Source organism: Bogoriella caseilytica, from assembly GCF_003752405.1.
GTDB classification, from domain to species: domain Bacteria; phylum Actinomycetota; class Actinomycetes; order Actinomycetales; family Actinomycetaceae; genus Allobogoriella; species Allobogoriella caseilytica.
The window spans coordinates 1,424,534-1,539,876 of the sequence record NZ_RKHK01000001.1 but is presented as its reverse complement, the minus strand read 5'-3'; the positions used below and the strand labels follow the sequence as shown (position 1 = coordinate 1,539,876).

Genomic DNA, 115,343 nt, shown 5'->3' with positions numbered 1-115,343 from the left:
ACCCTCGGGGGCGACGTCGTCAGTGGCGCTGGTGCGGGAGACGTAGATCGACGCGGGATCAGGCATGGTGGGCTGCTGGCCGGCGATGGCGTCGAAGCCCTGTTTCCAGTCCCGCACGAACAGCAGGCTGTGGTGCGCGAGCTCCGGCAGTTCCCCGCGCACCCCGAGCATGGCCAGGACGGCCCCCGGCCCGGGATCGCGGCGCTTCCACCAGCGGGCGCTGCGGCTGCGGTGCTCGGGGTCGAGCAACTGCTGCTCGGTCACCGCGAGGTCCGCCGAGGAGACCACTAGGTCGGTTTCGAGCGTCCGGGGTGCGCCGTCCGGGCCGGTGTAGGAGACGGCGCGGGCTTGTCCGCCCGCCACGTCGATGCTGGTGACCGCGCTGCCGGTGAGCAGACGGGCGCCGTGCTGCTCAGCGAGCCGCGCCACGGCATCGATGAGTGAGCCGAAGCCCCCACGCGGGTAGTACACGCCGTCGTCGACGTCCAGGTGGCTCATCAGGTGGTACATGCTCGGCGCCACGTAAGGCGAGGTGCCGAGGAAGACCGCCGGATAGCCGAGGATCTGCTGCAAGCGCGGATCGGAGGTGTGCTGCGCGATGAACCGGTGCATCGGCTGCAGGAGCAGACGAGCCAGACGCGGGGCGGAACGCAGCGTGCTGGCGTTCAGGAAGGGACGCAGCGAGGTGAAGTTCCCGTACAGGAAGCGCTGCACGGCCATCGCGTAGGTGGTGTCGGCGGAGTCCAGGTAGGCATCGATTGCCCGCGCCGAACCTGGGTCGAGAGCCTTGAGAGCGTCGCGGGCACCCTCGGCCGGCAGGTCGAAGGCGCGGGCGTCACCCTCGAAGAACACCCGGTAGCTCGGGTCCAGGCGCACCAGATTCAGCTGTTCGGCGGAGCTGGTACCCAGGAGCCGGAAGAAGTGATCGAAGACCTCCGGCATGAGATACCAGGACGGGCCGGTGTCGAAGGAGAATCCATCCTGTTCCCAGCGCCCGGCTCGCCCCCCGAGGTCGGGGCGCGCCTCCAGCAGGGTGACGTCGCGGCCCTCGCGGGCCAGGAGCGCGGCCGTCGCCAGCCCGGCGATACCACCGCCGATGACCGCCACCCGAGAGCCGGCGGAGCGCAGTGATCGGCTCATGTGTCCCTTCCCAGAGCGTTGGCCCGGCGCACGGCCGCCGCCACCACCCGGAGCTTGACCGGGGCGGGCACCGAGACGCGATGCTCCAGCAGATCACGAGCCGGAGTGTGATGGATACGTGCCGCGAGCTCGGTGAACAGGCCTGCGGCAGCGGCGGTGGCGCGCCGTGGTCCCCGTGGCAGGTGGGGCATGGAGGCCCAGACCTCGACCAGATCCGCGCGGATATCCGCCAGGATCGCGTGCTTATCTGCCTCCTCCAGCTGCCCGGGCTCGACGCCGGGAAAGTAGCTCCGGCCCAGCCGGCCATGATCATCGCCGAGGTCGCGCAGGAAGTTGATCTTCTGGAAGGCCGCACCCAGGTGCCGCGCACCGGCGTGCAGGACCTCACGCACATCCGGCTCCCGGTCGTGGCCCACGAGGTACGCCTGCAGGCACATCTCCCCCACCACCTCGGCCGAGCCGTGGATGTAGCGGCGGTACTCCTCCTCGCTGAGGTCCACGATGGGGTCGAGGTCGCGGCGCATCGAGGCGAAGAAGGGCACCACCAGTTCGGGGCCGATCCCGCAGGTCCGCGCGGTCTCCGCAAAGGCGTGCACCACGATGTTGGTGCTGTAGCACCGGTCCATCGCTGCGAGCGTCTCCGCCTCGAGGGCGTCGAGGGCGCTGCGCTGCTGCGCGCCGGTCAGGCCGGCCTCCGCGCCGGGCCCGTCGACCACTTCGTCGGCGATGCGCACCAGTGCATAGATGTCGCTGATCTGCCCACGGGTTGCGGGGGGCAGCAGACGCGAAGCGAGCCCGAAGGAGGTGGAGTAGGCCTGCAGGACCACGGCGGCGGCCTGGTGCGAGGTCCGTGCATACAGCTCGAGGCCGGTCGATTCGTTCATGCGTCCCGATCCGTGCAGCGCCAAGTGAGGCGGGCCAGTTCTTCTTGCAGCGAGCGCGGTGCGCCCGACTCACCGATGCGCACCAACAGCTCGGCGCGGCCTTCGGCAATCATGCTCTCCACGGCCTCGTACGCACCGGTGTCCATCAGGGCGCTGCGGAGCCGCTCAGCCTCAGCGTCGGTGAGGTCGGGTTTGCCGAACAAGTGGCGCACGAGCTGCCAGGCGGGCAGCTGCTCGGCACGCGAGATCAGCACCGTGCGCTTGCCCTCGCGCAGATCGCCGAGCGCGCTCTTGCCGGTGAGCTGCTCCTGGCCGAACACGCCGAGCATGTCATCGCGCAACTGGAAGAGGATGCCCATCTGGTGACCGATGGCCTCCAGATCCTGCGTGATCTGCTGGCCGGCGCCGGCCAATGCCGCACCGGCACGCAGTGGCGCAGCGAAGGAGTAGGAGGCGGTCTTGTTCGCCATCACGCTCATCAGGCCCTCGGGGTCGGCGTCGAGCATTCCCACGCTGAGTGCGACGTCGGCCTGCTCACCGGCCGCAGCGAGATAGACGGTCTCATCGAAGATCTCCAGCACCTCGGCGCGGGCCTGCGCCGGCACGCCGGCCACCAGGGTGTGGGCGGAGCTGAGCATGAGGTCGCCGGCAAGGATCGCCGAGGACTCTCCCCAGAGTTGGGCGCGTGCCGGCGGCAGGCCGGCGGCTTCGGCAGCGGCCTGCTGGGTGCCGGCGAGGTTGGGCCGGCCGCGCCGGATCAGATCGCCATCGATGACGTCGTCATGCAGCAGCAGCGCGTGATGGAGGAGTTCGAAGGCCGCAGCAAGCGTGATGGCCGCACTGTCCTCCTCACCGCCGTAAGCGCGGTGGGCGGCCAGGACCAGGTGGGGCCGTACGCGCTTTCCGCCCTCGTTCGAGCGGCGCAGTCCCTCCCAGAGCTCGGCGTAGAGCGGCCCGATCTGCCTCGCGCGGTCGATCCGCTCGGCGAAGAACTGCTCGAGGCGCTGCTCCACAGCTTCCGTGACCACGGCCGCCGTCACTGCTCCTCCGCTGTGGGGCCCCGGCGACCAGCACCGGGCGCGGCCAGGAGGGGGAGTTGCGCCGCCTGGAGCACCAGCCACGGGCTGAAGGCCCACGGGGTGCGCGCGATGGCTCCGGCGAGGTCGGCCGGCTCGACCCACGCGATCTCCATGACCTCCTCGGGGTGGGGGTCCGGTTCAGCGCTGGTGTGGGCGAGGAAGACCGGGCAGATCTCGTTCTCCACGATCCCGGAGGCGTCGACCGCGCGGTAGCGGAAGTCCGGCAGTGCCGGGGTGACGCCCTGGACGGTGAGTCCCAGCTCGAACTCTGCCCGTCGGTGGATCGCGGCCGCGGTGTCTTCCTCGGGCCCTGGGTGGCCGCAGAACGCGTTGGTCCACACCCCCGGCCAGGCCCGCTTACCCAGGGCGCGGCGACTCACCAGCACACGGCCATCCGGCCCGAGCACGTGACAGGAGAAGGCCAAGTGCAGGGGCGTGGCCTCGTCGTGCACGGTCGACTTCGCAGCAGTGCCGATCCTGACGCCCGCATCGTCCAGGAGGACGACCTGTTCGGCGGAAACGGACATTCATGGCCTCCTCGGCCGGGGTCGGGCAGATCAATTGTCTAGTTCGGCAAGCTACATGATGAGGCTACTATCGGCATGTGTCCGCCCGAACCGCTGCCGCACGCGATGCGCACCGCGCCTTTCTGGACCCACGCCTGCTGGATTCCGAGGATGAGTACGTCGGCTGGGGCGGGCTGCCGGATGACGAGATCGAGCACGCAATGGCCGTGATGGCCGCGATGCGGCGCTGGCGCGAGAGCGAGCAGCGCTCCAGTGAGGCGTCGCGCCGGTACATGCGTTTGGGCGAGACGGATATGCGCGCCCTGCGATATCTGATCGTGGAGCAGAACCGGAAGCAGGTGGTGACCGCGAGCGACATCGCGCACCACCTGGGGATCTCCTCGGCCTCGACCACCAAGCTGCTCGACCGCCTGGCCGCCGGGGGCCACATCGAACGGCGACCGCACCCGGTGGACCGGCGGGCGCTGGCGATCGTCGTCTCGCCCGAGACCCGCACCGCGGCGCGCGAGACGATCGGGCGGCGCCATGCCCGGCGCTTCGCGGTGGCCGCCGCTCTGACCGCGCAGGAACGTGAGACCGTGATCGGTTTCCTCGACGCCCTCAGTGCGGCGGACGCCATCGATACGGCTGTCGAGGCAGACCGACCCCAGCTGTGATCGGGGTGCACCTGCGCACAAGATCCGACCCATCCTTCTTGCCTCCAGCTCCGAACTCCTCACGCTGACTGCTAGAGGACCACGTTCTTCCCGCCGCCGCGCGGGGGAACGTTCGTGACTGGGAAGGAAGTGCCATGGCCTTCGACATCAACCGCTATGCCGAGGAATCTGAGGCATTGCGCTACGAGGATCTCGATTTCGACTCCTTCGCCACCGATCCGCTGCCGCCCGACATCCTGCGCACGCTGCACTACATGTGCGATATCGAGTTCCACACGGTCTGCTACCTGCGCGACATGCTGGTGACGCCCTCGCGCAAGGACGGCGAGGTCAGCACCTTCATGACGATCTGGAACCGCGAGGAGTTCTGGCACGGCGAGGCGCTCGCCGAGGTGCTCGCCCGCCACGGCATCGCCATCGGTTTCGATCAGGTCAAGGCGCGCCGCATCAAGCTCGGCTGGCGCGATCGCCTCTCGCCGGTGCGCCAGTCCGTGCTCTCGAACGTCATGGGCAAGGACTTCATCGCCGTGCACATGACGTGGGGGGCGCTGAACGAGTGGTCGACCGCCGCGGGATACCGCCGTCTGGCCACGCTCTCGGACCACCCGGTGCTGACCACCCTGGTGCGGCGCATCGCCGCGCAGGAGACCAAGCACATCGCGTTCTACGCCACCCAGGCACGTGCCCGCTTGGCGGACAACCCCAAGGCGCAGCGGCTGGTGCGCCTGGCCCTGCGCACCGCGTGGCAGCCGGTGGGATCGGGGGTCTCCAGTGAGGAGGATGTGCAGTTCGTGCTCTCCCACCTCTTCTCCGGGCCGGAAGGCCGCAAGGAGATCGACGCCATCGACCGGCACCTCAGCAAGCTCCCGGGCTTGGCCGGGCTGCGGCTGGTGGCTGATGCCCTGGATGCCCGGGAGGTAGCGGCGTGACCTCCACCGGCTTCGACGTCGCTCACTTCACCCGCCATCCGCACGATCTGCGCCGCAGCAGTGGCGATCTTCCCATCGCCCTGCCTCAATCCACCCTGCGTGCACTGAGTTACCTCTGGTCCATTGAGCGCACCGCGCTGGACCGCCTGCGCGAACTGTTGGTCACCCCGGCGCATTCCGACTCTCGCCTCACCGCCTTCTTGATCACCTGGTCCTTCGAGCAGCACCAGCTCAGTGAGCGGCTGCGCGACATCCTGGTGGCGCACGACCTGCCGCCGCGCGCTCCCACGCCCACCGGCGCCGGCCGGCTGCGCCGCGTGTGGGACGAACGCGGTGCAGCCCCGGTGGGAGCCTTCCGCAGCAATGTGCTCGGTGCCGACCTCGCGGCCGCGGCCCTGGCGCACAGCTGGCTGGACACCACCGCCACCGCCCTGCTCCACGAGAGCCTGGGTGCCACCGAGCCCGGCCTGGCGGAACTATCGGTGGGTGTCTGCGCGGTGAAGGCGCGCCATCGGGAGTTCTTCACCACCGAGGTGGCCGCGGCCTTGACCACCTCCGGCGTCGGCGCGCACAGCGAGGAATGCCGCGGCGTGGCCCGCGCCCGGCGCTATACCCGCCGTGCTCTCAGCCAGTGGCGGTGGCCGGGCACCCGGTACGCCGGCACCCTGCCCGCGCACGTGGCCGTGGGGCACCTGCTGGAGGAACGGTCCTTCCACGTGGCCGCGGCCGCCGCGGAGGTGCAGTTCGGCACGCTGATCGGTGCGCCGGGGGTCCGGACGCTCACCCGGGAGCGAAACCGGATCCTCGGCAAGCGGTTCCGATGACGGCGCTTGCCTGCGCCGGCGAACTGGCGCGGCCCACCCGGGCGATCCTGGCCACGGTGGAGGCTCCGGCAGTCCATAGTGTCCTGGTGACCTCCGACAGCCGCGCCGCTCGCGCCGAGCACATCGGGCAGCTCCTGCCCCGTGTCGCCGACGGCGACCAGGAGGCCTTTGCGCAGCTCTACGATGCCGCCTCCGCGCTGGTGCACGGCACGGCGCTGCGAGTGCTCCGCGATCCGGACCTGAGCGCCGATCTCAGCCAGGAGGTCATGGTGGAGATCTGGCGCGATGCGGCCCGCTTCGACCCGGCCCGGGGTAGCGCTCTCTCGTGGATCGTGACGATCGCCCGCCGGCGGGCTGTCGATCGGGTGCGGAGCCTGCAGTCGAGCCGCGAGCGGGAGGCACGGGCGGCGGCGCTGGTGTCGCGTCCGTTTGACGAGGTGGTCGAAGCAGCGGAGGCCGCCGAGGCGCGGGACCGGGTCCGCAGCTGCCTGGGTGCCCTCACCGCGCTGCAACGCGAGGCCGTGATCGCCGCCTACTACGGTGGTCTGACCTACCGCGAGGTCGCCGATCAAGTGGCGGCTTCGCTCGCCGCGGTGAAGACGCGCATTCGCGACGGGTTGCTCCAGTTGCGCGGGTGCCTGGGGGTGGAGCCGTGAACCGCGAGGCCAGGGGACTTCTCGGCGCCTGGGCGCTGGACGCCGTCGACGACGTGGAGCGCCGCGTGGTCGAGCGCGCCATCGCTGAGGACGAGGAGCTCGCCGCCGAGGCACGGGCCCTGCGGGAGACGGTGGCGCGCCTCGCCCAGGCGGATGCCATGCCCGCACCGCAGGAGCTGCGCGAGAAGGTTCTGGCCCAGGTGGCCACCGCCCCGCAGCGTGGATCCGCCGGGCCGTCGGCCAACCCGGGCATCTCCCGGCGGCGGGGTTCGCGATGGTGGCTCACCGCTGCCGCCGCGGTGGCGGTGCTGATCCCCACCGGAATCGCGGTCCAGCAGGCCGATCGCGCCGGCACGGCTGAGGACGAGCTCCGCGAGTTCACCGAGGCACTGGCTCGACCGGACGCCGAGTTGCTCAGCACGGAGATCACAGGGGGCGGCCGGGCCGCGGCCCTCGTCTCCCAGGAGGAAGTGCTTTTCGCCGCCTCGGCTGTGCCGGAGCTGGGAGAGGACAGCACCTACCAGCTGTGGGTGATCGACGAGGGCGGACCGAGCTCCGCCGGAGTGCTCGGCGTCGTGGACGGTCGACTTGAGGCGCGCCTGGATCCCCTGCCCCCCGGTGCTGCCTTGGCCATGACCATCGAACCGGCGGGCGGCTCGCCCGAGCCCACCTCCGATCCGATCCTGATCCTGGGTGGCTAACCCACCCGGTCACGTTCGCGGCGCAGCGCCTCGCCGTAGGCCGGCACGAGCCGAGCCAGCTCCTCGTGGCTGCCGCGTGCCACCACGCGGGTGGGCCCGGCCTCGGCGGTCGCGCCCGCAGAGCCGAGGAGGATCACCTCATCGGCCGCAGCGGCACCACTGAGTCGATGGGTGGCGAAGACCAGCGCGCGCCCCGTGCGGCGCACATGCCCGGCCAGGGCGGCCACCACGGCATCCGCTGAGGCGGCGTCGAGATGCTCGGCGGGTTCGTCCACCAACAGCACCCGGGCGGGAGAGAGCAGGGCTCGGGCCACGAGCAACCGGCGGCGTTCCCCTCCGGAGACGGTGGTGCCCCCGGTGCCCAGCACCGTGTCCAGCCCGTCGGGCAGGGCGGCGAGCCAGGGGCCGAGACCGGCCTCGCTCAAGGCTGCGCGAGCCTGGACGGGGGTCACCGCGCCGTCGGCCACCCGCAGGTTCTCCAGCACGGTGGTGGCAAAGAGGTGCCCGTCCTCGGCCACGAGGAGCGGATCGGTGGCTCGCGCCTGCCCGCCCAGTGGCGGAAGGAGGCCGGCGGCGGTCATGAGGACGGTGGTCTTGCCGCATCCCGACGGGCCGGCGAGCGCCACCACGGCGCCGGGGGGCAGACTGAGGTCGAGGCCGCTGACCACCACTGCCCCCGGTGCCCAGCCGGCCTGCAGTGCGCCGAGTTGCAAGAGCTGCCCGGCGGGAGCGGGGGTGGCCGGTGCGGGTGCCGCTGCGGGCTGAGCCTGCCTCTGATTGGGCAGTAGCTGCAGCAGACGGCGGGCCGCCTCACGCGAGCGGCGCACCTGCACGGCTGCGGCAGGCAACACGGAGGTGACCTCGAAGACGGCCAGCGGCGTCAGCACGACGACGGCGAGCTGGGTGGGGCTCAGCGCCCCGCCGGGCCCCACGGCCCGCATACCCAGCGCCAGGCAGGCCAGCACCGCGAGGGTCTGTGCGGCGGCGCCCAGGGCCGCACCGAGACCGGCAATACGCGCGCCGTCCTCCCCGGTGCCGGCCAGCCGGGCATCGGCCTCACGCAGAGCGGCGAGATCCTCCTGGAGCCGGCCGGCCACCCGGAGCTGTTGTCCCTCCTCCAGGATGGTCAGCGCCCGCGTGGTGACATCCGAGCGTGCGGCCGCACCCTGCAGTTCCACACTCTCGGCGGCCCGGGCGGCCAGCCACGGCGCGAGCACGCCGATGATCAGCAGGCACAGCAACAGCGCCAGGCCAGCGGCCGGCAAGAGGGTGCCCACCAGCGCCACGGATCCCAGGCCCACCGTGACCGCGACTCCGGCGGGGATGAGGGCCTTGACCACCACATCGCCCACGGCGTCGACGTCGGCGCCGGCCCGGGCGAGCAGATCGCCGCGGCGCAGGGCCGCCACCCGCGTGGCCGGGGCCTGGCTGATGCCCTCGTAGACGTTGGCCCGCAGGGCCGCCATGCCCAGCAGGGCGACGTCGTGGGAGGCGAGTCGCTCCAGGTAGCGGAAGAGACCGCGGCCGATACCGAAGGCGCGCACGGAGACGACCGCCACGGTCAGGGTCAGCACGGGCGGCATCTGCGAGGCACGGGCGATCAGCCAGGCGGAGGCAGCGGCCAGGCCCACGGCACAACCCAGGGCCAGGGTGCCCAGGGCGATGGCGCGGGCCACCCGGGCCGGGCGGACCTCCAGCATCGGGAGCAGCCGCAGCAACGGATCACGGCGCAGGCTCATCGGGCCACCTCCAGGGGCTGAGCCGCGGGCAGACCTTCAGCGACCGGGGGCGTGTCGGTGGTGGTCTCCTGGCTACCGATCTCCACCACGTCGTCTGCCAGGGAGAGCAGCGAGGCGCGGTGCGCGATGAGCAGCACAGTGCGCCCGGCTGCGCGCCAGGAGCGCACAGCGTCGAGAATGACCTGTTCGCCGTCGGCGTCCAGATGCGCGGTGGGTTCGTCGAGGATGACCAGGCGGCGATCGGCTCCGGTCAGGAGAGCGGCGGTCAGGGCCACACGTTGGCGTTGCCCGGCGCTCAAGCCCACGCCTCCCAGGCCGATCTCGGTGTCCCAGCCCTGCGGGAGCGCGGCGACGACGTCGTCCAGCCCGGTGGCGCGGGCCGCGGCAACCAGCTCGTCCTCGGTGGCCGGGTTGCCCTCGGTGACCACGGCGCGCAGCGGGCCTGGTGGCAGCGCGGGCCGTTGCGGTACCCACACGATCTGGCGCCACCAGGCCTCGAGGTCGGTGTGGCTCAGATCGAGGCTCTCGCCCTCGGCCTCGAGAAGCACCCGGCCGGAATCGGGGCGCATGAGCCCGAGGAGGACCAGGGCGGCGGTGGACTTACCCGCTCCAGAGGGCCCGCGCCAGGCGATCACGCGGCCGTCGAGGGGGATGCGAGTGCTCAGATCGGCCGGAGCCTCCAGGCCGCGGTCGCCCGCGCGAACCGTGACGTGCTCGAAGCGCACCGCGTGCACGGCGGCAGGGGCGGCTCGGCGGCCGGCGTCGCTGATGTCCTGGCTGTCGGCCGGGGTCTCCAGGATGGCGAAGGCCTTCTCCGCCGCGGCCAGGCCGTCGGTGGAGGCGTGGAACTGGGCCCCCACCTGGCGCAGGGGCAGATAGACCTCGGGCGCGAGCATGAGCACGATCAGCGCCGGCAACAGGTCGATCTCGCCGTAGACCAGGCGTAGCCCCACGCCCACGGCCACGATCGCCACCGAGAGCGTGGTGAGCAACTCCAGCACCATGCCGGAGAGGAAGGCGATGCGCAGGGTGCCCATGGTGGCGCGCTTGGAGGCCTCCCCCAGCGCCCGCACGCGGGCACCGGGACCGATCTCGCGCCCGAAGGCCCGCAGGGTGGGCAGGCCGGCGAGCAGGTCCAGCACCTGGGCACCCAGGGCCGAGACGACTGCGAGACGGCGCTCGCTGGTGCCCGCGGTCATCACGCCCACCAGCCACATGAACAGTGGCACCAGGGGCAGGGTGACCACGCAGATGAGGAAGGAGACCCAGTCCAGGCGCAGCAACACCAGCAGCAGCACCGGGGTGGCCAGCGCGGTGAGCATCAGGGCCGGCAGGTACTTCACCAGATAGGGGGCGAGGTCATCCAGCCCCCGGGTGACCAGGGTGGCCACCTCGGCCTTGCGCGGCTCCCACCGGGGCCCCAGGGCTGCGGCATGGTTCACCACCTGCTCGCGCAGCTCCGCGATGGTGCGGGTGGCCGCGCGTTGTGCGTAGCGCTCCTGAGCCCAGGCAGCCACTGCCCGCGCGGCCGCCACGGCGGCCAAAGCCGTGAGCAACTGGATGGCGCGCTCGGCGTCGATGGACTGATCCTGGATGAGCGGGACCAGCAGCAGCGCCACGAGCACGGCCTGCGCCACCACGAGCAGGGCTGAGACCAGGCCGAGCACGGCAGTCAGTGCCACATGGTGGCGGACTGCCCGGGCTCGGCGCAGCAGCCGCGGATCGAGAGGCCTCATGACGGCGCGGTCACTGCGGGAGCTTGGAGGCCGGAGCGGCCGGGCCAGCGTCGTGCCCGAAGGCGGAGTCCTTGATTTTCTTCCAGCTCAAACCCGCCGGGGCGGGGATGTCCTCGGTGCTCAGGCGGCGGCGGAAGACCCAGTAGGTCCAGCCCTGGTAGACCAGCACGAGCGGCACCAGGAAGACCGCCACCCAGGTCATGATCGTCAGGGTGTAGGGGGTGGAGGTGGCCTCGGCGATCGAGAGTGACTGACCGCCGTCCAAGCCGGGCAGCACATCGGGGAACATCGAGCCGAAGATCAGCACCACGGCGGCCACGATCGCCAGGGCGGAGAGGCCGAAGGCCCAGCCTTCGCGGCCCCGCTGCACGGTGCGGACCACGCCGAGCAGCGCGCCGGCGGCCACCAGCACGGCTCCCCAGGTCCAGGCCACCGAGTAGGCGAGCTGCGCCCAGATCGCCCAGGTGCCGGCGACGGCGACTGCCGCGACCGAGAGGATGCCGGCTGCGCGGCGGGCGCGGTGGCGGATCTCGCCATCGGTCTTCAGGGAGATGAAGACCGCGCCGTGCAGCAGGAAGAGGGTCAGGGTGGTGAGGCCGCCGAGCAGGGCGAAGGGGTTCAGCAGCGCCCAGAAGCCGCCCACGTACTGGAAGTCGGCATCCAGGGTCAGGCCTCGCACGAGGTTGCCGAAGGCCACACCCCACAGCACGGCCGGCAACCAGGAGCCGACCTGGATGGCGAGATCCGCAGCGCGCGTCCACCGTTCGCTGTCGATCTTGCCGCGGTACTCGAAAGCCACGCCGCGCACGATCAGCGCGAGCAGGATGAGCAGCAGCGGAAGGTAGAAACCGGAGAAGAGGGTGGCGTACCAGTGCGGGAAGGCGGCGAAGGTGGCTCCGCCGGCGGTGAGCAGCCACACCTCATTGCCGTCCCAGAGCGGCCCGATGGTGTTCACCAGCACCCGGCGCTCGGACTCGCGCTGCTTGCGGCCGCCGCGCGGCAGGATCGACATGAGCATGCCCACGCCGAAGTCGAAGCCCTCAAGCACGAGGTAGCCGGTCCACAGCACGGCGATGAGGATGAACCACAGGATCGACAGGGGTTCCACGTCTGGTCTCCAGGGAGTGCGGTCGGTGAGCGCGGCGGCTCAGTAGGCGAAAGACATGGGGCGGTGGGTGTCGGGGTCGTCCTGGGCCTCGGGCGATTCGTCCCGCACCTGGGCGGGCACCCCCTCCACGGCGTAGCGGTGGATCAGGCGGTACCAGACCACCGCGAGCACGCCGTAGATGAGCGTCAGCACGATCATCGAGGTGAAGAGCAGGCCGGGTGAGACCACGGTGGAGACCCCGCGCTCGGTGAGCAGGCGGATCTGGTCGATGCCGGTGGGGTTGGGGGCCACCACCCAGGGCTGGCGGCCGACCTCGGTGAAGATCCAGCCGAAGGAGGCCGCGGCGAAAGGCATCGGAATGGCGAGCAGGGCGAAGCGCGAGAGCCAGCGGCTCTCACTGATCCGGCCGCGCCGGGTGGCCCAGAGCGCCCATGCGCCAAGACCCATGGCCACCATGCCCAAGCCGATCATCAGCCGGAAGGACCAGTAGCTGATCGCCAGCGGCGGCGTATAGGTGACGGGCTCCCCGGCGGCGGTGAGGTCGCCGTACCGCGCGGTGTACTCCTCCTGCACGTCAAGGACGCCGGGCAGGTAGGACTCCGGGCCGGAGAAGTGCCCGGTGCCCAGATAGCTGGCCAGCCCTGGGATCTCGATGAGGTGGGTCAGTTCGTCGCAGGTGGCATCCAGGGGCCCGACGGTGAGGATGGAGAAGGGCGCGGCCTCCTGGCCACCACAGAGGGCCTCGGCAGCCGACATCTTGCCGGGCTGCTGCTCGTACATGATCTTGCCCTGCACGTCGCCCGAGATCGCCACGCCGAGCCCGGCCACCAGAATCACCACCGCGCCGACCTTGACGGCCGGACGGTAGACGTCGCGAGCGAGCTGGATCAGATCCGGGCGCCGGGTGCGCGCCAGGCGCACCATCCACCAGGCGGCGACGCCGGTCACGAAGGTGCCCGCCACCAGGAAGGCGGAGGTGATGGTGTGCGGGAAGGCCGCGAGCAGGGTGTTGTTGGTCAGCACCGCGCCGATGGACTCCATCTCGGCGCGCCCGGTCTCGGGGTTGTAGATGGCGCCGACCGGGTGCTGCATCCAGGAGTTCGCAGCGAGGATGAAGAAGGCGGAGAGGTTCACGGCCAGGGCGAAGGCCCAGATGCAGGCCAGGTGGATCTTCTTGGAGACCCGGTCCCAGCCGAAGATCCACACGCCCAGGAACACCGACTCCACGAAGAAGGCCGCCAAGGCTTCCATGGCCAGCGGGGCGCCGAAGACGTCACCGACAAAGCGCGAGTACTCGCTCCAGGCCATGCCGAACTGGAACTCCTGGACGATCCCGGTGACCACGCCGAGCGCGAAGTTGATGAGCAGGAGCTTGCCGAAGAACTTGGTGAGCTTGAGCCATCGTTCGTTCTTGGTGATCACCCACGCCGTCTGCATCCCGGCCACGATCGGAGCGAGCCCGATCGTGAGCGGCACGAAGATGAAGTGGTACACGGTGGTGATGGCGAACTGCCATCGCGCCAGCTCGAGGGCTTCCACGGGTTCTCCAAGCGCCAGGCGCCCGGTGAGCGCCGTCGATGAGGTGACACTTCGTCACCACTGACACTCAAGCCGGTGGCTGTCGCCAGCCGCAGGGTCCAAGGTCCCTGCTTCCTCGGGCCTTTGGTCCCGACGGATTTCAGCTGGCGGCGCGGGAACTATCGATGAGCGCCCGGCCGAGGTCACGTGCCACCGGGAGCGGTTCGTGCGGGGCGCCGCGCAGCAGGCTGGCCAGGATCCCGTTGTAGATCAGGAGCAGTCCGTGGGCGAGCGCCTCAGGTTCGCGATAGCCCAGTGCGGTGGTGAGGGCCTGCAGGCGGTTGGCGACCAGAGCGGTGTCTTGCTCCAGCAGGGCGAAGACGGGATCAGACGCCGGGTCGGCGGGGCGGGGCCGCTCCGAAGCCGTGGCCAGGAAGCAGCACCACTGGGTGGGGCCGGCCGCAGCGCGGAAGGTCGCCACGGCGTCGAACAGGGAGAGGAGCTTGCCCTCCGGGCTGTGCGCCCGCTCCAGGGCCGCGTCCCAGTGCTCCACCCAGGAATCGAAGCGGCGGCGCAACACTTCGCGCAGCAGGTTCTCCTTCGAGCGGTGGTGCTTGTAGAGCGTCACGACGGACACCCCGGCCTCGGCGGCCACCGCGTCCACCCCGGTCACAGCGATGCCATCGCGGAAGAAGAGCAGTTCCGCAGCGTCAAGGATGCGGTCCCGGGTGTGCAGGGTGGTCACCATGGGTCTACTGTAACGATCGTTATGGTGAAACGATCGTTACAGGCCCCAGAGGTCGAGGTGCCCGCCGCTGCACAGGGCCTGGGCACCGCTCTGGCCGGGATGCTGCTCATTGCCACCACCTACGGGATGGCACGCTTCGGCGTCGGGCTCTTCGGCCCGGCTTTCGAGGCGGAGCGGCCAGAGCTCGCGGGAGTACTGGGGTGGGCGGCAGCCGCGCAGTTCACCTCCTTCTCCGTGGCCGCACTGCTGGCGGCACGCCTGGTGGGGCCCCGGCCACGGTGGGGGGTGGCGCTCGCCGGTGCCACGGCCGCCGGCGGTTCTCTGGTGGTGGCCTTTGCCGGCCACCCCGCGCTGTTCATCGCCGCGGTCTTCCTCGGCGGGATGGGAGCGGGCTTCGCTTCCCCCGCCCTGGTGCGAATCGTGGACGCCGCGGTGCCTGCGAGCTCGGCGTCCACCGCGCAGGGGGTGGTGAACTCCGGGACCGCGGTGGGTGTGGTCGGCGCAGGAATGGTCGCCTTCACCAGCCCGGGCTTGGCGGCGGCTTGGGTACTGATGGCCGCGCTCTGCGTGGGCAGCGCGGCGATGGTGTGGCTGCGTGGCTCGCGGGCCGATGCGCTGGAGGCCTCGGCAGCTCTGGCCGGGCGGATCGTGGCCGGGCCGCGGCGGGCGCTCGCCGTGCCGGCCGTGGCGGCAGCGGTGGCCGGAGCGGCCTCGGCCCTGGTGTGGACCTTCGGCCCGTTGATGGTGACCAGCGCCGGCGCCCTGCCCCCGGAACATGCTGGCTGGCTCTGGGTGGCGCTCGGGCTCGGCGGCCTGCTCGGCGTCCTCACCGGGGCCCTGGTCCACCAGCTCGGGATCCGCCTCGGCTGGTTGAGCTGCGCTGCAGCACTGGCCCTGGCCATCGGCGGTGTGGGCCTCTCGACGCACGGTCAGCTCCCGGCGCTCGCCTACGGGGGCATGGCACTGTTCGGGGCGGCGTACATGAGCCTGTCCGGCGTGTTGATCCTGTGGGCCCGGGAAGCGTGGCCGGGTCACGGCGGGGAGGGGACGTCCCTGCTGTTCATCGCCCTGGCCACCGGGCAAGCGGTGGGGTCGGCCACCTTCGGGCTGACGGATCTCTCCCGGCCGGGCCTGATCAGCCTGGCCGCGGTGGTCATCTGTGTCACCGGCGGATTGCTGGGCCTGGTGCGATGGCGGTAGCAAAATCTGCGCCCGCGCTGCGTCCGGGGACCTTGGTCCCTGGTGGCAGGAGGCGCCGGCGCGCCACCATGAGCGTGGAGGCGATCCTGATGACCCCACGCCGAGCCCTGACCGTTCTTCTTGCCGCCCCGCTGCTTGCCGGAGCCTCGGCCGCGGCGGCCTTCCTGCTGACCGGCACCCATCGCCGTCTGGGGGCGACGCGTGCCGAGGCGCGGATGCCGCTGCCGGGTGATGGGCTCCTGCAGTGCGCGGTGCAGAACGACCGCGCCAGCACGATCCTGGCGCCTCCGGAGGATGTGTGGCCATGGATCGCCCAGCTCGGGCAGGACAAGGCGGGCTTCTACTCCTTCGAGCTGCTGGAGAATCTCGCGGGCTGCCAGATCCACGGCGCCACCCGCATCCACGCCGAGTGGCAGCACCCCGCGCCCGGCGACCCTTTCCCGCTGCACCCCGAGGCTGTGCTGCGCGTCGCGCAGGTGGAGCCCGGGCAAACCCTGGTGGTGACCTCGGCGGGCGGCCGGCCCCCGGGCGACCTGGACTTCGAGTTCACCTGGGCCTTCCACCTCGCGCCCGAGCTCGGGCCGAGCGGCGAGCCCGCCACGCGGCTGCACATTCGCGAGCGCTACCGCCCGGGGCCGGGGGTGCGGCCGATCATCGAGGTCACGAGCATCATCAGTGCCGTCATGACCTGGCGCATGATGACTCGGCTGCAGGAGCTGGCCGGGCGGAGCCGTTCCGCCGCGTGAGCGGGTTCGGGCCTCACGCGGTCAGCGTCAGCCCTGGAAGAAAAGCCCGCGACATCAGCCTGACTGCGCCGTAGCGTGCCGGCATGCACTCCACTCCTTCCCTGCAGGGCCGTACTGCGCTGGTGACCGGTGCCAGCCGTCGCAGTGGCATCGGTTACGCGGTGGCCGCGCGCCTGGCCTCGATGGGCGCCTCGATCGTGCTGCACCACCACCGCCCGCACGATGCGGATCAGCCGTGGGGCGCCGACGATCTGGCCCAGGTGCGCGCGGGCATCGAGGCCCTGCTCGGGCCCGGCGCCGCCGTGCACGACCTGCCCGCTGACCTCGCCGATCCTGACGCGCCTTCCGCCTTGCTCGAAGGCGCGGTGGCGCGCGCCGGGCATCTCGACATCCTCGTGTGCAACCACGCCCGATCCGGCGGCGACGCAACCCTGGCCGATATGGACGTCGAGAAGCTCGACGGGCACTGGAGCGTCAACACGCGCGCCACGCTGCTGCTCACGCAGGCTTTCGCCGCGCAGCACGACGGCCGCGAAGGTGGCCGGGCAATCTGGATGACCTCGGGCCAGCAGCAGGGGCCAATGGCCGGAGAGGTGGCGTACGCCGCCTCCAAGGCCGCGCTCGCCGGCGTGACCGCCACGGTGGCCTCGGAACTGGCCCGCCGCGGCATCCTGCTCAATACGGTCAACCCCGGGCCGGTGAACACCGGCTACCTCGACCCGGGTATGGGCATCCCCGACGATGCTCTGGCTGACCTGCGCCAGGCCTTCCCTTCCGGTCGGCTCGGCGAACCCGACGACCCGGCACGGCTCATCGCCTGGCTGGTCTCCGATGAGGGCCGGTGGATGGTGGGCCAGGTGCTGAACACCGAAGGCGGCTTCCGTCTCTGAGGCCGTGAGAGCCTGGGCCATGCCCACCACGAACCCCTGGCTCGCCGGGCCTACTCCCACACAGGAGCTGCCGCGCGAGCAGCTCGAGGAGCGGATCCTCAACTTGCTTTCCTCCCAGAACATGGCGGTCGTCGCCACCGTGAATCGCGACGGCTCCCCCGCGGCCACACCAGTGCGGTACTCGAGCCTCGGCGTCGAGATCTTCTACTCCTCCTGGAACGCCTCGGTGAAGTCCCGGAACCTGCGCCGCGACCCGCGGGTCTCGGCCGGGATCTTCGCCCCGCTCGTGGGGCAGGCGAGCAGCCGCGGCGCCCAGCTCTTCGGCACCGCGCGCACACTCGAACGCGACGACCCGGAGGCCGAGGCGTACTGGGAGGCCTTCCGCTGGCAATCGGATCACGTCGAGCGCGGCCGGCCCGTGGAGCAGCCGCCCACCGACCCGCTGACCGTCATCACGCCCACACGGATTCTCTACACCGAACACTGGCTACGGCGATCCGGCTTCGCGCCGCGTCAAACCTGGAGGGCCGGGGTGGATGGCTAGCGGCGAGGCGTGGATCCGGCCGAATCGAGCGCCGCGCGGCGAGCGCGACTGCAGCAGGCGAGGATCGCCGGGAACTCCGCCAACTCGACGACGGCGCGGCACTGTGCACGTCACCTGGCCGAACACGACTCCCAGGCCGAACGCACACTGCGCCAAGCCCAAGAGGAGCTAGCCGAGGTAAAGATCGTCATCGGTGGGCACTCGACCCATGGCCGCCAGCCTAAGCGGGCGCCGGAACTATGCAGCCACCGTCGCTGCTGACGACGCTCGCTGCATACTTTCGTGCGGGCCCGCGCTAGCACCGGCGGGCTCAGACTCGCCGGTACTTCTCGACGTCCAGGTCGCGAGCCGGAGTGTTCTCCATGGCAGTGATGAAGCTCCAGGCGTCGGGGCGAGAACCATCGGCGTCCGTGAGGCCATAGTGCTGAGCCAGTTCGAAGGAGCTCACCGACCTGGTATTCCACTGCTGCCGCTCGGGGTCCCCAGCAAGAGCGGCGATCCCACGAGCGAGCATCGCCGGGGTCTCGGAGATCACGAACTCGTACGGCGGCAGAGCATCCTTCCCCAGGTTCGCTTCGGCACTCTCGCGCCAGGTCTCCTCGGTGACCCCGAAGGCCTCGAGCATCATCTCCGAACGCAACCAGCCCGGCGTCACCGAGACGGCGGTGCCGCCGTGCGCCGCCAGTTCGTGGCCCTGAGCGAAGGCCAGGCGGTCCACGGCCGTCTTGGTGACGTCGAGGAAGACCGTCTCCCGGTAGTGGTTGGCGTTGTAACTGCGCGTCCCATCAGTGACCTCGACAACCAGCCCGCCAGGCTGACGGATGAGGAGCCCGAGCGCGGCGTGGCTCGTGTTCAGGTGCGTGGTGAAACCGGCGTCGAACAGCCGGGCGCCGTCCTCCAGGTCGTACTCCCACAAGGGGGTGCCGAAGTGGACGTAGGCCTCGCCGCCGATGTCGTTGACGAGGATGTCGAGGCGGCCCTGCTCTCGGTCGATGCGGGCCACCAGCTCGCGCACGGCGCCCGCGTCGAGGTGGTCCACCACCGCGGAGTAGGCAGTACCACCCGCCGCGGCGATGAGCTCAGCGGTGTCCTCGATGGTCTCCGGCCGTCCGTAGTCCGAAGGCTTGTCGGCGGTCGAGCGTCCGGTGCAGTACACGGTGGCTCCGGCACGGCCCAGTTCGACGGCGATCGCCCGGCCTGCGCCGCGAGTGGCGCCGGCGACCAGCGCGACCCTGCCGCGCAGCTCAGTTCGAGCTCGATTCTCTTGCTGTGACTGTCCGGTCACGGCACACGTTCCTTTCGGCGGTTCACGCTGACCATGTGAGCCTCTCAGCAGTTCCCGACAGGTGATGTCGCCATTTCTCCGTAGTCTCCTGCCATGCGCACCACGCGGCTGCTGGCGGTCATGTTGGAGTTGAGCCGCTCGAATTCCACCGTGACGGAGCTCGCAACGCGCCACGGCGTCTCGACCCGGACGATCCAGCGCGACGTCGCAGCTCTCCACGAGATGGGCGTGCCGGTGTGGACTCGGACCGGTCCGGGGGGAGGCGTCGGCCTGGTGCACGGCTGGCGGTCACCGCTCGCCGGCATGACCGGCGCCGAACTCCAAGCTCTGGTGATCGGCGAGGCCGCCTCGCGTGGACTCGGCCTGCAGGAGGATTTCGTGACGGCGCGGTTGAAGATGCTCAGTGCGAGCTCTGCGCAGTCGAGGGCGGTGGATGCTGCACACGAGCGGGTGCTGATCGACAACGAGCGTTGGTTCGCCGAGCCCGGGCATCCGGCCGCGCTGCCCGCGGTAGCTCGTGCGGTGTGGTCCGGACGCCGCGTCGCGGCCAGCTATCTCCGGCCAGGGCAGGATGGCCCGGCACAGCGACTACTCGATCCACTGGGGCTCGTGCTGAAGACCGACGTCTGGTACTTGGTCGCCGCCCACCGCCGACGGGTGCGCACGTACCGGCTGTCGCGTCTCACCGACGCACGCGTCCTCGAGGACGTGGCACGGCGACCGCCGGGATTCTCCCTGCGCGAGTACTGGGAGCAGGCCTCGCGCGACTTCGAAGCCTCGATCTACACCCTGCCGGTGCGCCTGCGGATTCCTTCCGGCTCTGTCGCCATGCTGCGCTCGGCAGTGCCGGGCCCCCACACCGTCGCCGCACTGGGAGCGTGCCGGTCGGTGGCCGGAGACCGGATCGAGCTTGAGCTCCTGATGGAGAGCATGGAGATTGCCACGGCCCAGCTGCTCGCAGTGCCCGGCGTCGAGGTGCGCGAACCGGCCGAGCTCCGTAATGAGCTCTACCGGCGTGGCCTGGAGCTGACCGCGCTGAACCACCCTGGGCCGCATCGGGGAGAGTAAGTGGCCAGGAGCGCCACTTACTCTCCCCGATGTCGCGTTACCCCGCAGGGCCCGCGCCTGACGCCGCAAGCCCTGCGTGGCTGCCCGAGATCAGCTGCGTGGACCGGACCGGCGTCGCACTGTGAACAGCGCGAGCGCACCCAGACCCAGAAGGATCGCGGCGACCGCCGCCCAGGTCAGCACCTGAGCACCGGTGTTCGGAAGGCCGCCGGGGGCGAAGTCGCTGCCGGATGCACCGTCGTCGCCAGCGGCATCGCTACCTGCGCCGGTGCCATCGCCAGCGTTGTCACCGCCACCAGCATCATCGCCACCGATGTCGTCACCCCCTGCGTCGTCGTCGCCGGAGCCCTCATCGCCGGTCGGCGGCTCGGTGGGCTCCGGATCGGTGGGCTCCGGCGTGGGCTCTGACTCGGAGGGGATCAGTTCCAGGCCCTCGAGCGCTTCCTGAAGCTGGCCAACCGCGCCGTCCACGCTCTGCTGCCCGGGGCTGGCGGAGCCAAGCACGAAGGCTGCCCGCATCAGCGCGGCATCGAGCGAGGCGAGCGACTCCTCGGTGTAGTCCTCCCGCGAGACGGCTTCGGCTTGTGCCACCAGATCCCGGAGCGCTTCGAGGTCGGCGGGTTCCTCCTCGGAGACCTCGACGAAGGCGAAGTTGTCCATCGAGCCCCAGGCGTCACCGCTGAGGCTCAGTTCGGCCCGGATGGTGGCGGTGCCATCGGCGCCCACGGTGATCGGCTCGGTGACCGGGTACTGCCAGTTGACGAAGCCGCGCAGGGTGAAGTCCGCGGCCACCGTCGAGATCCCGGACTGCGCGGTGATGCGCAGTTGGTCGCTCTGGCCGGCGTCCCCGCCCTGGGCCACGGCCGAGAGCCGGTACTCCCCCGGGGTGAGCCCGGTCAGCTGTTGCTCCACGGTGAAGGAGTAGTCACTCCCGTGCCAGAAGTGCAGCGATCGTGAGCCCTCGTAGGGGTCACTGCTGCTGCTGATCGTGTAGCCCTCACCGGATCCCACCCAGGGCTCAGCGCCGTCCTCGAAGCCGGGGTTGACCACCGTGTTGGCGCCCTGGTCGGCATCGCTGAGCACCGTGATCGTGGCGGTGACGTCGTGCCCGCCGTCGGTGGTGCCGCGCACGGTGTACGTGCCCGGGCCCAGAATCCAGTCGGTGGAGTCGCGCCAGGTGACGGCCTGGGACTCGGTGGTGCCGTCGGTGTAGCTCACGCGCACGGTCTCGGGCAACTCGATCGGCTCCCCGAAGACCACCGTCATCGACGGGCTCTCGACGCCGTCCAGCTCAGGCGGCGCCACGGAACCAGTGCGGGCGTACTCGTAGACCCGCAACGATTCGAGCGGGTTGCCGGCCCAGTCGAAGAGCGCCTGGTTGTCCCAGCCGGAGCCGCCGTACACGTCGGCCCAGTCGTCCTCGGGAATGCCCTCGTACCAGCCGGGGTCGGGGCGGTAGAAGTCCTGGGCGTAGGAGGTCGCCCAACCGGAGCCGTGCTCCTGCCAGGTGGGCCAGTTCTCCCAGAAGAGCTCCTCGCGGTCCGCGCCGTCCTCGGGCACGGTCACCGGGATCCAGGCCGGCTCCCAGTAGAAGGTGCCCAGCCCGCGCCCGTCGGACACATTGGCCACGGCCTGCATGACGTCACGGATCGCCAGCGCCTGGCCCTGTGCGGAGATCGAGTAGGCCGGGTTGCTCACCGAGGCGACGGCGTTCTCCATGCCGTCGCCGTCCTCCAGGGTGTACGCCCAGGAGGTCTCGGCCACCGCCACCTCCTTGTCATAGGTGGTGGCCACGTGGTCCAGCACCGAGGTGAGATTCTCCAGCGAACCGTGCCAGAAGGCGTAGTAGGAGCTGAGGAAGACGTCGTAGTCCACGTCGCGCTCATCGAGCGCCGCCGCGACGGACGCGTACTGACCGGAGCGCTCCGGGTTGGTGAAGTGGACGGCGACCTTCACGTCCTCACCGAGCGTGTCCCGCACCGCGCGGGAGCCGGCATCAAAGAGGGCGGCGGTGTTGTCCCAGCCCTGGGTGCCGGCAATCTCTCCGGAGGTGGTCTCGTTGCCGATCTGGACCATGCCGATGTCGACGCCGGCGTCCGCCATCTGCTCGAGGGTTTCCACGGTGTAGTCGTAGAGGGCCTCGATGCGCTCCTCGTGGCTGGTCTCCGCCCAGGAGCGCGGGACCCGCTGCTGGCCGGGGTGGGCCCAGAAGTCGGAGTAGTGGAAGTTGACCAGCACGCGCATGCCGGCCTCGGTGGCGCGCACCCCGATCTGGGTGGCGCGGTCGGCATCGACGTTGCCGGCGCCGTAGCCGTGCTCGGGGTTCTCCGCGCGGTAGGGCTCGTTCCACACCCGCACCCGCGCCCAGTTGATCTCGGCGTCGGCGAGGACCTCGAAGAGGTCGGCCTCCGCGCCGGAGGAATCCTGGAAGGTCACCCCGCTCTCCTCCAGGGACAGGATCGAGGAGAAGTCGGCGCCATTGATCCAGTCCTCGCCCATCCCCTCCACCCTGGGCACGGTGATGGCGGCCTCCACCGGGCCGTCGTCGGCAGTGTCTGCGAGCGCCGGGGCGGCCAGCAAGGCTCCGGTCAGCGCGGCAGCAGCCACCACGGCGGCGTGGGCGTGACGTCTCACGCGTGTCGACATCATTGTCCTTTCGATCACCATCGATCACCTCCCGCGCGGCGCACGAGAGGGCCTTGCGTCGTGCGGCCGTCAGCCCTTCACGGAGCCGGAGGCCAGACCCCCCACGATGTAGCGCTGCAGAGACAGGAAGAGCACCAGGATGGGCAGCGCGGCGATCACCGATCCGGCCGCGAACAGGCCCCAGCGCGACGTCAGCTGGTTGGAGACCCACTGGTACATCCCGACCGCGAGCGTCCAGTTGCTCTCACTGGTCAGCACGATGCGGGCCAGGATGAAGTCACCGAAGGCGGAGATGAAGGCCAGCAGCCCCACTACCGCCAGGATCGGGGTGACCAGCGGCATGATCAGCTTCCAGAACACCTGGAAGTGGGTGGCGCCGTCGATCTTGGCGGCCTCGTCGATCTCCATCGGGATGGTGTTGAAGAAGCCGTACATCAAGAAGGTGTTCGCCCCGAGCGCGCCGCCGAGGTAGACGCAGATGAGCGCGATCTTGGAGTTCACACCCAGGGCGGGCACCACCTCGCCGAGGGCGATCAGGAGCAGGAACACGGCCACGAAGGCCACCGTCTGCGGGAACATCTGGATGATCAGCAGCGCGGTCAGCGAGGTGCGCCGGCCCTTGAACCGGTACCGGGAGAAGGCGTAGGCCGCCGCCGATCCCATGAGCACCGCGCCCAGGGCGGCGGTACCGCAGATCACCAGGGTGTTGACCACCCACGTCCAGTACAGGGTGCTGCCCAGGGCCTCGAAGTTGGCGATCGAGACGTCGTTGAACAGCCGGGCCGATCCGGCCAGCGACCCGCGCCGGTCGAAGGCCGCCGAGAGCGCGTAGACCAGCGGGAAGGCGGCGTAGAAGATGATGACCAGGGCCAGCACGTACTTCCAGCCGACGTCGAGGATCCAGCGCCGGCGCCGGCCGGCGGCGCGCTGCTGCTCGATCGCCCGCATCCTCTCCTCGCGGGTGGTGGCGCTGCTGAGCTGCGTCATGGCTAGATCTCCTCGAGCTTGCGGGTCTGCCGGAAGGCCACGATCGAGATCAGGCCGATGACGATGAAGACGATGATCGACAGGGCGCTCGCCAGGCCGTAGTCCGCGCGACCGCCGGCGACCCCGGAGATCTGGTAGATCGCGGAGATCAGGATGTCGGTCGAGCCGAGCGGCACGCTCGCGCCCGGGAAGGCGGGCCCGCCGCCGGTGAGCATGTAGATGATCGTGAAGTTGTTGAAGTTGAAGGCGAAAGAGGCGATCGCCAGCGGCGCGGTGGACACCATCAGCAGCGGCAGGGTGATCGCGCTGAACTGGCGCCAGCGCCCCGCTCCGTCGATGCGCGCGGCCTCCAGGACGTCGTTCGGGATGGCTTGCAGCGCGCCGGTGGTCACCAGCAGCCAGTAGGGGTAGGTGAGCCAGAGGTTGACCCACAGCACCGCGCCCTTGGCCAGCCAGGGGTCGGTCAGCCAGCCGATGCCGGCGCCGAAGAAGAACCACTCGTTGACCACGCCGAACTCGGAGTTGAACATGCCGCGCCACAACAGGGCGGACATGAAGGCCGGGAAGGCGTAGGGGAGGATGAAGATGGTGCGCAGGATCTTGCGGCCCTTGACGCGCGGATCGTTGTAGATCAACGAGATGAACAGGCCCAGGGCGAAGCTGAGGACCACCGAGAGCCCGGCGAAGGCGAAGGTCCAGACCGTCACCTGCGCCAGCGGTCCGGCGTAGGCGGCGTCGGTGAAGGCCCGCACGAAGTTGTCGAAGCCGACGTTGACGTACCAGCCGGCGGCCAGGCGATCGCCGTCCTCGCTGACGAAGCGGCCCCGGTCGCTGGCGAAATAGACGACGCCGGTATCGGTGTTCGTCAGGGTCTGGGCCTGGGGGTCCCATTCCAGGCTGGAGGTGTAGATCGCACCGGAGGAGCCCTCGCGAGTGCGGATCGAGCCGTCCTCGGCGTCCTCGGAGACCGGCACGCGCAGGCTGGTGACCTCGTTCTGCAGGTCGGGGTCGCTGAACAGCTCGGCTCGCGGCACCACCTCCCAGCCGGGCACCTCGGTGGGCACGCCCGCCTCGTTCACGGCCGCTTCGGCGACGGCGTCGAGCGGCTCATCCTCCGAGCCCACGTAGACCACGCCCTCGGCGTCGGTGATGGCGAAGCCCACCTCTCCGCCGTCGCGGACCACGGCCAAGGGGTAGGTCGGAGAGTCCTCCACCCGGCGTTCATCCTGGATCAGGGCGGCGTCGACAGCCTGGTCCATGGAGCCGAGGTGGCCGGTGCCGTAGTTCGTGAAAGCCACGTAGCCGGTGTAGACCAACACGAAAACCTGGAAGGCACCGAGGAAGACCAGGCCGGGGAAGAGGTACTTCAGCGGGATCGCGCGGCGGGAGAAGTAGATCCAGTTCGCGAGCGCCAGCAGCACCGCCAGCACGCTGAGGATGACCCAGGAGTCGGCGTTGTACGCCGAGAAGATCGCGGCCAGGCCGAAGGCGTTGACCAGCATCATCACCAGCAGCTTGGCCAGGAAGCTCCAGCCGTTGCCCACCCAGTTGCGGGCGTGGCCGGTGGGTTCGCGCTGCCCGCGGTCCTTCTGGGGCCGCTGCATCACGAACGGGGGGCGGGCTGCCATCTGCACTCCTCGGTGAGTCTGGCCTGGCGTGACGGGTGACCGGGCAGATCCCGGTCAGGGGGTGGGATCCCGGGGCGGGGCGCCTGTGTTGCGCATGCCCCGCCCCGGGAGTTCAGAGGGTGATCCGATCAGTCGGCGATCGCGTTCTCGACGTTCTCGACCATCGTCGGCCACACCGACTCCGGGTCCTCGCCGTTGATCAGCGCGATCTGGACGGGGTTCCAGAAGTCCCACACCGCACCCATTTCGGGGATGTTCGGCATGGGCACGCCGTTCTGCGCGGAGTTCAGGAAGCCCTCGATGATCGGGTCGGAGGAGACCTCCTCGGCCACGGCCGTCAGCGCCGGGATGCGCGGGTCGGCGTCGTAGAGAGCCTGCTGAGCCTCGTCGGTGGACATGTAGTTGGCCAGGAACTCGTTGGCGAGCAACGCGTTCGAGGCCTGCGAGGACAGGTAGAAGCCCTGCACGCCCACGAAGGGAGCCGCGGTCTCGTCACCGGCGGCGGGGATGGGGCCGACCGCGACGTCGACTCCGGCCTCGGTGAAGGTGGGGATGGTCCACGGACCCTGGACGATGAAGGGCGACTCACCGGTGGCGAAGAGCTCGTTGCCGATGTCGTAGTCGATGGTGTCCGAGAAGTACCCGGTACCGGCGGAGCCGTTGTCGTAGAGCCACTGCGCGTAGGCCAGGCCGGCGTCGCCGCCCTTACCGACCTCGTTGGTGTAGGAGCCGTCCTCGTCCTGGACGAAGACCGGCGCACCGAAGGAGGTCTGGAAGGCGTAGGAGGTGTACTGGTCACCCTCGGGGCCGTTGGTGTAGAAGATGATCGGCCGGTCGGCGAAGCCGGCGTCGGTGGCCATGTCGATGAGCTCGTCCCAGGTCTCGGGAGACTCCTCGCCCACCAGCTCGGTGTTCTGGATCAGGCCCACGGCCTCCTGCGCGTAGGGCAGGGCGTAGAGCTGGCCGTCGTAGGTCAGCGCCTCGAGGGTCACGTCCTCGAAGTCCGCTGCGCGGTCGCCGAGGTCGATGGTGTCGACCACGCCGGACTCGACGAACTCGCCGAGCCAGTCGTGCGCGCCGACGGTGATGTCCGGGCCCTCGCCGGTGGGTACCTGGGCGAGGAAGTCCGAGCGCAGGTCTTCGAAGTTCTTCTGCACCACGGTCACGGTGGCGCCGGTGTCGGCCTCGAAGTCCGCGGCCGCGTTGCGGATGGCCTCGGCGCGCTCGGCATCGGACCACACAACGAGCTCGGAGCCGGAGGCGTCGCCGCCGGCGTCCTCCTCACCGTCGGTCTCGTCGGTCTCGTCGGGTTCGGTGGTTTCGGTGTCGTCGGTCTCAACCTCGGCCGGTTCAGCGTCTCCGTTGCCGCCGCAGGCTGCGAGCAGGGAGGCGCTCGCGAGGAGAGCGACGCCGATTCCTACGTTCTTGCGCATGGATTGTCCTTCCTCATGGGCGCCGGTGGCGCCGCTGAAGCGATCACGCCATCGCGATCGCCGGGTGTTGCAGGTGGTGCCGTACTGGAATGGTGGTGCGGTACTGCTGGTGCTGCGGTCGGGCCAGGCGGGGGCCGCCTAGCGGTCGTGGGTGTTGTCCAGCCGGACGACGGCGGTGCCGCCGGCTGCGATCGTGAGTTCACCGTCAACGGGGCGCTGGGTGAACAGGTCGGTGCCGCGGGCCTTCAGCGCCACGGGTTCCTCGCGGTGGTTGACCGCGATGGTGTACGCGGCGTCCTCGCCGTGGCGGGTCATCACCTCGAAGCCGTCCGGGTAGGTCCCCGGTACGGGGCCGTCTGCGGCCAGGCCGGCCTCGTCGTAGACGGCGCGGAAGACCGGGGCCAGGGCCTCCAGGCCCAGGGCGGTGGAGACGTACCAGCCCGCGCCCTCGCCGTGCTGGTGGCGGGTGATGGCCGGGGCGCCGTCGGCGGGGCCGCCGCGGTAGGTGCCGCAGACCTCGGCGCCGGAGAGGACGAGGTCCTCGGCCCACACGGAGGTCTCGAGCTCGGCGGCGTCGAAACTGACGGCCACCTGCTCGCCGGTGCGGATCGGCAGGTACTCCTCGACCGTGACGCCGAGGGCGTCCTGCAGGGGTGCACCGAAGCCGCCGGGGTGGACGGCGTCGTGCTCGTCGACCGCCGCGGCGAAGCAGGACACGAGGAGGGTGCCGCCGCAGGACACGTAGTGGGTGAGGTTCTCGGCGTGGGCCTGGGTGAGCAGATAGGAGGCCGGGGCCACCACCAGGCGGTAGCCGGAGAGGTCATCGCCGGGGTGGGCGAAGTCCACTGGGACGCCGTCGCGCCAGAGCCGCTCGTAGTAGGTGCGCATCCGCTCGCGGAACTGCAGCTCATCGGAGGGGCGCCATTCCAGGTCCTGGGCCCACAGCGATTCCCAGTCGTAGAGCACCGCCACATCAGCGCTCACGCGCGAGCCCTGCAGTTCGCCCAGCTGGGCGAGCCGGCCACCCAGCTCGGTGACCTCACGGAACACGCGGCTCGTCGGGCCGGCGTGCGGGAGCATCGCGGAGTGGAACTTCTCCGCCCCGGAGCGGGAGGCCCGCCACTGGAAGAACAAGATCGCGTCGGCGCCGCGGCCCAGGTGGGTCAGGGCGTTGCGCTGCATCTCGCCCGGGCGCTTGGCGATGTTGTGGCCCTGCCAGTTCACCGCCGAGGTGGAGTGTTCCATCAGCATCCACGGGCGCCCGCCTGCCACCGAGCGGGTGAGGTCGGCCGAGAGGGCCAGCGCCACGTGGGCTTCGGGGTCCGGGGACCACAGGTAGTGGTCGTCGGAGACGATGTCGACCTCGCGCGCCCACTTCCACAGGTCGGTGTTCCAGGACTGGTGGGCCATGAAGTTCGTGGTGACCGGCTGCTCGGCGTGGGCGCGGATCGCCTCGCGCTCCAGGCGGAAGCACTCGCGGAGCTGATCGTCGGTGAAGCGGCCCCAGTCCAGCTTCATCGCCGGGTTGACGGTGGTGGGGGTGGCCGCAGGGGCCACCACGTGCTCCCACTGCGCATAGTGCTGACCCCAGAAGGCGGTCCCCCAGGCGGCATTCAGGGCCTCGAGCGTGCCGTAGCGGGCGCGCAGCCAGGACTGCCAGGAGGCGACGGCGGCGTCGGAGAAGTCCTCGGCCACCGGCACGCCGTACTCGTTGTGCACGTGCCAGAGCACGACGGCGGGGTGCTGGCCGTAGCGGCGGGCGAGCTGGTCGGCCATGCGCACGATGGCCTCGCGGTACTCCGCTGAGGCGTGCGAGGCCATGCCGCGGGAGCCGAAGCCCATGGGCACGCCGTTCTTGTCCACGGCGCGGGCCTGCGGGTAGGCGGCGAAGAACCAGGCGGGCGGAGAGACGCTCGGGGTGGCGAGGTCGACGGCGATGCCGTGGGCGTGGAGCAGGTCGAGCAGTTCGTCCAGCCAGGCGAAGTCGTAGACGCCCTCGGCGGTCTCGAGCAGGCCCCAGGAGAAGATGCCGACGCTCACGAAGTTGACGCCGGCCTCGCGCATGAGCGCGACGTCCTCGTCCCAGACCTCGCGCGGCCACTGCTCCGGGTTGTAATCGCCGCCGTAGGCGATCTTCCCCGGGAGGGGCCAGTTCTTTGCCAGCATGACGCTCCGTCGAGTCAGGTCAATCGTGGTTCACGATGGGGGTGTCGCTCGGGGCGACCTCTGGTCCATACTGTGAACGTGCACAGTCCATGATGTCAAGGGGGCACAGATGCCTGCAAGGAAGCTGCGACAACAATCGTGTAACAAGTCTGTGCTCGTGCACAGCTTGATGTCGGTTTCCGGTGGCCGGCGGCCCGGGTCGCGCTCCGGTAACGTTCGCGAACGCACTGCGGCCGTGGGACCGCGAGCCTCGCTGCGGCTCGCAGGCTCTAGGGTCTGAGTCCATGGACGTCCATGCCGCACCGCCCAGCGCGCTCTCCCCGGGCGAGGCGCAGCGCAAACGGCCCACCATCAAGGACGTCGCCGCCACGGCCGGGGTCTCCCGCGGCACCGTGTCCCGCTTCCTCAACGGCGGGAAGTGGGTCTCGCCCGATGCGCGCGATGCCGTAGAGCGCGCCATCCGCGAGACCGGCTATCGCGCCAACCAGCACGCCCGGTCCCTGGTGACCGGCCGCGCCGATGCCATCGCTTTCCTGCTGGCCGAACCGCAGGACCGGCTCTTCGCCGACCCGAACTACGCGCCGCTGCTGCGCGGCGCCGCCGAGGCCCTGGCCAGCCGGCAGATGACGCTGACCCTGCTGGTGGCCGGTACGCCGGAGGAACGCGCGAACGTGGTGGCCTACCTCGAGGCCGGTCACGTGGACGGCGCCATGCTGCTCTCTTCGCACGAGAACGAACCGCTGCTGGATGAGCTCCTGGCGCGCAACGTGCCGCTGGTTTCCTGCGGGATCCCGCTGGGCCGGAGCGACCGTGTGGCCTCGGTGTCGGTGGACGAGGTGGGCGGCGCGCGTGAGATGGTGGCGCACCTGCGCTCGCGCGGGCACCGGCGGATCGCGATGATCACCGGTCCGCTGGACCTGCCCGGCGGGCGGTACCGCCTGCAGGGGTTCCGCGAGGAGATGGGCGAGGATTTCGATCCGGCCCTGGTGGCCCACGGGGATTACGGCGCCGAGTCCGGTGCGCACGCCATGACGGCGATCCTGGAGCGCTCGGCGGATTTCGATGCAGTCTTCGCGGCCTCCGATGCCATGGCCGCGAGCGCGATCTCCGTGCTGCGTAAGGCCGGTAAGCGGGTTCCCGAGGATGTAGCCGTGGGCGGCTTCGACGATTCGGGTCTGGCGGTGAGCCTGGACCCGCCGCTGACCACCATGCGTCAGCCCTTCGACCGGATCAGCGCGGAGATGGTCTCGCTGCTGCTGGAGATCATCGGCGGCGGGCCGGTGAAGTCGGTGACGATGCCGGCCTCGATCGTGGTGCGCGAGAGCGCCTGAGGGGCGGGGGCCGGGGGGCGGTGCGCCCGGGGGGGGCGGTGCGGCACTGGCCCCGGCCCCGGAGGCCCCGACGACCCCGCCTCAGACTCAGACTCAGACCCCGGGATTATGCACGGAGAGTCGCTGGGAGCGACGCTCACTGCATAATTCTCGGCGCCGGTGGGGTGCGTTTCCGAAAGGGGAGCCTCAGCGACGCCTCCACGGGTCCTCCGGCCGGGATCCCGGCTGAAAGCCCACCGACTCAGCGAGCAACGCGGCCTCGGGGAAGCCGTTGGCGAGCTTCGTCGGGTCATGCGCGTCGCTGCCGAAGGTGACCTCCCGGCCCCCTTCCTCGGCCCACCACTGCACCTGCCAGGCGCCCAGACGCCGCGTGTTGAGTTCCAGCGCCCGGCCGCTGTGCGCGATGGCGCGCATGGCGCCGCGGAAACCTTCCTCGAAGCGGGCGGGGTCGAAGGGCCCCTCGGTGGCCACGGGCCAGCTACGCACCGCGTAATCGATGTGGGTGAACACCGAGAAGCTGGAGGAGCTGGCGATCATGCGGGGGATCTCCTCGAGGTAGGCCCACATGACGTCCGCGGCCGGCAGGTGTCGAAACATGGTGTTCGGTTCGGCACGGTCGTCGCGGAAGGGGAGGGTGTGCAGCGAGCCGTTGACCCGGTCGAGAGCCGTGAGGTCAACGACGTCGGCAACGCGGTCGTCACTGCGGTGCGGTTGGCCATACTCGATGCCGGCGAGGATGCGGAGATCGGGGAAGGCCAGACGGCACCGGTCGATGGCCTCGAAGTAGCGGTCGGCCTGGAACCGGAGCGGATGGAACCGGCCCTCGCGATACATCGGGGTCTGGTGGCCCATGACGTCGTCCGGATCGGTGATCCACGAGTCGAGGTCGACGTGCTCGGTGAAGATCAGCGCGCGTAGTCCGATGGCGGCCGCGCGCTCGCAGGTCAGCGTCATGCGGCCCGCGGCAGCCGAGTCGGGCCCACCCGTGTCCCAGGAGAACTCGCTGTGCACGTGCGAGTCGCCAGGCAGCTCCATTCCGCGAGGCTAACAACCGGGCTCGTCAAGATGAGGCGCGCTCACGCTTCAGGCAGCGGGGTGTGCTGGTGGAGCAACAGCACCGGCTCACCGTCGGTGCGGTAAACGCTGGTGAGGGAAGCGCGATAGGTGGTCTCTCCCCGCCGGCCCTCGAAGGTATAGGCGACGGCCTCGGCGCCGTCGTTGATCGGGACGAGCTGACCGTCGGTGATGCTGATCGTGTCCCATCCCGGGGAGTCATCCATCGCGGCGGCACACTGCTCGAGGTTCAGCACCATGCCGGGGAGGACGAAGATCGCCTCAGGGGCGCACATGGCCCGGTAGCGGTCGCCGTCGCCGGTGGCGAGGAGCCGTTCCCGCTTGAGGAGCTCGGTCAGCCGGGCGGCGTCAGTCTGAGCGCTCATGGGGCGATCCTGCCATTGGCGTTGCGGAGGTTCGCGTTGGACCGGAGGGCAGGGGGACCAGCGTGGTCTTCCCGGCCCCTGTGGCACCGCTCTGCGGCTATCCGGAGCTGCTGGCGGCGGCTCCGATCACCCAGTAGAGGTCGTTGTTCGCGATCACTTCGACGTGGACCGGAACATCGTTCTCGAGGCGATTGCCCTCGCCATCGGCAGTCAACCCCATACTCAGTTGCGACACGCCCTGACAGTCCTCGGAGAAGCGCTCCTCGCCGTCAACTCGGATAGTCACCTCCCCAGTCCCGAGGCACTGGAGCCTGACCAGACGTTCGGACTCGGCAGCGGGGATCTCATAGGTCGCCAAGCCTTGACCCACATGCGGTGTGATCAGGACGTTCTCCTGAAGGGCCACTGAGTAGCCATGCGCAAGCACAGCGAGGCGTCTCCACCGCGGCACTCCCGGCTCCCCGCGGCCGCTCATCGTGCGCAACACGAGTGCTGAAAGGGACTGGCTGCAGGCCTCCGAGTTCGAGCGGAGGCCGGCCGCTAGCTACTGTGTCGCCATGGCTCAGATCGTCGTTTACGGCACACGTGACTCGATCCAGAAGAACCGTCGCACTCTCTCCGATGCCATCCACCGTGCGGTCAGAGCTGCGCTCGCGTATCCCGTTGAGAAACGTTTCCATCGATTCATCGCCCTCGACCCGGAGAACTTCATCTACCCAGAGGATCGGGGTGATGAGTACACGATCATCGAAGTGTCGATGTTCGAAGGTCGGTCTGAGGCCGCCAAACGACGACTGATCCGCGAACTCTTTGCACGGATCAAAGCAGAGGTGGGAATCCCTCCGCACAGCGTGGAGATCACCATCACCGAAACCCCGAAGGTGAACTGGGGCATCCGGGGGCTTAACGCGGAGGACCTCAGCCTCGGATACGACGTCGATGTCTAGGGTGGTCATGTGACTCGCCACTCCGAGCTGCGCGCCGATCACCGGAACGCAGGGACCCGGCACGCGCGGTCGCCCCACGCCCTCAAGGGCGCCCGCGTCGTGCCAGTCCCGGAGACGGAGACACTGTGGGAGAACCTGCGTGAAGGGCGCCCTATCGACGCGGATCTCGACGGCACGGGCGAAGAACCCCCTGCAGATGCACCCGAAGAACCCGGCAACGGCGACGACGACCCGAGCGCCCCGCCCGGGGGGCCGGCGCCCGTCGAACCGGAACCGGAGCCGACCCCGGAATGCACCCCCTGAGTTGCTTGCGAACGCTCTCTGAACCGCCACACAGCCCGGAGCCGTGGCGGTAAACTCTTCCCGGGTGCACGCAGCGGTGCGCCCATCGTCGCGTCTATGTTGATTACTACTAATGGACGCTTCAGAGCTTTATGGGCGAGCCATACCCTGACCTTCGGCGCCAACACCATGGCGACCCTCATCTTTCCAGTGTTGGTCGTGGCGGACCATGCCAGCCATGACGCCGCTCCGGCAGCCATCGCTTTCGCCTTTGGCCTGCCCTGGTTACTCATTGGACTACCGGCCGGTGTGTGGGCAGATCGGATTCAGCCGCGCCTGCTCATCGTCTGGTCGTGCCTGGCACGGGCTGCCACCCTCGGCACGGCTGCGGTCCTCATTCAGTCGCACGGAGGCAGGTCTGACATCACCCTCACTGCACTGGCAGCCGGTCTCGGAACAACCCTGGTGGTGCAGGCGGTGGCCACCCAAGCTGCCATCCCTGATCTCGTCGAGCCAGAGGAGCGTCAAGAGGCGAATACCTGGCAGTTCCGCGCCACCAGCGTGATCGAACTGCTGAGCTATATCGTTGCCGGCCTCCTCACCTCGGGGAACCTCGCCATCGGCCTAGCAGCCGCCGCCGCTGCCTCATTGAGCGGTGCCGCCCTGGCGACCCGGATCAGCGACCTACCCTGCCGTCACGGTGGCCGGCCCGAGGTGATGGCAGGGTTCCGGGCCCTCCTCGGACCAGGGACGACCCGTCAAGCAACGGTCGTCACGACAGTCTGGCGGGTCTCGGCGGGACTAGGAGCCGCACTGTCCGTCCCCTACCTGTTGGAGGCACAGCAGGTCAGGTCTGGCGCCCTTGGTATCGCTATGGCGGGCGTCGGAGTCGGCGCTTTCCTGGGCTCCGTCACCCTCGGAAGAATCTCCGACAAGGTGCCTCACACTGCGCGACTCTGGCGGATCATGCTGACTGTCGGAGCGCTCGGAGGAATCGTCCGAGCCGTCGACTACCCCCACCCTGCTGCCAGCGCTATCGCCTTCTCGCTCGGCGGAGTACTGATCGGAGTCGCACTGTCGACGACGAGCATTCTCGTGATCACTCAGCGGATGAACACCGTGGACCGCGCGCACATGGGGCAGGCTGCTGCCGCCTTCTCGATCCTCAGCTGGGGAGCTGTGCCCGTCGGCGCGCTTATCGCAGCACCCATGTTGGCCACGTTCGGTCCGGAACTCGCCTTCCGAGTGGCCGCTCTCGTCCTGCTCCTGTGCCCCGCGCTCTCGCTACTCCCGCCTTTGGGACGCCGACTCGAGATGTGAGGGGCTGGGTCGTCGTGCGGGAGCTCGGAGTACCGCCGTCACAGCCGCTCGCATCTGCTGGTCACTTGTCGCTCAAGGAAGTCTGGCCGGCGTGCCGCGCGTTGCGTGAAGGGCCCGACCCGCCCCTACGGCACCACCATGCGGGTCCACTGGTCGTGGCCTCCATCGTCGGACCAATCCCAGGTGACGAATCCACCGATGGTGCCCATCAGCTCCAGCTTCAGGCCGCTCCGCAGCGCGCAAAGTCCAGACTCTCCTCGATCACGGTGAGTGCCGCTTCGAGTTCCGCTGCATTCCGAGGGCCGTAGATCATGAACTCTGTGCCGTATTCCGCGTACTGATGCGGTTCGGCCCAACCCAGCCGAAAAAGCTCATCTCCACGCTCGGCGGGCAGCACCAGATGCACGCTGGTGTCGTTGACGCCGTGCAGGTGGACCGGCTCGAGCCGCATGCCTGGCGCAAGCGACGTCTCCGGGGAAGTCTCTTCTGGTTTGCCGACGAGGTACACAGCCCTCGACGACGGAGGCGACACTTGGCTCGCCCCCTCGACAACCCCGTCCATCGAAAGGACCCTCGCAACAAGCTCACCCCACAGAGCTGCCGGCGCACACTGATCCACTTGCCGGTGCGGCCCCTCATCGGAGGTCACCGGACGCGCCCCCGGCCTCTGCTCGCTCAGCACGCCCGGACTCTACCCACGCCATCGCCTCAGGCACCATGCTTTTGAGGTGCGCGGCATCGCAGGTTCTCGCCAAAACCGACCTCGACCTGGTGCTCACAGACCCCGGACAGGAGCGGCCGTGCTACGGATGACGACTGCGGTGACGGTATGCGCGCCTCGCTCCGTGCCCCTCACCAACCGCCGGCCACACCCTGGCCTAGTCGTCCTTGCGGGGGTGCGGATGTACTTCACCAGCGCCACACAGCCCAGGATCATCAAGACCAGCGCCGTGGAGACCATGACGATGTAGACCGCGCTCCAGATGAGGTCATACGTTCGAAACTCAAGCATTCACGTCCTCCTCGGTGTTTCAGAGCCTGGCGAGTCTTGGCTGGGTTCGTCCAGCACTAATCGTTGCGCTCTGGCCATCGCCGCCAGCGCTCCGCCGCCGATGCCGGCGAACCAGACGAGCCACCCAGCACCGAGCCGCGGATCGCTGGGTACCAGCACCAGCAAGGGTGCCGTGACGAACGCGGGGATCATGATCCACAGCGCCGCGCGATGCCCCAAGATCCAGGTTGCACGACTGCGCCCGACAGCAGGCATCTGGATTCCAACGATCCGGGACGACGCGCCCACGCCGCACGCTGCCGCAATCACGATCGCCAGTGCAATCACGCACCCCGCGAACAAACCCTCGGCGGTCGAAGGAAGCGTCTGCATGTCAGGCCCCCCGCCCGATCGCCAGCAAGATGCCCCCACCATGCCTGCTTTTCGTGGCCTGCGCCACTATCGTGTGCGCCAGAGACCTCGACATTCAGGGGAGCGAACCGATGCGGGCACGGCAATGGGCAGGGATCCCGGCAGCATTTCTAGTGATCGGAAGCATCAGTGCGTGCACGTCGGACGGCGAAGCCGAAGCAGCCGACAGCACGACACCGCCACCGACATCACAGCCAGAGGAATCCGCAACGCCTGCGGCGGACGAGCCGATGGACGACGCCGACCTCTGCTCTGCCTACGGTGACGTGCTGACGATCCTGGAGAACGCGGACCTGGCCCTCGATTCCGGGCGCATGGACATCCAGGAGCACGAAGGTTGGTACGCACTGGCCACGCGCGTCCTCGACCGTCTCCCCGCCACCGGTACGAGCGAGGTCTCCGAGGCCATCGCAGATCTCCAGAGCATCGCCCCCGCCGTCGCGCCTGGTGCCTCGGGTGACATCGGCGGTGTCGGGTCCTCTGACTGGGACGACGCCGAAGAGTCCCTGGGCTCGGCCTGTGAGGACCTCGATACGCCGCTGACCATCAGCGTTTTCAGCGGCGGATGATCCGGGAGGGCCATGAGTTCCTCCGCGAGATGGCGTCATGCCAGCTGCGCCGCCTTCACAGTTCTCGCTCTCCTCTGTACCAGCGCTCTCGCAGGCTGCTCGCATGCCTGCGCGCCCCAGGGGTGGCCCAGTTCGCTCCGGGTGCAACTCACCGGTGCCGTGGACGAGGTCGCCGACGTCGGGTTGTGCGTCGGCGACGTGTGTGTGCCGGGCGAAGGCGAGGATCCAGACCCCGCCCTCCTCGACCTCTCGGGCGTCACGGAACACCGCGCCGGCAACTGGGAGTTCACCATGCTCAGCACGCCGGCGGAGCTGACCATTCGCACGTACACCGCTGAAGGTGACGTCGTGACCGACACGGCCGTGGAGTTGGAGTGGCACCGCGTGGGAGGAACAGCGCGATGCGGGGGCCCACATGCGGCAGTGGTGACCGTGGAGGTTTGATGTGCTGTTTCGCGCTGGTGTCCCCGGGGCAACGAAGAGGCACTGAGATCGCACCGCACTCCACGCGCACAACCGAGTTCTGGCCCAGTCCTTCGTAGTGTCGTGTTCGAAGAGCGACCGCTATGCCGTCACGGGCCTCTTCCGGGCCACCTCCGCCAGTGTGGACGTCGCACGCGTCCAGGCGCCCGCATCTGGACACGCCCATTCGGCGAGGTCGATTGCTGCCCGAAGGTCGTTCAGTAGGTCCCGCCGGTGGATCGGCTCGTGGTGCGCCGCCCGATTGCGAACGAACGTGAGCTGTTGAAGACGATTCTTGACGGCTCGCTGGCGGGCCCGGAGATCGGCTGGGCCGCCAGGGAAGGACGCATGAGTGGCCGGCACCCACAGGGAGGTGAAGTATCTCTGCTCAACGAGAAACCTCCAGAATCCCAATGACAACTCGGCGATCACCTTCCCGTGTCGCTCCGGCTGCTTGCCTCGGCGCGTCGCCCGATCGCGAGCTTTCGCGAGGTCTTGTCGTCCCTGCGAATCCAGCGGCGCGAGGTCGAACCACTCTCTGTCTGCATCCTTACGCGCTGCCCAAGCAGTCAGCTCCCGATCGAGGGCGTTGCGCACCACGACCTCCGTCATCGAGGTGAGGCTCAGTACACTCGCCGAAGCCTCCATGTTCCACTCGTAGAGAGCGAAGGCTTCACTGAGTTCGTTCCGAGACGCTTTGAGATATGAGCCGAGCCGCTCATGGGTAAGGCAGTCACGCAGAGTCTCGTAGCTCCAATCTGTCCCACCTGGCGGTCTTGTTGGAGTTGACACTTCGAATGTCTCCTCTACAGTGGAACCCGAAGACCCCGGAACGATCCCTGGCCTGCAGGCCACATCGCCGGGGTTTCGTCTTGACCATGGTCGACTAGGCTGCGCTGCTGCTCGATGTGCCGGTAAGCGCGCCGCCGGACCTTCATGACTCCCACGCGCTACGGAGCCGCGAAGAGTCCTGCCACCAGGCCCGACTGACGTCACGGATCCACCGTGAAGGCAGTGGCGACCCAGTACACCATCCGTCGCGATGACTTCGACAAGAACCGTCACATCGTCACCGTGGCGGTTGTTCTCGCCGTCGACGCCACCCAGCCCGCTACCCATAGTTGTGCCGGCAAAGCAGAAGTCGGAGAACCGTTCCTCACCATCGATCCGAAGAATCACGTCACCTTCGCTAAGGCATCGGAACTTCACTTGCCGCGCCAGGTTGGCAGGGGCGACCTCGAATGCCGCCGCCCCACGGCCCCCATGCGGGTAGACGAGGACATCCTCCAGGTAGGACTCGCGAGAGATGAGCCTTTCCGCATCCTCGATCGCTACATCGAGACTGACCGGCACCGAGCTCGAGCATCCCGAGGCCAGCAGGAACACCCCGCACCAGACCGCCACACGCAGCGTCGAAACCGGTCGCCCACCTCGGATTGCCATCGGTCCAACGCACCGGGACGTCGCTGACCTCGACACTGGTGCCTGAGCGTGGAGGACACCCTCCGGCGCTGACGGCCTCGCCGTGTCCGAGCTCCGCCCCCGTGCTTCGATGAGGTCATGACCTCCGAGACGCGCGCAAAGCTGCAGGCCATCCCGGCGCTCACCGGCACGCCCCCGTCGCTCGACCTCGACGCCCTCCCGGCCTCGCCCGTCGAGCTGTTCCTGAGCTGGTTGGATGTGGCGCTCGAGGCCCAGGTGCCCGAGCCACGCAGCATGACCCTCTCCACGGCGGACGAGGCCGGAGTTCCCGATGCGCGGGTGCTCATCCTCAAGGACGTCGACGAGTCCGGCTGGGCCTTCGCCACCACCGCCTCGAGCCGCAAGGGCGCCCAGCTCGCCGCCTCCCCGGCGGCTGCGCTGTCCCTGTGGTGGCAGCCCATCTCGCGCGCCGTGCGGGTGCGTGGGCCCGTCATCGAAGCCAGCCGCGAGGAGAGCGAAGCGGACCTGCGCACCCGCAGCCCCCAGGCCCAAGCCTCGGTGGCTGAGGGTGATTGGACGCTCTGGCGGGTGCAGCCCACCCGCGTGGAGTTCTGGCAGGCCTCGCTTGATCGCCGCCACCACCGGATCGTGTACGTCCCCACCGAGGACGGCTGGACGGTGGAGGCCACCCGGGCGAACTAAGAGCAACGACAGCGAGAGGTACCGAGATGACCGAGCCCGTCGACATCGCCGAACTGCGCAGGCGTCTGGCCGTCGACCGGGAGAACACTCTGGAGCGCATCGCCTCGCTGGATCGGAACTTCGCCGCCGTCGTCGAGGGATCACGGCTGAGCTCAACCGACGACGAGCACGACCCGGAGGGCGCCACCATCGCCTTCGAACGTTCGCAGATCAGTGCCCTGTTGGCCTCGTCCCGTGACCATCTGGTCGAGGTGGACCGGGCGCTGCAGAAGATCGCCGACGGCGGTTACGGCTCCTGCGAGCGCTGCGGTCGTTCGATCGCCCCGGCTCGGCTCCTGGCACGCCCGGCGGCGCGGACCTGCATCACCTGTGCGGCGCCAAGGCGGGCATGATGGTGGGGTGAACGACGCAAGCGCCTGGCAGAAGATCACCGCAGCCAACCCCGATCACTCCACCTGGTACATCGAGCGCTTCCGCGCCATGGCGGCCTCCGGCGCCGACCTCGTGGGCGAAGCCCGCTTCATCGATGCGATGGTGCCGCGAGGCGCCCGGATCCTCGACGCCGGCTGCGGGCCCGGCCGCCACGGTGGCTACCTGGCCCAGGCCGGCCACGACGTCGTCGGCGTGGACGTGGACCCGGTGCTCATCGCAGCCGCCGAGGAGGACTTCCCCGGCCCCACGTGGCTCGTGGGCGACCTGGCCGAGCTCGACCTCCCCACCCGTGGCATCACCGAGGGCTTCGACGCCATCCTGTGCGCCGGCAACGTGATGGCCTTCCTCGCGCCCAGCACCCGCCGCGAGGTGTTGCGCCGCATGGCCGCTCACCTCAAGCCCGAGGGACGCGCCGCGATCGGCTTCGGCGCGGGTCGCGGCTACGAGTTCAGTGACTTCCTCGACGACGCGCGCGCCGGCGGTCTCGAACCAGACCTGCTGCTCTCCACCTGGGACCTGCGCCCACTCGAGAAGGGCTCCGGCTTCCTGGTCGCGGTGCTGCGCCGAGCCTGAGCGGCGCCCGGAGCAGCAGAACCGTGAGGCCACTCACCGGCTGTTGAGCCGCGCCGCCTGACGCAGCAGGTGCTCGCGTTCGGCGAGATTCGGCGCCTGCCGAGCCGCCTCGGCATACAAGCGAGCCGCCGTCGCGCCGTCGCCGGCTCGTTCGTGGAGATAAGCCTGCACCGCCGTGTAGCGCGGCACTGCGGGATCAACGTCCGCGAGCGCCGCCAGGCCGGCCTGCGGGCCATCCGCCTCCCCCACCGCCACCGCCCGGTTCAGCCTGGCCACCGCGCTTCCGGTGAGCGCGAGCAATTCGTCGTACCACTCGACAATCTGCACCCAGTCGGTCTCCGCCACGGTGGGCGCGTCCGCATGCAGCGCAGCGATCGCCGCCTGCGCCTGGAACTCGCCGAGCCGACCGCGCGCGAGAGCACGTTGGAGCAGGCCCACGCCCTCCGTGATCAGCGCCGTGTCCCACCGGCTCCGGTCCTGCTCGGCGAGCGGCACGAGCGCGCCGCCGGCGGTGAAGCGCGCGGCCCGGCGCGCCTGGTGAAGCAGCATGAGCGCAAGGAGACCATGCACCTCCGGGTGGTCGATGGCCGCCGCGAGCTGCCGGGCGAGCCGGACGGCCTCGACAGCGAGGTCCACCTCCCCGGAGTGCCCTTCGTTGAATACCAGGTACAGCACGCGTAGCACCGTGGCGACGTCGCCGGGCTGGTCGAGGCGCCGGCCCGAGACCGTCCGCTTGGCGCGGCTGATCCGCTGCGCCATGGTCGCCTCAGGCACCGAGTACGCGCGAGCGATCTGCGCTGTGGTCAGTCCGCCCACCGCCCGCAAGGTCAACGCCACCGCCGAGGACGGCGTCAATGCCGGGTGCGCGCAGAGGAAGTAGAGCCAGAGGGTGTCGTCACGTGCGACAACCGGGCCCGGCGGAGGCTCGAGGACCACCTGATCCTCACGCCGATGCCGCGCCGCGCTCGCACGAGAGGCATCGAGGAAGCGGCGCCAAGCAACGGTGATCAGCCACCCCTGAGGGTCGCGCGGCGGCTCCGCGGGCCAGCTGCGCAGAGCCTCGACGAGTGCGTCCTGCACCGCGTCCTCGGCTGCGGTGAACTCCGCACCGCGCGCGGTCACGGCAGCGAGGGTGGTGGGGATGAGGCTCCGCAACAGAGCCTCATCCCCACCAGCGAAGGTGCCGCTCACTCGACCGCCGGCGGTGCACCGAGGAAAGGCCGCACCTCGAGCCACTCGTGGATGGGCTCGCCGCCCGCTCCGGGTGCGGCGGAGAGCTCACCGGCCAGCTCCACTGCGCGCTGGTAGTCGTCGACGTCGATCACCATCCATCCCGCGATGAGGTCTTTGGTCTCCGGGAAGGGCCCGTCGGTGACCGGCGGTCGCCCAGCGCCGTCATAGCGGACCCATGCGCCGTCCGGGCTCAGGGCGTGACTGTCCACGTACTCGCCGGACTCCTCAAGCCGCGCGGCGAAGTCGTTCATGTACTGCACGTGCGCATCGACCTCCTCCGGCGTCCACTGGTCCATGGGCACGTCGTTCACTGCTGCCGGCGCGCCGCGGTAGTGCTTGAGCAAGAGGTACTTCGTCATCGTGTTCTCCTCGCCTGGGTGCGACCCATTGTGTCGCTCGTACCCCTGAGACGGAGCCGGTCGGGGACTCTCGACATCGCCGCTGTTTCTGCATCGGTCACTCCACTTACTCGCGAGCGCGCCAATGGCAGGCGCCTGTGGGTGGCGCGCTCGCGAGCAACTGGCGCGTTCGGCGGAGGAGCCTGGCGGTCCTCGGCGCGCCGGACTCAGGCGACCGACCGCTCAGCGGAGAAGTCTGCCGAGTGAGACGGCCCCGGCGAGCGCCCGCGGCCAACGCGAATCTTCCCTATGGTCAGCCCGTGCCGACCTCCGCCCTCGACTTCCTGCCCATCCCCGCGGGCTCCCTCGAACTCCGGGACGCCCGGCGCCAGACCACCCGACTGGTGGAACTCGCCGAGTACTCCATCGCCGCCACACCGGTGACCTGGGCGCAGTACACGGCAGTGACCGGCGCACCGCTTCCGCCAGGCGTTTCCCCCAGCAGCCCGGCCCATTCGATCTCCTGGTTCGACGCCGCGCACTGGTGCAATGCGGCTTCCGCTCAGCGCGGGCTGCCCCCGGCCTACGAGTTCGACGGCGACTCCGTAGGGTGGCGGGTCGAGTCCGCGGGCTACCGGCTCCCCACGGAGGCCGAGTGGGAGTGGGCCTGCCGCGCCACCACCACCGGGCCCACCTACGGTGACCTGCAGGACATCGCCTGGGCCGCGGCGGACGAGGTGGACGGGCCACAGCCGGTGGGCACCAAGAAGCCGAACCCTTTCGGGCTCTACGACATGCTCGGCAACATCTGGGAGTGGTGCTGGGATTACGCCGATACCGCCCGGTACGCCGACTACCGGGTACTCCGTGGCGGGGGGTGGGCCGACAAGCCGTGGAGCATCCGGGCCTCGGTACGGCGGGCCAGCACGCCCGGCACCAGGCTGGACGACGTCGGGTTCCGGCCAGCACGCGGCGTTGTCGGCGAGCCCGGAAGCCAATCAGCACAGGGGTGGTCAGCTCGCGCTGACCGAGAACGCGCTGACCGCCCCGGCCCGCGCCCCGCGGGATGGACGCCGCTGGAGTAGCCGAAGAGCATCGGCGCGGTGGCGCGATCAGTGCGCCAGCCTCGCGGTTAACCTGGCCCGGTGACCAGATTCCTCGAGGCCTCCGAGACCGCCGTCGATACCCGACCGCCCCTGTCCGACGTCGCCGAGTACGCCTACGCCGCGATCACCCGCGGGGGCGCCACCCTGATCCACCTCGCCGGGGCGTGCCCCCTGGCCGCCGACGGATCGACGACGCCGATCGGGGACGTCCGCGGGCAGGCGGCTGTGTGCGTGGCGAACCTGGAGCAGTCGCTCGCCGCCGCCGGCGCCTCGATCACCGATCTGGTGAAGACCACCGTGTACGTGGCCTCGGCAGATCAGGCCGATCTGGTAGCAGCCTGGGAGGTCATTCGCGATGGGCTCGCCCCGCATCGCCCGCCCAGCACTCTCCTGGGCGTGGCGGCGTTGGGCTACGACGACCAGCTCGTCGAGATCGAGGCCGTGGCCGCCATCGGCGCGAGCGGCCCGTGAGGTTCCTCCTTGTGGCTGCCGGAGCGCTGCTGCTCGGGCTGGGCGCTTGCGACTTTGCGCCCTCAGCCGATGAGGCGTTGGCACGTATCGAGGCGATGGACTTCTACGAGCTCGCCGCCGACGGGTCTGCGCTCGAGATCACCGCCGATGGGCCGGGCACGCTGTACGCGCTTGCCCCACGGCGAGCACAGGATGATGTCGAGCCGGAGCTGTGCGAGGTCGACGGCGAGCCGATGCAGCACACGGGCTCCGGTCTGAACGTTCCCGGGCAGGGCGGCGTGACCGTCTTCGCCTTCGCTGCCGCAGAGATCGAGTCGGCCACCAGTCTCCGCCTCAGCTGCGATCAACCGGGCGATCCCGGCATGCTGGCCGCCTTCGCGCCTGAGGGCACCTGACTAGTTCAGCTGCGCTGAGTGCTCTGCCGGCCGTCAGCTCAGCTGCGCTGAGCGCTTTGCCCATGGAGACGTTCGATGAACTCGTCGGCCATCTCCAGGGTGCGGGCCAGCTCCTCACGCCGCGATTCGGCGTCAGCGATGAACTCCTCGAGCCGTCGCTGCGCCTCGGTATCGGAGCCGCTCGCCAGGTGATCGGTGAGCTCCAGCAGCTCGCGCATCGCATCCAACGAGAACCCGAGCGGCTTCATCCGCCGGATCAGCATCAGGCGCTCGACGTCGTCGTCGGTATAGAGCCGGAAGCCACCTGCGCTGCGCCCTGAGGGGGTGAGCAGGCCGACCTCGTCGTAGTGGCGCAGGCTCCGCAGTGACATCCCGGCACGCTCGGCGACGGCACCGATGTGCATCGTGCTCTGTTCGGGGGCGGATCCGGCACGTTTCATCCGGCCATTGTGCCTGGTTTCATGCTCAACTCGCCGTTGACGTAAGGGTAGAGTCGCCGTCGGTGCTCGGCTGCGTCGATACCTGCCGCACGTCTTCCTGGGCCCACCCCTTGGCGAATGCGCCGCGTGACACGCCCAACGCGGTGACCTGAGACGATGAGGTCACCGCACGGCGCCACCGCCGCGGCGCGCCGTTCCCCCTCGAGCACGCCGCCGCCGCGTGGCATGCCGTGGAACACAAGTACTCACGAAGGACCAAGCCAGTGCGTCCGAATGGACCAGCAACAGACACCGAGGCAGCGACCCAGGCGCGGCGACGCCGCACCTTCGCGGTCATCTCCCACCCCGACGCCGGGAAGTCGACCCTGACCGAGGCGCTGGCCCTGCACGCGCAGGCGATCACCGAGGCGGGCCACATCAACGGCAAGGCGGGCCGGCGCCACACGGTCTCGGACTGGATGTCCATGGAGCAGGCCCGCGGCATCTCGATCAGCTCGGCCTCCCTCCAGCTCACCTACCGCGACACCGTGCTCAACCTGGTGGACACCCCCGGTCACGCGGACTTCTCCGAGGACACCTACCGGGTGCTCGCCGCGGTGGACGCAGCCATCATGCTGGTCGATGCTGCCAAGGGCCTCGAGGCCCAGACCATGAAGCTCTTCGCAGTGTGTAAGCACCGCGGGATCCCGATCATCACGGTGATCAACAAATGGGACCGGCCCGGGCGTGACCCGCTGGAACTCATGGACGAGATCACCGAGCGCACCGGCTTGACGCCGACGCCGCTGACTTGGCCGGTGGGGATCGCCGGGGACTTCCGCGGCGTCATCGATCGCAGCGAAGGCTCCTACGACGCCTTCACCGCCACCGCCGGCGGCGCGCAGATCGCCCCGGAGGAGCACATGGATGCCGAGCAAGCCGCGGCGCGTGAGGGCGAGGCCTGGATCACCGCCCAGGAGGAGTCCGAACTCCTCGAGGCCTCCGGCGCGCAGCACGAGCAGGAGACCTTCCTGGCCGGGGTCTCCACCCCGGTGCTCTTCGCCGCCGCGGTGAAGAACTTCGGCGTCCGGCGCCTGCTGGACACCCTGGTCGAGCTCGCCCCACCGGCCACCCCACGCCCGGACCACGCCGGGAACCCGCGGCCGGTGGAGGCACCGTTCAGCGCCATGGTCTTCAAGCTGCAGACCGGCATGAACACCGCGCACCGCGACCGCGTGGCTTTCGTGCGGGTGTGCTCCGGGGTTTTCGAGCGCGGCATGGTCGTCACCACCGCCCGGACCGGGCGGCCCTTCGCCACCAAGTACGCCCAGCAGGCCTTCGGTCAAGGGCGCGACGGCGTCGACACCGCCTACCCTGGCGACGTCGTCGGGCTGGTCAACGCCGCGGCCCTGTCCATCGGTGACACGATCTACACCGGCGAGCCGGTGGAGTTCCCGCCGCTGCCCACCTTCGCGCCCGAGCACTTCGCCGTGGCCCGCGCCGTCGACATCGGCCGGTACAAGCAGTTCCGCAAGGGCATCACGCAGCTGGAGGCCGAGGGCGTGGTGCAGGTACTGCGCTCGAACCTGCGCGGTGACCAGGCCCCGGTGCTGGCGGCCGTGGGGCCCATGCAGTTCGAGGTGGCCGAGCACCGGATGGCCGACGAGTTCAGTTCACCGGTGCGGTTGGAGACCCTCGGCTACACCCTCGCCCGCCGCACCGACGCCGAATCAGCCCAGGTGCTGGCCAATGAGCGCGGCGTCGAGGTGCTGCACCGCACCGACGGCGAGCTGCTGGCCTTGTTCGCAGACCAGTGGCGGATGCGCGCCGTGCAGCGCAACCACCCCGATCTCACGCTCGAGGCGCTGATCGCGGCCTGACGCCGGCAGGTGCAGCCGGGTGCGCTGGCGCTCCCCTGGCTCGACCCACCCTTCCCTCGCCGGTCGGCCACGGCCTCATGGGGTAGAGAAAGTGGCGCTGAGCGCCAGATTCTCTACCCGTTGGCGCGTGGCCTGCGGACGCTACGCGCTCGCGCGGGTGATGAAGTCGATCATCTCCGGGCTGGGCCCGCCGTGATCGCGGCGGATCTGCTCGGCGTTCTCCTGCTGCATGGTGAACAGCGACTCGCGCATCTGCTCATCGCCCTGATGGAAGGCATGCAGCAGCGCGCCCCACTCGCGGGCCAGTGCCCGGCCCTGCTCGCTGGTGGGGTCCACGCCATCGTCCACGGCGGCCTGCACGCGGGCGATGAGGTCGGGCCAGGCGGCCTCCACCTCGGCGATGTGCTCACCCTCGCTGTCCTTGCGCTCGGCCAGGGTGGCGAGCTGTTCCGGGCTGAAGTACTTCTCCACGATCTCGTCCACGACGATCACCTTTCTGATGAGGTTCACGAAGTCGGCCGGGGAGCCATCGGCCGCCGTCTTCAGGGCGGAGGCCAGGCCGGAGCGCAGCCGCCGCAGCGCGAGCATCTGCTCCTCGACCAGGCGCAGGTGCTGCGCGAGCACCTCACCCACGTCCTGCGATCCCTCCAACAGCGAACCGATGGTGGCCAGCGGAACGCCCAGGCGCCGCAGGGCGAGTACCTGATACACCCGCTCGACCTCGGCCCCCGAGTAGACCCGGTGACCGGAGGACGTGCGCCTGGACGGCACCACGAGGCCGAGCTCGTCCCAGTGGTGCAGGGTGCGCACCGTCAGGCCGGTGGCCCGGGCGAGCTCACCGACCTTCCATGCTCGTTCCTCGTCCACGCCTGACTCCTCTTCCGACTTCACCGGCGCCCGATGCGCCGGCCTGGACGACGCTAAGACCTCACGTCGCGTGAGGTTCAAGCCCTGCGAGCTCCTCACCCAGGGCGGCGCCCACGCGGCGCTGGAGTTGCTCCCACTGCTCGGCCGGTTTCAGGCTCACCGCGAGGGTGTGCAGCTCCACGGTCGGGCCCGCGGCGCGGTCGGGCCCGACCACCGCGTTCTCCGGCGCGGCGACACCCTCGGCGCCGCCCTCCGCCCCAGCGCCCATCTCCCCCTCGCCCGGGAGCACCCGCTGCACCATGGACCCGGGCATCAGGTTCATCATGAGCAGCGCGAGTTGCCGGGCGTGGCCCTCGGGCAGCCGCACCGGGGCGCGCACCACCGCCGGGTCGACGGCGACCGGCCGCCGCAGCGCCCGCGCCGCGACGTCGGCACCACCGGCCGCCGACTTCCCTGCGAACCACGCGAGGAGCACCACGGTGTGCCACGCCCTCCTCGGCCACGTCGCCACCCGCACCTGGCCCCGCGGTGGCAGCAGCGCCAGGCTGCACGCGGTGGCGAGGCCGACACCGACCACCCCGTACAGCGCGTAGTCCGCGTCCCAGCCGGCGAGGACGACCCAGAGCACGCCGAGCACCAGTGCCCGGGCCGCCGTTGCGGCGATCCAGCGCGTCATGTCAGCCACCGTCCCAGCACTCCGGCGGCGAGCGCCACTGCCAGGATCACCAGCAGCACCGCTCCGGAGGCCTCCCAGGGCACGAGCCGCCGGTCCGCGGCGCCCGCGGCCCGGCGGAACGTCTCGGCGGCGCGGGTGAGCCACCGCGCCGGCGCCGCCACGCTCGCCCCCGCCAACCGGTGTGCGGTGTCCAGGCCGCGGCCCGCTGTCCGGCTCACCCAGCGCAGTGCCCCTTCCTCGGCCACCACCAGGTCGCCGGGCTGGATCACCGTGCCATCGGCCTGGGCCACCGCATCGGGCAGCGTGCCACGGCGCACCAGCAGCACCGCGAGCGCGCCCAGGCCCGCTCCCAGCAGGATCGGCCAGATCGCGTCCCAGAGCACCCCCGCATCCCAGTCGGGTGTGCCCAGCGGCATCCACTGCACCCCGATCCACCAGGGCACGGCGATGCCGGCGGCCACCACCAGCAGCCAGGAGAGCAGTTCGCCGTCGACGCCGCGACGCGGCTCGCGCTCGGCGCGCCAGAGCACCCAGCCGAAGCGCAGCAGCAGCGCGGTGGAGCCGGTGGCCACGAAGGGCAGCACCGCATCGAGGCCCACGCCCAGCACCGAGACCGCCTCCACGGCCTCCTTGGAGACGTACTTGCTGAAGGCGCCCGAGGTCAGCGGCGCGCCCGCCACCGCGAGCGCCGCCCCGCTCACGCCGATCGCCACCAGCACCCCGGTGGCGCCGCGGCCGTAGTGCTTGGCCACCGGCACGCCGAGGAAGAGCGCTCCTTTGGCCAGGCCGTGGTGCACCGCGTAGATCACGGCCGCCGCGGTGGTGACCTCGGCGTAACGCGGCTCGATCAGCCCCACCGAGACCACGGCGGCGATGAAGCCCATCTGGGAGATCGTGGAGTAGGCGAGCACCACCTTGGGATCCTGCTGCAGCACGCCAAGCGCCACGGCGAGGAAGGCGCCGGCCAGCGCCGAGATCAGCAGCACCCAGCCGGCCACCGTCACCGCCGTCACCGCCGTCACCGGCTCGGTGTCTCCGCCGTCCAGGAAGCGGAGCCAGCCCACCAGGCCGGTCTTCACCATCGCACCGGAAAGCACCGCGGAGGCGGCCGGCGGTGCCGCGGGATGGGCCAGCGGCAACCACACGTGCAGGGGCATGGTGCCGGCCTTGACGGCGAAGCCGGCGAGTAGCAGCGCGATGATCAGCCCGCGGTGGGGTGATCCGGCCACGGCAGCGGGCACGTCCCCCAGGGCGAGCGTGGTCATCTGCGAGGCGAGCATGAGCAGGCCGGCGAGGATCGCGGTCTCGGCCAGCACCGACATGACCAGGTAGATCCGGGTGGCCCGGCGGGCGGCCGCGGTGCGGTAGTGCATCACCAGGCCGGCCGCTGAGAAGCTCATCAGCGTGAAGAACAGGTAGAAGCTGACCACGTCGGCGGCCAGGTAGGTGCCGATGTTGCCGGTGAAGCAGACGAGCAGGAAGGCCGAGAGGGTGCCGGAGCCGCGCTCGGCGTCGCGCAGCTTCAGCCAGGAGATGCTCATCAGGGCGGCGCCGTAGAGCAGCGCTGCAATGAGGACCAGGGGCCGGGCGAGCTCGTCGAGTGCGAAGGACGATCCCAGCAGCAGCCATTCGACCTCGAGTCCGGCGGCCCGCGACCCGGGCTCGGTGAAGCTCAGCGCGGCGGCCGGGAGCACGGCCAGCGGCGCGAAGATGGCGGCGCTGCGGCGCACGCGATGGCGCGCCTGGGCGGGGAACATCCCGGCCACGGCGATCACCGTGACCACGCTGAGGGGCAGCAGGAGGGCGAGGGCGGTGATCATCGGAACACCCCCTCGGCGATCAGCTGCGCCATACCCAGCGGCGCGAAGGACAGCGAGGCCCCGATGCCCAGGGCGAGGGTGAAGCCGGCCGTGACCAGCGCCGGCAGCAACAGGCTGCGCGGCTCCCGGAGCACGCCGGTGGCCGCGATCCCCTCCGGCACCTCGGTGGCATCCGACCACCAGAGCCGGTAGACCACGGGCAGGAAGTAGGCGGCGTTGAGCACGGACGAACCGATCAGGATCGCCAGCACCCAGGTGTGCTCGGTGCCCATGGCCCCCTGGGCGAGCTGCCACTTGGAGATGAAGCCCGCGGTGGGGGGCAATCCGATCATGCCGAAGGCGCCGATGGTGAAGGCCGCGGAGGTCCAGGGCATCCGCCGGCCGGCGCCGCGCAGATCCTGAACCGTGTGGGCCCTGAGCACTTCGGCGAAGAGCCCGGCACAGAAGAAGAGCGTGATCTTCATGATCCCCTGATGCACCAGGTGCACCACGCCGCCGGTGGTGGCGAGCACGTTGGCCGTGGCGATGCCGAGCGTGACGTAGGAGACCTGGGAGACGGTGGAGTAGGCGAGACGTTTCTTCAGGTCCGTCTGCCGCAGTGCCTGGTAGGAGCCGTAGATGATGGTGAAGGCCGCCGCGGCCAGCAGCGGTGGCAGGACTCCGAGCTCGCTGGCGACGTCGATGCCGTAGACGTCGTCCACGGTCCGCACGATCCCGAAGACGCCGGCCTTGACCACGGCCACCGCGTGCAGCAGCGCGGAGACCGGGGCGGGTGCCACCATGGCCGCGGGTAGCCAGCCGTGCAGCGGCACCAGCGCTGCCTTGACCCCCATGCCGCCCACGATGAGCACGAATATCGCGATCGCCAGCTCGGGGGTGTCGCCGGCCAGCTCGGCCACCCCCGCCGCACCGCCCTCGGCGAAGTCCACCGGCCCGGCGACCATGGTGAGGGTGACGACGCCGATGAGGACCGCCAGGCCGCCCGTCATCGCGTAGCGCATGTAGGAGCGGGCCGCCCGCAGCGACTGCGGGGTGCCCCAGTGCGCCACCAGCGGATAGGTGACCAGGGTGAGGAGTTCGTAGAACACCAGGAAGGTGACGAGGTTCCCGGCGAAGGCGATCCCGACCGTGGCCATGACGCAGAGGCTGAAGAAGCCGAAGAAGCGGCTGCGGTGGGGCCGGTCCTCGAGGTAGCCGATGGCGTAGATGGTGGTGAGCAGCCACAGCACCGCCGAGAGCCCGGCCACGAACAGCGCGAGCGGGTCGGCGCGGAGCACCAGGTCCACCCCGGGCAGGAACGGCACCGCGAACTCTGGCCGCAGACCTTCGGTGACCACCACCGGCACCAGGAGCCCGATGAGCACCACCTTGGCCACGGCGGCCACGATGTTCACCGTGGAGCGCAGCCGTACCCGGCCCTCGGCCATGGGGAAGATGACCAGAGCGGTGGCCAGGGAGAGCAGGATCAGGCCCGGGAGGAGCACCGGGCCGGCCAGGGCGAAAAGCTCGCTCACGGTGCGCCCACCTCCAGCAGTCGCGCCATCCACACTCCGAGGAAGCCGGTGGCGACGGTGAGGGCACCGAGCGTGAAGGGCGCGACGCGGGCCGCCAGCGGGAGGGACGGAAGCCGGCGGGCCGGCGGCTCGATCCGTTCCTCGTCCACGGATTCCACCAGGAGCGGCGCGATCATCCGCAGCAGGTAGGCGGCGCTGAGCAGGGTGCCGATCACCAGGACCGCGAGGATCCAGTGATGCCCGGCCGCCACCGCGGCGGTGGCGAGCTCCCACTTGCCGGTGAAGCCGAGCGAGATCGGCAGGCCGGCCAGGCCGACGGCCGCGAGTCCCGCGGTCATCACCAGCAGGGGGTGCTCCCGGGCCACGCTGCGCAGCCGGGAGATCTCGTCGGTGCCGTAGAGCTCCTTGAAGGTGCCGGCCACCAGGAACATCGCGCCCTTGGCCAGGCCGTGCCCGATGGCCAGCGCCACCGTGCCCCCCAGTGCCGCGGCGAAGACGTCCTGGTCGGCCAGCTGGCCCGCCGCCCAGCCGTCGTCGCCGAGATCCGCACCGGGGCCCAGCACCACGGGGAACAGCAGCGTCCAGTAGCCTGCCTGCGCCACCGTGGAGTAGGCCACCAGCGGCTTCAGGCGATCCTGGCGCAGGGCCATGACGGAACCGAGCACCACCGCCGCCGCACCCATCAGAGCCGGGATCCACGCCATGAGGCCCAGGGCATCGAGGGACGCAGACGTCGCGCCGTCGGGCACGCTGTCGGTGACGCCCGGGCCCACCACCCAGAGCCAGCAGCGCAGCAGCACGAACAGCGCGGCCTTGATCACCAGCGCGGAGAGCAGCGGGGAGATCGCACTGGCGGCCCCGGCGTGGGCGGGCACCAGCCACTGGTGCAGCGGCACCAGCGCGAACTTCACCGCCAGGCCGAGCGTGGCCAGGGCCAGCGCGGTCAGCGCCACGGGGTGGGTCTCGGGGCTCTGCGCGAGGCGCTCAGCCACCTGGGCGAAGTCCAGACTGCCGGTGACCGAGACCAGCAACCCGACGGCGATGAGGAACAGCAGCGATCCGAGCACCGCGACGAAGAGGTAGCGCAGCGCCGGCGCCCAGGCACGGCTGCCGCCCAGGGCCACCAGCGCGACCGCGCACAGGCCCACGAGCTCGAGGGCCACGTAGGTGTTGAACAGATCCCCGGCCACGAAGACGCCGTTCAGGCCGGCCCAGCAGCCCAGCCAGAGTGGCCAGAAGGCGGGGTGCCCAGGCTGCCAGCGCGGCGCGGGCGCCTCTCCGCTGGAGGCGGCCGGGGTGCGGAGCCGTTCTCCGGTGGTCTGCGGAAGGGCGGCGGCGTAGACCGTCACCGCGGCGCCCACCAGCGCGGCCAGGCACAGGAAGAGCACCGAGAGCCCATCGGCCCGGATCACGATGCCGAGCGGTGGCAGGAAACCGCCCAGGGGGAGTGCGACGGCCTCGCCTCCGGCCACGATCACGGTGAGGTAGCCGGCCAGCACCAGCACGCCGGCGGCGGTCATCAGGCCGAGTACCCGGCGCGCCCGAGGCGCGAGCAGCACCGAGATCGCCGCAGCGAGCAGCGGACCGAGGGGCAGGGCGCCGAGGGTGAACTGCGCGAGGGTCATGACGGTTCCTGCTCTCGCGGACGGCGCTCCGGCCGCGCGCGCTCCGCCGGGGCGCTGTCCGGCGGGGTGTGCGCTGGCGGTGCGCTCTCGACTTCGGCCGCCTCGGTGGCGCCGGCCTCGGCGTCCTCCTCACCCTCGATGCGGCGGATCAGCACCGCTCCGAGGCCGGTAAAGGCCACCGTGATGACCAGCCCGGTGATCACCAGCGCGGAGAGCACCGGGTCGGTCGGCTCCTCGCGGGCTCCGAGGGCCAGCAGGATGATCAGTGAACCGATACCGGTGACGTTCAGGGCGATGAGCCGGGCCACCAGATCCCGCCCGAGGAGCAAGCGCACCAGGCCCGCGAGCGCGATCACCACCCCGATGGCGAGGTACCAGCCGGCGGCGGCTGCGGCGCCCGTCACCGCGCACCCACCGGGTTCTCCAGGGCGAGATAGAGCAGCGACAGGGCCGCGGCGATCCCGCAGGTCAGCAACACTTCGATGCTGAAGACCGCGGCGAAGGCCCAGGCCGGATCCCAGGCGAGCCAGGCCTGGCCCATGGCCGGGCCGAGCAGGCCGGCGGCGAGGAAAGCAATCACCCCCGCCACCAGCAGCGCCGGCAGCGCCCGGATGACCCTGCGGTTGACCGGCACCTGCGCGACCCGCAATAGGATGAGCAGGCCCGCCAGCACGGCGCCGGATTGAAAGGCCCCGCCCGGCTGGGAGCTGCCGGCCACCAGCAGCCAGAAAGCGAGCAGAAGCAACACCGGAGCGGTGGCCCGCACCAGCCAGCGCAAAGTGCTCGGCATGGCCGGCGCGCTGACCCGCAGCGCATGGAATCCGTCGTCGCGGCCCAGGGCGAGCACGGCGACGGCGGCGAACATCAGCACCGCTGATTCCAGCAGGGTGTCGTAGGCGCGGAAGGACAGCAATACCCCGGTGATCTCGTGGGTGACGCCGGTGCCGTCCATCTGCTCGGCGAGCGGCTCTCCCCACTGCGGCGGGAGGAGTTCGGCGCGCGACCACACGCCCAGCACGATCAGAGCCGCCACCGCGCCTGCGAGGACGCCGAGCGCCGGCACCAGGAAACGCCGAGGCCCGCCGGCCTCGGAAGCGGCTGCGGTTGGTGCGGCGTCCGGCCCGGGCCGCGGCCGCCCGCGGGCGGCCAACCACACCAGAAGCGCGCTCAACAGCCCCGTGCCGAGCGCAGCCTCGGCCAGGGCCACATCCACGCTGCCGAGCCGCAGCCAAGTCAGGGTCATCAGCACACCCAGGCCGAGGAAGGCCATGGACTGGGCCAGGCGTGACCGCGGGATCAGCGCGAGCGCGGCCGTCACGCACAGGGCCAGGCCGAGGGCGACGTCGAGGGCTTCCGGCGCGTGGGCCGGATCGAGAGCGGGGATCACCGGGGCGCGTCCTGGGCGTCGAGGCCACCGAGCAGATGCGCCGAGGCCGCCGCGGCTCCGAGCGCCAGCAGCCAGGTCAGGAGCAGCAGCCCGGCCCAAGCCCAGCTGCCGAGGTGGAGTGCCACCCCGGCCAGCACCAGGCCGAGCCCGAGATTGTCCGCCTTAGTCAGGGCGTGCAGCTTGTTGCGCACCCCGGGGAAGCGGATCAACCCGGCTGTTCCGGCCGTGAAGAAGAAGGCGCCGGCGAGCACCAGCACGGCGGTGGCGAGGTCGAGAAGCACGGCGATCACCGCTGCACAGCGTCGGTGGCGGGCCGCCTGCCTGCGGCGACGCGCACGGCCGCGGTCAGGGCGGCGAAACCGGCGAGGATCAGGGCGACGTCGAGGAAGCGTCCCGGGTTCTCCGACAGAGCGGCCAGCAAGGCGGCCACGGCCGCACCGGTGGTACCGGTGAGCAGCACGACCAGCAGCCAGCCCGCGGTGTGCCGCGCCCGCGCGACCGCAGCGAAGGCCGCGAGCAGATTGATCACCAGGAGCACGGCGACGCCGGCGAGAACCGCCTCGACCCAGGACACCCAGTCACCTCCTCGGGAACGTCGGCCACCTCAAGCTAACACCGCCATTGTCCCAACGACCGGTCAGGGAGCGGTGCGGGGGCGACCTCGCGGCCGCCTCCAGTGAGTCGACAGTCAGCCACGGAGGCCGTACCGAACGCCGTAAGCGCTCTCTGCGAGCTCGTCGCAGCCCTAGGACAGGAACAGCAATCGAAGCGCAGCGGCACGGGTTCTCCCGACAGGGCGGGCCGGACGACGGGATCGAAGACACCAAGACCGGGAGCCACCCAGCAACCCGCGCGCCGTGTGGATACGTCACGCACCCTCAGCACGGTGGCGACGATCGCCGTAAGGGCGCCGCCCCCGATCGCCATTGCAGGGCCAACCCGCTGACGAGCAAGCCGACTCCGATCGCCAGGTGTGACCCGGAGGTCTCATGGTTCACCAGCAAGCTCAGAAGTGGCAGTGGCGTGAGCACGCCCGCCAGCACGAGCACAGTGGGGAGCGCCCACGCCCAGGTCACGCTGAGCCAGCGAAGACAGATCAGGGTGAGACCGACACTCACCAGAGCGTTCTCGGCGTTACCGCCGACGAAGTCTGCGAGATTCCTCGACTGCGCGGGGCTCACGTCAGTCGGTGAGCCAAATGCATGTGCTGCGACGGCTGATGGCAACACGGCAAGCACAGCCGCTAGGCACACGATGCCTGAGTAGAGCGTGAGCCAACCGCGGCGCCGGGCCTGCTGCTCGATCCACGCCGCAGGCGAAACAAGCCCTAGTGCCACGACGACGGGGAGGAACATTGGCGCGACCATGTACGCCAGCGGGTAGATGTCGCCGGTGGACTGTGCCCCCGGAAGGGGTACCGAGCAAAGCGCGGTCGTGACCGCGGTGATCGCTGCAAGTGCCCCCACGGTGTACGCGGGGTGACGCACCCGCACGAGCACCCACAGAGGTTCGACCACGGACCGCGTTGTCATGCGCCGCAGTGCGCGATCGGCTCGAGCCACCACTGCCATTGCTCGTCTTCCGGGAGGTCACTGATCTCAGCGAGGGCCGGAGCGGAGCCTACTGCCGTGGCATACCCCGAGCGATCCCACAACCATTCCCGCCGGAGGTGGTAGTCATCGCCGTAATCCGCGAGCCACTCATCGCACACGCCCCAGGACGACAAGGGCTGTATGAGGTTCTGCGCAACGGTCGTCGGGTGTAGCGCTGGGCGGGAGGGCAGAACCACTGTCGCGCCGTCGTCCATCCCGGGCTCTGTCACCAGGGGAGGAAACGCCCCGGCAGGAGCGTCTGCAGTGATCTCGGCGATCACGCTGGCTACGTCATCCATGACGTCCGCGTTCTCGGGATAAAGGCAGACCTCGATCGCGCCGACCACCTGGCACTCCGCGTCTTCGACGCCGATAGCTCGTTCCGTGAAACGCGCGCCTTCAGAGTTCAGGAGCAAGACCCCAGACACCACCGCTCCGCACGCCACGATCCCCCACACACCCCACGCCAAGCGCGACGAAGTCCCAGGCGCACCGGGGGGACGGAGGAAAAACTGCACCCCCAACGCAGCGAGAGAGATGAACCAGACGGCTTGGGCCATGATGACGTGCGACTGGATTTCAAACAGCGAAGGAAAGCCCACCGACGACAGTGGAGTGAAGACACTCACCACAGTGTCCGGCTCGCTCCCGGCGTAGACAGGCAACAGAAAGCTGGCCACCATGAGCGAAGGCACGGCGACGACGAGGGGGAGGCGAGAACCGGCAATCACGGCGATAGCCGCCCACATGGCGATGGATCCGGCTCCCATGAAAAAGAGTGCTGGCTCAAGACCTTGGAGCGATCCATGCAAGGTACTTGAAGCCAACAAGAGAAGCGTCAGAGCGAGGTAGCCGCCCAGAAAAGGCGCCACGAAGCCCACATACGCAGACAACCGCGCCATGCGCGCTCGCCCTGGGTCCTTCTCGATAAACCGCAAGCTGCCATCGAACATCCTCTTTGAGGCCACTGCCAGCGTGGCGGTCATCAGCGGGTTCATCAGCACCGAAGCGGTCGCTGCCATTTGCAGTGCCGAGTTGACCTCACCCATCCAGAGGGAATTCGAGTGGGCGTAGTACGTCGCAACGACAGTGCCCGCCGCGGCCAGCGCGAGATTGGCGCGGTTTCGTAAAAATATGCCGATCACGCAGGACCACCTGGGTCGGCGGTCGGGTCCATGGCCATGCGCTCGAGAATGGCCCGGTTAAGTGCCTCAACGGTGAGGTCGTGAGGCGCGCACAGTGCCGCAGGGTTACCACTAAACTGCGCGCGACCATCATCGAGCAGTACAATCCGATTCGCGTCAACCGCCATCGCATCGACCACGTGTGTGGAAATCATCACCGGCATCGCGTCGCTGAGTCGACTCAGTAACGCGATAAGCCCATCACGCTGAATGGGGTCGAGAGCGTTCATGGGCTCGTCGAGCAAGAGCACCGCGGGGTTCCCAGCCAGGACTGCGGCCAGTGCGCAGCGCTGCTGCATGCCTCCTGACAGTCGACCGATTCGATGAGCGCTACGGTCGGCGAGATCGACCTGTTCGATCGCTTCCACCGCGCGCTCGTTCGCCTCGAACTTCGCTTGGCCCTGGAGCCAGGCGGCGTAGGTCACGAACTCCTTGACGCTCAAGTGCGACGGCAGGGTGAGCGTCTGCGGCAGATACCCAATGACCGGGCGGTCACCCTCGGGTGCGCCGCTGAAGGCGACATCACCTGCTGCCCGGATGAGATCACCTGCAAGAAGCCGCAGCAGCGTCGTCTTGCCGGCCCCATTGCGACCAATGAGTAGCGTCAGCCCTGAGATTGCAAGATCTAGTCCGCGAATCACCTCGCGGCCACGATATCCGCCACGGAGAGACCGCACTTCCAGCAACGGGGACAGGTCAGTCCCACCCTCTCTACTTACGAACCGTCTGTTGTAGGACTCATTCAGTGCGCCAGGATCTACCATTCGACCTGAGAATACCCGAGCCCGGTAAATGCTGGCGTCTGAAGCGGCATTACCCCGAAGTGATACTGGCCCGCCGCCCACGAAGCCGAGTTGGTGACTGCGGCATCCAGACAGTATTCTCTCCCAAAGAGGTGGTATTCGATCGCATCCGGCAAGAACGCACGGTGGCGTCGGAGCTGCATCTCGTACGTAGCCTCCGAGTGCGGGCAGCCATAGACATCACTCTGAACTCGACCCGAAGATGTTCGGGCGGGCATTGTCCAGTCGCCGGAACTGCTTGCCGGGATTCGATTGAGCGTTGCGGACGACAGGGATCCCATCTGATAGTTGTAACCCACCGTGACCGCCTGGACCGCCGTGGGCAGCGCAAGCACCATGACCACAGCAGTCACCAGCAGAGAGAATGAACGCCTAGTTGATGACAACACAAGAACCCTCTTGTTTCGTTGATGCGTGGAGGCTACGCCTCTCACTTAGCGGGAGTCAAGGAAGTGGGCGACCTACGTCTGATTTACTTGTTGTTCTCCTGACGGTGGTCAGGAGAGAGGCCAGCAGGCGGTTCCTTGTAAGGCAGCGGAGCGCCCTTGCGTGCCTGGTTCTCCTGGGTTTCGACATCGCTGGCGGTGAATGGCCCTTCGGGGTCCATCAGGAAGGCGATGTGGTGGTCGGCGTTGTCGCGCCTCCCGCAGACGTTCGCGGCCCCATCGTGAACCCGGAGCAGCAGGGTGTGAAGGGGCCTCAAGGCCGACGGCGAGCCGGTTGCCTACCGGCGGAATCCCGCGGTGTGTGGGCAGTCCGAGGTCACCCCCGCCGCAACAGCACCCTGGCGATCCGTGGCTGGGCGGCCTTGCCGAGCTCGGTGAGCAGGAAGACCACGAGGGACAGGCCCACCACCAGACCCCACTGCGCGGGCGTGATGGGGGCGGAGCCGAACCACAGGTTCATGAAGGGCGCGTAGACGAACACGCTCTGCAGCACGAGCAACGCCCCGGCGGAGATCCAGATGACCCGGTTCCCGCGGAACACCTTCGGCGTGAGGCTGGACTTGTCGAGGTAGCGGCAGCTGAACAAGTAGGCCAGCTGGGCGAAGGCCAGCAGGGTCACCGCCGTGGTCTCGGCCTGCGCGGTCGGCGTGCCCGCACCCACCAGGCTGTAGAAGGCCACCAGAGTGATGCCGCCGATGAGCACTGACACGATGGCGATCCGCACCACGTAATGAGCGGTGAGGATGCCGGATTTCACCGGCCGAGGTGGCCGGTTCATGATGTCGGGCTCGGCCGGTTCGTAGGCGAGGGCCAGGGAGAGCGTGACCGCGGTGATCAGGTTGATCCACAGGACCTGCACGGGCGCGAGGGGGAGCTGGAGGCCGAGGAAGACGGCCACGAGGATCACCAGGGCCTGCGCGCCGCTGGTGGGCAGCAGGAAGAGCACCGACTTGCGGATGTTGTCGTAGATCCGCCGCCCTTCCTCCACCGCCCGCTCGATGGTGGTGAAGTTGTCGTCCGCGAGGACGATCTCGGCGGCCTCCTTGGTGGCCTCGGTGCCCTTGATGCCCATGGCCACGCCCACATTGGCCTGGGCCAGGGCGGGGGCGTCGTTCACGCCGTCGCCGGTCATGGCCGCGACCTCGTCGTGGGCCTGGAGCGCGGAGACGATGCGGAGCTTGTGCTCGGGGCTGGTGCGGGCGAAGACGTCGACGTCTCGCACCACGGCGCGCAGCTGCTCGGTGCTCATCGCCTCGAGTTCCGCTCCGGTGAGCACCGCGGGGGCCTCGGTCTCTGCGGTCTCCTCTTCCTGCCGGCGCTCGTCGGTCACAATGCCCATCTCGCGGGCGATGGCCAGCGCTGTGCCGGCGTGGTCGCCGGTGATCATCTTGACCCGGATTCCGGCCTGCCGGCACTGGGCGATCGCCTCAATGGCCTCGGGCCGGGGCGGGTCGACGATGCCGACGATCCCGCACAGCTCGAGCCCGCTCTCCACATCCTCCGTGGTGAGTTCGGTCGTTCCCGCCGGCGCCGTGGCACGGGCGGTGGCGAGCACGCGCAGACCGCGAGCGCTCAGCTCCTCGATCCACTCCTCCCAGCGCTCGCTCTCCAGGGGGACGGCGTCGCCGTCGGCGCCGATCTGCGTGGCACAGCGGGTGAGGATGCGGTCGGGCGCGCCCTTGACGTGGATGTGCGTGTGGCCCTCGCGGTCCTCGTCGAGGGTGGCCATGTACTTCGTCTCGGAGGAGAACGGTAGGGAGTTCAGGCGCCGCCAGTTCTCCGGGTCCTGTCCGGCCTTGCGGGCCAGGCTGTGCAGCGCGCCCTCGGTGGGCTCGCCCACGAGCTGCCAGCCGCGCGCCTCGTCGTGCAGGATCTGCGCGTCGTTGCAGGCCATCGCCACGGCGACGACGCCGTCCAATGCGGCGTCCGGTGTGGCGCTCTCCCCGCCGTCTTCGGGGGCGATGTCGCCGACCGGGGCATAGCCGCTGCCCTCGACCGCGAAGCTGCCCGAAGCGGTGCGGACCACCCGCGCGGTCATCTCATTCTTGGTCAGGGTGCCGGTCTTGTCCGAGCAGATGGTGGTCACCGCGCCGAGGGTCTCCACCGCCGGGAGCTTGCGGGTAATGGCGTGCCGCCGGGCCATCTGCTGCACCCCCAGGGCCAGAGTGATGGTCACCAGCGCGGGGAGGCCTTCGGGCACCGCGGCGACGGCGACGCCGATAGCCGCGGAGATCAGATCCGGGAGGGGTATGTCGTGGACGGTCCGGCCCACCACGGCCATGACCAGGGCGATCACCGCGATGGCGACCGCGATGACCTTCCCCAGGCGCCCGAGTTCACGGGTCAGCGGCGTCTCCAGGGACTCGACCTCGGCGATCATTGTCTGGATCCGGCCGATCTCGGTGGCCTGCCCGGTGGCGGTGACGACGCCGGTGCCCTGGCCGGCCGCGACGAGGGTGCCAGAGAACAGCATGCTGGTGCGGTCACCCAGGCCGGCCTCGGCGTCGACGGCGGCCACGGACTTCTCCGCCGAGACCGACTCGCCCGTGAGCGCTGATTCCTCCACGTTCAGCGATCGCGCCTCGAGCAGGCGCACGTCGGCGGGCACGCGCGCGCCCGCGCCCACCCGCACGACGTCGCCGGGCACGAGGTCCGCGGCATCGACGTCCGACCACGCGCCGTCGCGCCGTACCTGCGCGGTGGGCGAAAGCATGTGCCGGATGCCGTCGAGTGCCTTCTCGGCGCGCCCCTCCTGGATGAATCCGATGGCGGCGTTGATGACCGCCACGGCCAGGATGACGGAGAAGTCGACCCAGTCGCCCAGGATGGCCTTCAGCGCGGCGGCCACCAGCAAGATATAGATGAGCACGTCATCGAAGTGGGAGAGGATCCGGCGCCAGAGCGGGTCGCGCTCCGGGGGCGCGAGGCGGTTGGGGCCGTGCTCCTCGAGGCGGCGTTCCGCCTCGGTGGTGGCCAGGCCCCGTTCCTCGGACTCCATCGCGGACATGACCTCGTGAGGACTGCTCGCCCAGGGGGCGAGGTCCTGTTCGGCGGTGAGCTCAGTGTGCTGACCAGGGGTGTCCACTCAACGATCCTTTCAAATCGAAGCTGGGCGCGCATGGGACAGAGGTCCCGAGGGGGTGGGTGGCGAGTGTTCCGGACCTCGCTACTCACCCGGCGCGTGGACCGCAGCGAGAAGACGATCGAGTACTCCGTGCGCCGACTGACTCGCTGCGGAATCGCCCGGGCGCTGAGCCAGCCAGAGCGCTGCCTCGTTCATCGCCCCCGAGAGCTGGACCGCAAGGGGCTCGGCGCTGACCTGCGCCTCCCCTGCCTGCACCAGGATCTCGCGCAAGTGGGCGCCTGAGTGCTGGGCGTCGAGTTCACGCCACTCCTGCCAACCGATGACCGCCGGGGCGTCTATGAGCAGGATGCGAGCGACCGAGGGGTGCGTGGTCGCCTCGAGGAAGGCATGGCTGCCGGCACGCAGTTGTGCGACCGGATCGTCGCCGGCGCACTCGGCCGCTGCGAGGACAGCTGCCGCGACCTCGGCCTGGAGCTGGGCCACCACGGCACGGAACAACCCCTGCTTACTCCCGAAGTGGTGGTAGACGGCTCCACGCGTCACTCCGGCTGATTGCGCCACGTCATCGAGCGACACCTGAGCGAAGCCGCGGCTTGCGAACAGGTCCCGCGCGGCAGCGAGGACTTCTCGAGCGGTAGCAGCGGCCGCTGCGGCAGAGGCGCGTGGCATGGCCCTTCCTTTACGTACTCGGTGTATGTATTCTGCGAACCGTTAGATACACATCGTACGTAAAGGAGACCACCATGTCTGTCACGAGCTTCTACCCCGTGCTGATGACCGGCGACGTCGCCGCCTCAGCGACCTTCTACCGTGACGTTCTGGGCTTAGAAACCACTTACGACGGCGGCTGGTACGTCAGCTTGCGGCTCGGCGCTTACGAGTTGGCGCTCTTGGACCACCGGCACGAGACCATCCCGGCAGGCTTCGGCGCGCCGGCGCAAGGCGTGATCCTCAACCTCGAGGTCGAGGATGCGCGCGCCCTCCATGACCGCCTGATCGACAAGCATGATCTGACAGTGGTCTTGGCGTTGCGGGACGAGGACTTCGGCCAGCGCCACTTCATCATCGAGGCGCCCGACGGTCTCCTGCTCGACGTAATCCAACCGATCACCCCGACCGGTGAGTACGCAGACGCCTACATCAGCGCCTGACGCTGCCGGTCTGCGGCACTATCTGCGGACAGAACCGATGACGGCGACCGGGCTGTGACCGTGGTGCAGCACGCCGTGACTGACGGAGCCGAGGAGGGCCGCTCGCATCGTGCCCACGCCCCGCGATCCGACCACCACGAGGTCGGCCGTCTTGGACGCTTCGGCGAGGACCCACGCGGGGTGTCCGTCGATGATCTCAATGTCGGTGGTGACATCAGGGTTCTCCTGGCGCCAGCGTTCGACCTCGGCACGCAGAGCCGCCTCCTCGCCGGCGATGAGGTCCGCGCGCGTCACGCGGGTATAGATGGAACCGTCGTAGATGGTGCTGTTCCCGGCATTGATGACGCGCAGCTTGGCGCCGGTGCGCGCGGCCACCTCGAAGGCGTAGGTCAGGGCGCGTTGCGCGGCTTCGGACCAGTCGTAGCCCACCACGATCGTGCCGTGCGGGCGATCGATCGTCTGCCGGACGACCACCACGGGCTTGTCCGTATGGCCCGCGACTTTGAGGGAGACCGAGCCGATGACCAGACTGGTGAAGCCGCCGCGCCCCCGGCTGCCGAGCACCACCTCGCTGGCCTCGCCGATCTCGGCGAGGATCGTTTCGGCCACCGGGCCGGTGCGCCGGTCCACGCTGACGGAGATCTCGGGAGCCACGGCGGACGCCGCCTGCGCGGCCTTCTTCAGGATGCGCTCTCCCTCCTCCCGGTCCCGCTCGAGGTAATCAGGGGGGACCTGGAGGCCGGGGGCATAGGCTTCGAGGACGCACAGGATCCGAAGCTCGGCACCGACTGCCAGGGCGCGCATCGCGGCCCATTCCACCGCCGCCGTGCTGGAGACCGAGCCATCGGTCGCGACCAGGATCTGACGTGTCACCGGACTCACCCGTCCCTTCGACGTTGTGCTCCCATCGTCCACCGATTGGCTCGCGGCGGCCAGGGCCGAAGGTCCCTGGTCGGGTGACGTCGCCGGGCCGTCAGCGGGTGCGTTCCCGGACTCGTGACGACGTGCGGTGGGCCGATCGCCCCGCTACCTGGCCATGTCCACGAACCGGGCGTAGTGGCCCTGAAAGGCCACGACGATCGTGTCGGTGGGGCCGTTGCGGTGCTTGGCCACGATGATGTCGGCCTCGCCGGCGCGCGGGGACTCTCGGTCGTAGGCGTCTTCGCGGTGCAGCAGCATCACGATGTCGGCGTCCTGTTCGAGACTGTTGTGTACGGCCACGCCATTGGCCACGAAGTTGTGGCTGCCCGCAACCGTCGCATCGAAGACTTGCTCACTGCCCTCGTACTCGATCGTCACCACTCGATCCCACAGCAGATCATTCGTGGCCATGAGTTCGAGATCTTCACGATCGAGGGTCTGAGCGACTTTCACCAAAGCTCCGCCTTGCCTCGCCTCTGCAGCACGCAGCGATCGACCGATTCCAGACACAACGTCTTCGACCCGCGCCGGGCCTGAGAGAATCTCGCCAACCTCATGCCAAGGGGTACTGGAGGTCGAGGCCCGGCGAACAGCCCCTGTCGTAAGCCGCTGCCTGAGCGATGCCGCTACCGGGCCGGCCGCACCGTCGACGGCGATCCTCTCGAGAAAGATCCGCTTTTCCTGTGTACCGGTGATTGCCATCGTCCGGCCGTCACCTGCACGCATTGAGTTGAGCCCAAACCGCAGCAGCAAATTCATCACTGCCTCCGCGATCCGCACCGATGAGGTCCTCAAGCGGACCGAGCCACCTCCGGGGCCATCCCCTACCGTGCCGCTCAGCGACCAGAGCTCACGAAGGAACAGCGCGATCTGATGCTTGGGAAGGCTGAACACGTCCGACGGCACCGCAGAGCTCGGTCGGTCCGCCGCCACGGCGTGGGCCAGCATGATGACCTTCCGGTCATCCCATGCCGTCTCGCGTTCCGGGGCCGGGATGTGCCGTGGCACGCCGATGCGTGAGCCCGCTTCGAGTTCTCCTAGCGCTACCCATCCGTTGTAGGTGAGGAACTTGTGGTTCGGAGTCGCCCTCACCTCCCTCCCGGAGGCCAGCTTCATCCGGTAGACCGGCTTCGTGCCCGTGGTGAAGACCGAGGTGATGTGCCGGCGTACGTACTTCAAGCGGTCATCGAGAGCCCAGACCGGCACGTCCTTCTCACCGGAAAGGAAGAGCTCCCCGATGGTGGACTCGGCGCCCGTGTCGGCGCGCAGAATCCGTGTCTCCGCAGGAAGGCAGCCCGACTCACGAAGGTCGCTCATCATCGGCTTCTTGTCGGTGCGCTGCTCCGGGCCTCGGTTCAGCTGGGCGACGGCGATCACCGGCACCTCGATCTCCTTGGCCAGCAACTTCAAGGCGCGGGAGAACTCCGAAACCTCTTGCTGACGCGACTCCACGCGTTTGCCCGAGCTCATCAGCTGCAGGTAGTCGACCACCACGAGCTTGAGATCGTGCCGTTGCTTGAGGCGCCGGCACTTGGCGCGGATCTCCATCATCGACATGTTCGGGCTGTCATCGATGAACAACGGGGCATCCGAGACCTTGGACATGGCCGAGGCCATCTTGGTCCAGTCCTCCTCGCGCATAGTGCCGTTACGCATCTTCTGCAGCGGCACCTGCCCCTCGGCCGAGAGCAGACGCATCGTGATCTCGTTGCGGCTCATCTCCAGGGAGAAGATCACCGAAGTCTGACCGTGCCTGACGGACGCATTCCGGCAGATATCTACGGCCAGTGTCGAGTTGTGGGTGGGGACCATCGATCGAGTTGCCAGGTAGAGATGGCTCGGGTGTTCGATCTGTACGCAACGGACCGGCACACTCGGCACCGACCGGACATGCTTGATGTATCGAGAGCGCAGTCGCGGGGTCGAGGGCCGGCGGCGCCGCTTGTGCGCTAGCTTCTTGCGCTCGAGCGCAAACACGTCGTCGTCAGTCGTGAATGTGATGACGTAGCTGGTGGAAGAGTCCTCCGAACGGCCCGCCACACGCTTGGTGTACCACCCGGTGCGATAGCCGAGGCTGTGGATCAGTTCCCGGGTGTCTCGTGCCAGGGGCTCGTGGGTGAGGGCGATCTGAACAGACCCCTGCTTCATCACGGTGCCGTCCGTGTCGAGCAGCCCGGCAAGCACCTCGCGGCGCTGCCTCTCACTAGCGCGCAGATACGTGAGCGGGATGTGTTTGTTGTTCAGCACGCCCACCTTGCGCAGCAAGACCTGGAAGCTGCCGTGGTCCGCGTAGCAGTCACGGCAAAGTCCGCGGCCTGAAGCGGGCGTGCCGCAGTCGCGGCAGCTGGGAATCACTTGCGGCAACTTGAGCGTCTTCCTGCGGCCACCGCACTGTCGTCCACAGGTGCGGACGTGGGCCTGCTTGGGAAGGTAGGTCGCTCCGCAGACATCACACGTGCGCTCCTGCAGCGCAGGTGGCTTCGGCAGAGTGATCGAGTAGCCGTACTTTCCCGCTCCTGGCTTCACCACGTATCCGCCAGCTTCCATCCTCGCGACGATCTCCGGGTCCGCCGTCGTCATCCGGCCCCCGGCGCTGTGGCCGTCACCGAGCCATGCGCCAAGCACGTATGGGTCGATAGGGAGCTCGGCCTCCGGGAGATTGAGCGGCAGCGAGTTGGTCACGCTGTGGTTCATGCGCTTGTCCGCGGTCTGGCAGCGAACCGTCCGGGCGATCTCCTCGGTGGTACGCACCTCAGCGAAAGTTCGCTGGCTCCGGTAACCGTTGTAGCCCACTGCCGCGGCTTGGGCCGACTTCCGCGACGCGCGGGTATCAGTGAGCCACTGGTGTTCGGCGTCGGCGACCACGGTGGTGCCGTCATCGAACTCGATCTCGAAGCATGGGCGATCGGCCATGACCTCGGTGGTCGCGACCACGCGGGTCGGAGACCCATCGGCGGCCACCAACCAGTCACCTTCTCTGACCTCACCCATGGTGGTCCAGCCCGACGGCGTGGGCAGAGCCGTCTCCAGTGCGAGCGCCTTACCCATCGCAGGCCTGGCCGCGATGATCACCATCTGGCCGCCGTGCAGGCCGTTGGTGAGGGAGTCCAGGTCCGCGAAGCCGGTGGGCACACCGACCATGCCGTCGCCCCGGTCCGCCGCGGCCTCGATCTCCTCCATCGTGGGGTTGATCGTCTCGCGCAGCGGCACGTAGTCCTCAGAGGTGCGGCGTTCGGTGACGGCGTAGACCTCAGCCTGCGCGTTGTCCACCAGGGCATCGACCTCACCTCCGTCGGTGGAGTAGCCGAGCTGCACGATGCGCGTGCCGGCCTCCACCAGGCGGCGCAGCACCGCCTGCTCGCGCACCAGGCGGGCGTAGTAGCCGGCGTTCGCCGCAGTGGGTACCGAGGAGATCAGGGTGTGGAGATAGGGCGCGCCACCGATCCGCGCAATCTCCCCGCGCTTGGACAGTTCCGCGGAGACGGTGACGGCGTCGGCCGGCTCACCGCGCCCGTAGAGGTCGATCACCGCCTCGTAGATCACCTCGTGGGCCGGGCGGTAAAAGTCATTGGGGCGCAGCTCCTCGATGACGTCTGCGATGGCGTCCTTGGACAGCAGCATGCCGCCGAGCACCGATTGCTCCGCCGCGATGTCCTGCGGCGGAGTCCGGTCGAATCCCTGACCGGACGAGCGCTCTTCAGCCACCGTCAACCCACTTCCCTTCACCAACGAGCCAGAGCCCACCCTCGCACCGGCCTCTGACACCAGCCGGCACCGACCGGAGACGCCGACGGTATGCGCGTGGCAGCGCCCTCGCCCTGCCATCACCCTGCGTGCGCTCACGCGAGGGTACGCCGTTCCGAGGCCCGGCGGATTCCGCCCTGTGCACGGAGCGGTCGTATCCTGTGGACGCCCTGTGGACCCTGCCCACACCCTTGTGCACAGGTTGGGGACAAACCTGTGGGAGAACCGGCACGGACTCGCCGGTTCCGGCCACTACGCCACTTCCACAGGGGCCAGAAGCTGTGGACGGAAAGTAGGACCCAGATCCGTGGATGACACGCGCGAGCCCGCACGCGACCCTCAACCTGAACCTGAGGCACCACGCAGCACCGGCGGCGCCCCCGTCACCTCGCTCCGTGGGCGGGCGCTGGACCGCCAGATCCTCTCGCTCGCCGTCCCCGCCCTGGGCGCCCTCGTGGCGCAGCCGCTCTTCGTCCTCGCCGACTCGGCCATGGTCGGCCATCTCGGTTCCGGGGAGCTCGCCGGCCTCGCCCTGGCCTCGACGATCCTGACGACGGTCGTCGGCGCCTTCGTCTTCCTCGCCTATGCCACCACCGCCGCCACCGCGCGCCGCGTGGGCGCCGGGGACCGTAGGGGAGGGGTCGCGGCCGGCATCGACGGCGTCTGGCTCGCGCTGCTCCTCGGGCTCCTCAGCGCCGCGGTCCTGATCGTCATCGCCCCCTGGGTGGTCGCGGCCGCACCGGCGGAGGTCTCGCCGCACGCCGAGGACTATCTGCGGTACTCCGCCCCCGGGCTCCCCGGCATGCTCGTGGTTCTGGCCGCCACCGGCACCCTGCGCGGACTCCTGGACACCCGCACGCCCTTCGTGGTGGCCGTGGCCGGAGCCATCACCAACGTCGCGCTCAACGCGCTGTTCATCTACGGCCTCGACATGGGGGTGGCTGGCTCCGGCCTCGGCACCGCGATCACCGAGACCGCCATGGGCGTGTGCCTCGCCCTGGTGCTGTGGAGAAAGTCCCGGACCCTCGGGGTCTCCCTGCGCCCGCGCGGCTCCGGGATCTGGGGCTCCGCCATCGCCGGTGTGCCATTGCTCATCCGCACCCTGACCCTGCGCGCCGCGGTGATGCTCACCGTGGTCGTGGCGACCTCCCTCGGCACCGTGACGCTCGCCGGGCACCAGGTGGTCAACGCCATGTGGGGTCTGTCCGCCCTGGCGCTGGACGCCCTCGCCATCGCGGCGCAGGCGCTCGTGGGGCAGTCCCTGGGGGCGGGCGATCGCGGCCATGTGCGCGCGGTGCTGCGCCGTGGGCTGCAGTGGGGCGTGACCGCCGGGGTGCTCATCGGCCTGCTCTTCGCCGCCACGGGCTGGTGGCTCGCGCCGATCTTCACCACTGATCCTGACGTGCGGCTTGCGGCCGCGGTGGGCCTGGCCGTGATCGGCGCGTGCATGCCGGTGGCCGGGTACGTCTTCGTCCTCGACGGCGTCCTCATCGGCGCGGGCGACGGTCCCTACCTGGCGCGAGCGGGCGTCGCCACGCTGGTGGCCTACGTTCCGCTGGCCCTGCTGGTGTGGTTCCTGGTCGACGACGGCGTCGCGGGCCTAGCCTGGCTCTGGCTGTCCTTCGGCGGCGGCTTCATGCTCGCCCGCGCCGTCACTCTGGGCGTGCGGATCCGCGGCGACCGCTGGATGGTCACCGGCGCCAGCCGCTGAGCCCGGTCGCCCAGTCGACTCGCCGCGCGCGCTCGCGAGTAAGTGGAGCGACGTGCGCAGGGAGAGCGAGTACAGGGACAACAGGTGAAGAGAACGCGCGAAAGAGTGCACAGGCACGACGGAGCCCCTGGCACCTTCCGGCACCAGGGGCTCCGCCGCAGCCTGCGGGTGGTCACCCACCCACCGAATCAGGCGGGGACGACCTCCACCGCGATGGATGCGCGCACGTCCTCGTGGAGGCGCACCTCCACCGAGTGGTTACCCGTCACCTTGATCGGGTTGCGGACCTCGATCTTGCGGCGGTCCAGCTCCGGGCCGCCGTCGGCCTTGACCGCGTCGGCCACGTCGGATGCGGTCACGGCGCCGAAGAGGCGGCCGGACTCACCCGCGCGCACCTTGATGCGCACCGGCTTGGACTGCAACCGGTCGCGGATCGCCTGGGCCTCGTCGAGACTGGCGATCGCGCGGGAGCGGCGAGCGTTCGTGATCTGGTCGACCTGCTTCTGGCCGCCCTTGGTCCACCGGGTGGCCAGGCCACGCGGCACGAGGTAGTTCCGGGCGTACCCGTCCTTGACCTCGACGATGTCGCCCGGGGCTCCCAGGCCGTCGACCTCGTTCGTGAGGATCAGCTTTGCCATCGTATTTCTCCCTCGCCTCAGCGTGCCGAGCTCGAGTACGGCAGCAGGGCCATCTCGCGCGCGTTCTTGACGGCCTTGGCGATCAGGCGCTGCTCCTGCACGGAGACGCCGGTCACGCGACGGGCGCGGATCTTGCCGCGGTCCGAGACGAACTTCCGCAGCAGCGTGGTGTCCTTGTAGTCAATCTTCTCGACCGACCGCAACGGGTTGGCCTTCTTCTTCGGTGCGCGAAGAACGGGCTTCGCCATGGTGGTACTCCTCGTGTCTCTCAGGTGGGCGGGCGCCTGTAGCGCCGCCCTTGGGTCAATGAGTGACGCCGCCGTGCAGGGTTCCGGTGCCGATCAGGCACCGGATCTCTGTCAGAACGGCGGGTCGTTGTCGAAGCTGCTCGAACCGCCCGTGGCCCAGGGGTCGTCGGACTGGCCGCCGCCGGGGGCGTTGTAGCCGCCCTGGCCACCGCCGTAGCCACCCTGGCCACCGCCCTGGCCGCCCTGCTGGCCGCCGCTGAATCCGCCACCCTGTCCCCCACCGGAGGTGCGGGTGATCTTGGCGGTCGCGTTGCGCAGTGAAGCGCCGACCTCGTCGGCCTGCATCTCCACCACGGTGCGGCGCTCGCCCTCGCGGGTCTCGAAGGAACGCTGCTGAAGGCGTCCCTGCACGACCACGCGCGAGCCCTTGGTCAGGGACTCAGCCACGTTCTCGCCAAGCTGACGCCAGGCGGAGCAGCGCATGAACAGCGTCTCGCCGTCCTTGAACTCGTTCGCCTGACGATCGAAGGTCCGCGGCGTGGAGGCCACGGTGAAGCTGGCGACCGGAGCTCCCGACGCCGTGAAGCGCAGTTCGGGGTCGGCCGTCAGGTTTCCGACGATGGTGATGATGGTTTCGCCTGCCATGGATCTGCTCCCTTAACGGTGTGCGCGGGTGCCTGGGCTCGGTGACAACCGCGCTCAGGCGGCGTCGGGACGGATGAGCTTGGTGCGCAGCACGGCCTCGTTCAGGCCCAACTGGCGGTCGAGTTCCTGAGCAACCTCAGGAGTCGTGGTCATGTTGATCACGGCGTAGATGCCTTCGGTGCGCTTGTCGATCTCGTAGGCGAGACGACGCTTGCCCCAGATGTCGATGTTGTCGACGGTGCCGTTGGTCGTGACCACGGTGAGCAGCTTCTCGAGAGACGGCTGGACCGTCCGCTCATCAACCTCGGGCTCGAGGATGAGCATCAGCTCGTAATTGCGCATGTGTGTACCCCACCTCCTATGGGCTTAACGGTCACGGTCTCTCCGTGACAGGAGGGTTCATCGCGCGGCCCCCGAACGGCGATCGCAGGCGCGATCGGCCGGAATGAGGGCCAGCTACGCAGTCTAGGGCATCGAGTGGTGCGCGGCGCAGGCGAATCTGGTCACACCGGAGCACACCGCGCTAGGGGCTGGCTTGACCGTCACTTCCGGACGGCGGAGCCGCATCGCCGCCCTCGCCGTCGCCCGGCGGATCCGTGCCGCCACCGCCGCCGTTGCCACCGCCGCCGTTGCCCGGCGGGGTCGGCGACGGGCTGGGTGTGGGGCTCGGCGAAGGGCTGGGTGTGGGGCTCGGCGTCGGGCTGGGTTCCTCCGTGGGCTCCTGTGTCGGCTCCTGAGTGGGCTCCTGTGTCGGCTCCTCCGTGGGCTCCTGTGTCGGCTCCTCGGTGGGTTCCGGCTCAGGCTCCGGTTCGGGCTCAGGCTCCGGGGCCGGCACGGGGGCGGGGGCAGGAGCCCCGGGCGGCGGCGACCAGGTGCGCTCGGGGAAGTCCTCGATCTCCATGCCCTCGGTGGCCACGGCCATGTAGTCACGCCAGATATCGGTCGGGAAGGTTCCGCCGGCCACCAGGTCCACACCGCCAAAGCCGGTGAGCTGGCGCGGGTTGCCGTCCTCGTCCTCCTCGAACATCACCACCGCCGTGGTCAACTGCGGCACATAGCCCACGAACCACGCCGAGCGGTATTCCTGGGAGGAACCCGTCTTCCCGGCCACCGGGCGGCCGATCTCCCCGGCGGTCCGGCCGGTGCCGCGCTCGACCACCTGCTGCATCGCATAGGTCGCCTCAGCCACCACGTCGGTCTCGAAGACCCGCTCGCTGGCGACCTCGGCCTCGTAGAGGGTGTTGCCGGCGTTGTCGCGCACCTCGGCCACGATGAAGGGATCGTGCCGCACGCCCTCGTCGGCGAAGGTGGCGAAGGCCCGCGCCATGTCGATCGGCCGGGGTGAGGCCGTGCCCAGCACGTTGGAGATGAATGGATCCAGACCCGAGGTGTCCTCGGGGAGACCGGCCCGCACGGCCACGTCCTGTGTGGCCTCCGGCCCGACGTCCCGGTTCAGCAGGACGTAGCTGGTGTTGACCGAGTCTGCGGTCATATCGATCAGGTCGATGTTGCCGCGATTGATGGTGTCGTAGTTCCGCACCGGCCGGTCGTAGCCGTCGATGTCCATCGGCGAGTACGAGGGGTAGCGCTGGGTGAGCGGAATGTCCTCTTCCAGGGCCGCCACCAGCGCGAAGGGCTTGAAGGTCGAGCCTGCCTGGGCGGTGCCCTGGGTGGCGTCGTTGAAGGAACGGGACACGAAGTCGGGGCCGCCGTAGAGCGCCACGATCGCGCCGGTGTCCGATTCGAGGGAGACCAGGGCCGCACGGTTCTGCTCGGGGCGATCCTCGGGCAGGTTGTCCACCGCTTGGACGGCGGCCTCCTGGGAGTCGGCGTCGATCGTGGTGACGATGGACAGGCCGCGGGTGTCGATCTCGGCCTCGGTGAGGCCGGCGCGCTCCATCGTCTCCTGACGGGCCATGTGCAGCAGGTAACCGGTGGGACCGCCGTAGATGTTCTCGGTGCGCTGCGGGAGCACCTCGGGGTACTCGGCCTCGTCGGCCTCCTCCTGGGTGATCCAGCCGTCCTGGACCATCAGGGCGATGACACGCTCGAAGCGCTGCTCAGCGCGCTCGGGGCTCACTGCCGGGTCCCACACCGAAGGGGCGGGGATGATTCCCGCGAGCAGGGCGGATTCCGCCAGTTCGAGTTCGGCGGCCGGCTTGCCAAAGTAGTTCCGGGCCGCCATCTCCACGCCGTAGGCGCCGCGGCCGAAGTAGATGGTGTTGAGGTAGTTGCCCAGCACCTCGTCCTTGGTCTGGGACTGGTCGAGCTTGAGGGCCAGGATCGCCTCCTGGAACTTGGCCCAGTACGAGGTGGTGGCCTCACCCATGTAGTACCGCTCGGCGTACTGCTGGGTCAGTGTGGACCCGCCCTGGCGGGGCAGGCCGCGCACGTTGTTCCACAGCGCGCGTGCCACGCCGCGCACATCGACGCCCATGTTCTCGTAGAAGGTGCGGTCCTCGGAGGCGATGACGGCGTGGGGCAGGTGCTCGGGCAGGTCCTCCAGCTCAAGCACGCGGCGCGAAACCTCCGCGAAGCTCCCCATCTCGGTCTCACCATCGGCGTAGTAGATGGTGGTCGATTCTGCGAGCGCGAAGTCATCCGGTTCGGGAACGTCGATGGTGGCGTACGCGATCGCGAACACGCCGGCGGCTCCGGCCACGCCGAGGAGGAACAGCGCGAGGAGAAGGCGCAGCACGAAGCTCCGGCGGCTGCCACGCTTCGTGGCGCCGCTCCGGCTCTTCTTTCCCTGGCGTGAGGCTCGCGTTGGCTGTGTGCCCATGATTGGCAGTATGCGCTGAGCCCTCTCGCGCGCGCGTCCACGGTGCTCGATCTCACGGCCCCATTAGGGTGTCCTGGGATCGGGATCACTGCGGCGCCCTCCAGGCCCGCGGTGACGCCCCACAGGGAACGACACAATCGAGGAGCACGAATGGGCATCAGGGTTGCCATTGCCGGGGTAGGAAATTGCGCGTCATCCTTGGTTCAAGGGGTGCACTACTACGCCGATGCCGACCCCGCCGCCAGTGTTCCCGGGCTGATGCACGTGGAGTTCGGCGGCTATCACGTGCGCGACTTGGAGTTCGTGCTGGCCCTCGACGTGGACGGCAAGAAGGTGGGTGCTGATCTGGCCGAGGCGATCAACGCCTCGGAGAACAACACCATCAAGATCTGCGATGTCCCACCCCTGGGCGTGCCGGTGCAGCGTGGCCACACCTTCGACGGCCTGGGCACCTACTATCGCGAGACCATCGCGGAATCGGCCGCCGAGCCCATTGACGTGGTCGCTGCACTGCGCGAGTCCCAGGCCGATGTGCTGGTCTGCTACCTGCCGGTAGGTTCCGAGGAGGCAGCGAAGTTCTACGCCCAGTGCGCGATCGACGCCGGGGTGGCCTTCGTGAACGCGCTCCCGGTCTTCATCGCCGGCACAGCGGAGTGGGCCGAGAAGTTCGAGCGCGCCGGCGTGCCCATCGTGGGTGACGACATCAAGTCGCAGGTGGGCGCCACGATCACCCACCGGGTGCTGGCCAAGCTCTTCGAGGACCGCGGCGTCACGCTGGACCGCACCTACCAGCTGAACGTCGGCGGCAACATGGACTTCAAGAACATGCTCGAGCGGGAACGCCTGGCCTCGAAGAAGACCTCGAAGACTCAGGCTGTGACCTCGAATCTGCACGGTGAGCTCGCCGGCAAGACCGAGGACCGCAATGTGCACATCGGCCCTTCCGACTACGTGGCCTGGCTCGATGACCGGAAGTGGGCCTACGTGCGCCTGGAGGGCCGGGCTTTCGGCGACGTGCCCCTGAGCCTGGAGTACAAGCTCGAGGTCTGGGACTCGCCGAACTCCGCCGGCGTCATCATCGATGCGATCCGGGCCGCCAAGATCGCGCTCGATCGCGGCATCGGCGGTCCGCTGACGGCCGCGTCCAGTTACTTCATGAAGTCACCGCCCGAGCAGCGCCCCGACGACGTCGCGCAGGAATCCGTGGAGGCCTTCATCCGCGGCGACGTCGAGCGCTGAGGCCTCGCCGACACTCCAGGAGCAGTCCCATGTTCAGCATGTCCGACGGGCGCCCCGCCCCCGCCAACCCCGACGCCGTCGTCACCGGGGACACCTACCGCTTCACTGTGCTGACCAGCCGGCTGCTGCGCCTGGAGTACTCCGCCACGGGCACCTTCGTCGACGAGCGCACCCAGGCGGTGGTCGAGCGCGACATGGAGGTCCCTCCCTTCACCGTGACCCGGCACGGCGAGGGCGTCGAGATCGTCACCGAGCATCTCCACCTGCACTATGCCGGCGGCCCGTTCAGCTCTTCCACGCTCTCGGTGACCCTGCTGCGGGACGCGTGCGATCCGCACTACTCGACGTGGAAGTTCGGGCAGGAGTACCCCCAGAACCTCCCGCACCGGGGCAATCTGCTCGGCACCGCGCGCACCCTGGATGAGGTCGACGGCGCGGCGCCACTGGAGGACGGGATCCTCGCCACCTACGGCTTCGCAGTGCTCGATGACTCGCACTCGATCCTGCTCAGCTCCGATGGCTGGGTGGCGCCGCGGCCGGCTGACGGGCCCACCGACCCGCCCTCGCAGGACCTCTACTTCTTCGGTCACGGCCGCGACTTCCGCGGGGCCCTGCGCGACTTCCACCGCCTGACCGGCCCCACGCCGCTCATCCCGCGCCACGTGCTGGGCAACTGGTGGAGCCGTTACTGGCGCTACTCCGAGGAGTCCTACCTGGCGCTGATGGACCGTTTCGCCAGCGAGGGGATCCCGCTGTCGGTGGCGGTGATCGACATGGACTGGCACCTGGTCGACATCGATCCCGAGATCGGCACCGGCTGGACCGGGTACACCTGGAATCGCGAACTTTTCCCCGACCCGCCCCGCTTCCTGGCCGAACTGCACCGGCGCGGGCTCGCGGTCACCCTGAACACGCACCCGGCCGACGGGGTGCGCCGCCACGAAGAGCGCTATCCCGAGATGGCGGAAGCCACCGGCATCGACCCGGAGACCGGCGTGGCCGTCCCCTTCGACATCGCCTCGCGGGCCTTCGTGGACGCCTACCTGCGCGTGCTGCACCACCCGCTGGAGGAGGAGGGCGTCGACTTCTGGTGGCTGGACTGGCAATCGGGCGGCACCAGCGCCATTCCCGGCCTGGATCCGCTGTGGATGCTCAACCACATCCACTTCGCCGACTCCGGACGCGAGGGCAAGCGGCCGCTCACCTTCTCCCGTTATGCCGGCGTGGGCAGTCACCGCTACCCGATCGGTTTCTCCGGCGACGCGATCATCAGCTGGGACTCGCTCGACTTCCAGCCCACCTTCACCGCGACGGCAGCGAACGTGGGTTACTCCTGGTGGAGTCACGACGTCGGCGGCCATATGTTCGGCCGCCGGGACGTCGAACTCGCCGTGCGGTGGGTCCAGCTCGGCGTCTTCTCACCGATCACCCGGCTGCACTCCTCGGACAGCCCCTTCACCACGAAGGAGCCGTGGTCCTTCGGCGAGCGCGCCGCGCGGATCATGACCGAGTATCTGCGGCTGCGCCATCTACTCGTGCCCATGCTCTACACCGGTGCCTGGGCCGCACACACCGATGGCGTGGCTCTGGTGCGGCCGATGTACCACGACTACTCCCGCACACCTGAGGCCTTCGGCGTGCCGAACCAGGCCATGGTCGGTGAGCACCTCCTGCTCGCGCCGCTGACCTCCCCGGAGGACGGCGAGTCCCACCTGGCCACGGTCACGGCCTGGCTGCCGCCGGGATCCTGGGTGGATCTCTTCACCGGAGCCCGTCACGAGGGCGGGCGTTCGGTGCGCTTCCACCGTTCGCTGGAGCAGTACCCAGTACTGGCCCGGGCCGGTGCAGTGCTGCCGCTGCTGGCGGACCCGCACGCCGACATCTCCGCTCGGCCCGAGACACTGGTGCTGCGTGCCATCCCCGGAACGGGCACCTCACACCTTATCGAGGACGACGGCAGTGCGGCGCCCGAGGCCGAGGTCATGCGGTTCGAGCAGAGCCTCACTGTGGGGGACGACCCGGCTCTCGCGGACCTCACCCTCTCCTGCGAGCGCCTCAGTGGCCCGGCTGTCGCGGGCGTCCGGGGCGTGCTGGTCGACCTCGTCGGAGTCGAGTCGCTCGAGCACGCTGAGCTGACCGTCAACGGCGAGACGCGCCCGGTCACCGTGGTGGGCGCGGACCGGGACGCCGAGGCGCTGCTTGCGCCGGCGCTGCGCCTGGATCTTGGGCAGCTCGGTCTTGAGCACTTCACCCTGCAGGTCAGAGGTGCGCGCCGGCGGGAGCGGGATCTGGTCGCCGAGGCTTTCGCGCTGCTCGACGTCGCGGAGATCGCTTTCGTGGACAAGGAGCGCGCGTGGCAGGCGGTCCAGACGGTGGAAGGACTGGCGCTGGTGCAGGAGCTGGCCAGCATCGCGCTGCCGGCGCCGCTGCGCGATGCGCTGGTGGAGTGCGCTGCGGCCCGGCCTGCCTGGTGAAGCGGTCGGCGTCCGCGAACTCAGCCATTGCCCGTTCTGGGCCTCGGCACCGGGCCGGCGGGAGGGAATCGCCGCGTGACCGCGCTGACTGACTTCCGCGCCGTCGCCGCGAATGCCGGGTTCCGGCGGCTCTTCGCGGTTCGGCTGGCCTCTCAGGGAGCAGATGGTGCCTTCCAGGTAGGTCTGGCCACCCTGTTCTTCTTCAACCCCGAGCAGCTGGCCACGCCGGGCTCGGTGGCGCTGGCCTTCGCCGTCCTGCTGTTGCCCTTCACCGTGGTGGGGCCCTTCGTCGGACCATTGCTGGACCGCTGGAGCCGTCAGCGGATCCTGGTCCTCGGCAACGGGGTGCGCCTCGTGCTCGCGGTCATCCTCGCCGCGCACATGACTCTCTTCGGGGTGGGGCCCGCCGTCTACCTGCTGGCGCTGGTGGCACTGAGCATCAACCGCTTCCTGCTTGCTGCCCTCTCCGCCTCGCTACCGCGGGTGGTGCCCCGTGAGCATCTGACCATGGCGAACTCCCTCACTCCCACCCTGGGTGCCGCCGGGGCGGTCATGGGTGCCGTGGCCGGTTTCACCGCCGGGTGGTTCGCGCCTGCCGGGCCCGCACGCGATGGCTCGACGCTGCTCCTGGCGGCCGGTCTCTTCGCGGTCGCGGCCCTGCTCGCGTGGCGCATCGGCCGTGAGGAGCTCGGACCAGACGCCGGCGACGCACCCACGGAACGGTTGACTCTGGCCGACATGCTCGACGGCGTCCGCCACCTCAGGGCGCGGCGCACTCCGTCTGCTGCGCTCGCTGTCATGGCCGCGCACCGCTTCCTCTACGGCGTGAATTTCCTGGCCCTGCTGCTCATCTCGCGCAACCTGCTCGCCGAACCCGGAGACGTCGATTCCGGCATCGCGATCTTCGGGATCCTGATGGCCGTGTCCTTCACCGGGAACGGCCTGGCGATCGTGCTGACTCCACTGGCGCACCGTCGTCTCACACCCGCCTCGTGGGTCGTGGTGTGCCTGGGGATCTCCACGCTCAGTCAGATCCTGCTGTCCATCAGCCCCGAGCTGCCGGTGATCGCCATCGGCGCCGTCCTGATGGGACTGGGCGTGCAGGGCGCGAAGATCGCCGTCGACACCATCGTGCACCGCGACACCGCCGATGCCTACCGGGGCCGGGCCTTCGCGCTCTACGACGTGCTGTACAACGTGGCCTTCGTGGGGGCGGCGGCCCTGGCTGCGCTCGCCCTGCCCGATACAGGCTGGTCGCGCACGGTCTTCCTCGGCCTGACCGCCGTCTACTTCGTCACGGCTTTCCTCTACCGCCGCCGAACGCTCCAGCTGGCCACGCCAGCCTGATCACCACGCCAGCCTGATCGGGTAGACAAACGGGCGCTCAGCGCCGCTTTCTCTCCCCGATCCCCGCGGACCACCGAGCGAACTCGGCCCGACCACCTGATCACCGTTGTCCACCCGGCGCCCTCAGCCCTGCTGCTCGGCCCACCACTCGCGCAGAGCGGCTTCGGCCGCCTCCTCGCCGAGGGGTCCGTGCTCCAGACGCAGCTCGAGCAGATACGCATAGGCCTGGCCCACCTGCGGGCCCGGGGCGAGATCGAGGATCTCCATGATCCGCTTGCCGTCCAGATCGGGCCGGACCTTGGAGAGTTCCTCCTGCTCCTGCAGGGCCGCGATGCGCTGCTCGAGGTCGTCGTAGGCGGCCGAGAGCCGAGCGGCCTTGCGGCGGTTGCGGGTGGTGCAGTCTGCTCGGGTGAGCCGGTGCAGGCGCTCAAGCTGGTCACCGGCGTCGGTGATGTAGCGGCGCACCGCCGAATCGGTCCAGGCACCGTCACCGTAGCCGTGAAAGCGCAGGTGGAGTTCCACCAGCTTGGTGACGTCCTTGGTGGTCTGCTTGTCGAAGCGCAAAGCCTTCATCCGCTTGGCGGTCAGCTTGGCGCCCACCACCTCGTGGTGGTGGAAGCTCACCCCGCCGCCGGCCTCGAAGCGGCGGGTGTCTGGTTTGCCGACGTCGTGCATCACGGCCGCCAGACGCAACACCAGGTCAGGGGCGGGCACCGCACCCTCGGGCCCGGTCTCGAGTTCGATGGCCTGATCGAGCACGGTCAGAGTGTGCTGGTAGACGTCCTTGTGACGGCGGTGTTCGTCGACGGTCTCGCGCAGGCGGGAGAGCTCAGGCAGCACCACATCGGCGACGCCGGTCTCCACCATCACCTCCAGACCGCGGCGGGCGTGGCCGGAGATCAGCAGACGTTCCAGTTCCGCCCGCACCCGTTCGGCGGAGACGATCTCCAGCCGGGAGGCCATCTGGCTCATGGCGGCGAGGACATCGGCGTCCGCCTCGAAGCCAAGCTGGGCGGTGAAGCGGGCGGCCCGCATGATGCGCAGGGGATCGTCATCGAAGGACTGCACGGCCGTGACCGGGGTGCGCAGCACACCCTCGGCGAGTGCGGTCAGACCGTCGTGCGGGTCGACGAACTCCAGGGAGGGCACGCGCACCGCCATGGCGTTGACCGTGAAGTCGCGGCGGGTGAGGTCACCGATGAGCGTGTCGCCGTAGGCCACCTCGGGCTTACGTGAGCCCGTCTCGTAGGCCTCGGTGCGATAGGTGGTGACCTCAACGACGTGCTGGCCGCGGCGTGCGCCGATGGTGCCGAAGTCCTTGCCGATGTCCCACCAGGTGTCGCTCCAGCGCCGCAGCAGCTCGGCGGTCTGCTCCGGCCGGGCGGAGGTGGCGAAGTCGAGGTCATGGGAGACCGTGCCGAGGGCTGCATCGCGCACCGGGCCGCCGACGAGGGCGAGCTCATGGCCCGCACCGGCGAAGATCTCGCCCAGCTCGCCGATCGACGCCGGGAGGGAGGCCAGTGCGGCCGCGGCACGCCGCCGTAGCTCCGTCACCCGCTTCGCGACGCTCGCCGCAGCCGGACCGTCGTGGGCGGACTCGCCGGAGGCATGGTCGGCACCCGGGGCAGAGGAGGGGGAGGAAGACGCAGGCAGTGGCACCGCACCAGGGTGCCATGTACGGCCCGCAGACCTGCGATCTCCTACAGTGTGATTATGTCTGCTCCCGCTCCGCGCCCGCGCGCCCCGAAGCCGCGGAGGGCGCGGCCGCCGGGCAACCGCGGGCTCCCGGTGGTCGATGAGACCTCAGCCGGCGGCCTGGTGGTGGACGTCAAGGACGGCCGTGCTTTCACCGCGGTGATCGCCCGCCGCAACCGCGCCGGGCGTATCGAATGGTGCCTGCCCAAGGGCCATCTCGAGGGTGAGGAGACCCCGGAGCAAGCAGCGGTGCGTGAGATCGCCGAGGAGACCGGCATCGAGGGACAGGTGCTGCGCCACCTCGCCACGATCGACTACTGGTTCGCCGGGACCGACCGGCGCGTCCACAAGGTGGTGCACCACTATCTCCTCGAGGCCACCGGCGGTGTGCTCACCGTGGAGAACGATCCCGATCATGAGGCCGAGGACGTCGCCTGGGTGGCGCTGACCGAGGTGGCCTCGCGCCTGGCTTACCCGAACGAGCGCCGTGTGGTGGCCACCGCGCGGGACGTGCTGGCTGGTCGAGCATGAGCGCGAGGAGCCCCCGCATCGCCGCGCTGTCGGTGGCGGCGCTGGCCGCGGGCCTCGCCCTTCCCGTGGCAGCCGGCCCGGCGCTCGCTGATGACGAGCCCGAGCTCACGACCCTCGCCCTGGAGATCACGGAGCTGGCTCCGGCCGTCCTGACTCCCGATGAGCCCCTGGTGGTCAGCGGCACCCTCACCAACGGCACGACTGTGGATCTGATCGACGCCGAGATCGAGGTCATCCTGCAGCGCTTCGCTCCGGTCTCCCGCACGGGAGCACACCAGTGGCTCTTTGGCGTGGAGGACAGCTTCGCCCAACCGGTCTTCACCGAGGAGATCTCGGACCTCCCGGCTGGTGAGGCGCAGGAGTTCACCCTGGAGATCGCGCCCGAGGAGCTCGACCTCCCCGTGTCGATGGCCCTGTGGGGCCCTCGCGGCCTGGAAGTCGCCGTCGATGGTGACGGCGTCGAGGACGGCGCCGACCGGGATGATGAGGAGGACTCCGAGAACGACGCCGGGAACGACCCGGAGGAGAGCGCGCTGCGGGCGAGCGACCGCAGCGTCACGGTCTGGTTCCCCGACATCGCGGTCGAACCGACGCCCGTCGCCGTGGCGGTTCCGCTGGTTCCCCTGGCGAGCGAGCGGGCGGAGGCCTCCGAAGGTCTCGACCTGTTGCCGCCGCCCGTCGACGAGGACGGCAACGCAGACGACGAGCCGGCCGCTGACGGCGAGGCCGCCGATCCCACGCCCACCCCGACCGGCACGACCGCCGGGGCCGAGGAGGATCCCACCACCGGGGGGGACAGCGCAGACGGTGCGCCCGCCGAGGATCCCACGCCCGACCAGCAGGACAGCGACGAGACCGGCGAGGCTGGGTCGATGGACGCCGCACAGATCGAAAGCCGGCTCTCCTCTCCCGCCGCTGCAGCCGGACGGCTGACGGCACTGGTCGAGGCTCTCTCCCACCCGGGCGTCACTCTTGCCACCGATCCTGCCCTCCTCGCGCCGGCACACGGCACGACCTCAGAGGACGGCGCCCCCGCTGGACCCGGAGCCGCCACGGAGGAGCTCGCTGCCGCGCTCCATGCCCACGCCACCGGCGGCGCGCGTTCGCTCGCCCTGCTGCCGTGGGCGGATGCCGATGTGGCCGCGCTCTCACGCGCCGGCGGCGCCGACCTCACCGCGCAGGCCTACGAGCGTGGCTGGGACGCCGCCGAGAGCGCTGGGATCAGCGCGCTCCCCCTGATCTGGCCCGCCGGCGAAGCAGATACCACCGCTCTGCAGGGTGGCGCCGGGGCCGGAGTGAGTGCCGCCCTGCTTCCCGGTGAGGAGCTCGCTCCTACCGAGATGCTCACCTACACCCCCACCGGACGCGCGGACATCGGTGAGGTCGAGGCCGTGCTCAGCGATCCGGTGGCCTCGGACATCCTCAACGGCTTCCTGCGCCAGCCTGGGCAGAACGGCCCCGGGATCGAACTCAGTGCGATCAACGTGCGGCAGATGCTGCTCTCCGACCTGGCCGCACTCGCACGCGAACGCCCGACCGATCCTCGCGGGGTGTTACTGGCCCTGGATCGGGACGAGGTCGCCGCCCTCGATGCCGAGGACCTGGAGACACTCTCCCGGGCCGTGGCAGCGCTCGCCGAGGCACCCTGGATCGAACCCACCTCCGTGGCAGAGCTACTGGCCATGCCTGCCCCGGAACTCGACCGCGCCGATCTGCCCGCCGATGCGGCAGAGCCTGGAGAACTCGATGCTGAGTTCCTGGCCTCGTTGGCCTCGACTCGCGAGCAGGCGGATACGTGGTCGTCGGTGCTCGACCTGGACCTTGCCGAGGCGATGCATGCTGCGCACGCGCCGCTCCTGTCCTCGGCCTGGCGCGAGGACCCGGAGACCCGCCACGACGTCGCCACGGACCTGGACTCCCAGATCGGGTCCCTCGACGGTGGCCTCACGGTGCTCGAGTCCTCCACCCTGAACGTGGTGAGCACTTCCGCCGTGATGCCGGTGAATCTCAGTAACTCCCTCCCGGTGCCGGCGCACGTGGTCGTCGAGCTTGATCCCTCCGACCAGCGACTCCAGGTGGACGAGACCGTGGAGCTGAGCGTTCCGGCCCAGGGGCAGATCACCGCGCAGGTGCCGGTGCGCGCCGTCGGCTCCGGCGACGTCACCTTGAACGTCCACCTGCTCTCCCCGGCGGGGGTTCCCGTGGGCGTGGAGCAGGAGATGGCCGTGCGGGTGCGTGCCGACTGGGAGACGGTGGGCACGGCGGTGATCGCCGGGGTACTGGCGGTGATGCTCGTGATCGGATTGGTGCGCACCGTGCGCCGCGGACGCCGTATGGAGCCGGCCTCATGAACAGTCCAGCATGAGCGGTCCGGATCGCGGGCCGCGCCGGGGTGTGGCCGGTGCCGGGGCGGTGATGCTCGCCGGCACCTTCACCTCGCGGATCCTGGGCATGGTCAAGGCCCCGCTGCTGCTCGGCGCGGTCATCGGCGCCAACACCGGGGTGGCCGATGCCTTCTCCGTGGCCAACCGGCTGCCCAACACCATCTACCTGCTGCTGGTCGGTGGCGTGCTCAACGCCATCCTGGTTCCGCAGGTCGTGCGCGCCATCAAGCAGGATGCCGACGGCGGGCAGGCGTACATCAACCGGTTGCTCACGCTGGGCATGGCGGCCCTGGCCGTGCTCACCCTCGTGCTCACCTTCGCCTCCCCGGTGCTGGTGAGGGTCTACGGCGGAACCCTGCCCGCAGAGTGGTACGACCTCGCCGTCACCTTCGGTTATTGGTGCATTCCGCAGATCTTCTTCTACGGCACCTACGCCCTCATCGGGCAGGTCCTCAACGCCAAGAACGTCTTCGGGCCGTACACGTGGGCTCCGGCGCTCAACAATGTGGTGGCCATCGCCGGTCTGGGCGTCTACTTCGCCGTTTACGGCGGCACCGCGATGGAAGACGCCACCGACGCCAGCGTGTGGGGCCTCTCCCGCACCGCCCTGCTCGCGGGCGCGGCCACCGCCGGGGTGGCGGCCCAGGCACTGATCCTGATCGTGCCGCTGGTGCGTTCGGGCTTCCGCTACCGCGTGCAGTGGGGCCTGAAGGGCATGGGTGGAGCGAGCCGGATGGCGCTGTGGGCCTTCGCGGCGATGGCCATGGGGCAGCTGGCCTTCATCATCACCTCCCGGGCCGCAGCGCATGCCCGTCGCGCCGCCGACGGCGATCTCGGCGTCGCCGGCAACGCCGCCTACGACTACAGCTACCTGATCTACAGCCTGCCCACCTCGCTCGTCACCGTCTCCCTGGTGACGGCCCTGTTCACGCGCATGTCGGCCCACGCCGCGGATCGCAACCTCACCGCCGTACGCGGTGACCTCTCGCAAGGCTTGCGCGTCATCGGGGTATTCACGGTGCTCGCCACCGCAGGGCTGATGGTGCTCTCTGAACCGCTGGTGGGCGTCATCGCCGCCACGGTCTCCTACCCCGAGACCCAAGCGATCGCGCGGATCGTCGTCGCGATGGGGGCCGGGCTGACTGCGGTGGGCATCTTCGTGATGTGCCAGCGCACTTTCTTCGCCTTCGAGGACGCCAAGGGGATCTTCCGTCTGCAGCTCCTGCCCACCGGCGTCATTGCGGCCGGCTCCACCCTCGCCTTCTGGCTCCCACCGGCCTGGACGGTGCTGGGCATCGGCGTGGCGATGGCGATTTCGAACTGGCTGGGCGCGGTGCTCGCCTACCTGGGCCTGCGCCGTCACCTGGGGCGCCTCGACGGCGCGCGCATCCTGCGCACCCACCTGCGCCTCACCCTCGCCGTCGTTCCGGCCGCCCTGACCGGATGGGCATTGCTCACCCTCTGGGGCACCGGGCCGGAGGTCGGTCTCCTCGGCTCGCTGGCACGCCTGGTCGTGATCGGTGCCGTGATCACCGCGATCTACCTGCTGCTCGCCCGGCTGATGCGGGTGGAAGAACTCGGCGTCATTGGCCCGCCCGGGGCGGCCATCGTGCGCCGGGTCGTCCCCCGCCTGCCCGGGCCGCTTCGCGGCCCGGCCCTGTCTGCGGGTGTGGTGCTCCTGTCAGCCGTAGCATGGAACATTCCGGTGCGTAGACTCGTCCGGGTCGTTGGCGAGGACACGAAGGAGCAGGCCCTGGATGAGCGCACGGACCCCGACGCGCAGTCGGGCCGCCCTGAGCAGCCCCGTGAGCCTGCGACGTCACCCCGGACCACCCCTGGAGTCACCGTGATCGTCGGTGGGCGCTACGACCTCGGCGCCGAGCTCTCCGCCCCCGGGGGCACCACCCGATATCTCGCTCACGACCGCACCCTGGACCGTGAGGTCGAGATCCTGCTGATGCCGGAGACCGACGAGCGCACTCAGGAGGCACTCGACGCCGCCCGGCGCGCCGCACTCGTCGAGGATCACCGCCTGGAGCGCATCCTCGAGGTCGGCACCACGGCCGAGCAGGGCTTTGTGGTGACCGTTCCCATCTCCGGATGGACCCTGGCCGAGCTCGCACAGAGTGGCGGGCTTCCGGCCGATCAGGCCCGAGCGATCATCGGTGAGGCTGCCGGTGGCCTCGAGACCGCCCGGCGCCATGGCGTTCGCCACCGTGCACTGCAGCTCGAGGACATTCGCGTCACTCGTGACGGCGGGGTGGTCGTCGCCGGGCTCGGGGTGGCTGCGGCACTGCGCGGCAGCAATGACGAGCTCCAGGATCCTCTCGAGGCCTCCCGGAGCGACGCCACTGACCTGGTGTCGCTGCTGTCCTTCGCGCTCACTGGTGCCCCGGCTACCGCCGCGAGCGATACCGCCTCGATGAGCGGGGCAATCAACACTGCCGCGCTGGCGGCCACCGGCGGCGATATGGGTGCGCCCCCGCCGCCACCGCCCAGCGAGCTCGACGAACTCATCTCCGCCACCGCCCGCGGCGCGGGGCCCGGCTCAGCCGGTGAGCTCCTCCGGGCGCTGGCGCCCTGGCCGGCGATCGATGTCGCCGCTGTGCAGCCGGGTGCCGCTCAGCTGCCGGAGGGTGCGCGCCCCCTTGCCTGGGCGCCCTTGCCCTCCGGCGGCGGCGAGCGCACACGCTTCAGCCATATCGACGACGAACCAGCCTCGGGCGCCGGTGGTGCGAGTGGTTCGGCACCAGCCGGCGGTGTTGTTGCTGGTATGGCCGGCAGTAGCGCCGGTGCAGCCGCCGGAGCCGGCGCCGCCGGTGCTGCGGCCGGAGCTGCGGGGGCGGCCGGTGCGGGAGCGCTGGCCAGCGCAGGCGCTGCGGTGCTCGGCGTGGTCAGCGCCATCGGCACGCGCCTGATGAACGATGCCGCCTCCGGCCCGTCGGATGCCGCGCGGCTGGCCCAGCCGGCGCTGCGCCGGCTGTTCGCGGACACCGCGGCGGCCCACCGGAGGATGGGTGTCTGGTGGAACCGCGGGCAGGACAAGCTCACCAGCATGCGAGAGGGCCCCTCGGCGACCGCCCAGTCCGCCCCGGAACAGTCTCCCGGCGAGACGTCAGCAGCCCGCAGCAGCGCGCCGAGCGCCCCGAGCGGCACGTCGGCCGCCCACGCACCGGAGGCACCCGCTCCGGTCCACCCCGCGGCGCCCACGGCGCAGGCCCCGGCCAACGCGCCCGCTCCGGCGCCAGCGACGGTGACGCGCCCGAGCGCCACCGACCCGGCCGAGGGCGAGCCGCGGATCAACCCGGCCCCGATCGTGCTGTGCCTGGTTCTGGCCGCTCTCGTGCTGCTGACCTACGGCGCCATCCGCACCCTGTTCTCACCCACCGAGCCCGTGGTGCTGCCGCCACATGAGCCCGCCGCTGAACAAACCGAGGAGCCCACCGAGGACGAGGACGAGGCGGACGAACCGGAGCCCGAGGCCCAGGTGGAGGAAGCCGAGGAGGGCGAGGAGCCCATCGTGCCGGCCATCGCTTCCCTCACGCCCCTGGATCCCGAGGGCGACGGGCAGGAGAACCCCGATCTGGTCGGCCTCGCCCTCGACGGCGACTCCACCTCCTGGTGGCGCTCACGCTTCTACGTCGATCCCGAGTACGGCATGAAGTCGGGTATCGGCATGCACATCGAGCTCGAAGAGCAGGCCACCGTGGGCCGCGTGGTGATCGATCTGCGCGGCCAAGGCGGCCTGGTGGAGATCCGGGCCACGGGCGCGGGCGCGCCCACCGAGGGCGAGGTGCTCGCCTCGGGGGAGATGGGCCCGGACTCGGAGTTCACCTTCGAGCCACTTCAGACCGATAGCCTCGTGCTGTGGTTCCCCCGCCTTCCGGTGGCCGAGTCCGATGGCGAGAATCGCCTGGAGATCGCTCGCATCGAGCTCAGCGTGGAATGACCCGGGAACATCGCCGCCATCGCGATGGTTCACCCAGCGAGACCCCTTCAGACTTTGGAGCATTCATGAGCGTGCAGAGCGGCGGGATCGTTCCCGGCATCAACCTCTCACCGTCCACTGACAGCACAACGGAGGCCTCCCCCGAGGAGCTGCCCGTCCACGATGTCGTCATCGTCGGATCCGGCCCGGCTGGATGGACTGCGGCGCTCTACACCGCCCGCGCGAACCTCAAGCCGTTGATCTTTGCCGGGGAACTCGATGCCGGTGGCGCGCTGATGACCACCACCGAGGTGGAGAACTTCCCCGGTTTCCCCGAGGGCGTCATGGGCCCGGATCTCATGGGCAAGATGCAGGAGCAGGCCGAGCGTTTCGGGACAGAAGTCGAATACGAGGACGTCACCTCCGTGGACTTCTCCGACCCGCTCAAGCGTGTCTCCACCGAGGATCAGACGGTGCTGGCCCGCACCGTGATCCTCGCCAATGGCTCGGCTTACCGGAAGCTGGGCCTGCCCGAGGAGCACACCCTGAACGGTAAGGGCATCTCCTGGTGCGCCACCTGCGACGGCTTCTTCTTCCGCGAGCAGCACGTGCTGGTCATCGGCGGTGGCGACTCCGCGATGGAAGAGGCACTCTTCCTCACCCGTTTCGCCGACCGCGTGACCGTGGTGCACCGCCGCGAGGAGCTGCGCGCCTCGAAGATCATGGCCGAGCGAGCCCTGAACCACGAGAAGATCTCCTTCGAATGGAACAGCGAGGTCGCCAGCATCAACGGCACCGAGAAGGTCACCGGCGCGACCCTGCGCGACACCATCACCGGTGAGGAGCGCGAGATCGAGGCCACCGGCGTCTTCGTGGCCATCGGTCACGATCCGCGCACCGACATCCTCCGTGGCCACGTGGAGCTGGACGACGAGGGTTACGTGGTGGTCAAGCACCCCACCACCGAGACCAACGTTCCCGGCGTCTTCGCGGCCGGCGACGTCGTGGACCACATCTACCGCCAGGCGATCACCGCCGCTGGAACGGGTTGCTCCGCCGCGCTGGATGCCGAGCGCTACCTCGCCGACCTGGACGAGGCCGGAGTACCGGGCACCGAGGCCGCCCAGACCGCCGAGGCCGACGTCGAGCAGGCAGCCGAGTCGGTCACGACCGTCTAGGGACCAGCGGGCCGCGGTCAGTCGGCCGCGCCGTCCATCCGGCCGCAGTCAGCCCACAAGCGGCTCGAGTGCTGTGCGCTCGGACTCGGTGAGGCGGTCACGGTAGTAGCGGTAGATGTTCTCCGTGGCCGTGCGCCGGGCGGCGGCCGGATCCCCGGCGGCGATGACGGCGGCGAGGGTCGCAGCGTCTGCAGCCGATCGGGCCAAACGTTGCCGGCGGGCGAGGTCGTCCGGCTCGTCACTCAGGCGACGGCGGGCGATGTCGGTGAGCGCGCCGTCGGCGGCTTCCCCGGAGATGCGCAGCAGATGGTTGCCCGAGGCGCGCCGCACGGCGGCGTGGAAATCGCGCAACCGGCGTCCGAACTCTGCGGCCAGGTCGATCGGAGCGGCGGCAGCGTCTTCTGGGCCGTCGCCGCCATCGAGGCGGGCAAGCTCCCCGAGCCCCTCGGCCGCACGCGCGATGCGGCTGAGGTCCTGCTGGTCCCCACGAGCGGTCGCCAGCAACGCCACCTGCCCTTCGAGCACCAGGCGGAACTGGAGCAGCTCAAGGCGTTCGACGCCCGGCTGCTCGGTGAAGCGGCGCAGCGGACGCTCCAGGCTTTCGGCGGCGAAGGGGCGGATGACCGCACCCCGGGGATCGCCGTGCCGAGTCTCGATCACCCCCGTGGCATCGAGCACGCGGAGCGCTTCGCGCACCGTGGAGCGGGAGACCTCGTAGGTCTGCATGAGGCGCCGCTCGCCCGGAAGGCGGTCGCCGGGCCTGAGCCGGCCGGCTTCGACCTCACCCTCCAGGTGCCGGATGATCCGGCGATAGGCGCTTTCGCTCACGTGGGCGAGTATCTCGCAGCCGATGGCAGCGCCGCGGCAAGCAACTCGCGGGTGTAGGGCGCGCGAGGGCTGTGGAGTACCTGCGCCGAGGGCCCCTGCTCAACGATCTCGCCGTCCTTCATCACCAGCACCTCCTCGCAGATCCGCCGGACGACCTGCAGATCGTGGGAGACCAGCACCAGGGTCAGTTCACGCTCCGCGGCGAGGCGGTCCAGCAGCTCGAGGATCTGCTCGCGTACCGAGACGTCCAGGGCGGAGACCGGCTCGTCGGCCAGCAAGAGGCGCGGCCGCACGACCACGGCCCGCGCGATGGCGATGCGCTGGCGTTGACCGCCGGAGAACTCGTGGGGGTAACGCTGTGCCGCGTCGGCCGGGAGCCCGACGTCGTCCAGGGCTTGGGCCACGCGGGCTTCGCGCTCCTCGCGTGCGACCCCCCGTAAGGGCTCGCCGACGATCGCGCCGGTGCGCATCTGGGGGTCCAGTGATCCGCGAGGATCCTGGAAGACGACCTGAGCGGTCTCCCGCAGCCAGCGCAATCGCCGTACCCCCGGCCGCGGTGCGCCGGGGCCGCTGACCTGCTGACTGGCCACATGGACGGATCCCGAGGTCGGCCGGTCCAGCCCGGCGATCAGTCGCAACAGCGTGGACTTGCCAGAGCCCGACTCGCCCACGATCCCGAGCCGCTGGCCGGAGGGCACCTCGAAGGAGACGTCGCGCAGTGCCTCGATCACGCGGCCCTTGCCGGAGAAACCGCGGCGTCCGTAGGTACGGCTGACCTGATCGACGCGCACCATCGCCGTCCCGTCTTCTTTCACGTTTGTGGTCAGTTGGTGCCGCGAAGGAGGCACCTCCTGGCCCGGAGAGCGGCGCGAACTGACCACAATCGCCGGGGAAGGGGCAGCGGAGGTGAGTGGCTGCGCCGGGGGAAGTGGGGTGCCCGGCCCCGGCACCACCTGACCCTGATGTAGGTGCACCACGCGCTCGCACAGCGCGGCGACGACGGCGGGGTCATGCGTGACCAGCAGCAGACCGGCGCCACGCTGGGTGAGCCGCTCGTCGATCAGCTCGAGCATCTGCTTCTGCACGGTGACGTCGAGGGCGGTGGTGGGTTCATCAGCGATGAGCAGATCAGGGTCGCCGGCGAGCGCCATGGCCAGCACCACGCGCTGGCGCTGACCGCCGGAGAGCTGGTGCGGGAAGGCGCGGGCGGCTTGCTGTGGGTCGGGCAGGCGGACCTCTGCCAGCAGTGCGGTGGCGCGGCGCCGGGCCTCAGCGCGCCCGCCGGCACCACCCCGCGCACCCTCGCCCCGTGCACCGTCATCCCCTGCACCCCCACCCCGCTCCGCCTGATGCGTCCGGATCACCTCGGCGACCTGGTCCCCCACCCGCATGAGCGGGTCCAGCGCGGTCATCGGCTCCTGGAAGACCATGGAGATCCGGTTACCGCGCACCCGCGACATCGCCTTCTCCGCGCCCGGCCCGGACCGCAGCAACTCACCGTGGCCAGCGAGTTCCACCGAGCCACTCGCGGTCACCCCGCGTGGCAGCAGCCCCATGATCGCCAGCGCCGTCATGGTCTTGCCCGAACCCGATTCGCCCACCAGGGCCACGCGTTCCCCGGCGCCCACGCGCAGATCGACGCCGTCGACGAGCTCCTGGTCGCCCGCCCGCACGCTCAGGCCGCGCACCTGCAGCAGCTCGGTCATGTCGCGGTCACCGCCCGCCGCGTCAGTCCGCGCGGGTCGAGCCGATCGCGCAGACCGTCGCCGAGCAAGTTGAGCCCGAGCACCGTCATCGCGATGGCGCCGCCGGGCCAGAGCAACAGCAGTGGCTGGACGTGCACCGCCGAGGGCCCGTCCTGCAGCATCCGGCCCCAGGACGGCGTGGGCGGGGGCGTGCCGAGCCCGAGGAAGGACAACGCAGCTTCGGCCAGCACCGCGATGGCGAAACCAACAGTGGCTTGGACGATGAGGATGCCCCGGATGTTGGGCAGCACGTGCCGCCAGGCGAGATGGAGACGGCCACGCCCTGACCCCCACGAGGCCAGCGCGAACTCCCGGGAGAGCACTTGCAGCGCCCCGGAGCGCACCACCCGCGCCACCGCTGGCGCCGCGCCCACCCCGAGCGCCACCATCGCCGTCCACGTCGATCCGCCCCACACCGCGGCCAGCACGATGGCCAGCAGCAGTGGCGGGAAGGCCTGGACGACGTCGTTGCCGCGCATCATCCAGCTCCCCGCGGCCCGGCCCTCGTGATCGAGGATGCCGGCAGTAATGCCCCAGGGCACACCGATCAGGAAGGAGATGGTCACCGCCGCCGCCCCCACCAGCAGCGGCACCCGGGAGCCGACGAGGATCAAGCTGGTGACATCGCGGCCCAGGGCATCGGTCCCGAGCCAGTGCTCGGCGCTGGGCGGCTGGTAGCGCCCGACGGCGTTGGTGGCCAGCGGATCGTGCGGCGACCACAGGAAGGACAGCAGGCACATCGCCGCCACGACCCCCACCAGCACGCCTCCGGCCAGCAGCAGTGCCTTGCCTGGCATGCGGGCCCTCATGAGGCCCTCCGGATCCGCGGGTCGATGATCGTGCGCAACAGGTCCACCAGGAGGTTGACCACCAGCACCAGAAGGACGACCACCATCACGATGGCCTGGACCTGCACAAGGTCGCGAGCGCTCACCGAACGGATCAGCAATGACCCGAGGCCCGGGACGACGAAGACCGTCTCGATGACCACGGCGCCGATGATCAGGGCCGAGAACTCCACACCCGTCACCGTCACCACCGGTACCAGGGCATTGCGCAGGCCATGGCGGCGCAGCGCCGCTGCCGGCGTCAGTCCCCCCGCCCGTGCGGTGCGCATGAAGTCCTCATCGGCGACGTCGAGCACCGAGGCGCGCATGTAGCGCGACAGGATCGCGCCGCGCACCAGCCCCAGGGACAATGCCGGCAGGGCCAGGTGGCGCAGGAAGTCCAGGCCCGCCGTCGGCGGCTGCCAGCCGGAGGACGGCAACCAGCCCAGTCCGACGGCAAAGACCGCCACCAAGAGCAGCGCGGCCAGGAAGTTGGGCACCGCAATACCCACCTGGCTGATCGCGGAGAGCAGCACGCCGTCGGGCCGGTGGGCGCGCGCTGCTGCCAGGGTGCCGAGCGGCACGGCGATGAGCACGGCCACCAGCATCCCGGCGCCCACCAGCAGCAGGGAGACCTGCAGCGCATCCATCACCTGTGGCGCCACCGGGGTGCGCGAGGAGTAGGAGGTGCCGAGGTCACCGGTGAGCAGGCCGCCGGCCCAGTCGAGGTATCGCACCGGTGCCGGCCGGTCCAGGCCCAGCTCGGCCCGCAGCTGGGCCACCGCGGCGTCCGAGGCGTTCATCCCCAGCTGCGCACGAGCGACATCGCCCGGCAGGACAGACAGGAGAAGGAAAACCAGGATCGAGGCCACCACGGCGGTCAGCGCGAAGACGCCGAGCCGCCGCGCCACGGTCACTGCAAGCGCCACGAATCGACGCTACTCCGAGACGGTGACGCGAGCCAGTTCCATGCCGACTCCGAGGTCGTTCTCCGGCAGGCCCTCCAGCCCGGAGCGGGCGATCACCACGTGCGGCGGGTTGTAGAGCCAGACGCCGGGAGCCTCGGACACGATCCGCTCGGTGGCTGCGGCCATGGCCGCTTGGTGCTCGTCATCGTCCGTGGCCTCGGCTGCTCGAGTGAAGGACGCTGCCGTCTCGGCGTCGTCGAAGCCCCAGTAGTAGTCGGAGTGGGCATAGTTGACCACATTGCGGGGCTCCACGTGGTTGACGATCGTCAGGTCGAAGTCCTGGTTGGTCATGGTCTGCTCGACCCACACGGCGGGGAACTCCTGGATCGCCAGGGTCACGTCCAGGCCGGCGGAGGTGAGGTTGTCCTGGATGACCTGCGCGGCGGCTTCCGCGTAGGGGCGGTCCGGCACGGTGAAGCGCAGGCTGGCGCCCGCCACGCCGGCCTCCTCCAGAGCCTCCGCTGCGGCGTCCGGGTCGAAGGGAATCTCGCCGGTGAAGTCGGTGAAGTACGGGTCGGTGGGCACGCTGGGCCCGCCCAGAATCGTGCCGTATCCGCCCGTGGCGGCCGCGAGCACGGCCTCCTTGTCCACCGCCGCAGTGATGGCGCGGCGCACCTCGACGTCGGAGAGCGCCTCGTTCGCAGCGTTCAGCGTCATCACCACCACTCCCGGGCTGGTGCCGACGGCCACGTCGAAGTCCTCATCGCTCTCGAAAGAACCGATCTGGTCGTAGGCCTCAGCGCGTAGCAGCGCGTCCACGCCACCGGAGCGCAGAGCGTTGGCCGCCGCAGCGGCGTCGGCGTAGTAGGCGAAGGCGGCTTCGCCCACCTCGGCGGGGTCACCCCAGTAGTCCTCGTTCCGCAGCAGGGTCATGCGCACGGCTTCCTGGTACTCGCCAAAGGTGAAGGGGCCCGTGCCATTGGCCTCGGTGGCCAAGGAATCCAGAGAATCAGGGCTGAACATGGCGCCGAGGGGGCCGGCGAGCCAGAAGAGCACGTCGTAGTCGGGTTCAGAGAGCACCACGGCCACCTCGAGTTCGGAGACCACGTCCACGCGCTCGATGGCGCCGAGGTTGCCGGGGGTGTTCACCGTCCACTCGTCGAGGCGCTCGAGGGAGAACTGCACGATCTCGGCGTCGAAGGGCGTGCCGTCGTGGAAGGAGACTCCTTCTCGCAGCGTGAAGGAGTACTCCAGCCCGTCGTCGCTGACCTCCCAGGCTTCGGCAAGCAGTGGCTGGATCTCGCCGTCCTGGTCCAGGCGCACCAAGCCCTCGTAGACGTTGCCGAGGAGTGCCTCGAAGATCGCCGCCCCACCCTGAGTGGTGAAGTCCAGGTTGGCCGGGGCCGCGGCGATCCCGATGGTCACCGACTCGCCTTCGGCCTGGGATCCAGCGTCACACGCGGTGAGCACAAGGGCGCCGGTGAGCCCGAGGGCTGCGGTCAGGCGGCTCAGCCTCCGGGCGGGAAACGTGGATCGGGCAGGGCGAGCAGGGAGCGCGGATGTCATCACCCCTCTAGTGTCCAGGCGTGGGATTTCGGGAGGGTTTCTCCCAGGGGCCACACGGCGCCTACTGGTCTGACCACTAGGCTTCCGAGTGTGCACGGGGACGGCGCGCGGGTACCAGGGCGGTGTCCATCCCGGACTGCCTTCGCACTCACAGCACCACACGGTGGCAGACTCAGCACGGTCGCCATACTGGCGAACCCAACCATCAGGAGGAACGGACATGGACGCACGGGGTGCGCAAGGTGGTCACGGCGAGCGGATCCGGCGCGACGCCGCAGCCGCAGCAGCCGCTGCCGCCGGCACCCGGCTCGATCCATGGTTCTCCTCCTATGCCGAGCGCGCCCACGGCATGCGGGCCTCCGAGGTGCGTTCCCTCTTCGCGGTGGCCAACCGCCCCGAAGTGGTCTCCCTGGCCGGTGGCATGCCCAACATCGAGGGCCTGCCCTTGGACTTCCTCGCCGACATGACGTCCCGGCTGCTGCGCGAACGCGGACCGAAGCTGCTGCAGTACGGCGGCGGGCAGGGCGAAGAGGAGCTCCGCGAGCAAATTGTCGAGGTCATGCGGCACGACAGCGTTCATGCCCATCCCGATGACGTCGTGGTGACCACGGGCTCGCAGCAGGCATTGGACCTGGTCACCGAGGTCTTCATCGATCCCGGTGATGTGATCGTGGCCGAGGCCCCCAGCTACGTGGGCGCCCTCGGGGTTTTCCGGGCCTATCAGGCCGATGTGGTGCACACCCCGATGGACGACCACGGCCTGATTCCCGAGGCGCTCGACCGCACCTTGGGGGAGCTGGCAGCGGCGGGCCGACGGGTGAAGTTCCTCTACACCGTGCCGAACTTCCACAACCCGGCCGGTGTCACCTTGAGCGCCGAACGGCGCCCCCAGGTGGTGGAGATCTGCCGGCGGCACGGGGTGCTGATCCTGGAAGACAACCCCTACGGACTGCTCGGTTTCGACTCCGAGCCCTTGCCCGCCCTGGCCAGCTTCGATTCCCAGTCCGTGGTGTATCTCGGTTCCTTCTCCAAGACCTTCGCCCCGGGCTACCGGGTGGGGTGGGCGGCTGCGCCACACGCGGTGCGCGAGAAGCTGGTGCTGGCCTCCGAGGCAGCGATCCTCTCGCCCACGATGATGGGGCAGCTCTCCATTGCCACCTACCTGCAGACCTATGACTGGTTCCAGCAGGTCAAGGAGTACCGCCAGATGTACCAGGAACGGCGCGATGCCATGCTCGGGGCGCTCTCCGAGCACCTGCCTCAGGCGCAGTGGACTGTGCCCGACGGCGGTTTCTACACCTGGCTCACCCTGCCCGAGGGGTTGAACGCACAGTCCATGCTGCCGCGCGCGGTCACGAACCTGGTGGCCTACGTGTCCGGCACGGCTTTCTACGCCGACGGCAGCGGGCACCGCCATATCCGTCTCTCGTACTGCTACCCCCCACCCGAGCGCATCCGCGAAGGTGTGCGGCGGTTGGCCGACGTGGTGCGCGCCGAGCAGGAGCTTGTGGAGATGTTCGGTTCCGGCACCGCCCCGGCGTCGGGCCACACGGTGGAAGCCCCGTCTGCGGATCAGGTGTGATCTGCCATGTCCGATGAGGAGAAGTCGATGACCGAGCACACAGGGAACGACGTGCGCAAGGACGCTCGCGCCGAACCCGGAGTCCGCGGGACCGGCTCGACGAGTTCGCGCCGCGGAGGGCGGCAGGAGTTCACGGTTGCCATCCTGGCCGGTGGACTCACGCATGAACGCGACGTCTCGGTCCGCTCGGGCCGCCGGGTGGCCGGCGTGCTGCGTGACGAAGGCTGCGAGGTCCACGTGCTCGACGTCGACTCCCGGTTGTTGCCCCACCTGACCGAGATGCAGCCGGACGTGGTCTGGCCACTGGTGCACGGCTCCACGGGTGAGGACGGGTCCCTGCAGAACCTGCTGGACCTCACCGGCCTGCCCTACGTGGGCTCCACCGCAGGGGCGAGTCGTCTGGCTTCGGACAAGCCCGTAGCCAAGGCCCTCGCCACTCGAGCAGGGCTCGCCACGCCGGAACACGCCGCACTGCCGCAGTCGGTCTTCCGGGAGGTCGGTGCCCGAGCAGTACTGGAAGCTGTGGAAAAGCGCCTCGGGCTCCCGCTGGTGGTCAAGCCCGCCGGTGGTGGGTCGGCTCTGGGCGTGACCTTGGTTGAGTCTGCCGCTGAGCTACCCGACGCGATGGTGCACTGCTTCGCCTACGGCGAGGTGGCCCTGCTGGAACGTTACGTGAGCGGCACCGAGGTGGCCGTGTCGGTGATCGACGTGGAGGGCTCGGCACGGGCGCTGCCCGCAGTCGAGATCGAGACCGATGGCGCCTACGACTTCGACGCCCGGTACAACCCGGGCCGAAGTCAGTTCTTCACCCCGGCGCGCCTGGATGAGGCCCGCCTGGCGGCCGCGCACTCACTCGCCGTGGCAGCCCACGAGGCGCTCGGGCTTCGCCACCTGTCACGCACCGACGCCATAGTCGACGCCGCCGGCACCGCGTGGCTGATTGACGTGAATGTGGCGCCGGGGATGACGGAGACCTCGCTCTTCCCCCAGGCGGCCATCGCCGATCAGCGCGATCTGAACGAGATCTACCTCGACCTCGTCCGCACGGCAGCACAGGGTTAAGCCCCTGAGAGACCTGGGAGAATCGAACATCAGTTCGATGCTCCCAGGTGGGATCACCGTTCGGTACTGATGCCGGTCTCTTCGGGGGCGAGCACATCCAGGATGCGGTTGAGGTCGTCCACCGAGGCGAAGTCAATAGCAATCTTGCCTTTGCGCTGACCGAGGTTGATCTTCACCCGCGTGTCGAAGCGATCGGACAAGCGGCTGGCGAGCTCATCGAGCATCTCCGTGTGGGCGCCCCGGCGGGGACGACGTCGCATCTCAGGCGTATCCGGCTCCTCCCCCAGCGCAACGATCTCTTCCGTGGCGCGCACGCTGAGCCCTTCGGCAACGATGCGCTGCGCGAGCCGCTCCATGGCGGCGGAGTCTGTCAGGCCCAGCAAGGCCCGCGCATGCCCAGCCGAGAGCACGCCGGCGGCCACGCGGCGCTGCACGAGGGGCGGGAGTTTGAGCAGCCGCAGGGTGTTCGAGATCTGAGGTCGCGAGCGGGCGATCCGAGAGGCTAGCTCCTCGTGCGTGCACCCGAAATCGTCCAGCAGTTGCTGGTAGGCGGAGGCCTCCTCGAGGGGATTCAGGTCCGCCCGGTGCAGGTTTTCCAGCAAGGCATCGCGGAGCAGATCGCCATCCGCGGTGGAGCGGATCACTGCGGGAATGGTGTCCCTGCTGGCCGCCTGGCTCGCCCGCCAGCGGCGTTCGCCCATGATGAGCTCGTAACCAGCATCCTCATCCGGTCGTTCCCGGACAACGATGGGTTGGAGCACCCCGATCTCCCGGATGGAGGACGTGAGCTCCTCGAGGTCGTCCTCGTCGAAGACCTGGCGGGGCTGACGCCGGTTCGCCACGATCTCCGAGACCGGGATCTCGGCGAACCGTGCCCCGGGCACGGGTGCCAGGTCTCCGTCGTTCCACGTGGAACCATCGGCCGATCCGTCAGCAGGCTCGGTCGCACTAGCCTCGAAGAAGAAGTCCGTCGGGCGCCGGACCGCACTCTCTTTGGACTTCGGCCGATCTGCGTCCGGCCCGCTAGGGATCAGTGCTCCGATGCCCCGTCCCAGTCCGCGTCGCTTGTCACTCATGGCCGCTCCTTGTGGCTCGAGCGGCAAGTTCCCTCGCCGCTTCCAGATAGGCGAGTGCGCCGGTAGAACCAGCGTCGTAAGTCAGGACCGTCTGCCCGTAGGAGGGCGCTTCGGAGATGCGCACTGACCGGGGGATTGCGGTGGCCAGCGTCTGTTCCGCGAAGTGCTCCCGAACCTCCTCGGCCACCTCTCGGGCCAGGTTGGTGCGCTTGTCGAACATCGTGAGCAGGATCGTGGAGACATGGAGGTCGGGGTTGAGGTGTCCACGGACGAGATCGATGTTCTTGAGGAGCTGGCTCAACCCCTCCAGCGCGTAGTACTCACACTGGATGGGAATCAGGACCTCGCGTGCAGCGACGAAGGCGTTGATTGTGAGCAGGCCGAGACTCGGCGGGCAATCGATGACGACGTAGTCGAGTGGCAGGCCGGCTTCCCGCTGTTGTTCCACGTGAAACCGTACGGCGTTGCGCAGTCTGTTCTCCCGCGCGACCAGCGAGACCAGCTCGATCTCGGCTCCAGACAGGTCGATGGTCGCCGGCGCGCATGACAACCCGTTGATGACGTCGCTCTGCTGCACGATGTCACCCAGAGGTGCTTCCTCGATGATGGCGTCGTAGATCGACGGCGTACCCGCCCGATGCTCGATGCCCAGTGCGGTGGAGGCATTCCCTTGCGGGTCGTTGTCGATCACCAGCACACGGAGCCCACCTTTGGCCAGGGCCGCTGCCAGGTTCACGGCGGTCGTCGTCTTCCCGACCCCGCCCTTCTGGTTCGCCACGGCGATGACGCGTGTGGTCTTTGGCTTGTCGAAGCGCGCACCGCGCAATGCGATTCGGCGCCGCGCGTCTTCCGCTAGCTGTGCCGCGAGCGGTGTCGACTCATCTGCCATCGGGACGCTCCCGATCAGTTCGCTGCGCTCGTCAGACCCCACGAAACCTCTCTCAGACCACGCCCGCACATCTGCCGCGGGGCTCTCGGTGCCATGCTATCCGGCCTGCCTCGGCCGCGGTTGTGGGCCAGACGTTCCCTGTGGATTCGGATTGGCGGATTGTGCACGGCGTTTCACGTGAAACGTGGCTGACGCCGGCTTAGTGGCGGATATGCGTGCCCATGCCACTGTCTCGCCGTACTGCGGTCCGGTACGGCATGGCGGCGGCCGTACATGTATGGCCCTCGCGGGTCATCCCTGGTCACCAGGAAGTACTCACCGTTTCACGAGAGACGCCTCGGCTACGCCACATCGCTGGTCCAATCTCTGTCCGGGCAGCGGGGCAACCGGTCCGCGGACCTCGCCCAGTCTGAAGATCGGGTCCTACCGAATGAGGTGGCCGACGCCTGTCCGCATGGTCTGCGTCGCCGGGCGTCAGCTCCAGACTCACTCGGGCGCTGCTCCCGCGACGCGTACGGACCACCCGATACGTGTCACACAGAGCTTCACCGCACGCGGTGCCCGACCGTCACGCGGCCATAACCGATGTTTTCAGGTTTCACGTGGAACCTCGGTGCCGGCCATCCGCCAACCCGCCCACCGGGCCACGTCCGACCGTTCTATCGGCCCATCGGCAAACGACCATCACAAACCGCAATAACCGACTACTCGGCCTCTGACTGACCTTCGCGTTTCGCCGCACGTACCAACCCACGTCCACGCAATGAGAGGCGGCACCGCGCGGGCGCCAGCAGCACTGATTCCACCTCCGCCAGGTCGAACACCCCACGTCACACGAATCTGGATGTCGCGGCGGCGGCGCTGCAACCCGACGTCATAGCGGGGCCGGGGCTATCTCACGACGAACCCGCTGGGCTCCCGATACCTGCTCGCAACGTACCTCAGAAGAGACGGCAAAGCCCCCGCCATACGTCAGGTTTCACGTGGAACAACCCCCATGGACCAAGTCACTCTCGACCCATGAATCGCCATCGAGTGCCTATCCACGCTGCGATCGAGTCACGGTCGCGTCGATGTCACGGTGCCAACGAGGAACTCACCGGCGAAGTTGGCCAACCTCCAGCTCGCACCACCGTCAGTGTGCAGCACGTCCACGCAAGGCGCCGGACCCTTCGGCCCATATCCAGAACGCCTCGGAGTCATCGATACAGCCTGGTCGACCGCAATGCTGGCGCCCGTGCATCCGGACCGGCCAGGCCGAGAGACTCAGCCCCGTTTCGTCACCAGCACGACAGTCGCTGATTCCACCTCGGGACCGAGATCAACCTGTTCGATGCTGGTCTCCACCGCCCCCAACTTCCGGAGGACATACTTCGCTGACTCGACCTCGTCCTCGGCCCGCTGACCTTTGAGGGCGACCAGGCGTCCCCCGCCATTCACCAGTGGCATGGCCACCCGCGCCAGCTTGTCCATCGCGGCCACAGCGCGAGCTGTCACCACATCGAATCGTTCCCTCCGATGCAGCTCCTCCGCCCGCACACGCTGGATCACCACGTTCTCGAGACCCAGCTCCTCGACTACCTCTTCAAGCCATACCACCCGCCGCTCCATCGGCTCAAGCAGGTGCACCTCTGCGTCGGGCCGCATGGCCGCGAGCACGATGCCGGGGAAGCCGGCGCCCGATCCGATGTCAGCGACGCGATCGTCCTCACCCACGTAGGGCGCCACCGCTGCCGAGTTCGCCAGGTGCCGGCTCCACAGCCGGGGGAGTTCACGCGGCCCAATCAGACCGCGCAACTCACCCTCTGCGACCAGAAGCTCTGCGAAGCGCTGAACAGGCGCCCAGGCGAGTCCGAAGACGTCGCGCATGGCGACCGAGGCTTCTTCGACCGTGCCCCCTTCCGGGGCGTCCCCGGCGTCCGAGGTGCCCCCATTCGGGCCAGCATCGTTCTCGGAAGGTTCCACGTGAAACCTACGGCTGGATGACAACGTGGCGATGGGGCTCGGCGCCCTCGGAATCGGAAGTCAGGCCCGCCGCGGCTACCGCGTCGTGCACCACCTTGCGCTCGAAGGGGTTCATCGCCGCCAAGTGCTGCGGTTCTCCGGAGGACTTCGCCTCCGTGATCGCCTCGGCAGCCAGAGCAGCGAGTTCGGCCTTGCGTGCTCGACGATGGCCGGCAATGTCCAGCATCAAGCGACTACGTTCGCCCGTCTTGGCCTGGACCGCGAGTCGAGTGAGCTCCTGCACGGCATCGAGCACCTCACCGTCGTCCCCGACAAGGCGCTGAAGCCACCGCGAGCCGTGAGTCTCCGAGATGATCTCAACCGCTGCGCGGTCATTCTCGACGTCGATCTCGATGTCGCCATCAAGATCCGCAATGTCCAGCAACTCCTCGAGGTAGTCCGCCGCGATTTCGCCTTCTTCCTCGAGTCGCTTCACGTCAGCGGACAGCGGGGAGCGCTCTGCACTCTCGGTCGTGGTCGCCTCAGTCACCTGTATGCCTCCATTGCTTGGTCACCGCAGCCGCGGCGTGCCTCCGAGTTTCGGACGCATCAAGTCCATTAGTTCTTCTTGCTCTGCCGAATGCGTTCCATGCGCTGGCGGTACCGCCATTCGGCACGCTCTGCGGGCGTCATGCCCTGAGGAGCCTTGGTCGAACTGGTCTGACCAGCACCGGGCCGGCCGTTCGAGGCACCTGGCGAAGCTGCCTCGACCTCAGACTCCGCGCCGCCTGTGCTCGGGCTCTCCGCCGACTCGGCACTCGAGGCACTGCCGCCCGACTCGGCAGCGCTCATCTCACCAGAGAGCCCTGCGGGGGTCGCGCCACCTGGCTTCGTCACATCCTTCTTCGCGCGATCCTTGCGCTTCGGCTGCTGCCGTTGACCGGAAGTCTTCTCCGGTGCGGCCTCCACCTGCTTCTGCCCGGACTTCGCCTTCTCCTCTTCCTCGAGGGACGGCAGGCCCTTCCGAGCGCGCTTGGCGTTGATGCGCTGCTGTCGTGCCTTGTAGGCCTCGGATCCCGGGGAGGGGTGTCGCCGGATCGTGTAGAACTGCTGCCCCATCGTCCACAGGTTGGAGATCGTCCAGTAGATCAGCACACCGATCGGGAAGTACACGCCCGTGATCATGAAGATAAACGGGAAGATGTACATCAGCAGCTTCTGCTGCTTGGCGAAGGGGTTGTCCAGCGCCGAGGCCGGCATGTTCTTCATCGTCAGCTGACGCTGAGAGAGGAACATCGTGGCCGACATCATCACGATCAGGAAGGCCGCAACGACCCGCACGATCACCGTCTCGTCTCCCTCAGCAGTGAGGAAGGTCGAGGAGATCGGGGCACCGAAGAGCGTGGAGGTCAGCGCTTCCTCAGCGTGGCTCTGGGTGAGGCGGCCAATGGACTCACCACCGCTGTAGGTGCCTGCCGCCAGCGGTTCCAGGGAGTAGAGCACCCGGAACAACGCGAAGAAGATCGGCATCTGCAAGAGCATCGGGAGGCACGAAGCAAAGGGGTTCGTGCCGTGCTCCTTGTAGAGCGCCATCATCTCTTGCTGCATCTTCTGCTTGGACGCAGGGTCGGTCTTGCCCTTGTAGCGCTTCTGCAGCTTCTGCATCTCCGGCTGCACCAACTGCATGCCGCGCTGAGCTTTGATCTGCTTGAAGAACAGCGGGATGATCAGCGTCCGGATGACCAGGGTCAAGCCAACGATGGAGAGCACCCAGGCCGGTCCGGATCCCGGCTCGAGCCAGGGGAGCAGCACCAGCCCGTCGTGGACGGTGACGAGAATCCACGCGACTGCCCACTTGATCGGGAACAGTATCGTGTCAAACCAACCCATACGGAGTGTGCTCCTCTTTTGATTCCGTCACGTGCGCTGAGCGCACATCTTGTCCGAGCCTACGTCGTTCGGGGCCCGTTGACCGCGCCCCGACCCTCGCCATCACCGGCCTGATGTTCCTCATGTGGCCGGTGATAGGGCTCCGGCCGCCAGCGTCCCACTTCCGGCACCATGTCCACCCCACCGAGACTCCACGGGTTGCACCGAAGGATCCGCCACACCGCGAGCGTGAGCCCTTTGAAGAATCCGTGCCGACGCAGAGCACCGATCGCGTACGTGGAACAGGAGGGGTAGTACCGGCACGTGCGGGGTAACCAGGGTGAGATCACCGTGCGGTACACCGTCACCGGAGCGATCAGGAGCCAGACCAGGGGATTGCGCGGCTTCTCCGGGGGGCTGGCGGGTGGGCGCTCTGCCCCCGAGGTCGTCACCGTCGTCTCCGCTGTGCGGAGTTCAGTGCACGATCCAGATCAGCGGCCAGCTCGGCGGTACTCGCTCCGCGAGCTGCCGGTAATGCGCGCACAACGATACGGGCCCCGGCACCCACAGCCGAGAGCCGCTCCCGCATCAGGTGACGAAGGCGCCGCTTGACCTGATTGCGCTGCACGGCGCCACCGACCGCTTTGGACACGACGAAGCCGACGAGCGCCGGCTGCTGCGGCTCACTCGTCGGCTCCTGAAGATGCACCACCAGCCGGCGGCTCCCAGCACGCCGTCCACCACGCACTGCCGCAGTGAAATCCGCGGATCCGCGCATGCGGTGAATGGCCGGGAGCACGGCAGGCGAGCTGACGGCGGGCAGCCGTCAGGCGGTCAGCTTCTCGCGGCCCTTACGACGGCGGGCAGCCACAATGGCGCGGCCGGCGCGGGTGCGCATCCGCAGGCGGAAGCCGTGCACCTTCTTACGGCGCCGGGTGTTCGGCTGGAACGTACGCTTGCTCACGGCACTACTCCACAGGTGGATCGGGGCGGATTCTCCGTGATCGGAGTCCGCATTGCTGGCGGTCAGTCGGCATGGACACCACTGCGGGCAGCCCGGAGCCGAGACGACCTCGCCACGATACGTGAGGGGGCAGGGGTGGTCAACGGCTCGTGCGCCCAGCACTGCCGTGATCCCGCGTACACACTTGTGGACGAAGGACGCCGCAGAGGCCTTGGGATAGCCAGTGGCGACATTCCCCGTCTTCCGCATCATGGCGGGCGTGCCGCCGCCGCAGACGATACCCACATCTGTGGAGAACTATGTGGAAGACGCCCCGGAGTGGCAGACTCGCACTTCAATCTTGTTCACAGCTCGGTGCCCCATGGTGCCGTGGCCGACGGAGGGGTCATCGTGCCGGACAGCGACTCGATCGTCGACGACTGGGACCGCGCGGTCGCACTCTTGACCTCTCGCGGCGAGATCACCCAGGCGCAGCTCGCCTTCGTCGGGATGACACGCGCACTCGGCGTCATCGACGGCACCATCCTGCTCGCCGTCCCGAGCGATTTCGCCAAGGAGTTCCTGGAGACCCGGGCCCGCGAATCCATCACGAAGGCGCTCGGCGAGGCCATCGGCGAACCCGTGCGCTTCGCCGTCACGGTCGATCCCTCCCTGGAGAAGGACCTCCCGCCCACCGCCGAGCCTGCCCGCCCCGCCGCGTCGGCACCGTCCCACGTCTTTGACGCGCCGGCCGTCGCCCGATCCTCCGCCACCCCGGCGTCGGCCGAAGACGGCGAGCGCCCCTCCCGCAAGGGCCAGGAGTGGGGGACCTCGGCGCCGGAGAACGGCAACAACGACTCCGCGCGGCTGAACCCCAAGTACACCTTCGAGACCTTCGTGATCGGATCGTCCAACCGCTTCGCGCACGCTGCCGCGACCGCCGTCGCCGAAGCACCGGCCAAGGCCTACAACCCGCTGTTCATCTATGGCGGCTCCGGGCTGGGCAAGACCCATCTGCTCCACGCCATCGGCCACTACGCGCGCAACCTCTACCCCGGCGTGCGCGTGCGCTATGTGAACTCCGAGGAGTTCACCAACGACTTCATCAACTCCATCCGTGACGACAAGGCCGAGGTCTTCCAGCGCCGGTACCGCAACATCGAAGTGCTCCTCATCGATGACATCCAGTTCCTCGGGGGCAAAGAGCAGACGCTGGAGGAGTTCTTCCACACCTTCAACACGCTGCACAACGACAACAAGCAGGTCGTCATCACCTCCGACCAGCCGCCCAAGCAGCTCGAGGGCTTCGAGGACCGGCTCCGCTCGCGTTTCGAATGGGGTCTGCTCACCGACGTCCAGCCCCCCGACCTCGAGACCCGCATCGCGATCCTGCGCAAGAAGGCCGTCAATGAGGACCTGCAGGCCTCACCAGAGGTCCTGGAGTACATCGCCTCGAGGATCTCCACGAACATCCGCGAACTGGAGGGCGCCCTCATCCGCGTCACAGCCTTCGCGAACCTGAACCAGCAGCCGGTGGAGCTCTCCCTCGCGGAGATGGTGCTCAAGGACCTGATCACCGATCCCGAGGGTGCGGAGATCACGCCGTCGTTGATCATGAGCCAGACGGCGAACTACTTCTCGATCACCGTCGAAGCGCTCTGCTCGGCCGACCGCTCGCGCATGCTGGTCAACGCCCGCCAGATCGCGATGTACCTGTGCCGCGAGCTCACCGAACTCTCACTGCCCAAGATCGGGCAGCTCTTCGGCGGCCGCGACCACACCACCGTGATGCACGCGGACAAGAAGATCCGCCAGCAGATGCCGGAGAAGCGCTCCACCTTCAACCAGGTCACCGAGCTGACGAACCGCATCAAGCACCAGGCCAGTCAGTAAACGCTCCCGCACGCACCCTGGCGCCAGGTGTACAGCAGGTAACGGTTTCACAGGTGTGCACAACCCTGTGGATGACGGTGGACAACCACCCTCACGGCGGTGGACGAATGACATCTCTTCGGTGGACCGAGCATCGGCCACCTCTGTGCATCCACCACCAACAGGAGTTCCCCACACCTTCGCCCACCATCGCGTGCACATGCTCGTAGTCGGGTTGACCTGCACCAATACCTGTCGTCCACAGAATCCACACAGGCTATGACGACTACGATCTTGTTCTTCAGGGATCTCTGTGGACGGCTCAGACCACATGACACAGGGCCAAGCGATCCCTGCAGATCGCCAGGCTTGTCACGGTGGTACCGAGATGGCGAGGCTCTCGCATAGGGTTGGCCTGCCACCTCGGTCGTGACATACCGGGGTCATTCGTCGTCGAGAGAGGGTCGCATCGTGAGGTTCCGGGTCGAACGGGATGTCCTGACCGAAGCTGTCACCTGGACGGCTCGCACCCTGCCCACGCGACCGGCCGTGCCTGTCCTCGCCGGTGTGCGCATTGAGGCCACCGCCGAATCCCTGGTGCTCTCCACCTTCGACTACGAGGTCTCGGCCCGGTCCGAGACCGCAGCCGAGGTGGAAGAGGCCGGCGTCGTCCTGGTCTCGGGACGCCTCCTGGCGGACATCTGCAAGTCGCTGCCGGCCAAGCCGGTGGACGTCAGCCTCGAGGGCACCAAGATCACCCTGACCTGTGGCGCTTCACGCTTCACGCTGCTGACCATGCCGGTGGATGACTACCCGGCCTTGCCTCAGATTCCGCAGCTCTCGGGTTCGGTGGACGCTGGTCTTCTCGCCGAGGCCGTCAGTCAGGTCACCATCGCCGCCAGCCGTGACGAGACGCTGCCTCTGCTCACCGGCGTCCGGGTGGAGATCGAGGGCGAGAAGGTCACCTTCCTCGCCACCGACCGCTACCGGCTCGCGCTCCGTGAATTGACCTGGACCCCTGCTGACCCGGCCGCGAGCATGACCGCGCTGGTCCGTGCACGCACGCTGTCCGACGTCGCGAAGTCCATGACCTCCGCGGGGTCCATCGATGTCGCCCTGAGCACCGATGCCACCGCCGGTCCTGCTCTGGTCGGGTTCGAGGCCGGAGGACGACGCACCACCTCGCTGCTGGTCGAGGGGGACTACCCACCGGTGCGGCGGCTCTTCCCCGACGAAACAACGACTCACGCTGTCATTGACACCGAGCCGCTGATCGCCGCCGCACGGCGCGTGAGCCTGGTGGCCGAGCGCAACACCCCGATCCGTTTGTCCTTCAGCGACGGACAGGTGGTCCTCGAAGCCGGCCAGGGTGATGACGCCCAAGCCTCGGAAGCCCTCGAAGCGAATCTGGTCGGCGAGCCGATCACCACGGCGTTCAACCCGCATTACTTCCTCGACGGCCTCGGTGCCCTCAGCACCAGTCATGCCCGATTGTCCTTCACTCATCCCTCGAAGCCCGCGGTGCTCACCGGGCAGGCGGAGGCTGAGGGCGATGACGACTCCAGCTTCCGCTACCTGCTTATGCCCATCCGCTTTGCCGGCTGAGCGAAGCCACTAGTTCGGCGATCCCTCGAGGACGCCACTCACGAGGAGGCGCAGATGCACATCGGCATGATCGGCCTGGGTCGCATGGGTGCCAACATGGCAGCACGCCTACGTCACGGGGGCATCGAGGTCACCGGGTACGACACCGATCCCGAGGTCAGCGAGGTTCCCGATCTGCCCGCGCTGGTGGCTGCTCTGCCCGCCCCGCGCCGGACGGTGTGGGTCATGGTTCCGGCCGGTGAGCCCACCACGGCCGTCCTCACCGAACTTGCCTCCCTGTTGGGTGAGGGCGATGTGGTGGTCGAAGGCGGTAACTCGCACTTCGTGCAGGACGTCAAGAACGCCGAGATGCTCGCCGAGCACGGGATTGGCTACGTCGACGTCGGTGTCTCCGGCGGGATCTGGGGCAAGGAGAACGGATACGGCCTGATGGCCGGCGGGTCCGAGGACGACATCCAGCATCTCGAACCCGTCTTCGCTGCTTTGCGCCCTGATGGCCCCACAGCTGAGGGTTTCGTCCACGCCGGCCCGGTCGGCGCAGGCCACTTCGCAAAGATGGTGCACAACGGCATCGAGTACGGGCTCATGCAGGCCTACGCCGAAGGTTACGAGCTGCTCGCCACTCGCCCCGAACTGATTCCTGATCCCGGAACTGTGATGGGAGCCTGGCAGCGCGGCACCGTGGTGCGGTCCTGGCTGTTGGAACTTCTGGTCAAAGCCCTGGAGGACGACCCGGATCTGGGCAAACTGAGCGACTGGGTGGACGACTCCGGCGAGGGCCGCTGGACCCTGCTCGAAGCGATCGAGCAGGCGGTGCCCACCCCGGTGATCTCGGCCGCGCTGTTCGCCCGTTTCGCCTCTCGCCAGGAATCCTCACCGGCCATGAGAGCTGTGGCGGCGTTGCGCCAGGAATTCGGAGGGCACGCGGTGCGGCAGACGGATGTACCTCTCTGACCTCGCCCTGGACGACTTCCGTTCCTACGACGAACTCGTCCTGGCGCTCGAGCCGGGCGCCAATGCGTTCATCGGGCCCAACGGGCAGGGCAAGACGAACCTCGTGGAGGCGGTCGGATACCTCTCCACCTTCTCCAGTCATCGCGTCGCCGCCGATGCCGCACTGGTGCGCCAGGGCAGCACCGGCGCGGTGGTCCGAGCCAAGGTCATCCGCGGCGGCCGCCCGAGCGTCGTCGAGCTGGAGATCGTGGCGGGTCAGGCCAACCGGGCCCGACTGAACCGCTCGCCGGTGCGCACCCGAGAGGTGCTCGGTCTGGTGCGCACCGTGCTGTTCGCCCCGGAAGATCTTGAGCTCGTCAAGGGCGACCCCGGGACGAGGCGTCGGTTCCTCGACGACCTCGCCACGCTACTGAGCCCACGCCTGGCAGGAGTGCGCGCGGAGTACGAGAAGGTGTTGCGCCAGCGGGTAGCGCTGCTCAAGTCCGCGGGTGCGGCGGCACGGCGTGGCAGCAAACCGGACCTGTCCACGCTGGATGTCTGGGACGGTCAGCTCGCCGCTGCCGGTGCGCAGCTGACCAACGCGCGCGCCCGCTTGGTGGGCCAACTGAGGCCCTATGTGGCCCAGGCCTATGAGCGCGTGTCTTCGGCAGCCTCCGGTGCGCGCATCGACTATCGCGCCAGCATCGATTCCGCTGATGGTGTTCCGGATCCCGGCCCAGAGCTGCTCGGTGGCACCGGGGCTCCCGCAGATGAGGCTCGCGAGCAGGCCGCCGAGCGGGAGACGGCGTTGCTCGACGAGTCCGCCGTCCGTGAGCGGTTGATCGAGGCGATGGCTCGCGTCCGAGAGAAGGAACTCGAACGGGGGGTCGCCCTCGTGGGTCCGCACCGCGACGAGCTTGCTCTGACATTGGGCACTCTGCCGGCCCGGGGCTTCGCCAGCCACGGGGAGTCCTGGTCCTACGCCCTGGCCCTGAAGATCGGCAGCTACGAACTGCTCCGGGACGATGAGGCCTTCGGCGAGGACGGCGAGCCGATCCTGATCCTGGATGACGTGTTCGCTGAACTGGACACCAGCAGGCGAGCGCGGCTGGCCGAGATGGTCGCCGGTGCGCAGCAGGTGCTGATCACCGCCGCGGTGGCCGAGGATGTACCCGAGGCCCTCCAGGGGGCGCGGTTCAGTGTCAACGCGGGCGTGGTCAACCGTGACTAGAGCTGAGGGGCCGGATCGACCGGCCGCGCCGGGCTCGGCGGCACAGCCGGCGGTGCCGATCGACAAGGAGGAAGACTCCCGAGATCGGGCGGCGCGCCTGGCTCTGGAGCGTGCTCGCCAGGCGGCCCGGGACAAGGGACTGCGCCCGGCGGCCCCGCCTCGACTCCGCCGGGGCGGATTTGCCCGCCACCAGCACGTCTCGGACGAGGACCTGCACGACGGCGAGGGCTCCGTTGGTCCGGCACGGTGGCGGCCGGGTCCGGGCATGGGTTACGGCATCTCCGGCCCTGGCCCGTCGCGTCGCGATCCTCAGCTTCTGGGGGGCATCGCTGCCCGGCTGGTCCTGCAGCGCGGATGGACCGCCGACGTCGGCGTGGGCGGTGTGGTGGGCCGGTGGGCCGAGATCGTCGGGGAGCAGATCGCCGGCCATTGCCAGGTGGAGAACTTCGACGGCGGAGCCTTGGTGGTGCGCGCCGATTCCACGGCCTGGGCCACACAGATCCAGCTGCTGCTGCCCCAGCTGGAGAAGCGGTTGGCTGAGGAGGTCGGCGAGGGAACGGTCACCCGGATCACGGTGCTTGGTCCGGGGGGTCCGAGCTGGAAACGTGGCCTGCGTTCGGTGCCGGGCCGTGGTCCGCGCGACACCTATGGATGAGTGCTCAACAGCCGGCGAGACCCCGATCACCGCCTGTGGGAATCCCTGTGGAAATACAGGCTTCGGGGCGTCTGCACGCTAGACTAGACCAGCCCATCCGCGTCGGTACCGGCTTGCCCGAGCCCGCGGAACCCGAAGCTCGAGGAGTTCTCCCGCGTGGTCGACCACAGTGCCGATGTTCCGGCTCAGCCCACTACCCCCGAGGGGCCCGCGGCGATCGGACCGGCAACCTCCAGCGAGGCGGTCATTCCCAGTGCCGCAACGCCTGGTTCCGTCCCTGTCGAGCAGTCGTACGGCGGCGAGAACATCACCGTTCTCGAAGGCCTCGATGCGGTGCGCAAGCGCCCCGGTATGTACATCGGATCCACCGGTGAGCGCGGCTTGCACCACCTGGTCTACGAAGTCGTGGACAACGCCGTGGACGAGGCACTGGCCGGCTACTGCGACACCATCGACGTGACGATCCTGGACGACGGCGGGATCCGCGTGGTCGACAACGGCCGCGGTATCCCGGTCGACGTCGTGCCCTCCGAGGGCAAGCCCGCCGTCGAGGTGGTCCTCACGGTGCTGCACGCCGGCGGCAAGTTCGGCGGCGGCGGTTACTCGGTCTCCGGTGGCCTGCACGGTGTGGGCGTCTCCGTGGTGAACGCCCTGTCCTCGCGGCTACACGTCGAAGTCAAGCGCGACGGATTCGTGTGGTCGATGGATTTCGTGGATGGGGTGCCCACTGGGCCTCTGCGTCAGGGTGAGGCGACGGAGGACACCGGTACCACGGTGACCTTCTGGGCCAGCGAGAACACCTTCGAGACCACGGATTACAGCTTCGAGACGCTGCGCTCGCGTTTCCAGCAGATGGCCTTCCTCAACAAGGGCCTCAAGCTGGTGCTCACGGACGAGCGTGCCGGGGTGACCGATGTCGGTGATGAGATCACCGGCGAGGCCGGTGAGAGCGCCGAGGGCGTCGACCTCACCCCGCGTACCGGTCACCGCGAAGTGACCTACAAGTACGACAACGGCTTGCGGGACTACGTGGCGCACCTGAACTCGGCCAAGAGGTCCGAGCCGGTGCACCCCGAGATCATCACTCTCGAGGCCGAGGACACCGATCGCCAGCTCTCGGCGGAGATCGCCCTGCAGTGGACCGGTGCCTTCTCGGAGTCGGTGCACTCCTATGCCAACACCATCTCCACCACCGAGGGCGGGACGCACGAAGAGGGTTTCCGCTCGGCGCTGACCTCGCTGCTGAACAAGTACGCCCGGGACAAGGGTTTCCTCAAGGAGCGCGACGACAACCTCACCGGTGAGGATATCCGCGAGGGCCTGACCGCTGTCATCTCGGTCAAGCTGGGCGAGCCGCAGTTCGAGGGGCAGACCAAGACCAAGCTGGGCAACACCGAGGCCCGCACCTTCGTGCAGACCCAGCTGTACTCCCACCTCGGTGACTGGCTGGATGCGCACCCGGGTGAGGCCAAGGACATCTTCCGTAAGGGCCAGCAGGCTGCGGCGGCTCGACTGGCGGCCCGGAAGGCACGCGAGGCCACTCGCCGGAAGTCCCTGCTGGAATCGGCCTCCATGCCCGGGAAACTGAAGGACTGTTCCACGCGTGATCCGCGGCGTTCGGAGATCTTCCTGGTGGAGGGCGATTCCGCGGGTGGCTCGGCGGTGCGCGGGCGCGACCCGGAGACCCAGGCGATCCTGCCGCTGCGCGGCAAGATCCTCAACGTGGAGAAGGCGCGCCTGGATCGTGCGCTCGGCAACCAGGAGATCCAGGCACTCATCACCGCCTTCGGGACCGGCATTGGTGAAGAGTTCGACATCACCAAGCTGCGCTACCACAAGATCGTGCTGATGGCCGATGCCGACGTCGACGGTCAGCACATCGCCACCCTGCTGCTCACCATGCTCTTCCGCTACATGCGGCCGCTGGTTGAGGCCGGGCACGTCTACCTCGCCCAGCCGCCGCTGTACCGCCTGAAGTGGACGAACGCCGAGCACCAGTACGTCTACACCGACCGCGAGAAGGACGCCCTGCTGGCCGAGGGCGCGAAGGTGGGCTGGCGCTTGCCGAAGGAATCGGGAGTGCAGCGTTACAAGGGCCTTGGTGAGATGAACGACGAGGAGCTGTGGGAGACCACGATGAACCCGGAGACGCGCACGCTGCGGCAGGTGACCATCGAAGACGCCGCGGCTTCGGATGAGATGTTCGCGGTCCTGATGGGTGAGGACGTGGAGTCCCGTCGGTCCTTCATCCAGCGGAACGCCCACGACGTGCGCTTCCTCGACATCTAGGAGTCGAGAGCGAGTGCACTCCGGTGCGTTCGCGCCCCGAGCTCCAGCCGCGCCACTGACGAACTGAAAGAGACGTTGTGACCCAGCCTCCTGAGAACACCGAAGGTCCCGCCGAGGTTCTGGCGACCGCGATCGGCGCTGTGGTCCCCCCACGTGACCACGTCGAGCGGGTGGACCTGCAAGCCGAGATGCAGCGGTCCTACCTGGACTACGCGATGTCGGTCATCGTCTCGCGCGCCCTGCCCGATGTGCGCGACGGGCTCAAGCCGGTGCACCGCCGAGTGCTCTACGCGATGTACGACGGCGGGTACCGCCCCGATTCCTCCTTCTCCAAGTGCGCGCGCGTGGTCGGCGACGTCATGGGTCACTACCACCCGCACGGTGACGGCGCGATCTACGACGCCCTGGTGCGTCTCGTCCAGCCCTGGGCCATGCGCGTGCCGCTGGTGACCGGTCAGGGCAACTTCGGCACCCCCGGCGACCTCGGCGCGGCCGCTCCGCGGTACACCGAGTGCAAGCTGGCCCCGGTCGCCATCGAGATGGTCCGGGACATCGGCAAGGACACCGTCGATTTCGTCGACAACTATGACGGCCGCTCGCGCGAGCCCTCCGTGCTGCCGGCGCGTTACCCCAACCTGCTGGTCAATGGTTCCGAGGGCATCGCCGTCGGTATGGCCACCCGCATCCCGCCACACAACATGATCGAAGTGGCCGAGGGCGTGAAGTGGTTCCTCGAGAACCCCGAGGCCACCAAGGAAGAGCTGCTCGCCGCGCTCATGCAGCGCATCAAGGGCCCGGACTTCCCCACCGGCGCCACCATCCTCGGCACCCGCGGCATCGAGGACATGTACCGCACCGGCCGGGGCTCGGTCACGCAGCGCGCCGTCGTCGAGGTCGAGGAACTCCAGGGCCGCACCTGCCTGGTGGTCACCGAGCTGCCCTACCAGGTCAACCCGGACCGCCTGGCCGAGAAACAGATCGCCGAGGGGGTGGCCGCCGGCCGTCTCACGGGTATCGCCGATGTGCGCGATGAGACCTCCGGCCGCGCCGGCCAGCGTCTTGTCATCGTGCTCAAGCGCGATGCGGTGCCCAAGGTGGTGCTGAACAACCTCTACAAGCACACCTCCTTGCAGGAGAACTTCTCCGCCAACATGCTGGCCCTGGTGGACGGGGTGCCACGCACCCTGAGCCTGGACGGCTTCATCCGCCACTGGGTGAACCACCAGATCGAAGTCATCGTCCGGCGAACCCGCTACGACCTGGCCGACGCCGAAGCCAAGATCCACATCCTTGACGGCCAGCTCAAGGCCCTGGACGCCCTCGATGAGGTCATCGCCCTGATCCGCCGGTCGGCCAGCGCCGAGGCAGCACGCACCGGCCTGATGGAGCTGCTCGACATCGACCAGCTCCAGGCCGACGCGATCCTGGCGATGCAGCTGCGCCGTCTTGCGGCCATGGAGCGACAGGAACTCGTGGACCGGCACGCCCGCCTGGAGTCCGAGATCCTGGACTACCGCGACATCCTCGCCCGCCCCGATCGCCAGCGTTCCATCGTGGGTGACGAGCTCGCCGAGATCGTGGAGAAGCACGGCGACGAGCGCCGCACCACCGTCCTGCCCTTCGACGGCGAGATGTCCATGGAGGACCTCATCCCGGAAGAGGACGTGGTCTTCACCGTCACGCGTGGCGGCTACGTCAAACGCACCCGGGTCGACAACTACCGTGCGCAGCGCCGCGGCGGCAAGGGCGTGCGCGGGGCACAGCTCCGCGAGGACGATGTCATCGAGCACTTCGGTGTCACCACCACCCACCACTGGCTGCTGTTCTTTACCAACCTCGGGCGGGTCTACCGTGCCAAGGCCTACGAGTTGCCCGAGGGTGGCCGTGACGCGAAGGGCCAGCACGTGGCCAACGTGCTCGCGATGCAGCCCGGGGAGACCATCGCCCAGGTGGTGCCGCTGCGCGCGTACGACCGCGCCGAGTACCTGGTGCTCGCCACCCAGCGCGGGTTGGTGAAGAAGACCCGCCTGAGTGAGTACGACACCCCCCGCAGTGGCGGCGTGATCGGCATCAACCTGCGTGAGATCGACGGTGAGGTCGACAAGGTCATTGCCGCGCGGCTGGTGAACTCCTCCGACGATCTGCTCCTGGTGTCCCGCAAGGGACAGTCGCTGCGCTTTACCGCCACGGACGAGACGCTGCGGCCGATGGGCCGGGCCACCTCGGGAGTGACGGGCATGAAGTTCCGTGACGGCGACGAGCTCCTCTCCATGGACGTCGTCCGGGACGACTCCCAGGTCTTCGTCATCACCGAGGGCGGCTTCGCCAAGCGCACCGCAGTCGGCGAGTACCGCGTCCAGGGCCGCGGTGGCCTGGGCATCAAGGTGGCCAACCTCGTTGAGGATCGCGGTGATCTGGTCAGCGCGCTCATCGTGGATGAGACCGATGAGGTGCTGGTGATCATGAACGGCGGCAAGATCGTGCGATCCGCGGTGGCCGAGGTCAATCTGACCGGCCGGAACACCCAGGGCGTGACCTTCGCCCGCCCGGACAAGAACGATCGGATCATCGCCGTGGCCCGGAACCTGGAGACCAAGGTGGATGCCGAGGTCGCCGTGGAGGCCGAGGGTGAGAGCTCGTCCGCTGACGCCGGAGACGGCGCTGCGCAAACCGCGTCGGCGGCGGAGACGGTAGCGTCGGGTGACAGTGAATCGCCCGCCGAAACCGAGGTCGGAGGAGAGTCGTGAGCACGCACACCCCGGATAGCGCTCCGCCGCCGCCCCCACCGCCGGAGGACGACTCCTACGGCCCGGGCACGGACTACAGCGCGTCCTCCGCGCCGGAATCGGCGAGCCAATCGATGCGCGAGCCCGCGTCCGTGTCGCCCAGTGCGGCATCGGCAGCAGGGAGCGCGCCGTCCGCGGCTGGCGCGGCCACGCAGACCCTGCCCGCGTCGCACTCCGGTCGCTACGATGATGCCACCGCTCCGCAGAGCGGCACCCCGGCGTCCACTTCGGCACACAGCGCCGCGGCTACGGCAGAACCGGCAGCGGCGCCAGGGCCTCGCCGCGTGCGCCTCGCGGTTTCGCGGGTCGACCCGTGGTCGGCGATGAAGCTCTCCTTCCTGCTCTCCTTCGCCATCGGCATCATGATGGTGGTCGCCACCGCGGTGGTGTGGTTCGCCTTCGACTCCATGATGGTCTTCGCCTCGGTGGAGGAGCTCCTCGAGTCGATCGGCTCCGAGGCGCTGCTCGAACTCATGCAGTACGTCGAGTTCGACCGGGTGATGTCCTTCGCCACGATCGTGGCGGTCTTCGACGTCCTGCTGCTCACGGCACTCGGCACGATCATGGCCTTCGTGTACAACATCATCGCTGCCCTGGTCGGCGGCCTGCACCTGACCCTGACCGATGACTGAGGATGACTGAGAGTCTGGTCACCTGGGCACCTCCAGGGTTGGGAGGGCCCGCTCCGGTGGGATAACCTTGCTCGGCGCGCTCCTGAGGGAGTCGCATAGCCTGCGGCCGGGTTCCCGGTCGGTCGGCACGGGCCTATAGCTCAGACGGTTAGAGCGCTGTCCTGATAAGACAGAGGTCGCTGGTTCGAGTCCAGCTAGGCCCACACCCGCGAAGCCCCGTAGTCACGATGACTCCGGGGCTTCGGCATGGGCGCACGGTGAGAGGCCACGGCCGGCCCTCACTCGCGATCCTCGCCGTGTGGCCCCCGGTGCAAGACGGGCCACCCTGCGCTGATAGGCTCGACGGCGCCGTCCGCACGGGGCGTTGCTGTGACCAGGGAGTCTCCAGATGAAGAAGGTACTGCTCATCACCGCTGCTGCCGTGGCGGGCTACTTCGCTTGGCTGAAGATCCAGCAGGACCGCGAAGAGCGCGATCTCTGGCGTGAGGTGACTGACAGCTTCGGTGAACAGCCCACGCGCTGAAGCCGAGTAAACTGAGTCCCGCGCCGCACTCGTGGCGCACCCGGCGTCCTCGTGGCGCCGCCCCCAGGGGCCGTGGCGCAATTGGTAGCGCATCTGCTTTGCAAGCAGAGGGTTACGGGTTCGAGTCCCGTCGGCTCCACCAGCACAACTGGCGTTCTCTCCCCAGTGCACTCAGTCGACGTGTAGCTCGGGGAGGCTGTGCTCGTATCTCGCGAGAACTTGCTCGGCGTCGGAATCGGCGCGGGTATAGCCTGCGGACTTCAGCGCGAGGCGCACGAACCTCAGCATGGCAGTGACCGGCTCGTCCACGCGCATATGCGTGAGGTAGACCGGTCCGCCGAGCAGTGTCACCAGGAGCAACTCGGCGGCTTCGTCGGGGTC

106 protein-coding genes and 2 tRNA genes (2 of these 108 running past the window's edge) are annotated in these 115,343 nt (G+C 69.1%); 47 read left to right on the top strand and 61 right to left on the bottom strand.

Going from position 1 to position 115,343, the window contains the following annotated elements:
• The 4 genes in view from crtI to idi are tightly spaced (each overlapping or abutting the next) and all read right to left on the bottom strand, a layout consistent with a single transcriptional unit that may run on beyond the window.
• A protein-coding gene (crtI, locus tag EDD31_RS14735) for a phytoene desaturase family protein (RefSeq protein ID WP_170163223.1) crosses the window boundary here: on the bottom strand, positions 1–1,140 show its 5' portion. It extends 423 nt beyond the left edge of the window; the window shows 1,140 of its 1,563 coding nt (coding positions 1–1,140); it begins with the start codon at positions 1,138–1,140; the stop codon falls past the left edge of the window.
• Entirely contained in the window at positions 1,137–2,024 is an 888-nt protein-coding gene (locus EDD31_RS14730) for a phytoene/squalene synthase family protein (protein WP_170163222.1), read from the bottom strand. Before EDD31_RS14730 ends, crtI begins: the two co-directional genes overlap by 4 nt.
• A complete protein-coding gene (locus tag EDD31_RS06895) occupies positions 2,021–3,064 on the bottom strand; it encodes a polyprenyl synthetase family protein (protein WP_170163221.1) in 1,044 nt (347 codons plus the stop codon). Before EDD31_RS06895 ends, EDD31_RS14730 begins: the two co-directional genes overlap by 4 nt.
• A complete protein-coding gene (idi, locus tag EDD31_RS06890) occupies positions 3,061–3,630 on the bottom strand; it encodes an isopentenyl-diphosphate Delta-isomerase (RefSeq protein WP_123303501.1) in 570 nt (189 codons plus the stop codon). Before idi ends, EDD31_RS06895 begins: the two co-directional genes overlap by 4 nt.
• A 77-nt stretch (positions 3,631–3,707) precedes the next feature.
• On the opposite strand from idi, the gene EDD31_RS06885 reads away from it, so the two are divergent.
• From EDD31_RS06885 to EDD31_RS06865, 5 genes are all read left to right on the top strand, one after another.
• Positions 3,708–4,286, top strand: a complete 579-nt coding sequence (locus EDD31_RS06885; protein WP_245990996.1) for a MarR family winged helix-turn-helix transcriptional regulator — start codon at positions 3,708–3,710, stop codon at positions 4,284–4,286.
• 134 nt (positions 4,287–4,420) lie between these two features.
• The gene (locus tag EDD31_RS06880) at positions 4,421–5,215 is read left to right on the top strand and encodes a ferritin family protein (protein WP_123303500.1); all 795 of its coding nucleotides are present in this window, start codon (positions 4,421–4,423) and stop codon (positions 5,213–5,215) included.
• Positions 5,212–6,039: a hypothetical protein gene (locus EDD31_RS06875; RefSeq protein WP_123303499.1), complete on the top strand. Its 828-nt coding sequence runs from the start codon at positions 5,212–5,214 to the stop codon at positions 6,037–6,039. Before EDD31_RS06880 ends, EDD31_RS06875 begins: the two co-directional genes overlap by 4 nt.
• Positions 6,036–6,695, top strand: a complete 660-nt coding sequence (gene sigK, locus EDD31_RS06870) for an ECF RNA polymerase sigma factor SigK (RefSeq protein WP_123303498.1) — start codon at positions 6,036–6,038, stop codon at positions 6,693–6,695. The genes EDD31_RS06875 and sigK overlap by 4 nt, the downstream gene beginning before the upstream one ends.
• On the top strand, positions 6,692–7,396 hold the full coding sequence (locus tag EDD31_RS06865) for an anti-sigma factor (protein WP_123303497.1): 705 nt from the start codon (positions 6,692–6,694) through the stop codon (positions 7,394–7,396). The genes sigK and EDD31_RS06865 overlap by 4 nt, the downstream gene beginning before the upstream one ends.
• Here EDD31_RS06865 and cydC read toward each other — a convergent pair.
• From cydC to EDD31_RS06840, 5 genes are all read right to left on the bottom strand, one after another.
• Entirely contained in the window at positions 7,393–9,135 is a 1,743-nt protein-coding gene (gene cydC / locus EDD31_RS06860; protein WP_281270427.1) for a thiol reductant ABC exporter subunit CydC, read from the bottom strand. The genes EDD31_RS06865 and cydC overlap by 4 nt on opposite strands.
• Positions 9,132–10,871, bottom strand: a complete 1,740-nt coding sequence (gene cydD, locus EDD31_RS06855; protein ID WP_123303496.1) for a thiol reductant ABC exporter subunit CydD — start codon at positions 10,869–10,871, stop codon at positions 9,132–9,134. Before cydD ends, cydC begins: the two co-directional genes overlap by 4 nt.
• Positions 10,872–10,881: 10 nt before the next feature.
• Entirely contained in the window at positions 10,882–11,979 is a 1,098-nt protein-coding gene (gene cydB / locus EDD31_RS06850; protein WP_123303495.1) for a cytochrome d ubiquinol oxidase subunit II, read from the bottom strand.
• 39 nt (positions 11,980–12,018) lie between these two features.
• Positions 12,019–13,518 (bottom strand): cytochrome ubiquinol oxidase subunit I, encoded by a 1,500-nt coding sequence (locus EDD31_RS06845; RefSeq protein WP_123303494.1) that lies wholly within the window; start codon positions 13,516–13,518, stop codon positions 12,019–12,021.
• 139 nt (positions 13,519–13,657) lie between these two features.
• The gene (locus EDD31_RS06840) at positions 13,658–14,245 is read right to left on the bottom strand and encodes a TetR/AcrR family transcriptional regulator (RefSeq protein ID WP_123303493.1); all 588 of its coding nucleotides are present in this window, start codon (positions 14,243–14,245) and stop codon (positions 13,658–13,660) included.
• A gap of 24 nt (positions 14,246–14,269) precedes the next feature.
• On the opposite strand from EDD31_RS06840, the gene EDD31_RS06835 reads away from it, so the two are divergent.
• The 4 genes from EDD31_RS06835 (at position 14,270) to EDD31_RS06820 (ending at position 17,625) form a co-directional block, all read left to right on the top strand.
• Positions 14,270–15,445: an MFS transporter gene (locus tag EDD31_RS06835; protein ID WP_170163220.1), complete on the top strand. Its 1,176-nt coding sequence runs from the start codon at positions 14,270–14,272 to the stop codon at positions 15,443–15,445.
• Positions 15,446–15,534: 89 nt separating this feature from the next.
• A complete protein-coding gene (locus EDD31_RS06830; protein WP_123305252.1) occupies positions 15,535–16,191 on the top strand; it encodes a hypothetical protein in 657 nt (218 codons plus the stop codon).
• An 83-nt stretch (positions 16,192–16,274) separates the two neighbouring features.
• Entirely contained in the window at positions 16,275–17,081 is an 807-nt protein-coding gene (locus tag EDD31_RS06825) for an SDR family oxidoreductase (RefSeq protein WP_123303491.1), read from the top strand.
• A 19-nt stretch (positions 17,082–17,100) separates the two neighbouring features.
• The gene (locus EDD31_RS06820; protein ID WP_123303490.1) at positions 17,101–17,625 is read left to right on the top strand and encodes a pyridoxamine 5'-phosphate oxidase family protein; all 525 of its coding nucleotides are present in this window, start codon (positions 17,101–17,103) and stop codon (positions 17,623–17,625) included.
• Between the two features lie 310 nt (positions 17,626–17,935).
• Here EDD31_RS06820 and EDD31_RS06815 read toward each other — a convergent pair whose 3' ends face one another.
• Complete coding sequence (locus EDD31_RS06815) at positions 17,936–18,910, bottom strand: SDR family oxidoreductase (RefSeq protein ID WP_123303489.1); 975 nt, start codon at positions 18,908–18,910, stop codon at positions 17,936–17,938.
• 93 nt (positions 18,911–19,003) lie between these two features.
• On the opposite strand from EDD31_RS06815, the gene EDD31_RS06810 reads away from it, so the two are divergent.
• Entirely contained in the window at positions 19,004–19,978 is a 975-nt protein-coding gene (locus tag EDD31_RS06810) for a helix-turn-helix transcriptional regulator (protein WP_123303488.1), read from the top strand.
• A 90-nt stretch (positions 19,979–20,068) separates the two neighbouring features.
• On the opposite strand, the gene EDD31_RS06805 is transcribed toward EDD31_RS06810, so the two are convergent.
• From EDD31_RS06805 to EDD31_RS06790, 4 genes are all read right to left on the bottom strand, one after another.
• A complete protein-coding gene (locus EDD31_RS06805; protein WP_245990993.1) occupies positions 20,069–22,612 on the bottom strand; it encodes a glycosyl hydrolase 53 family protein in 2,544 nt (847 codons plus the stop codon).
• A gap of 81 nt (positions 22,613–22,693) precedes the next feature.
• Entirely contained in the window at positions 22,694–23,611 is a 918-nt protein-coding gene (locus tag EDD31_RS06800) for a sugar ABC transporter permease (RefSeq protein WP_123303486.1), read from the bottom strand.
• A gap of 2 nt (positions 23,612–23,613) precedes the next feature.
• A complete protein-coding gene (locus tag EDD31_RS06795; protein ID WP_245990990.1) occupies positions 23,614–25,239 on the bottom strand; it encodes an ABC transporter permease subunit in 1,626 nt (541 codons plus the stop codon).
• A 128-nt stretch (positions 25,240–25,367) separates the two neighbouring features.
• Complete coding sequence (locus EDD31_RS06790) at positions 25,368–26,672, bottom strand: sugar ABC transporter substrate-binding protein (protein WP_123303485.1); 1,305 nt, start codon at positions 26,670–26,672, stop codon at positions 25,368–25,370.
• Here EDD31_RS06790 and EDD31_RS14725 point away from each other — a divergent pair.
• Positions 26,671–26,814: a hypothetical protein gene (locus tag EDD31_RS14725; protein WP_170163219.1), complete on the top strand. Its 144-nt coding sequence runs from the start codon at positions 26,671–26,673 to the stop codon at positions 26,812–26,814. The genes EDD31_RS06790 and EDD31_RS14725 overlap by 2 nt on opposite strands.
• Here the strand turns inward: EDD31_RS14725 and EDD31_RS06785 are convergent.
• A complete protein-coding gene (locus EDD31_RS06785) occupies positions 26,811–28,838 on the bottom strand; it encodes a beta-galactosidase (protein ID WP_123303484.1) in 2,028 nt (675 codons plus the stop codon). The two genes, EDD31_RS14725 and EDD31_RS06785, sit on opposite strands and share 4 nt — an antisense overlap.
• Positions 28,839–29,122: 284 nt before the next feature.
• Between EDD31_RS06785 and EDD31_RS06780 the strand changes: the two genes are divergently transcribed.
• Positions 29,123–30,169, top strand: a complete 1,047-nt coding sequence (locus EDD31_RS06780) for a LacI family DNA-binding transcriptional regulator (RefSeq protein ID WP_123303483.1) — start codon at positions 29,123–29,125, stop codon at positions 30,167–30,169.
• Between the two features lie 186 nt (positions 30,170–30,355).
• Here the strand turns inward: EDD31_RS06780 and EDD31_RS06775 are convergent, their stop codons facing one another.
• The 3 genes from EDD31_RS06775 to EDD31_RS14630 all read right to left on the bottom strand — a co-directional run bounded on the left by EDD31_RS06775 (position 30,356) and on the right by EDD31_RS14630 (position 31,894).
• A complete protein-coding gene (locus EDD31_RS06775) occupies positions 30,356–31,204 on the bottom strand; it encodes a PHP domain-containing protein (RefSeq protein WP_123303482.1) in 849 nt (282 codons plus the stop codon).
• A gap of 41 nt (positions 31,205–31,245) precedes the next feature.
• Positions 31,246–31,608 carry a nuclear transport factor 2 family protein gene (locus tag EDD31_RS06770; RefSeq protein WP_123303481.1) on the bottom strand — a complete coding sequence of 121 codons (363 nt, stop codon included), beginning with the start codon at positions 31,606–31,608 and terminating at the stop codon, positions 31,246–31,248.
• Positions 31,609–31,705: 97 nt separating this feature from the next.
• Positions 31,706–31,894 (bottom strand): hypothetical protein, encoded by a 189-nt coding sequence (locus tag EDD31_RS14630; RefSeq protein WP_148058891.1) that lies wholly within the window; start codon positions 31,892–31,894, stop codon positions 31,706–31,708.
• A gap of 271 nt (positions 31,895–32,165) precedes the next feature.
• Between EDD31_RS14630 and EDD31_RS06760 the strand changes: the two genes are divergently transcribed.
• The 3 genes from EDD31_RS06760 to EDD31_RS06750 all read left to right on the top strand — a co-directional run bounded on the left by EDD31_RS06760 (position 32,166) and on the right by EDD31_RS06750 (position 34,157).
• A complete protein-coding gene (locus EDD31_RS06760; protein WP_123303479.1) occupies positions 32,166–32,555 on the top strand; it encodes a tautomerase family protein in 390 nt (129 codons plus the stop codon).
• 9 nt (positions 32,556–32,564) lie between these two features.
• On the top strand, positions 32,565–32,858 hold the full coding sequence (locus tag EDD31_RS06755; RefSeq protein ID WP_123303478.1) for a hypothetical protein: 294 nt from the start codon (positions 32,565–32,567) through the stop codon (positions 32,856–32,858).
• 96 nt (positions 32,859–32,954) lie between these two features.
• On the top strand, positions 32,955–34,157 hold the full coding sequence (locus EDD31_RS06750) for an MFS transporter (RefSeq protein ID WP_342768027.1): 1,203 nt from the start codon (positions 32,955–32,957) through the stop codon (positions 34,155–34,157).
• A 220-nt stretch (positions 34,158–34,377) separates the two neighbouring features.
• Here the strand turns inward: EDD31_RS06750 and EDD31_RS06745 are convergent, their stop codons facing one another.
• Together EDD31_RS06745 and EDD31_RS06735 are read right to left on the bottom strand one after the other, a co-directional pair.
• Positions 34,378–34,839, bottom strand: coding sequence for a luciferase domain-containing protein (locus tag EDD31_RS06745; protein ID WP_245990987.1), 462 nt, complete (start codon positions 34,837–34,839; stop codon positions 34,378–34,380).
• A 330-nt stretch (positions 34,840–35,169) separates the two neighbouring features.
• Positions 35,170–35,541, bottom strand: a complete 372-nt coding sequence (locus EDD31_RS06735; RefSeq protein WP_148058889.1) for a hypothetical protein — start codon at positions 35,539–35,541, stop codon at positions 35,170–35,172.
• Between the two features lie 269 nt (positions 35,542–35,810).
• On the opposite strand from EDD31_RS06735, the gene EDD31_RS06730 reads away from it, so the two are divergent.
• The 6 genes from EDD31_RS06730 to EDD31_RS06705 all read left to right on the top strand — a co-directional run bounded on the left by EDD31_RS06730 (position 35,811) and on the right by EDD31_RS06705 (position 39,740).
• Positions 35,811–36,149: a hypothetical protein gene (locus EDD31_RS06730; RefSeq protein WP_123303474.1), complete on the top strand. Its 339-nt coding sequence runs from the start codon at positions 35,811–35,813 to the stop codon at positions 36,147–36,149.
• 141 nt (positions 36,150–36,290) lie between these two features.
• The gene (locus EDD31_RS06725) at positions 36,291–36,593 is read left to right on the top strand and encodes a hypothetical protein (protein WP_123303473.1); all 303 of its coding nucleotides are present in this window, start codon (positions 36,291–36,293) and stop codon (positions 36,591–36,593) included.
• Positions 36,594–37,625: 1,032 nt separating this feature from the next.
• Complete coding sequence (locus tag EDD31_RS14625) at positions 37,626–38,081, top strand: hypothetical protein (protein WP_148058888.1); 456 nt, start codon at positions 37,626–37,628, stop codon at positions 38,079–38,081.
• A 90-nt stretch (positions 38,082–38,171) separates the two neighbouring features.
• Positions 38,172–38,735 (top strand): pyridoxine/pyridoxamine 5'-phosphate oxidase, encoded by a 564-nt coding sequence (locus tag EDD31_RS06715; RefSeq protein ID WP_123303472.1) that lies wholly within the window; start codon positions 38,172–38,174, stop codon positions 38,733–38,735.
• 26 nt (positions 38,736–38,761) lie between these two features.
• On the top strand, positions 38,762–39,127 hold the full coding sequence (locus tag EDD31_RS06710) for a TraR/DksA family transcriptional regulator (RefSeq protein WP_123303471.1): 366 nt from the start codon (positions 38,762–38,764) through the stop codon (positions 39,125–39,127).
• A gap of 7 nt (positions 39,128–39,134) precedes the next feature.
• Complete coding sequence (locus tag EDD31_RS06705) at positions 39,135–39,740, top strand: class I SAM-dependent methyltransferase (protein WP_245990985.1); 606 nt, start codon at positions 39,135–39,137, stop codon at positions 39,738–39,740.
• Positions 39,741–39,773: 33 nt separating this feature from the next.
• Here the strand turns inward: EDD31_RS06705 and EDD31_RS06700 are convergent, their stop codons facing one another.
• Together EDD31_RS06700 and EDD31_RS06695 are read right to left on the bottom strand one after the other, a co-directional pair.
• A complete protein-coding gene (locus EDD31_RS06700) occupies positions 39,774–40,931 on the bottom strand; it encodes an RNA polymerase sigma factor (protein ID WP_123303470.1) in 1,158 nt (385 codons plus the stop codon).
• The gene (locus tag EDD31_RS06695) at positions 40,928–41,332 is read right to left on the bottom strand and encodes a YciI family protein (protein WP_123303469.1); all 405 of its coding nucleotides are present in this window, start codon (positions 41,330–41,332) and stop codon (positions 40,928–40,930) included. The genes EDD31_RS06700 and EDD31_RS06695 overlap by 4 nt, the downstream gene beginning before the upstream one ends.
• Before the next feature lie 299 nt (positions 41,333–41,631).
• Between EDD31_RS06695 and EDD31_RS06690 the strand changes: the two genes are divergently transcribed.
• Genes EDD31_RS06690 through EDD31_RS06680 form a run of 3 tightly spaced genes read left to right on the top strand, consistent with a single transcriptional unit; the run spans position 41,632 to position 43,283 of the window.
• Positions 41,632–42,396: a formylglycine-generating enzyme family protein gene (locus tag EDD31_RS06690; protein WP_245990982.1), complete on the top strand. Its 765-nt coding sequence runs from the start codon at positions 41,632–41,634 to the stop codon at positions 42,394–42,396.
• 60 nt (positions 42,397–42,456) lie between these two features.
• Complete coding sequence (locus EDD31_RS06685) at positions 42,457–42,888, top strand: RidA family protein (RefSeq protein WP_245990979.1); 432 nt, start codon at positions 42,457–42,459, stop codon at positions 42,886–42,888.
• Entirely contained in the window at positions 42,885–43,283 is a 399-nt protein-coding gene (locus EDD31_RS06680) for a hypothetical protein (protein WP_148058887.1), read from the top strand. The genes EDD31_RS06685 and EDD31_RS06680 overlap by 4 nt, the downstream gene beginning before the upstream one ends.
• A gap of 38 nt (positions 43,284–43,321) precedes the next feature.
• On the opposite strand, the gene EDD31_RS06675 is transcribed toward EDD31_RS06680, so the two are convergent.
• Positions 43,322–43,723, bottom strand: a complete 402-nt coding sequence (locus EDD31_RS06675; protein ID WP_123303467.1) for a MerR family transcriptional regulator — start codon at positions 43,721–43,723, stop codon at positions 43,322–43,324.
• A gap of 263 nt (positions 43,724–43,986) precedes the next feature.
• Here EDD31_RS06675 and EDD31_RS06670 point away from each other — a divergent pair, with 263 nt between their 5' ends.
• Positions 43,987–45,582, top strand: coding sequence for a peptide chain release factor 3 (locus EDD31_RS06670; protein WP_123303466.1), 1,596 nt, complete (start codon positions 43,987–43,989; stop codon positions 45,580–45,582).
• Positions 45,583–45,723: 141 nt separating this feature from the next.
• Here the strand turns inward: EDD31_RS06670 and EDD31_RS06665 are convergent, their stop codons facing one another.
• The 16 genes from EDD31_RS06665 to EDD31_RS06595 all read right to left on the bottom strand — a co-directional run bounded on the left by EDD31_RS06665 (position 45,724) and on the right by EDD31_RS06595 (position 61,250).
• Positions 45,724–46,449 (bottom strand): MerR family transcriptional regulator, encoded by a 726-nt coding sequence (locus EDD31_RS06665; RefSeq protein WP_123303465.1) that lies wholly within the window; start codon positions 46,447–46,449, stop codon positions 45,724–45,726.
• A 61-nt stretch (positions 46,450–46,510) separates the two neighbouring features.
• Positions 46,511–47,125 (bottom strand): Na+/H+ antiporter subunit E, encoded by a 615-nt coding sequence (locus tag EDD31_RS06660; RefSeq protein WP_148058886.1) that lies wholly within the window; start codon positions 47,123–47,125, stop codon positions 46,511–46,513.
• Positions 47,122–48,945: a complex I subunit 5 family protein gene (locus EDD31_RS06655; protein ID WP_211336076.1), complete on the bottom strand. Its 1,824-nt coding sequence runs from the start codon at positions 48,943–48,945 to the stop codon at positions 47,122–47,124. Before EDD31_RS06655 ends, EDD31_RS06660 begins: the two co-directional genes overlap by 4 nt.
• Complete coding sequence (locus EDD31_RS06650; protein ID WP_245990977.1) at positions 48,942–50,459, bottom strand: complex I subunit 5 family protein; 1,518 nt, start codon at positions 50,457–50,459, stop codon at positions 48,942–48,944. The genes EDD31_RS06655 and EDD31_RS06650 overlap by 4 nt, the downstream gene beginning before the upstream one ends.
• Positions 50,456–52,084, bottom strand: coding sequence for a complex I subunit 5 family protein (locus EDD31_RS06645; protein WP_123303463.1), 1,629 nt, complete (start codon positions 52,082–52,084; stop codon positions 50,456–50,458). The genes EDD31_RS06650 and EDD31_RS06645 overlap by 4 nt, the downstream gene beginning before the upstream one ends.
• Positions 52,081–52,488, bottom strand: a complete 408-nt coding sequence (locus EDD31_RS06640; RefSeq protein ID WP_123303462.1) for an NADH-quinone oxidoreductase subunit K — start codon at positions 52,486–52,488, stop codon at positions 52,081–52,083. Before EDD31_RS06640 ends, EDD31_RS06645 begins: the two co-directional genes overlap by 4 nt.
• The gene (locus EDD31_RS06635) at positions 52,485–53,471 is read right to left on the bottom strand and encodes an MnhB domain-containing protein (protein WP_148058885.1); all 987 of its coding nucleotides are present in this window, start codon (positions 53,469–53,471) and stop codon (positions 52,485–52,487) included. The genes EDD31_RS06640 and EDD31_RS06635 overlap by 4 nt, the downstream gene beginning before the upstream one ends.
• Positions 53,468–53,752 carry a monovalent cation/H(+) antiporter subunit G gene (locus EDD31_RS06630; protein WP_123305233.1) on the bottom strand — a complete coding sequence of 95 codons (285 nt, stop codon included), beginning with the start codon at positions 53,750–53,752 and terminating at the stop codon, positions 53,468–53,470. Before EDD31_RS06630 ends, EDD31_RS06635 begins: the two co-directional genes overlap by 4 nt.
• 5 nt (positions 53,753–53,757) lie before the next feature.
• A complete protein-coding gene (locus EDD31_RS06625; protein ID WP_123303460.1) occupies positions 53,758–54,045 on the bottom strand; it encodes a hypothetical protein in 288 nt (95 codons plus the stop codon).
• A 304-nt stretch (positions 54,046–54,349) separates the two neighbouring features.
• Entirely contained in the window at positions 54,350–55,003 is a 654-nt protein-coding gene (locus tag EDD31_RS06620) for a hypothetical protein (protein WP_148058884.1), read from the bottom strand.
• The gene (locus tag EDD31_RS06615) at positions 55,000–56,208 is read right to left on the bottom strand and encodes a hypothetical protein (RefSeq protein WP_123303458.1); all 1,209 of its coding nucleotides are present in this window, start codon (positions 56,206–56,208) and stop codon (positions 55,000–55,002) included. The genes EDD31_RS06620 and EDD31_RS06615 overlap by 4 nt, the downstream gene beginning before the upstream one ends.
• Entirely contained in the window at positions 56,205–56,888 is a 684-nt protein-coding gene (locus EDD31_RS06610; RefSeq protein ID WP_170163218.1) for an ATP-binding cassette domain-containing protein, read from the bottom strand. The genes EDD31_RS06615 and EDD31_RS06610 overlap by 4 nt, the downstream gene beginning before the upstream one ends.
• A 116-nt stretch (positions 56,889–57,004) precedes the next feature.
• Positions 57,005–57,403 (bottom strand): hypothetical protein, encoded by a 399-nt coding sequence (locus EDD31_RS14620; protein WP_148058883.1) that lies wholly within the window; start codon positions 57,401–57,403, stop codon positions 57,005–57,007.
• Positions 57,404–57,522: 119 nt separating this feature from the next.
• Positions 57,523–57,753, bottom strand: a complete 231-nt coding sequence (locus EDD31_RS06605) for a hypothetical protein (RefSeq protein WP_123303456.1) — start codon at positions 57,751–57,753, stop codon at positions 57,523–57,525.
• Positions 57,754–57,812: 59 nt separating this feature from the next.
• The gene (locus tag EDD31_RS06600) at positions 57,813–60,581 is read right to left on the bottom strand and encodes a cation-translocating P-type ATPase (protein WP_281270426.1); all 2,769 of its coding nucleotides are present in this window, start codon (positions 60,579–60,581) and stop codon (positions 57,813–57,815) included.
• Between the two features lie 81 nt (positions 60,582–60,662).
• A complete protein-coding gene (locus EDD31_RS06595) occupies positions 60,663–61,250 on the bottom strand; it encodes a TetR/AcrR family transcriptional regulator (RefSeq protein WP_123303455.1) in 588 nt (195 codons plus the stop codon).
• 74 nt (positions 61,251–61,324) lie between these two features.
• Here EDD31_RS06595 and EDD31_RS06590 point away from each other — a divergent pair, with 74 nt between their 5' ends.
• Complete coding sequence (locus tag EDD31_RS06590) at positions 61,325–61,732, top strand: VOC family protein (RefSeq protein ID WP_123303454.1); 408 nt, start codon at positions 61,325–61,327, stop codon at positions 61,730–61,732.
• Between the two features lie 18 nt (positions 61,733–61,750).
• Here EDD31_RS06590 and EDD31_RS06585 read toward each other — a convergent pair whose 3' ends face one another.
• Positions 61,751–62,605 (bottom strand): universal stress protein, encoded by an 855-nt coding sequence (locus EDD31_RS06585; RefSeq protein WP_148058882.1) that lies wholly within the window; start codon positions 62,603–62,605, stop codon positions 61,751–61,753.
• Positions 62,606–62,758: 153 nt separating this feature from the next.
• On the bottom strand, positions 62,759–66,364 hold the full coding sequence (dnaB, locus tag EDD31_RS06580) for a replicative DNA helicase (protein ID WP_245990971.1): 3,606 nt from the start codon (positions 66,362–66,364) through the stop codon (positions 62,759–62,761).
• A 340-nt stretch (positions 66,365–66,704) separates the two neighbouring features.
• Here dnaB and EDD31_RS06575 point away from each other — a divergent pair, with 340 nt between their 5' ends.
• Positions 66,705–68,108: an MATE family efflux transporter gene (locus tag EDD31_RS06575; RefSeq protein WP_123303451.1), complete on the top strand. Its 1,404-nt coding sequence runs from the start codon at positions 66,705–66,707 to the stop codon at positions 68,106–68,108.
• 188 nt (positions 68,109–68,296) lie between these two features.
• On the opposite strand, the gene rplI is transcribed toward EDD31_RS06575, so the two are convergent.
• The 5 genes from rplI to EDD31_RS06550 form a co-directional block, all read right to left on the bottom strand.
• A complete protein-coding gene (gene rplI, locus EDD31_RS06570; protein ID WP_123303450.1) occupies positions 68,297–68,746 on the bottom strand; it encodes a 50S ribosomal protein L9 in 450 nt (149 codons plus the stop codon).
• Positions 68,747–68,763: 17 nt separating this feature from the next.
• Positions 68,764–68,994 carry a 30S ribosomal protein S18 gene (gene rpsR, locus EDD31_RS06565; protein ID WP_123303449.1) on the bottom strand — a complete coding sequence of 77 codons (231 nt, stop codon included), beginning with the start codon at positions 68,992–68,994 and terminating at the stop codon, positions 68,764–68,766.
• Between the two features lie 111 nt (positions 68,995–69,105).
• A complete protein-coding gene (locus tag EDD31_RS06560) occupies positions 69,106–69,639 on the bottom strand; it encodes a single-stranded DNA-binding protein (RefSeq protein ID WP_123303448.1) in 534 nt (177 codons plus the stop codon).
• A 54-nt stretch (positions 69,640–69,693) separates the two neighbouring features.
• On the bottom strand, positions 69,694–69,981 hold the full coding sequence (gene rpsF, locus EDD31_RS06555; protein WP_123303447.1) for a 30S ribosomal protein S6: 288 nt from the start codon (positions 69,979–69,981) through the stop codon (positions 69,694–69,696).
• A 181-nt stretch (positions 69,982–70,162) separates the two neighbouring features.
• Positions 70,163–72,421, bottom strand: a complete 2,259-nt coding sequence (locus tag EDD31_RS06550) for a transglycosylase domain-containing protein (RefSeq protein WP_123303446.1) — start codon at positions 72,419–72,421, stop codon at positions 70,163–70,165.
• Positions 72,422–72,571: 150 nt separating this feature from the next.
• On the opposite strand from EDD31_RS06550, the gene EDD31_RS06545 reads away from it, so the two are divergent.
• From EDD31_RS06545 to EDD31_RS06535, 3 genes are all read left to right on the top strand, one after another.
• Positions 72,572–73,660, top strand: coding sequence for an inositol-3-phosphate synthase (locus EDD31_RS06545; protein WP_123303445.1), 1,089 nt, complete (start codon positions 72,572–72,574; stop codon positions 73,658–73,660).
• 29 nt (positions 73,661–73,689) lie between these two features.
• Positions 73,690–76,134 (top strand): glycoside hydrolase family 31 protein, encoded by a 2,445-nt coding sequence (locus tag EDD31_RS06540; RefSeq protein WP_211336075.1) that lies wholly within the window; start codon positions 73,690–73,692, stop codon positions 76,132–76,134.
• 75 nt (positions 76,135–76,209) lie between these two features.
• On the top strand, positions 76,210–77,481 hold the full coding sequence (locus tag EDD31_RS06535; RefSeq protein WP_123303444.1) for an MFS transporter: 1,272 nt from the start codon (positions 76,210–76,212) through the stop codon (positions 77,479–77,481).
• Positions 77,482–77,604: 123 nt separating this feature from the next.
• Here EDD31_RS06535 and EDD31_RS06530 read toward each other — a convergent pair whose 3' ends face one another.
• Positions 77,605–79,134: a CCA tRNA nucleotidyltransferase gene (locus EDD31_RS06530; protein WP_483964263.1), complete on the bottom strand. Its 1,530-nt coding sequence runs from the start codon at positions 79,132–79,134 to the stop codon at positions 77,605–77,607.
• Positions 79,135–79,194: 60 nt separating this feature from the next.
• On the opposite strand from EDD31_RS06530, the gene EDD31_RS06525 reads away from it, so the two are divergent.
• The 4 genes from EDD31_RS06525 to trxB all read left to right on the top strand — a co-directional run bounded on the left by EDD31_RS06525 (position 79,195) and on the right by trxB (position 87,197).
• Positions 79,195–79,707, top strand: coding sequence for an NUDIX hydrolase (locus EDD31_RS06525; RefSeq protein ID WP_123303442.1), 513 nt, complete (start codon positions 79,195–79,197; stop codon positions 79,705–79,707).
• Positions 79,704–82,058: a DUF6049 family protein gene (locus EDD31_RS06520; RefSeq protein ID WP_148058881.1), complete on the top strand. Its 2,355-nt coding sequence runs from the start codon at positions 79,704–79,706 to the stop codon at positions 82,056–82,058. The genes EDD31_RS06525 and EDD31_RS06520 overlap by 4 nt, the downstream gene beginning before the upstream one ends.
• Before the next feature lie 10 nt (positions 82,059–82,068).
• Positions 82,069–86,040, top strand: a complete 3,972-nt coding sequence (murJ, locus tag EDD31_RS14870) for a murein biosynthesis integral membrane protein MurJ (RefSeq protein WP_211336074.1) — start codon at positions 82,069–82,071, stop codon at positions 86,038–86,040.
• Between the two features lie 65 nt (positions 86,041–86,105).
• Positions 86,106–87,197: a thioredoxin-disulfide reductase gene (gene trxB, locus EDD31_RS06510; RefSeq protein WP_123303440.1), complete on the top strand. Its 1,092-nt coding sequence runs from the start codon at positions 86,106–86,108 to the stop codon at positions 87,195–87,197.
• Positions 87,198–87,245: 48 nt separating this feature from the next.
• Here the strand turns inward: trxB and EDD31_RS06505 are convergent, their stop codons facing one another.
• From EDD31_RS06505 to EDD31_RS06485, 5 genes are read right to left on the bottom strand one after another with little or no spacing between them, the layout of a single operon-like run.
• Complete coding sequence (locus tag EDD31_RS06505; RefSeq protein WP_123303439.1) at positions 87,246–88,025, bottom strand: FadR/GntR family transcriptional regulator; 780 nt, start codon at positions 88,023–88,025, stop codon at positions 87,246–87,248.
• Positions 88,022–89,731, bottom strand: coding sequence for an ATP-binding cassette domain-containing protein (locus tag EDD31_RS06500; RefSeq protein ID WP_123303438.1), 1,710 nt, complete (start codon positions 89,729–89,731; stop codon positions 88,022–88,024). Before EDD31_RS06500 ends, EDD31_RS06505 begins: the two co-directional genes overlap by 4 nt.
• Entirely contained in the window at positions 89,728–90,567 is an 840-nt protein-coding gene (locus EDD31_RS06495) for an ABC transporter permease (protein ID WP_123303437.1), read from the bottom strand. The genes EDD31_RS06500 and EDD31_RS06495 overlap by 4 nt, the downstream gene beginning before the upstream one ends.
• Positions 90,568–90,575: 8 nt before the next feature.
• Positions 90,576–91,526: an ABC transporter permease gene (locus EDD31_RS06490; protein ID WP_211336072.1), complete on the bottom strand. Its 951-nt coding sequence runs from the start codon at positions 91,524–91,526 to the stop codon at positions 90,576–90,578.
• A gap of 9 nt (positions 91,527–91,535) precedes the next feature.
• A complete protein-coding gene (locus EDD31_RS06485) occupies positions 91,536–92,930 on the bottom strand; it encodes an ABC transporter substrate-binding protein (RefSeq protein ID WP_170163217.1) in 1,395 nt (464 codons plus the stop codon).
• Between the two features lie 361 nt (positions 92,931–93,291).
• On the opposite strand from EDD31_RS06485, the gene EDD31_RS06480 reads away from it, so the two are divergent.
• Positions 93,292–94,653 (top strand): aminotransferase-like domain-containing protein, encoded by a 1,362-nt coding sequence (locus EDD31_RS06480; RefSeq protein WP_123303435.1) that lies wholly within the window; start codon positions 93,292–93,294, stop codon positions 94,651–94,653.
• Positions 94,654–94,680: 27 nt separating this feature from the next.
• Positions 94,681–95,715 (top strand): D-alanine--D-alanine ligase family protein, encoded by a 1,035-nt coding sequence (locus EDD31_RS06475; RefSeq protein WP_123305224.1) that lies wholly within the window; start codon positions 94,681–94,683, stop codon positions 95,713–95,715.
• A 53-nt stretch (positions 95,716–95,768) separates the two neighbouring features.
• Here the strand turns inward: EDD31_RS06475 and EDD31_RS06470 are convergent, their stop codons facing one another.
• The 8 genes from EDD31_RS06470 to rpmH form a co-directional block, all read right to left on the bottom strand.
• Complete coding sequence (locus EDD31_RS06470; RefSeq protein ID WP_123303434.1) at positions 95,769–96,791, bottom strand: ParB/RepB/Spo0J family partition protein; 1,023 nt, start codon at positions 96,789–96,791, stop codon at positions 95,769–95,771.
• Positions 96,784–97,680, bottom strand: a complete 897-nt coding sequence (locus tag EDD31_RS06465; protein WP_123305222.1) for a ParA family protein — start codon at positions 97,678–97,680, stop codon at positions 96,784–96,786. The genes EDD31_RS06470 and EDD31_RS06465 overlap by 8 nt, the downstream gene beginning before the upstream one ends.
• Before the next feature lie 1,266 nt (positions 97,681–98,946).
• Positions 98,947–99,549, bottom strand: coding sequence for a 16S rRNA (guanine(527)-N(7))-methyltransferase RsmG (gene rsmG, locus EDD31_RS06460; RefSeq protein ID WP_123305220.1), 603 nt, complete (start codon positions 99,547–99,549; stop codon positions 98,947–98,949).
• Positions 99,550–99,652: 103 nt separating this feature from the next.
• Complete coding sequence (locus EDD31_RS06455; protein ID WP_123303433.1) at positions 99,653–100,174, bottom strand: Jag family protein; 522 nt, start codon at positions 100,172–100,174, stop codon at positions 99,653–99,655.
• Positions 100,175–100,242: 68 nt separating this feature from the next.
• Positions 100,243–101,514 carry a membrane protein insertase YidC gene (gene yidC, locus EDD31_RS06450; protein WP_123303432.1) on the bottom strand — a complete coding sequence of 424 codons (1,272 nt, stop codon included), beginning with the start codon at positions 101,512–101,514 and terminating at the stop codon, positions 100,243–100,245.
• A 59-nt stretch (positions 101,515–101,573) separates the two neighbouring features.
• Positions 101,574–101,945: a membrane protein insertion efficiency factor YidD gene (gene yidD, locus EDD31_RS06445; RefSeq protein ID WP_123303431.1), complete on the bottom strand. Its 372-nt coding sequence runs from the start codon at positions 101,943–101,945 to the stop codon at positions 101,574–101,576.
• Positions 101,942–102,292, bottom strand: a complete 351-nt coding sequence (rnpA, locus tag EDD31_RS06440) for a ribonuclease P protein component (protein WP_123303430.1) — start codon at positions 102,290–102,292, stop codon at positions 101,942–101,944. The genes yidD and rnpA overlap by 4 nt, the downstream gene beginning before the upstream one ends.
• A gap of 27 nt (positions 102,293–102,319) precedes the next feature.
• Positions 102,320–102,472, bottom strand: a complete 153-nt coding sequence (rpmH, locus tag EDD31_RS06435; protein ID WP_483964262.1) for a 50S ribosomal protein L34 — start codon at positions 102,470–102,472, stop codon at positions 102,320–102,322.
• 372 nt (positions 102,473–102,844) lie between these two features.
• Between rpmH and dnaA the strand changes: the two genes are divergently transcribed.
• The 11 genes from dnaA (at position 102,845) to EDD31_RS06385 (ending at position 115,104) form a co-directional block, all read left to right on the top strand.
• A complete protein-coding gene (dnaA, locus tag EDD31_RS06430; RefSeq protein ID WP_425453724.1) occupies positions 102,845–104,329 on the top strand; it encodes a chromosomal replication initiator protein DnaA in 1,485 nt (494 codons plus the stop codon).
• 450 nt (positions 104,330–104,779) lie between these two features.
• On the top strand, positions 104,780–105,913 hold the full coding sequence (gene dnaN / locus EDD31_RS06425) for a DNA polymerase III subunit beta (protein ID WP_123303428.1): 1,134 nt from the start codon (positions 104,780–104,782) through the stop codon (positions 105,911–105,913).
• Between the two features lie 54 nt (positions 105,914–105,967).
• On the top strand, positions 105,968–106,867 hold the full coding sequence (gene gnd, locus EDD31_RS06420) for a phosphogluconate dehydrogenase (NAD(+)-dependent, decarboxylating) (RefSeq protein WP_123303427.1): 900 nt from the start codon (positions 105,968–105,970) through the stop codon (positions 106,865–106,867).
• Complete coding sequence (recF, locus tag EDD31_RS06415) at positions 106,854–108,077, top strand: DNA replication/repair protein RecF (protein WP_123303426.1); 1,224 nt, start codon at positions 106,854–106,856, stop codon at positions 108,075–108,077. The genes gnd and recF overlap by 14 nt, the downstream gene beginning before the upstream one ends.
• Positions 108,070–108,732, top strand: coding sequence for a DciA family protein (locus EDD31_RS06410; protein ID WP_245990962.1), 663 nt, complete (start codon positions 108,070–108,072; stop codon positions 108,730–108,732). The genes recF and EDD31_RS06410 overlap by 8 nt, the downstream gene beginning before the upstream one ends.
• A 156-nt stretch (positions 108,733–108,888) precedes the next feature.
• Positions 108,889–111,021: a DNA topoisomerase (ATP-hydrolyzing) subunit B gene (gene gyrB, locus EDD31_RS06405; protein WP_425453695.1), complete on the top strand. Its 2,133-nt coding sequence runs from the start codon at positions 108,889–108,891 to the stop codon at positions 111,019–111,021.
• Between the two features lie 119 nt (positions 111,022–111,140).
• On the top strand, positions 111,141–113,768 hold the full coding sequence (gene gyrA / locus EDD31_RS06400) for a DNA gyrase subunit A (protein ID WP_281270459.1): 2,628 nt from the start codon (positions 111,141–111,143) through the stop codon (positions 113,766–113,768).
• Complete coding sequence (locus tag EDD31_RS06395) at positions 113,765–114,439, top strand: DUF3566 domain-containing protein (protein ID WP_245990959.1); 675 nt, start codon at positions 113,765–113,767, stop codon at positions 114,437–114,439. Before gyrA ends, EDD31_RS06395 begins: the two co-directional genes overlap by 4 nt.
• A gap of 129 nt (positions 114,440–114,568) precedes the next feature.
• Positions 114,569–114,642: transfer RNA gene (locus EDD31_RS06390), tRNA-Ile, on the top strand.
• Between the two features lie 185 nt (positions 114,643–114,827).
• On the top strand, positions 114,828–114,962 hold the full coding sequence (locus tag EDD31_RS14865) for a DLW-39 family protein (RefSeq protein ID WP_211336071.1): 135 nt from the start codon (positions 114,828–114,830) through the stop codon (positions 114,960–114,962).
• Between the two features lie 66 nt (positions 114,963–115,028).
• A tRNA-Ala gene (locus tag EDD31_RS06385) sits at positions 115,029–115,104 on the top strand.
• 29 nt (positions 115,105–115,133) lie between these two features.
• On the opposite strand, the gene EDD31_RS06380 is transcribed toward EDD31_RS06385, so the two are convergent.
• A protein-coding gene (locus EDD31_RS06380; protein ID WP_170163216.1) for a TetR/AcrR family transcriptional regulator crosses the window boundary here: on the bottom strand, positions 115,134–115,343 show its 3' end. Its footprint extends 429 nt past the window's final position; only the last 210 of its 639 coding nucleotides appear in the window; its start codon lies off the right edge, out of view — the gene reads right to left on this strand; its stop codon occupies positions 115,134–115,136.

Excerpts from the sequence above, each read along its gene's own strand:
- EDD31_RS06470 (WP_123303434.1), bottom strand. The coding sequence starts at position 96,791 with ATGAGTGACAAGCGACGCGGACTGGGACGGGGCATCGGAGCACTGATC.
- EDD31_RS14725 (WP_170163219.1), top strand. The coding sequence starts at position 26,671 with ATGGATTGTCCTTCCTCATGGGCGCCGGTGGCGCCGCTGAAGCGATCA.
- rpsF (WP_123303447.1), bottom strand. The coding sequence starts at position 69,981 with ATGCGCAATTACGAGCTGATGCTCATCCTCGAGCCCGAGGTTGATGAG.
- cydD (WP_123303496.1), bottom strand. The coding sequence starts at position 10,871 with ATGAGGCCTCTCGATCCGCGGCTGCTGCGCCGAGCCCGGGCAGTCCGC.
- EDD31_RS06590 (WP_123303454.1), top strand. The coding sequence starts at position 61,325 with ATGTCTGTCACGAGCTTCTACCCCGTGCTGATGACCGGCGACGTCGCC.
- EDD31_RS06475 (WP_123305224.1), top strand. The coding sequence starts at position 94,681 with ATGACCGAGCACACAGGGAACGACGTGCGCAAGGACGCTCGCGCCGAA.
- EDD31_RS06770 (WP_123303481.1), bottom strand. The coding sequence starts at position 31,608 with ATGAGCGCTCAGACTGACGCCGCCCGGCTGACCGAGCTCCTCAAGCGG.
- EDD31_RS06790 (WP_123303485.1), bottom strand. The coding sequence starts at position 26,672 with ATGCGCAAGAACGTAGGAATCGGCGTCGCTCTCCTCGCGAGCGCCTCC.
- EDD31_RS06830 (WP_123305252.1), top strand. The coding sequence starts at position 15,535 with ATGACCCCACGCCGAGCCCTGACCGTTCTTCTTGCCGCCCCGCTGCTT.
- EDD31_RS06525 (WP_123303442.1), top strand. The coding sequence starts at position 79,195 with ATGTCTGCTCCCGCTCCGCGCCCGCGCGCCCCGAAGCCGCGGAGGGCG.
- murJ (WP_211336074.1), top strand. The coding sequence starts at position 82,069 with ATGAGCGGTCCGGATCGCGGGCCGCGCCGGGGTGTGGCCGGTGCCGGG.
- EDD31_RS06775 (WP_123303482.1), bottom strand. The coding sequence starts at position 31,204 with ATGGAGCTGCCTGGCGACTCGCACGTGCACAGCGAGTTCTCCTGGGAC.
- EDD31_RS06840 (WP_123303493.1), bottom strand. The coding sequence starts at position 14,245 with ATGGTGACCACCCTGCACACCCGGGACCGCATCCTTGACGCTGCGGAA.
- EDD31_RS06545 (WP_123303445.1), top strand. The coding sequence starts at position 72,572 with ATGGGCATCAGGGTTGCCATTGCCGGGGTAGGAAATTGCGCGTCATCC.
- trxB (WP_123303440.1), top strand. The coding sequence starts at position 86,106 with ATGAGCGTGCAGAGCGGCGGGATCGTTCCCGGCATCAACCTCTCACCG.
- EDD31_RS06500 (WP_123303438.1), bottom strand. The coding sequence starts at position 89,731 with ATGACCGAGCTGCTGCAGGTGCGCGGCCTGAGCGTGCGGGCGGGCGAC.
- EDD31_RS06595 (WP_123303455.1), bottom strand. The coding sequence starts at position 61,250 with ATGCCACGCGCCTCTGCCGCAGCGGCCGCTGCTACCGCTCGAGAAGTC.
- EDD31_RS06540 (WP_211336075.1), top strand. The coding sequence starts at position 73,690 with ATGTTCAGCATGTCCGACGGGCGCCCCGCCCCCGCCAACCCCGACGCC.
- EDD31_RS14865 (WP_211336071.1), top strand. The coding sequence starts at position 114,828 with ATGAAGAAGGTACTGCTCATCACCGCTGCTGCCGTGGCGGGCTACTTC.
- EDD31_RS06550 (WP_123303446.1), bottom strand. The coding sequence starts at position 72,421 with ATGGGCACACAGCCAACGCGAGCCTCACGCCAGGGAAAGAAGAGCCGG.
- EDD31_RS06710 (WP_123303471.1), top strand. The coding sequence starts at position 38,762 with ATGACCGAGCCCGTCGACATCGCCGAACTGCGCAGGCGTCTGGCCGTC.
- yidC (WP_123303432.1), bottom strand. The coding sequence starts at position 101,514 with ATGGGTTGGTTTGACACGATACTGTTCCCGATCAAGTGGGCAGTCGCG.
- EDD31_RS06645 (WP_123303463.1), bottom strand. The coding sequence starts at position 52,084 with ATGACCCTCGCGCAGTTCACCCTCGGCGCCCTGCCCCTCGGTCCGCTG.
- gnd (WP_123303427.1), top strand. The coding sequence starts at position 105,968 with ATGCACATCGGCATGATCGGCCTGGGTCGCATGGGTGCCAACATGGCA.
- idi (WP_123303501.1), bottom strand. The coding sequence starts at position 3,630 with ATGTCCGTTTCCGCCGAACAGGTCGTCCTCCTGGACGATGCGGGCGTC.
- rplI (WP_123303450.1), bottom strand. The coding sequence starts at position 68,746 with ATGGCAAAGCTGATCCTCACGAACGAGGTCGACGGCCTGGGAGCCCCG.
- EDD31_RS06655 (WP_211336076.1), bottom strand. The coding sequence starts at position 48,945 with ATGATCACCGCCCTCGCCCTCCTGCTGCCCCTCAGCGTGGTCACGGTG.
- EDD31_RS06660 (WP_148058886.1), bottom strand. The coding sequence starts at position 47,125 with ATGACGCGCTGGATCGCCGCAACGGCGGCCCGGGCACTGGTGCTCGGC.
- EDD31_RS06560 (WP_123303448.1), bottom strand. The coding sequence starts at position 69,639 with ATGGCAGGCGAAACCATCATCACCATCGTCGGAAACCTGACGGCCGAC.
- EDD31_RS14730 (WP_170163222.1), bottom strand. The coding sequence starts at position 2,024 with ATGAACGAATCGACCGGCCTCGAGCTGTATGCACGGACCTCGCACCAG.
- EDD31_RS06825 (WP_123303491.1), top strand. The coding sequence starts at position 16,275 with ATGCACTCCACTCCTTCCCTGCAGGGCCGTACTGCGCTGGTGACCGGT.
- rpsR (WP_123303449.1), bottom strand. The coding sequence starts at position 68,994 with ATGGCGAAGCCCGTTCTTCGCGCACCGAAGAAGAAGGCCAACCCGTTG.
- EDD31_RS06715 (WP_123303472.1), top strand. The coding sequence starts at position 38,172 with ATGACCTCCGAGACGCGCGCAAAGCTGCAGGCCATCCCGGCGCTCACC.
- EDD31_RS06730 (WP_123303474.1), top strand. The coding sequence starts at position 35,811 with ATGGACGACGCCGACCTCTGCTCTGCCTACGGTGACGTGCTGACGATC.
- EDD31_RS06495 (WP_123303437.1), bottom strand. The coding sequence starts at position 90,567 with ATGCCAGGCAAGGCACTGCTGCTGGCCGGAGGCGTGCTGGTGGGGGTC.
- EDD31_RS06735 (WP_148058889.1), bottom strand. The coding sequence starts at position 35,541 with ATGCAGACGCTTCCTTCGACCGCCGAGGGTTTGTTCGCGGGGTGCGTG.
- EDD31_RS06780 (WP_123303483.1), top strand. The coding sequence starts at position 29,123 with ATGGACGTCCATGCCGCACCGCCCAGCGCGCTCTCCCCGGGCGAGGCG.
- EDD31_RS06620 (WP_148058884.1), bottom strand. The coding sequence starts at position 55,003 with ATGACAACGCGGTCCGTGGTCGAACCTCTGTGGGTGCTCGTGCGGGTG.
- EDD31_RS06675 (WP_123303467.1), bottom strand. The coding sequence starts at position 43,723 with ATGAAACGTGCCGGATCCGCCCCCGAACAGAGCACGATGCACATCGGT.
- cydC (WP_281270427.1), bottom strand. The coding sequence starts at position 9,135 with ATGAGCCTGCGCCGTGATCCGTTGCTGCGGCTGCTCCCGATGCTGGAG.
- EDD31_RS06695 (WP_123303469.1), bottom strand. The coding sequence starts at position 41,332 with ATGACGAAGTACCTCTTGCTCAAGCACTACCGCGGCGCGCCGGCAGCA.
- EDD31_RS06760 (WP_123303479.1), top strand. The coding sequence starts at position 32,166 with ATGGCTCAGATCGTCGTTTACGGCACACGTGACTCGATCCAGAAGAAC.
- EDD31_RS06810 (WP_123303488.1), top strand. The coding sequence starts at position 19,004 with ATGCGCACCACGCGGCTGCTGGCGGTCATGTTGGAGTTGAGCCGCTCG.
- EDD31_RS06785 (WP_123303484.1), bottom strand. The coding sequence starts at position 28,838 with ATGCTGGCAAAGAACTGGCCCCTCCCGGGGAAGATCGCCTACGGCGGC.
- EDD31_RS06520 (WP_148058881.1), top strand. The coding sequence starts at position 79,704 with ATGAGCGCGAGGAGCCCCCGCATCGCCGCGCTGTCGGTGGCGGCGCTG.
- EDD31_RS06750 (WP_342768027.1), top strand. The coding sequence starts at position 32,955 with ATGTTGATTACTACTAATGGACGCTTCAGAGCTTTATGGGCGAGCCAT.
- EDD31_RS06820 (WP_123303490.1), top strand. The coding sequence starts at position 17,101 with ATGCCCACCACGAACCCCTGGCTCGCCGGGCCTACTCCCACACAGGAG.
- sigK (WP_123303498.1), top strand. The coding sequence starts at position 6,036 with ATGACGGCGCTTGCCTGCGCCGGCGAACTGGCGCGGCCCACCCGGGCG.
- EDD31_RS06480 (WP_123303435.1), top strand. The coding sequence starts at position 93,292 with ATGGACGCACGGGGTGCGCAAGGTGGTCACGGCGAGCGGATCCGGCGC.
- EDD31_RS06800 (WP_123303486.1), bottom strand. The coding sequence starts at position 23,611 with ATGACGCAGCTCAGCAGCGCCACCACCCGCGAGGAGAGGATGCGGGCG.
- EDD31_RS06795 (WP_245990990.1), bottom strand. The coding sequence starts at position 25,239 with ATGGCAGCCCGCCCCCCGTTCGTGATGCAGCGGCCCCAGAAGGACCGC.
- rsmG (WP_123305220.1), bottom strand. The coding sequence starts at position 99,549 with ATGCGCGACGTCTTCGGACTCGCCTGGGCGCCTGTTCAGCGCTTCGCA.
- recF (WP_123303426.1), top strand. The coding sequence starts at position 106,854 with ATGTACCTCTCTGACCTCGCCCTGGACGACTTCCGTTCCTACGACGAA.
- EDD31_RS06880 (WP_123303500.1), top strand. The coding sequence starts at position 4,421 with ATGGCCTTCGACATCAACCGCTATGCCGAGGAATCTGAGGCATTGCGC.
- EDD31_RS06465 (WP_123305222.1), bottom strand. The coding sequence starts at position 97,680 with ATGGCAGATGAGTCGACACCGCTCGCGGCACAGCTAGCGGAAGACGCG.